The sequence below is a fragment of the Streptomyces sp. WP-1 genome, from assembly GCF_030450125.1.
GTDB classification, from domain to species: domain Bacteria; phylum Actinomycetota; class Actinomycetes; order Streptomycetales; family Streptomycetaceae; genus Streptomyces; species Streptomyces incarnatus.
In genome coordinates this window covers 4,457,121-4,569,638 of sequence record NZ_CP123923.1, presented here as the reverse complement: position 1 = coordinate 4,569,638, position 112,518 = coordinate 4,457,121, and the positions used below count along the sequence as shown (strand labels likewise).

General features: G+C 73.0%; 99 protein-coding genes and 3 pseudogenes (2 of these 102 running past the window's edge). 47 read left to right on the top strand and 55 right to left on the bottom strand.

Features of this window, described 5'->3' with window-relative positions; genetic code table 11:
- Both QHG49_RS20045 and QHG49_RS20040 read right to left on the bottom strand, forming a co-directional pair.
- Nucleotides 1–91, bottom strand: partial view of an XRE family transcriptional regulator gene (locus QHG49_RS20045; RefSeq protein WP_145485955.1) — the start only. Its footprint begins 248 nt before the window's first position; the window shows 91 of its 339 coding nt (coding positions 1–91); its start codon is at nt 89–91; its stop codon lies off the left edge, out of view.
- A gap of 141 nt (nt 92–232) precedes the next feature.
- Complete coding sequence (locus QHG49_RS20040; RefSeq protein ID WP_301490566.1) at nt 233–1,843, bottom strand: FadD3 family acyl-CoA ligase; 1,611 nt, start codon at nt 1,841–1,843, stop codon at nt 233–235.
- A gap of 96 nt (nt 1,844–1,939) precedes the next feature.
- On the opposite strand from QHG49_RS20040, the gene QHG49_RS20035 reads away from it, so the two are divergent.
- From QHG49_RS20035 to QHG49_RS20025, 3 genes are read left to right on the top strand one after another with little or no spacing between them, the layout of a single operon-like run.
- Entirely contained in the window at nt 1,940–3,094 is a 1,155-nt protein-coding gene (locus QHG49_RS20035; RefSeq protein ID WP_301490565.1) for a lipid-transfer protein, read from the top strand.
- A 6-nt stretch (nt 3,095–3,100) separates the two neighbouring features.
- Nucleotides 3,101–3,508, top strand: coding sequence for a Zn-ribbon domain-containing OB-fold protein (locus tag QHG49_RS20030; RefSeq protein ID WP_301492863.1), 408 nt, complete (start codon nt 3,101–3,103; stop codon nt 3,506–3,508).
- Entirely contained in the window at nt 3,505–4,278 is a 774-nt protein-coding gene (locus QHG49_RS20025; RefSeq protein ID WP_301490564.1) for an enoyl-CoA hydratase/isomerase family protein, read from the top strand. Before QHG49_RS20030 ends, QHG49_RS20025 begins: the two co-directional genes overlap by 4 nt.
- Before the next feature lie 132 nt (nt 4,279–4,410).
- Here QHG49_RS20025 and QHG49_RS20020 read toward each other — a convergent pair whose 3' ends face one another.
- Together QHG49_RS20020 and QHG49_RS20015 are read right to left on the bottom strand one after the other, a co-directional pair.
- Nucleotides 4,411–6,786, bottom strand: a complete 2,376-nt coding sequence (locus QHG49_RS20020) for a PQQ-binding-like beta-propeller repeat protein (protein WP_145485951.1) — start codon at nt 6,784–6,786, stop codon at nt 4,411–4,413.
- 148 nt (nt 6,787–6,934) lie between these two features.
- Entirely contained in the window at nt 6,935–7,597 is a 663-nt protein-coding gene (locus QHG49_RS20015) for a VOC family protein (RefSeq protein WP_145486001.1), read from the bottom strand.
- Nucleotides 7,598–7,989: 392 nt separating this feature from the next.
- Here QHG49_RS20015 and QHG49_RS20010 point away from each other — a divergent pair, with 392 nt between their 5' ends.
- A complete protein-coding gene (locus QHG49_RS20010; protein WP_145486000.1) occupies nt 7,990–8,625 on the top strand; it encodes a TetR family transcriptional regulator in 636 nt (211 codons plus the stop codon).
- Between the two features lie 105 nt (nt 8,626–8,730).
- On the opposite strand, the gene QHG49_RS20005 is transcribed toward QHG49_RS20010, so the two are convergent.
- Nucleotides 8,731–9,183 carry an Lrp/AsnC family transcriptional regulator gene (locus tag QHG49_RS20005; protein WP_037657809.1) on the bottom strand — a complete coding sequence of 151 codons (453 nt, stop codon included), beginning with the start codon at nt 9,181–9,183 and terminating at the stop codon, nt 8,731–8,733.
- A gap of 82 nt (nt 9,184–9,265) precedes the next feature.
- Between QHG49_RS20005 and QHG49_RS20000 the strand changes: the two genes are divergently transcribed.
- Nucleotides 9,266–9,883 (top strand): LysE family translocator, encoded by a 618-nt coding sequence (locus QHG49_RS20000; protein ID WP_159702366.1) that lies wholly within the window; start codon nt 9,266–9,268, stop codon nt 9,881–9,883.
- A gap of 12 nt (nt 9,884–9,895) precedes the next feature.
- Here the strand turns inward: QHG49_RS20000 and QHG49_RS19995 are convergent, their stop codons facing one another.
- Both QHG49_RS19995 and QHG49_RS19990 read right to left on the bottom strand, forming a co-directional pair.
- A complete protein-coding gene (locus QHG49_RS19995; RefSeq protein ID WP_159708287.1) occupies nt 9,896–10,378 on the bottom strand; it encodes a nitroreductase/quinone reductase family protein in 483 nt (160 codons plus the stop codon).
- Nucleotides 10,379–10,455: 77 nt separating this feature from the next.
- Nucleotides 10,456–11,679: an acyl-CoA dehydrogenase family protein gene (locus QHG49_RS19990; RefSeq protein WP_301490561.1), complete on the bottom strand. Its 1,224-nt coding sequence runs from the start codon at nt 11,677–11,679 to the stop codon at nt 10,456–10,458.
- A gap of 95 nt (nt 11,680–11,774) precedes the next feature.
- Here QHG49_RS19990 and QHG49_RS19985 point away from each other — a divergent pair, with 95 nt between their 5' ends.
- From QHG49_RS19985 to QHG49_RS19975, 3 genes are all read left to right on the top strand, one after another.
- Entirely contained in the window at nt 11,775–12,944 is a 1,170-nt protein-coding gene (locus tag QHG49_RS19985; protein WP_159702372.1) for an acetyl-CoA acetyltransferase, read from the top strand.
- 75 nt (nt 12,945–13,019) lie between these two features.
- Entirely contained in the window at nt 13,020–13,199 is a 180-nt protein-coding gene (locus tag QHG49_RS19980; protein WP_301490559.1) for a hypothetical protein, read from the top strand.
- A 55-nt stretch (nt 13,200–13,254) separates the two neighbouring features.
- The gene (locus QHG49_RS19975) at nt 13,255–13,923 is read left to right on the top strand and encodes a pyridoxal 5'-phosphate synthase (protein ID WP_145485949.1); all 669 of its coding nucleotides are present in this window, start codon (nt 13,255–13,257) and stop codon (nt 13,921–13,923) included.
- A gap of 304 nt (nt 13,924–14,227) precedes the next feature.
- Here QHG49_RS19975 and QHG49_RS19970 read toward each other — a convergent pair whose 3' ends face one another.
- Nucleotides 14,228–15,091, bottom strand: a complete 864-nt coding sequence (locus QHG49_RS19970) for a GNAT family N-acetyltransferase (RefSeq protein ID WP_301490557.1) — start codon at nt 15,089–15,091, stop codon at nt 14,228–14,230.
- Nucleotides 15,092–15,106: 15 nt separating this feature from the next.
- On the bottom strand, nt 15,107–15,505 hold the full coding sequence (locus QHG49_RS19965; protein ID WP_145485947.1) for a Zn-ribbon domain-containing OB-fold protein: 399 nt from the start codon (nt 15,503–15,505) through the stop codon (nt 15,107–15,109).
- A gap of 155 nt (nt 15,506–15,660) precedes the next feature.
- On the opposite strand from QHG49_RS19965, the gene QHG49_RS19960 reads away from it, so the two are divergent.
- The 5 genes from QHG49_RS19960 to QHG49_RS19940 all read left to right on the top strand — a co-directional run bounded on the left by QHG49_RS19960 (nt 15,661) and on the right by QHG49_RS19940 (nt 21,678).
- Nucleotides 15,661–16,848: an NAD(P)/FAD-dependent oxidoreductase gene (locus tag QHG49_RS19960; RefSeq protein ID WP_159702381.1), complete on the top strand. Its 1,188-nt coding sequence runs from the start codon at nt 15,661–15,663 to the stop codon at nt 16,846–16,848.
- Nucleotides 16,849–17,085: 237 nt separating this feature from the next.
- Nucleotides 17,086–19,305, top strand: a complete 2,220-nt coding sequence (locus tag QHG49_RS19955; RefSeq protein ID WP_301490556.1) for an acetate--CoA ligase family protein — start codon at nt 17,086–17,088, stop codon at nt 19,303–19,305.
- Nucleotides 19,302–20,090 (top strand): enoyl-CoA hydratase/isomerase family protein, encoded by a 789-nt coding sequence (locus tag QHG49_RS19950; protein ID WP_201300587.1) that lies wholly within the window; start codon nt 19,302–19,304, stop codon nt 20,088–20,090. The genes QHG49_RS19955 and QHG49_RS19950 overlap by 4 nt, the downstream gene beginning before the upstream one ends.
- 67 nt (nt 20,091–20,157) lie before the next feature.
- A complete protein-coding gene (locus QHG49_RS19945) occupies nt 20,158–20,754 on the top strand; it encodes a flavin reductase family protein (protein WP_301490555.1) in 597 nt (198 codons plus the stop codon).
- Between the two features lie 207 nt (nt 20,755–20,961).
- Nucleotides 20,962–21,678, top strand: a complete 717-nt coding sequence (locus tag QHG49_RS19940) for a TetR-like C-terminal domain-containing protein (RefSeq protein ID WP_145485945.1) — start codon at nt 20,962–20,964, stop codon at nt 21,676–21,678.
- A 199-nt stretch (nt 21,679–21,877) separates the two neighbouring features.
- On the opposite strand, the gene QHG49_RS19935 is transcribed toward QHG49_RS19940, so the two are convergent.
- Nucleotides 21,878–23,197 (bottom strand): MFS transporter, encoded by a 1,320-nt coding sequence (locus QHG49_RS19935; protein WP_201300588.1) that lies wholly within the window; start codon nt 23,195–23,197, stop codon nt 21,878–21,880.
- Between the two features lie 125 nt (nt 23,198–23,322).
- Here QHG49_RS19935 and QHG49_RS19930 point away from each other — a divergent pair, with 125 nt between their 5' ends.
- Nucleotides 23,323–24,321: a GlxA family transcriptional regulator gene (locus QHG49_RS19930; protein ID WP_301492858.1), complete on the top strand. Its 999-nt coding sequence runs from the start codon at nt 23,323–23,325 to the stop codon at nt 24,319–24,321.
- A 6-nt stretch (nt 24,322–24,327) separates the two neighbouring features.
- Here the strand turns inward: QHG49_RS19930 and QHG49_RS19925 are convergent, their stop codons facing one another.
- The 3 genes from QHG49_RS19925 to QHG49_RS19915 form a co-directional block, all read right to left on the bottom strand.
- Entirely contained in the window at nt 24,328–25,380 is a 1,053-nt protein-coding gene (locus tag QHG49_RS19925) for an alcohol dehydrogenase catalytic domain-containing protein (protein ID WP_159702393.1), read from the bottom strand.
- Nucleotides 25,380–26,522, bottom strand: coding sequence for an acyl-CoA dehydrogenase family protein (locus tag QHG49_RS19920; protein ID WP_301490554.1), 1,143 nt, complete (start codon nt 26,520–26,522; stop codon nt 25,380–25,382). Before QHG49_RS19920 ends, QHG49_RS19925 begins: the two co-directional genes overlap by 1 nt.
- Before the next feature lie 112 nt (nt 26,523–26,634).
- The gene (locus tag QHG49_RS19915; RefSeq protein ID WP_301490553.1) at nt 26,635–27,552 is read right to left on the bottom strand and encodes an SDR family NAD(P)-dependent oxidoreductase; all 918 of its coding nucleotides are present in this window, start codon (nt 27,550–27,552) and stop codon (nt 26,635–26,637) included.
- Nucleotides 27,553–27,637: 85 nt separating this feature from the next.
- Between QHG49_RS19915 and QHG49_RS19910 the strand changes: the two genes are divergently transcribed.
- Complete coding sequence (locus tag QHG49_RS19910) at nt 27,638–28,564, top strand: cyclase family protein (protein ID WP_301490552.1); 927 nt, start codon at nt 27,638–27,640, stop codon at nt 28,562–28,564.
- Between the two features lie 266 nt (nt 28,565–28,830).
- On the opposite strand, the gene QHG49_RS19905 is transcribed toward QHG49_RS19910, so the two are convergent.
- The 4 genes from QHG49_RS19905 to QHG49_RS19890 all read right to left on the bottom strand — a co-directional run bounded on the left by QHG49_RS19905 (nt 28,831) and on the right by QHG49_RS19890 (nt 33,043).
- Complete coding sequence (locus tag QHG49_RS19905) at nt 28,831–29,304, bottom strand: ATP-binding protein (RefSeq protein ID WP_145485997.1); 474 nt, start codon at nt 29,302–29,304, stop codon at nt 28,831–28,833.
- A gap of 540 nt (nt 29,305–29,844) precedes the next feature.
- Nucleotides 29,845–30,711 (bottom strand): acyl-CoA dehydrogenase family protein, encoded by an 867-nt coding sequence (locus QHG49_RS19900; protein ID WP_301490551.1) that lies wholly within the window; start codon nt 30,709–30,711, stop codon nt 29,845–29,847.
- Nucleotides 30,712–30,713: 2 nt separating this feature from the next.
- Nucleotides 30,714–31,847 (bottom strand): acyl-CoA dehydrogenase family protein, encoded by a 1,134-nt coding sequence (locus tag QHG49_RS19895; protein ID WP_159702408.1) that lies wholly within the window; start codon nt 31,845–31,847, stop codon nt 30,714–30,716.
- Entirely contained in the window at nt 31,847–33,043 is a 1,197-nt protein-coding gene (locus QHG49_RS19890) for an amidohydrolase family protein (RefSeq protein WP_301490550.1), read from the bottom strand. The genes QHG49_RS19895 and QHG49_RS19890 overlap by 1 nt, the downstream gene beginning before the upstream one ends.
- A gap of 101 nt (nt 33,044–33,144) precedes the next feature.
- On the opposite strand from QHG49_RS19890, the gene QHG49_RS19885 reads away from it, so the two are divergent.
- Nucleotides 33,145–34,665 carry a class I adenylate-forming enzyme family protein gene (locus QHG49_RS19885; RefSeq protein WP_301490549.1) on the top strand — a complete coding sequence of 507 codons (1,521 nt, stop codon included), beginning with the start codon at nt 33,145–33,147 and terminating at the stop codon, nt 34,663–34,665.
- Between the two features lie 422 nt (nt 34,666–35,087).
- Nucleotides 35,088–36,317, top strand: a complete 1,230-nt coding sequence (locus QHG49_RS19880) for a helix-turn-helix domain-containing protein (protein ID WP_159702416.1) — start codon at nt 35,088–35,090, stop codon at nt 36,315–36,317.
- A gap of 419 nt (nt 36,318–36,736) precedes the next feature.
- On the opposite strand, the gene QHG49_RS19875 is transcribed toward QHG49_RS19880, so the two are convergent.
- Entirely contained in the window at nt 36,737–37,153 is a 417-nt protein-coding gene (locus QHG49_RS19875; RefSeq protein ID WP_301492856.1) for an ATP-binding protein, read from the bottom strand.
- A gap of 215 nt (nt 37,154–37,368) precedes the next feature.
- Between QHG49_RS19875 and QHG49_RS19870 the strand changes: the two genes are divergently transcribed.
- Together QHG49_RS19870 and QHG49_RS19865 are read left to right on the top strand one after the other, a co-directional pair.
- Complete coding sequence (locus QHG49_RS19870) at nt 37,369–38,214, top strand: helix-turn-helix transcriptional regulator (RefSeq protein WP_236576328.1); 846 nt, start codon at nt 37,369–37,371, stop codon at nt 38,212–38,214.
- Nucleotides 38,211–38,390, top strand: coding sequence for a DUF397 domain-containing protein (locus QHG49_RS19865; protein ID WP_159702425.1), 180 nt, complete (start codon nt 38,211–38,213; stop codon nt 38,388–38,390). Before QHG49_RS19870 ends, QHG49_RS19865 begins: the two co-directional genes overlap by 4 nt.
- 61 nt (nt 38,391–38,451) lie before the next feature.
- Here the strand turns inward: QHG49_RS19865 and QHG49_RS19860 are convergent, their stop codons facing one another.
- Together QHG49_RS19860 and QHG49_RS19855 are read right to left on the bottom strand one after the other, a co-directional pair.
- A complete protein-coding gene (locus QHG49_RS19860) occupies nt 38,452–39,702 on the bottom strand; it encodes an MDMPI N domain containing protein (protein ID WP_301490548.1) in 1,251 nt (416 codons plus the stop codon).
- Nucleotides 39,699–40,289: an RNA polymerase sigma factor gene (locus QHG49_RS19855; RefSeq protein ID WP_159702427.1), complete on the bottom strand. Its 591-nt coding sequence runs from the start codon at nt 40,287–40,289 to the stop codon at nt 39,699–39,701. The genes QHG49_RS19860 and QHG49_RS19855 overlap by 4 nt, the downstream gene beginning before the upstream one ends.
- A gap of 342 nt (nt 40,290–40,631) precedes the next feature.
- Between QHG49_RS19855 and QHG49_RS19850 the strand changes: the two genes are divergently transcribed.
- Together QHG49_RS19850 and QHG49_RS19845 are read left to right on the top strand one after the other, a co-directional pair.
- Nucleotides 40,632–41,006, top strand: coding sequence for an STAS domain-containing protein (locus QHG49_RS19850; protein ID WP_145485935.1), 375 nt, complete (start codon nt 40,632–40,634; stop codon nt 41,004–41,006).
- Between the two features lie 159 nt (nt 41,007–41,165).
- Nucleotides 41,166–41,681 (top strand): EF-hand domain-containing protein, encoded by a 516-nt coding sequence (locus tag QHG49_RS19845; protein ID WP_145485934.1) that lies wholly within the window; start codon nt 41,166–41,168, stop codon nt 41,679–41,681.
- Nucleotides 41,682–41,721: 40 nt separating this feature from the next.
- On the opposite strand, the gene purU is transcribed toward QHG49_RS19845, so the two are convergent.
- Together purU and QHG49_RS19835 are read right to left on the bottom strand one after the other, a co-directional pair.
- Nucleotides 41,722–42,603, bottom strand: coding sequence for a formyltetrahydrofolate deformylase (purU, locus tag QHG49_RS19840; protein ID WP_145485933.1), 882 nt, complete (start codon nt 42,601–42,603; stop codon nt 41,722–41,724).
- Nucleotides 42,604–42,669: 66 nt separating this feature from the next.
- A complete protein-coding gene (locus tag QHG49_RS19835; protein WP_128790550.1) occupies nt 42,670–43,170 on the bottom strand; it encodes a hypothetical protein in 501 nt (166 codons plus the stop codon).
- 117 nt (nt 43,171–43,287) lie between these two features.
- On the opposite strand from QHG49_RS19835, the gene QHG49_RS19830 reads away from it, so the two are divergent.
- A complete protein-coding gene (locus QHG49_RS19830; RefSeq protein WP_159702430.1) occupies nt 43,288–44,628 on the top strand; it encodes an ABC transporter substrate-binding protein in 1,341 nt (446 codons plus the stop codon).
- Nucleotides 44,629–44,661: 33 nt separating this feature from the next.
- Here QHG49_RS19830 and QHG49_RS19825 read toward each other — a convergent pair whose 3' ends face one another.
- The gene (locus tag QHG49_RS19825; RefSeq protein ID WP_301490547.1) at nt 44,662–46,179 is read right to left on the bottom strand and encodes a hypothetical protein; all 1,518 of its coding nucleotides are present in this window, start codon (nt 46,177–46,179) and stop codon (nt 44,662–44,664) included.
- A 201-nt stretch (nt 46,180–46,380) separates the two neighbouring features.
- The gene (locus QHG49_RS19820) at nt 46,381–47,766 is read right to left on the bottom strand and encodes a transcriptional regulator (RefSeq protein ID WP_111583830.1); all 1,386 of its coding nucleotides are present in this window, start codon (nt 47,764–47,766) and stop codon (nt 46,381–46,383) included.
- Nucleotides 47,767–48,022: 256 nt separating this feature from the next.
- Here QHG49_RS19820 and QHG49_RS19815 point away from each other — a divergent pair, with 256 nt between their 5' ends.
- Both QHG49_RS19815 and QHG49_RS19810 read left to right on the top strand, forming a co-directional pair.
- Nucleotides 48,023–48,688 (top strand): bifunctional DNA primase/polymerase, encoded by a 666-nt coding sequence (locus QHG49_RS19815; RefSeq protein ID WP_159702436.1) that lies wholly within the window; start codon nt 48,023–48,025, stop codon nt 48,686–48,688.
- Between the two features lie 37 nt (nt 48,689–48,725).
- A pseudogene (locus QHG49_RS19810) lies at nt 48,726–49,016 on the top strand (transporter); the annotation flags it as partial.
- A gap of 647 nt (nt 49,017–49,663) precedes the next feature.
- On the opposite strand, the gene QHG49_RS19805 reads toward QHG49_RS19810, so the two are convergent.
- Nucleotides 49,664–50,356: a metal-dependent transcriptional regulator gene (locus QHG49_RS19805; RefSeq protein WP_037662230.1), complete on the bottom strand. Its 693-nt coding sequence runs from the start codon at nt 50,354–50,356 to the stop codon at nt 49,664–49,666.
- Nucleotides 50,357–50,573: 217 nt separating this feature from the next.
- Here QHG49_RS19805 and QHG49_RS19800 point away from each other — a divergent pair, with 217 nt between their 5' ends.
- Nucleotides 50,574–51,329, top strand: coding sequence for an SIS domain-containing protein (locus QHG49_RS19800; RefSeq protein ID WP_145485929.1), 756 nt, complete (start codon nt 50,574–50,576; stop codon nt 51,327–51,329).
- Between the two features lie 18 nt (nt 51,330–51,347).
- Here the strand turns inward: QHG49_RS19800 and QHG49_RS19795 are convergent, their stop codons facing one another.
- Nucleotides 51,348–52,754 carry a PAS domain-containing protein gene (locus QHG49_RS19795; RefSeq protein ID WP_145485928.1) on the bottom strand — a complete coding sequence of 469 codons (1,407 nt, stop codon included), beginning with the start codon at nt 52,752–52,754 and terminating at the stop codon, nt 51,348–51,350.
- Nucleotides 52,755–53,322: 568 nt separating this feature from the next.
- Complete coding sequence (gene pdxH / locus QHG49_RS19790; RefSeq protein WP_145485927.1) at nt 53,323–54,009, bottom strand: pyridoxamine 5'-phosphate oxidase; 687 nt, start codon at nt 54,007–54,009, stop codon at nt 53,323–53,325.
- 138 nt (nt 54,010–54,147) lie between these two features.
- On the opposite strand from pdxH, the gene QHG49_RS19785 reads away from it, so the two are divergent.
- Nucleotides 54,148–55,248, top strand: a complete 1,101-nt coding sequence (locus QHG49_RS19785; protein WP_159702442.1) for a citrate synthase 2 — start codon at nt 54,148–54,150, stop codon at nt 55,246–55,248.
- Nucleotides 55,249–55,324: 76 nt separating this feature from the next.
- On the opposite strand, the gene QHG49_RS19780 is transcribed toward QHG49_RS19785, so the two are convergent.
- The 10 genes from QHG49_RS19780 to QHG49_RS19735 all read right to left on the bottom strand — a co-directional run bounded on the left by QHG49_RS19780 (nt 55,325) and on the right by QHG49_RS19735 (nt 68,086).
- Nucleotides 55,325–56,356 (bottom strand): isopenicillin N synthase family oxygenase, encoded by a 1,032-nt coding sequence (locus QHG49_RS19780; RefSeq protein WP_145485925.1) that lies wholly within the window; start codon nt 56,354–56,356, stop codon nt 55,325–55,327.
- Nucleotides 56,357–56,620: 264 nt separating this feature from the next.
- Nucleotides 56,621–57,247, bottom strand: coding sequence for a TetR/AcrR family transcriptional regulator (locus QHG49_RS19775; protein ID WP_145485924.1), 627 nt, complete (start codon nt 57,245–57,247; stop codon nt 56,621–56,623).
- A 4-nt stretch (nt 57,248–57,251) separates the two neighbouring features.
- The gene (locus QHG49_RS19770; RefSeq protein ID WP_159702448.1) at nt 57,252–57,989 is read right to left on the bottom strand and encodes an enoyl-CoA hydratase family protein; all 738 of its coding nucleotides are present in this window, start codon (nt 57,987–57,989) and stop codon (nt 57,252–57,254) included.
- Nucleotides 57,986–59,554 carry a 4-coumarate--CoA ligase family protein gene (locus QHG49_RS19765; protein ID WP_301490546.1) on the bottom strand — a complete coding sequence of 523 codons (1,569 nt, stop codon included), beginning with the start codon at nt 59,552–59,554 and terminating at the stop codon, nt 57,986–57,988. Before QHG49_RS19765 ends, QHG49_RS19770 begins: the two co-directional genes overlap by 4 nt.
- Nucleotides 59,555–59,576: 22 nt before the next feature.
- Nucleotides 59,577–60,737 (bottom strand): acyl-CoA dehydrogenase family protein, encoded by a 1,161-nt coding sequence (locus QHG49_RS19760; protein ID WP_301490545.1) that lies wholly within the window; start codon nt 60,735–60,737, stop codon nt 59,577–59,579.
- 55 nt (nt 60,738–60,792) lie between these two features.
- Nucleotides 60,793–62,634, bottom strand: coding sequence for a biotin carboxylase N-terminal domain-containing protein (locus QHG49_RS19755; RefSeq protein ID WP_301490544.1), 1,842 nt, complete (start codon nt 62,632–62,634; stop codon nt 60,793–60,795).
- Between the two features lie 5 nt (nt 62,635–62,639).
- On the bottom strand, nt 62,640–64,238 hold the full coding sequence (locus QHG49_RS19750; RefSeq protein WP_145485919.1) for an acyl-CoA carboxylase subunit beta: 1,599 nt from the start codon (nt 64,236–64,238) through the stop codon (nt 62,640–62,642).
- A complete protein-coding gene (locus QHG49_RS19745; protein ID WP_301490543.1) occupies nt 64,235–65,911 on the bottom strand; it encodes an acyclic terpene utilization AtuA family protein in 1,677 nt (558 codons plus the stop codon). The genes QHG49_RS19750 and QHG49_RS19745 overlap by 4 nt, the downstream gene beginning before the upstream one ends.
- The gene (locus QHG49_RS19740; RefSeq protein WP_301490542.1) at nt 65,908–66,732 is read right to left on the bottom strand and encodes a TIGR03084 family metal-binding protein; all 825 of its coding nucleotides are present in this window, start codon (nt 66,730–66,732) and stop codon (nt 65,908–65,910) included. The genes QHG49_RS19745 and QHG49_RS19740 overlap by 4 nt, the downstream gene beginning before the upstream one ends.
- A 142-nt stretch (nt 66,733–66,874) precedes the next feature.
- Nucleotides 66,875–68,086, bottom strand: coding sequence for a polysaccharide pyruvyl transferase family protein (locus QHG49_RS19735; protein ID WP_145485916.1), 1,212 nt, complete (start codon nt 68,084–68,086; stop codon nt 66,875–66,877).
- Between the two features lie 151 nt (nt 68,087–68,237).
- Between QHG49_RS19735 and QHG49_RS19730 the strand changes: the two are divergent.
- A pseudogene (locus QHG49_RS19730) lies at nt 68,238–69,005 on the top strand (class I SAM-dependent methyltransferase).
- Between the two features lie 31 nt (nt 69,006–69,036).
- Here QHG49_RS19730 and QHG49_RS19725 read toward each other — a convergent pair.
- The 3 genes from QHG49_RS19725 to QHG49_RS19715 form a co-directional block, all read right to left on the bottom strand.
- Nucleotides 69,037–69,975, bottom strand: a complete 939-nt coding sequence (locus QHG49_RS19725; protein WP_301490541.1) for a DMT family transporter — start codon at nt 69,973–69,975, stop codon at nt 69,037–69,039.
- 154 nt (nt 69,976–70,129) lie between these two features.
- Nucleotides 70,130–71,251: a peptidoglycan bridge formation glycyltransferase FemA/FemB family protein gene (locus tag QHG49_RS19720; RefSeq protein WP_301490540.1), complete on the bottom strand. Its 1,122-nt coding sequence runs from the start codon at nt 71,249–71,251 to the stop codon at nt 70,130–70,132.
- Nucleotides 71,252–71,452: 201 nt separating this feature from the next.
- Entirely contained in the window at nt 71,453–74,341 is a 2,889-nt protein-coding gene (locus QHG49_RS19715; RefSeq protein ID WP_301492855.1) for an FAD-binding and (Fe-S)-binding domain-containing protein, read from the bottom strand.
- A gap of 487 nt (nt 74,342–74,828) precedes the next feature.
- Between QHG49_RS19715 and serC the strand changes: the two genes are divergently transcribed.
- Nucleotides 74,829–75,947, top strand: coding sequence for a phosphoserine transaminase (gene serC, locus QHG49_RS19710; protein ID WP_145485912.1), 1,119 nt, complete (start codon nt 74,829–74,831; stop codon nt 75,945–75,947).
- Nucleotides 75,948–76,060: 113 nt separating this feature from the next.
- On the opposite strand, the gene QHG49_RS19705 is transcribed toward serC, so the two are convergent.
- Complete coding sequence (locus QHG49_RS19705; RefSeq protein ID WP_159702477.1) at nt 76,061–76,909, bottom strand: helix-turn-helix transcriptional regulator; 849 nt, start codon at nt 76,907–76,909, stop codon at nt 76,061–76,063.
- 18 nt (nt 76,910–76,927) lie between these two features.
- On the bottom strand, nt 76,928–77,569 hold the full coding sequence (locus QHG49_RS19700) for a DUF6879 family protein (protein ID WP_370530486.1): 642 nt from the start codon (nt 77,567–77,569) through the stop codon (nt 76,928–76,930).
- A 152-nt stretch (nt 77,570–77,721) separates the two neighbouring features.
- Between QHG49_RS19700 and QHG49_RS19695 the strand changes: the two genes are divergently transcribed.
- A complete protein-coding gene (locus QHG49_RS19695) occupies nt 77,722–77,946 on the top strand; it encodes a DUF397 domain-containing protein (RefSeq protein WP_159702480.1) in 225 nt (74 codons plus the stop codon).
- 78 nt (nt 77,947–78,024) lie between these two features.
- Nucleotides 78,025–78,486 (top strand): annotated as a pseudogene (locus QHG49_RS19690) (hypothetical protein); the annotation flags it as partial.
- A 12-nt stretch (nt 78,487–78,498) separates the two neighbouring features.
- Here the strand turns inward: QHG49_RS19690 and QHG49_RS19685 are convergent.
- Complete coding sequence (locus QHG49_RS19685) at nt 78,499–79,485, bottom strand: PD40 domain-containing protein (protein WP_159702483.1); 987 nt, start codon at nt 79,483–79,485, stop codon at nt 78,499–78,501.
- A gap of 112 nt (nt 79,486–79,597) precedes the next feature.
- On the opposite strand from QHG49_RS19685, the gene QHG49_RS19680 reads away from it, so the two are divergent.
- The 3 genes from QHG49_RS19680 (at nt 79,598) to QHG49_RS19670 (ending at nt 82,015) form a co-directional block, all read left to right on the top strand.
- Complete coding sequence (locus QHG49_RS19680) at nt 79,598–80,287, top strand: SGNH/GDSL hydrolase family protein (protein WP_301490539.1); 690 nt, start codon at nt 79,598–79,600, stop codon at nt 80,285–80,287.
- A gap of 96 nt (nt 80,288–80,383) precedes the next feature.
- Nucleotides 80,384–80,977 (top strand): Uma2 family endonuclease, encoded by a 594-nt coding sequence (locus QHG49_RS19675; RefSeq protein WP_301490538.1) that lies wholly within the window; start codon nt 80,384–80,386, stop codon nt 80,975–80,977.
- A gap of 45 nt (nt 80,978–81,022) precedes the next feature.
- On the top strand, nt 81,023–82,015 hold the full coding sequence (locus QHG49_RS19670) for an aldo/keto reductase (RefSeq protein ID WP_301490537.1): 993 nt from the start codon (nt 81,023–81,025) through the stop codon (nt 82,013–82,015).
- Nucleotides 82,016–82,274: 259 nt separating this feature from the next.
- On the opposite strand, the gene thpR is transcribed toward QHG49_RS19670, so the two are convergent.
- Nucleotides 82,275–82,847: an RNA 2',3'-cyclic phosphodiesterase gene (thpR, locus tag QHG49_RS19665; RefSeq protein ID WP_145485905.1), complete on the bottom strand. Its 573-nt coding sequence runs from the start codon at nt 82,845–82,847 to the stop codon at nt 82,275–82,277.
- A 40-nt stretch (nt 82,848–82,887) separates the two neighbouring features.
- Between thpR and QHG49_RS19660 the strand changes: the two genes are divergently transcribed.
- On the top strand, nt 82,888–83,403 hold the full coding sequence (locus tag QHG49_RS19660) for a GNAT family N-acetyltransferase (protein WP_301490536.1): 516 nt from the start codon (nt 82,888–82,890) through the stop codon (nt 83,401–83,403).
- Nucleotides 83,404–83,481: 78 nt separating this feature from the next.
- On the opposite strand, the gene QHG49_RS19655 is transcribed toward QHG49_RS19660, so the two are convergent.
- Together QHG49_RS19655 and QHG49_RS19650 are read right to left on the bottom strand one after the other, a co-directional pair.
- The gene (locus QHG49_RS19655; protein ID WP_301490535.1) at nt 83,482–84,825 is read right to left on the bottom strand and encodes an MFS transporter; all 1,344 of its coding nucleotides are present in this window, start codon (nt 84,823–84,825) and stop codon (nt 83,482–83,484) included.
- A 27-nt stretch (nt 84,826–84,852) separates the two neighbouring features.
- On the bottom strand, nt 84,853–85,290 hold the full coding sequence (locus tag QHG49_RS19650) for a MarR family winged helix-turn-helix transcriptional regulator (protein ID WP_159702501.1): 438 nt from the start codon (nt 85,288–85,290) through the stop codon (nt 84,853–84,855).
- Nucleotides 85,291–85,452: 162 nt separating this feature from the next.
- Between QHG49_RS19650 and QHG49_RS19645 the strand changes: the two genes are divergently transcribed.
- On the top strand, nt 85,453–85,635 hold the full coding sequence (locus QHG49_RS19645; protein ID WP_145485901.1) for a ribbon-helix-helix protein, CopG family: 183 nt from the start codon (nt 85,453–85,455) through the stop codon (nt 85,633–85,635).
- 22 nt (nt 85,636–85,657) lie between these two features.
- Here the strand turns inward: QHG49_RS19645 and QHG49_RS19640 are convergent, their stop codons facing one another.
- Complete coding sequence (locus QHG49_RS19640) at nt 85,658–87,109, bottom strand: NCS2 family permease (RefSeq protein ID WP_145485900.1); 1,452 nt, start codon at nt 87,107–87,109, stop codon at nt 85,658–85,660.
- 183 nt (nt 87,110–87,292) lie between these two features.
- Here QHG49_RS19640 and QHG49_RS19635 point away from each other — a divergent pair, with 183 nt between their 5' ends.
- Together QHG49_RS19635 and QHG49_RS19630 are read left to right on the top strand one after the other, a co-directional pair.
- On the top strand, nt 87,293–87,565 hold the full coding sequence (locus QHG49_RS19635) for a DUF2530 domain-containing protein (RefSeq protein ID WP_145485899.1): 273 nt from the start codon (nt 87,293–87,295) through the stop codon (nt 87,563–87,565).
- 57 nt (nt 87,566–87,622) lie between these two features.
- Complete coding sequence (locus QHG49_RS19630; protein WP_301490534.1) at nt 87,623–90,019, top strand: HAD-IC family P-type ATPase; 2,397 nt, start codon at nt 87,623–87,625, stop codon at nt 90,017–90,019.
- A gap of 6 nt (nt 90,020–90,025) precedes the next feature.
- Here the strand turns inward: QHG49_RS19630 and QHG49_RS19625 are convergent, their stop codons facing one another.
- The 4 genes from QHG49_RS19625 to QHG49_RS19610 all read right to left on the bottom strand — a co-directional run bounded on the left by QHG49_RS19625 (nt 90,026) and on the right by QHG49_RS19610 (nt 95,974).
- Nucleotides 90,026–90,943, bottom strand: coding sequence for a hypothetical protein (locus QHG49_RS19625; protein WP_301490533.1), 918 nt, complete (start codon nt 90,941–90,943; stop codon nt 90,026–90,028).
- 117 nt (nt 90,944–91,060) lie between these two features.
- Nucleotides 91,061–94,276: a sacsin N-terminal ATP-binding-like domain-containing protein gene (locus QHG49_RS19620; protein ID WP_301490532.1), complete on the bottom strand. Its 3,216-nt coding sequence runs from the start codon at nt 94,274–94,276 to the stop codon at nt 91,061–91,063.
- 307 nt (nt 94,277–94,583) lie between these two features.
- Nucleotides 94,584–95,051, bottom strand: coding sequence for a GNAT family N-acetyltransferase (locus QHG49_RS19615; RefSeq protein ID WP_159702513.1), 468 nt, complete (start codon nt 95,049–95,051; stop codon nt 94,584–94,586).
- The gene (locus QHG49_RS19610; RefSeq protein WP_145485894.1) at nt 95,048–95,974 is read right to left on the bottom strand and encodes a DUF3027 domain-containing protein; all 927 of its coding nucleotides are present in this window, start codon (nt 95,972–95,974) and stop codon (nt 95,048–95,050) included. Before QHG49_RS19610 ends, QHG49_RS19615 begins: the two co-directional genes overlap by 4 nt.
- Before the next feature lie 288 nt (nt 95,975–96,262).
- Between QHG49_RS19610 and QHG49_RS19605 the strand changes: the two genes are divergently transcribed.
- The 4 genes from QHG49_RS19605 to QHG49_RS19590 all read left to right on the top strand — a co-directional run bounded on the left by QHG49_RS19605 (nt 96,263) and on the right by QHG49_RS19590 (nt 99,943).
- Nucleotides 96,263–97,654: an MFS transporter gene (locus QHG49_RS19605; protein ID WP_186337740.1), complete on the top strand. Its 1,392-nt coding sequence runs from the start codon at nt 96,263–96,265 to the stop codon at nt 97,652–97,654.
- 185 nt (nt 97,655–97,839) lie between these two features.
- Nucleotides 97,840–98,331 (top strand): DUF2771 domain-containing protein, encoded by a 492-nt coding sequence (locus QHG49_RS19600; RefSeq protein ID WP_301490531.1) that lies wholly within the window; start codon nt 97,840–97,842, stop codon nt 98,329–98,331.
- A 23-nt stretch (nt 98,332–98,354) separates the two neighbouring features.
- The gene (locus QHG49_RS19595; RefSeq protein WP_145485891.1) at nt 98,355–99,098 is read left to right on the top strand and encodes a futalosine hydrolase; all 744 of its coding nucleotides are present in this window, start codon (nt 98,355–98,357) and stop codon (nt 99,096–99,098) included.
- Nucleotides 99,095–99,943 carry a 1,4-dihydroxy-6-naphthoate synthase gene (locus QHG49_RS19590; protein ID WP_301490530.1) on the top strand — a complete coding sequence of 283 codons (849 nt, stop codon included), beginning with the start codon at nt 99,095–99,097 and terminating at the stop codon, nt 99,941–99,943. Before QHG49_RS19595 ends, QHG49_RS19590 begins: the two co-directional genes overlap by 4 nt.
- Nucleotides 99,944–99,967: 24 nt before the next feature.
- Here the strand turns inward: QHG49_RS19590 and QHG49_RS19585 are convergent, their stop codons facing one another.
- Nucleotides 99,968–100,351, bottom strand: coding sequence for a cold-shock protein (locus tag QHG49_RS19585; RefSeq protein WP_037653330.1), 384 nt, complete (start codon nt 100,349–100,351; stop codon nt 99,968–99,970).
- 162 nt (nt 100,352–100,513) lie between these two features.
- Here QHG49_RS19585 and QHG49_RS19580 point away from each other — a divergent pair, with 162 nt between their 5' ends.
- On the top strand, nt 100,514–100,771 hold the full coding sequence (locus tag QHG49_RS19580) for a hypothetical protein (RefSeq protein WP_145485889.1): 258 nt from the start codon (nt 100,514–100,516) through the stop codon (nt 100,769–100,771).
- A gap of 45 nt (nt 100,772–100,816) precedes the next feature.
- Here the strand turns inward: QHG49_RS19580 and QHG49_RS19575 are convergent, their stop codons facing one another.
- Together QHG49_RS19575 and QHG49_RS19570 are read right to left on the bottom strand one after the other, a co-directional pair.
- A complete protein-coding gene (locus QHG49_RS19575; protein WP_159702525.1) occupies nt 100,817–101,434 on the bottom strand; it encodes an HAD family hydrolase in 618 nt (205 codons plus the stop codon).
- 210 nt (nt 101,435–101,644) lie between these two features.
- Nucleotides 101,645–102,772, bottom strand: a complete 1,128-nt coding sequence (locus tag QHG49_RS19570) for a hypothetical protein (protein ID WP_159702528.1) — start codon at nt 102,770–102,772, stop codon at nt 101,645–101,647.
- A gap of 110 nt (nt 102,773–102,882) precedes the next feature.
- Here QHG49_RS19570 and QHG49_RS19565 point away from each other — a divergent pair, with 110 nt between their 5' ends.
- Nucleotides 102,883–105,681, top strand: a complete 2,799-nt coding sequence (locus tag QHG49_RS19565; protein WP_301490529.1) for a helicase C-terminal domain-containing protein — start codon at nt 102,883–102,885, stop codon at nt 105,679–105,681.
- Between the two features lie 105 nt (nt 105,682–105,786).
- Nucleotides 105,787–107,460 carry a DNA repair helicase XPB gene (locus QHG49_RS19560; RefSeq protein ID WP_159702531.1) on the top strand — a complete coding sequence of 558 codons (1,674 nt, stop codon included), beginning with the start codon at nt 105,787–105,789 and terminating at the stop codon, nt 107,458–107,460.
- A gap of 47 nt (nt 107,461–107,507) precedes the next feature.
- Here QHG49_RS19560 and QHG49_RS19555 read toward each other — a convergent pair whose 3' ends face one another.
- Nucleotides 107,508–107,690 carry a hypothetical protein gene (locus QHG49_RS19555; RefSeq protein ID WP_145485884.1) on the bottom strand — a complete coding sequence of 61 codons (183 nt, stop codon included), beginning with the start codon at nt 107,688–107,690 and terminating at the stop codon, nt 107,508–107,510.
- A 291-nt stretch (nt 107,691–107,981) separates the two neighbouring features.
- Here QHG49_RS19555 and QHG49_RS19550 point away from each other — a divergent pair, with 291 nt between their 5' ends.
- The 3 genes from QHG49_RS19550 to QHG49_RS19540 form a co-directional block, all read left to right on the top strand.
- Nucleotides 107,982–109,832 carry a choice-of-anchor A family protein gene (locus QHG49_RS19550; protein ID WP_301490528.1) on the top strand — a complete coding sequence of 617 codons (1,851 nt, stop codon included), beginning with the start codon at nt 107,982–107,984 and terminating at the stop codon, nt 109,830–109,832.
- A gap of 394 nt (nt 109,833–110,226) precedes the next feature.
- A complete protein-coding gene (locus QHG49_RS19545; protein WP_301492852.1) occupies nt 110,227–112,209 on the top strand; it encodes a UvrD-helicase domain-containing protein in 1,983 nt (660 codons plus the stop codon).
- 77 nt (nt 112,210–112,286) lie between these two features.
- Nucleotides 112,287–112,518: the 5' portion of a hypothetical protein gene (locus tag QHG49_RS19540; RefSeq protein WP_085565325.1), read on the top strand. The gene runs 20 nt beyond the window's last position; the window shows 232 of its 252 coding nt (coding positions 1–232); its start codon is at nt 112,287–112,289; its stop codon lies beyond the right edge, outside the window.

The following is a 112,518-nucleotide window of genomic DNA, read 5'->3' as shown; positions in this document are numbered from 1 at the left end:
CTTTCTCCTCAGGCGTCAGCACCGGAATCCCAGCGGCCCGCTGCTGCTCGTGCACCCGACGCTTGACATCCTCCCAGCGGACGGTGCTCATTCGTACTCCCTCGTGTCCAGCTCGGCGATGTGCTCCCGATAACGCTTCTCGGCGATCGGGATGTTGGTGTCGTACCAGTTGCTCCAGCTACCGGCCTTGTCACCGGAAGCGTTAACGCGCGGGGGTGCGATCGCAGACTCGTCACCCGAACGAGTCGCCCCTCCCCCGCCCCCGCAGTGCCCCCTTCAGCACCTTGCCGTTCGCGTTTCTCGGGAGTTCCTGGAGGAATTCCACCTCCCTCGGCACCTTGTAGTTCGCCATCGCGTGGCGGGACCAGGTGATCAGGGCGTTCGCGGTGAGGTGGGAGGTGGGGCGGCGGACGATGTAGGCCTTGGGGACTTCGCCGAGGCGGGGGTGGGGGATGCCCACCACCGCGGCGTCGGCGACCTCGGGGTGGGTGGAGAGCAGGCGCTCTATCTCGGCGGGGTAGGCGTTGAAGCCGCCGACGGTGAACATGTCCTTCAGCCGGTCCGTCACCCGCAGATTGCCCGCCCCGTCCAGCACCCCGACGTCGCCCGTACGCAGCCACCCCTCCGGCGTGATCGCCTCCGCCGTGGCCGGCCCGTCCGCGTCGTACCCCCGCATGACGTTGAAGCCCCGGACCCAGATCTCGCCCGGCGATCCGGCGGGGACCGTCGTACCGGCCGGTGACACCACCCGCACCTCCACCCCCGGGATCGCCCGTCCCGACGTCGCCGCGATCACCGACGGATCGTCGCCGCGCCGGCACATCGTGACCACCCCGGACGCCTCCGAGAGGCCGTACGCGGTGAGGACCGTACCGACGCCCAGCTCCGTGCGCAGGCGTTCCACCAGCCGCAGCGGGATCACCGCCGCGCCGGTCACCACCAGGCGCAGGGCGGACAGGTCGTGCGCGGCGCGGGCGGGGTGGTCCAGGAGGGTCTGGTGCAGGGTGGGCGGTCCGGGGAGGACGGAGACGCGTTCCGCCGTCATATGGGCCAGCGTCGTGTCCACGTCGAACACCGGCTGCGGGATCATCGTCGCCCCGCGCATCAGGCACGCGAGCACCCCGGCCTTGTAACCGAACGTGTGGAAGAAGGGGTTGATGATCAGGTAGCGGTCCGCCGACCGCAACCCCGCGAGGTCCGCCCACGTCTCGTACGCCCGCAGCGTCTGGCCGTGCGTGATCACCGCACCCTTGGGACGGCCCGTCGTACCCGAGGTGAAGACGATGTCCGACACCGCCTCCCCGGTCAACGAGGCCGCACGGGCGCGGACTTCGGCCGCCCCGACGGCCGCCCCCGCCGCCAGGAACTCCCGCCACGTCCCGAACTCCGGCGGCGCCTCCCCCGACAGCACCACCACCTCCCGCAGCGACGGCACCCCCGGCAACGGCCCCGGCCCGGCGCCGGAACCCGCCGCGCGGCGCAGCGCCGCCACGTACGACGTGCCCAGGAACGGCCCCGTCACGAACAGCAGCCGCGCCCCGCTGCCGCGCAGCACGTCCACCGCCTCGCCGCCCTTGAAGCGGGTGTTCAGCGGCACCAGGACCGCGCCCGCCGACACCGCGCCCAGCGCCGCGACGATCCAGTCCAGGGAGTTGGGGGCCCACACGGCCACCCGGTCGCCCGTCGCCACCCCGCTCGCCAGGCACGCGGCAGCGGCGCGTTCGATCCGGGCGCCCAACTCGGCGTAGCTGATGCGGGTACGGCCCTCCACCACCGCCTCGTGGTCCGCGAACCGCGCGGCCGACCACCGCACCAGGGCCGGGATGGTGTGCCACTCACCCATGATCGGCCTCCCCGACCGCGTGCTCCCCGTAGCTGACTAACCGTCAGATTAGCTGTAACCTGACGGGCTGTCAGCCACGGGAAGGGGGCCGCAGCCATGGCAGGGACGGGGCTCAAGGACGCCACGGCCATCGTCGGGATCGGGCAGACCGCGTTCGCCAAGCACCTCCCGGAGGACGAGAAGACCCTTGCCTGCCGGGCCGTGCTCGCCGCGCTGGACGACGCCGGGATCGCGCCCGGCGAGGTCGACGCCGTGGCCTCCTACACGATGGAGGAGACGGACGAGGTGGAGCTGGCGAAGGCAGTGGGGTTCGGGGATCTCACCTACTTCGGCAAGGTCGGTTTCGGCGGCGGGGGTTCGTGCGCCACCGTCGCGCACCTCGCCACCGCCATCGCCGCCGGGCAGGCCACCGTGGGCGTCGCCTGGCGGTCCCGCAAGCGCGGCAGCGGACCCCGGCCGTGGACCGGCGCCACCGGCCAACTCCCCACCCCGGCCCAGTGGACCCGGCCGTTCGGGGTGCTGCGGCCCGTGGACGAGACGGCCATGCTGGCCCGGCGGTACATGCACGAGTACGGCGCCACCCGCGACCATCTCTTCAACGTCGCCCTCGCCTGTCGCAACCGGGCCAACCAGAACCCGGCCGCCGTGATGTACGACCGCCCGCTCACCCGCGAGATGTACATGACCTCCCGCTGGATCAGCGAACCCCTCTGCCTCTTCGACAACTGCCTGGAGACCGACGGGGCGTCGGCGTGTGTCGTCGTCGGGCGGGAACGGGCCCGGGACTGCCGTCGCAGGCCCGTGTACGTCCACGCCGCCGCGCAGGGCCTGCCCGCCCAGCACCACGGCATGGTCAACTACTGGAACGACGACCCCCTCACCGGCCCCTCCTGGACCACCGCCCGGCAGCTGTGGAAGCACGCCGACCTCACCCCCGACGACGTGGACGTGGCCCAGATCTACGACGGGTTCAGCATCCTCGTCCCGCTCTCCCTGGAGGGCTACGGCTTCTGCGGACGAGGGGAGGGCGGCGCCTTCACCGAGCAGGGCGCCCTGGAGACCGGCGGGCGGCTGCCCCTCAACACCGGGGGCGGCGGGCTCTCCGAGGGCTATGTGCATGGCTTCAACCTCATCACCGAAGGGGTGCGGCAGCTGCGCGGCACCAGCACCGCGCAGGTCCCCGGCGCCGCCACCTGCCTGGTCACCGCGGGCGAGAGCGTCCCCACCTCCGCGCTGCTGCTGAGGAGTTGAGCCATGATGCTGAAGCCGGTCACCGACGCCGACGGCGCGCCCTTCTGGGAGTACGCGGCCCGCGGCGAACTGCGCGTACAGACCTGCTCGGGGTGCGGCGAGCCCCGCTTCCCGCCCCGGCCCTGCTGCCCGCACTGCCGGTCCTTCGCGAGCGGGTGGCAGCCGATGTCGGGGCGCGGGCGCGTGTGGTCGTACGTCGTCCCGCACCCGCCGCTGCTGCCCGCGTACGCGGAACAGGCGCCGTACAACGTGGTCGTGGTGGAGCTGGCGGACGCCCCCCGGATCCGGCTGGTCGGCAATCTGGTCACCGGGGCGGGCGCGCCGCTCGGCTCCCTCGATCCGGGGCGCATCCGGATCGGCGCCCGGGTGCGGGCGGTCTTCCACGAGGGGCTGCCGCAGTGGGTGCTCGCGTGAACACCGTGCGCCTGACGGCCGGCGAGGGCACCGGGGTCGCCGTCGTCACCCTGGACCGGCCCGAGCGGCTCAACGCCATCGACGCGGAGATGGTGCGGGAACTCCGGGCGGTGTGGGGCCGGTTGAGGTCCGACGACGCCGTGCGGGCCGTCGTGCTCACCGGGGCCGGGGAGCGGGCGTTCTGCACGGGGATCGACCGGGACACCGTCGTACCGCAGCCGTCGTCGCCGTACGCGCAGGACGATCCGCTGCTGGGCGTCGGGCCGAAGGCGAACGGGCTGTGGAAGCCGGTCGTCGCGGCGGTGCGCGGGATGGTGTGCGGCGGGGCCTTCTATCTGCTGGGCGAGTGCGAGTTCGTGGTCGCGGACCGCACGGCGGAGTTCTTCGATCCGCACACCACGTACGGCATGGTCAGCGCGTACGAGTCCGTGCTCATGGCCGAGCGGATGCCGTACGGGGAGGCGGCCCGGATGATGCTCATGGGGACGGCCGAGCGGATCTCCGCCGAGCGGGCCCACGCGATCGGTCTGGTGTCCGAACTCACGGTGGACGGTGACCCGTTGGCGGCGGCGGTGCGCTGCGCGGAGGTGGTCGCCGGGTATCCGACGGCGGGGGTGCAGGGGACCGTGCGGGCCCTGTGGGCGGCGCGCGAGGCCGCCCGCGCGCAGGCCTTCGCGCAGGCCCCGCACCTCATCGCCCTCGGCAACCTCCCGCCCGCCCGGCAGGCGGAGCTGTTCGCGGCGCGGCGGCGGGGTTTCCGGGTGCGGTGAAAGGGGCCCGCACCGCGTGGCGGGGTCCGGGCACGCCGGGTGGCGTCGGGCCCGGGACGGCCGCCGTCCGGAGCCTTTTCCGTGAACCGGTACGACGGCCGTCGCGTCCGAGGCCGGAGCGGCCCCGGCGCGTCAGGCCGTACGAGCCGTCCCCGTGCCCTTCTCCGCGTCCAGCGCGTACACGCAGCGGTCCTTGCTGCACGCGTACACCACCCCGTCCCTGACCACCGGGGAGCCGGTGATCTCGCCGCCGGTGGCCAGCTTCCAGCGGAGCCGGCCGTCGTCGGCCTTGAGGGTGTACAGGAGGTGGTCGGTGGAGCCGAAGTGGATCCGGCCCTCCGCGACCGCCGGGGCGCCCACCACGTCCCCGCCCGCCTGGAAGCGCCACTTGGGGGTGCCGGTGACCGCGTCCAGGGTGTACAGGCCCTTGCCGCTGCCGACATGGACGTGCCCCGCGGCCACCAGGACCGGCTCGATGGAGGAGCGGGCCTCGGTGGCGATACGCCAGCGGTCGCGGCCGTCGGTGGCGTCGAGGGCGTAGACCGTGCCGAGGTAGTCGGCGAGGTAGACACCGCCGCCGGTGACGGCGGGGCCGGGCGCGAAGGCGGGCGGGCCGAGGAAGACCGCCGGGGCCTCGAAGTGCCAGCGCACCATTCCGCTGACCGCCTCGACGGCGAGGACGCGGCTGCCGGCGCAGATGTACACATAGCCGTCGGGGGCCGGGGTGATCCGGACCGGGACGCCGCCGCAGGAGGCCGCGTCGCCGATCGGGTACGCCCAGCGCTCGTCGCCGGTACGGGCGTCCAGCGCGCGCAGCCGGGCGTCCTGCCAGACGTAGACCGTGCCGTCGTGGACGTGCGGGCCCGCCTCGGGGGTCTCGAAGTCGGTCTGGCAGCCGCTGATCTCCCACAGCCGCTGCCCGCTCGACGCCTCCCACGCCTGGACGCCGCCGCCCCGGGTGCCGGTGACGACCGTGCCGTGGTCGGCCTTGAGGGAGTACACCCAGGCGTCCGTGGACAGCCGCCACAGATCGGTGCCCTCGCGGGCGTCGAGGGCGAACAGGGTGGGGCCGTCGGAGGCGTGCACCCGCCCGTCCGCGACCGCCATGGACCAGGCCACGTCCCGCGTCTTGAAGCGGCGCCGGCCGGTGCCCACATCGAGGGCGTGCACCTCGAAGGAGGTGACGTAGACGAGGTCGCCGTCGACGGAGGGGGTGCCCCAGACGTCGTTCGACATGCGGAAACGCCAGGGGCGCCAGCCGCTCGCCGGCTCCGGGGGACCGGGCGGGGCGGACGGTACGGCGGGGTCGGCGCCGGCCACCCCGGGGCGCGGGCGGGACCAGTTGGCGACCAGTCCGGCCTCCGGCGGGGGCGCCTTGACGGCGGCGGCGCGGGCGTCGGCGACGCGCGGGCCGGGGCCGATCGGGACCGGGGCGCCGGCCAGCCGGACCGGGCCGGTGTCGGGGGCGGCGGCCGGGGCCGCGAAGGAGGCCGACGGGACCGGCGGGTCGTACGGGGGCGGCGGCGGGACGACCGGGCCCGCGGTGGGGCGCGGCCCGGGTCCGGTGGGGCGCGGGCCGTGAGCGGTCGTCGCCGGGGCGGGCTTGGGGGCCGGGCGGCCGCCGCGGCGGGACTCGATCAGGGCCACCGCGTGATCGGGCAGCCAGGCGGAGGCGGTGCCGCTGTCGTCCGAGCCGGAACCGAAGAGATGCGGCGCGAGCTGGGCCTGGAGGTCGGCGGGCGACGGACGGCCGGGAGCCTCCATCTGCATACAGACCTCGATGAGCGGGCGCAGCTCGTCCGGCAGACCGGTGAGGTCGGGGCCCTCGCGCAGCAGCATGAACACGGTCTCGACCGGGTTGGCGCCGTGGAAGGGCGGGTGCCCGGTGGCCGCGAAGACCAGCATGGAGCCGAGCGAGAAGACATCGCTGGCGCCGGTGACGCTGCGGGAGTCCTTGGCCTGCTCCGGGGACATGTAGGCGGGGGTGCCGACGGCGACGTTCGTCATCGTCAGACGGGTGTTCGAGACGCCGGACGCGATGCCGAAGTCGATCACCCGGGGGCCGTCCTCGACCACGAGCACATTGGACGGCTTGAGGTCGCGGTGGACCAGGCCCGCGCCGTGGATGGACTGGAGGGCCTCGGCGACGCCCGCGGCGAGCCAGCGCACGGCCTGCGCCGGCAGCGGCCCGCACTCGTTCACTATCTCCTCGAGAGAGGGCGCGGGCACATAGGCGGTGGCCAGCCACGGCACGGCGGCGCGCGGGTCGGCGTCGACCACGGCGGCCGTGTAGAAGCCGGAGACCGCGCGGGCCGCCTCCACCTCGCGGGTGAAGCGGACCCGGAAGAGCTGGTCCTCGGCCAGTTCCGTGCGCACCGTCTTGATCGCCACGCGCCGGCCGGACGCCGAGCGCGCGAGATAGACCAGCCCCATGCCGCCGGCACCCAGCCGGCCCAGCACCTCGAACGGCCCGATCCGCCGCGGATCGTGCTGCGTCAGCTGATCCACTTGCCTGCCACCTCCCCGTACCGGCCGCGCCGGCCCTTTTTACGCGACCAAAGTGCAGCGTCTCACCACCGCACCGCCATGGCGGCACGCACCCCGATTCTTCCTGGCCGGGCGGCCGGTTGCGAACCCGAGGACAAATCGGGATGTCCTACCGCTCCAGTAGTGCGAACGACGCCCCTTGATTGTCGGTGACGACGGCCACCCGTCCGTACGACGCCTCGAACGGGGGCGCCTGCACCCGGCCGCCGAGCCGCCGGACGGTGCCGAGCGCCTCGTCGAGGCCGGTGACGCGGAAGTGGGCGAGGATGTGCGGGGGCATCTCGGCGGGAAAGACGTCGGTGACGTCGGCGCGGCCGAAGTCGGGGTCGGCGCCGGGGGCGAACAGGGCGTGGTGGAACAGGCCGCCGTAGAAGGTGTTCGCGCCGGTGGTGTCGCGGGTGTACAGCTCGGCCCAGACGAAGGTGCCGGGCTCGTGGCGCACCCCGAATCCGGGGTGGCGGCGCGCCTGCCACAGCCCGAACACCGCGCCCTCGGGGTCGGCGGCGAGGGCGGCCCGGCCGAGTTCGGCGACCGGGTACGGGGTCACGACCAGCCGGCCGCCGGTCGCGGTGATCCTGCGGCCGAGCGTCTGGATGTCCGGCGTCGCGAAGTACACGGTCCAGACGGTGGGCATCCGCCCGTCCGCCTTCCGCCCCAGCTGCGCCACCGGCCGCCCGTCCAGCGTGGCCCACACGGACCCGGCCTCCCCCTCCTGGAAGCTCCAGCCGAAGAGGTCCCCGTAGAACCGCTTGCCGCCCTCGACGTCGGACAGCTGGGCGTCGAGCCAGCAGGGGGTGCCTTCGGGGTAGGGGCCCGGCTCCCCGGCGGGGGAATCGGCGGCGGATCCGGCAGGAGTTTCGGGGGTGGGTTCGGCGGAAGCCTCGGCGGCGGATTCGGTAGGGGATGCGGTGGTGGATTCGGTAGGGGATGCGGTGGGGGACGGGTCCTCGGTGGGGGCTGGGTGCGGGGCCGAGGCCGGTTTGCCACCCTCGTGTGGCTCTTCGTTCATGGATGCCCTGTTTTCGGCCATGTCGTCAAAGTAACCGGGTGTCGCGCAGCGCGCAGACCAGGCACACCAGGCTCGATGGGCCCGCGCACCCCATTTGCAGTCGGCCGAATCGCGCTCCCATCACCCCTCGGTAAGCTGACGGCATGACAGGACAAGTGCGTACCGTCGACGGCCGCGTGGCCGGTAGGCGTGGGCAGGCGACCCGGCAGAAGCTGCTCGACTGCCTCAGCGAGATGCTCAGCTCCTCCCCGTACCGGGACGTCAAGGTCATCGATGTCGCCCGGAAGGCGGGAACTTCGCCCGCGACCTTCTACCAGTACTTCCCGGACGTCGAGGGTGCCGTCCTGGAGATCGCCGACCAAATGGCCGCCGAGGGCGCCGGATTGACCGAGCTGGTCGAGGGACGCTCCTGGGCCGGCAAGTCCGGCTGGCAGACCTCGCAGGAACTCGTGGACGGCTTCCTGGACTTCTGGAAGAGGCACGACGCGATCCTGCGCGTGGTCGACCTCGGCGCCGCCGAAGGGGACAAACGGTTCTACAAGATCCGTATGAAGATCCTGAACTCGGTGAACAACTCGCTCGCCGACTCGATCGCGGAACTCCAGTCCAAGGGCCGCGTGGACAAGGACGTGAACCCCTCCGCGGTGGCCGGCTCCCTCGTCGCCATGCTCGCCGCGGTCGCCGCCCACCAGAAGGGCTTCACCTCCTGGGGCGTCAAGCAGGCAGAACTCAAGCCCAATCTGGCCCTGTTGATCCACCTGGGCGTCACGGGGCGCAAGCCGTCGAAATAGCACCGATAGGGGCGAGTACGTCCCGTTAGCAGCCAAGTCCTGTCTTGCAGGCGGTGGTTCACCGACGTGAGCCGCCGCCTGCCGCGCTGTCCGGGGGCAAGGGGCTCACGCCGGGAGCGGCCGGTCCCGTACGACGTGCTTCATCACCAGGGTGGACGTCAGCCGCTGCACCCCCGGCAGCGTCGCGAGCCGCTCGTCGTACAGCCGCTGGAACGCCGCGAGGTCGGCCGTTGCCACCCGCAGGAGGTAGTCCGGCTCCCCGAACAGCCGCTGCGCGTCCAGCACATGGTCCAGCTCGCCGACCGCCCGCTCGAACTCGGCCACCGTGTCCCGGTCCTCCTGCCGCATGGACACGAAGACCAGCGCCTCGAAGTTCAGCCCGAGCGCCGTCGCGTCCACCACCGCCCGGTAGCCCTGGATCGCACCGGAGCGCTCCAGCTCACGCAGCCGGCGGTGGCACGGCGAGACGCTGAGTCGCACCCGCGCGGCCAGCTCGGTCACGGTCAGCCGCCCGTCCTGCTGAAGCTCGGCAAGGATCTTCCGGTCCACGTCGTCCATGGAGCAGATCTTTGCGCAAAGGCCCGGATCATGCGCAATTTTCGGGAACACTTTCGGGGCGATCGCGCCTAATGTCCCCTTCATGGACTCGGGACTGCTCTTCTCCTTCCTCGTCGTGGACCTGCTGCTGGTGTGCGTGCCGGGCGCCGACTGGGCGTACGTCATCGCGACCGCCCTGCGCGGCGCCCGGGTCCCGCGCGCGGTGGCGGGCCTGGTCTGCGGATACGCCCTGCACACGGCCCTGGCGGCGGCCGGCCTCGCGGTGCTGGTCGCGGGCTCGCCCCGGCTGCTGACGGCGCTGACCGTGGCGGGCGCCGGCTATCTGCTGTGGCTGGGCTGGGGCGTCCTGCGCCGCCCGGCCGCCCCGCAGGCGGGCCCGGCGGAGACCGCCCAGGGCCGCCTCTTCCTGCGCGGGGCCACGATCAGCGGCCTGAACCCCAAGGGCCTGCTGCTCTACCTCTCCGTGCTCCCCCAGTTCCTCACCCTGCGCGGCGCCCGTCTGCCCGTCCCCGCGCAGACCGCGGCCCTCGGCCTGCTGCACATGGCGTGCTGCGCGGCCGTCTACCTCACGGTCGGCGTCCTCGCCCGCGCCCTGCTCGCTGCCCGCCCGGCCGCGGCCCGCGCGGTGACCCGCACCTCGGGCGCGGCGATGCTCGGCATCGGCGCGTTCCTGCTGGTGGAGCGGCTGGCGACGCTCTGACCGCGGGGGCGCTCAGCGGCCGGACACGTGCTCGGTCAGCCGGAAGAGCCTGATCTGACGGCTGATCCGCCTCTGGTACGCGGCGTACGGCGGCCAGAACGCGAGGGCCGCCGCCCACACCACGGCCCGCTCCTCCCCCTCCAGGAGTACGGCGGTGACGGTCACGTCCGCGCCCCGCCAGCTGATCGACGCCCGGGGCCGGGCGAGCAGATTGTGGGTCCAGGCGGGATGCCCGGGCCGCCCGAAGTTGGACCCGACCAGGATCCAGCTCCGCCCGCCCTCCCTCCCCTCCTCCGGTATGCAGGCCAGCGGTGTCCTGCGCGGCAGCCCGCTGCGGGCGCCCTCGGAGGTGAGGACCACCCCGGGCAGCATCGCCGTGCTGAGCAGCCTGCGCCCCCGGGTGAGCCGGTGCACGCCCCGGTCGAGTGCCGGGATCACGTAGGGGGCGACCCGGGCGAACCCCCGGCTTGCGGACACCTTCCGCACCACCCGCACCCCGAACCCGGCCCGCGCCCGCGCCCGCGCCTGCGCCTGCGCCTGCGCACCGGGACCGTCTTCGCGCCCCGCGCCCCTCACGCCCCCACCTTCCCCGCCGCCCCGAACAGCCCGGTCTCCCCCGCCGCCCCGAACAGCCCGGCCCGCTCCGCCGCCCGCCCCCGCAGCCGGTGCCCCGGCCCGAACAGCAGTTCGTCACCGGCCGCCCGCTTGAAGTACAGGTGCGCGTCGTGCTCCCAGGTGAACCCGATCCCCCCGTGCAGCTGGATCCCCTCGGCCGCCGCCGTCCGCAGCGCCTCCAGCGCCTGTGCGAGCGCCGGTCCCCCGAACCCCTCGCCCGCTCCGCCCGCCGTCGCCCATGCGGCGTAGTACGCGGCCGACCGTGCCGCCCGCACCCCCGCGTAGACCTCCGCCAGCCGGTGCTTGACCGCCTGGAAGGACCCCACGGGCCGCCCGAACTGCTCGCGCCGCCCGACGTACTCCACCGTCCGCTCCAGCACCCGGTCCGCCGCCCCCACGGCCTCGGCGGCGAGGACGGCGGCGACCGGATCCCCGAGCGCCGCGAACGCCTCCCGCGCCTCCGCCCCCTCCTCGGGCCCCAGCAACTCCCCCCTGACCTCTCGCAGTTGCACCCGCCCCTGCGGCCGCGTCGCGTCCAGCGCCGTCCGCCGGATCCGTACGACGCCCACGGCATCCCCCTCGACCAGGAACAGCCGTGTCCGCGCGCGGGCGTACCCCCCGGTGTGCGCGGCGACCAGCAGCAGTCCGGCGCTGTGCCCGTCGAGGACCTGGTCCACCTGCCCGTACAGCCGCCATCCGTCGGGGCCGCGCCCGGCCTGCACCCCGCCCGCCCGGCCGCCCCCGGCGGTGTACCCGCCGTTCGCGCCGGTCAGGGCCAGCGCGCCGGCCAGGTCCGGGCCCGGTACGGCGAGCGCCGCGGTGAGAGTGCCCGCGGCGATCCGGGGCAGCAGCCGCGCGCGCTGGGTCTCGGTGCCGAGGGCGAGGATCAGCGGGGCGGCGAGCACGCAGGTGGCGAGCAGCGGGGAGGGGGCGAGGGCGCGGCCCGTCTCCTCGCAGGCGAGGGCCAGTTCGGTGACCGAGCAGCCGACCCCGCCGTACCGCTCGGGCAGCGCGAGGCCCGGCAGCCCGAGCCGCTCGGCCAGCGCGGCCCACAGCAGCGGGTCGTACCCGGCCGGGGTGTCGACGGCGGCCCGCGACTCGCCCGAGCCGCACCGGGCTCGGAGCAGCTCGCGCAGGGACCGGCGGATCTCGTCCTGCTCGGCGGTGAGACGGGTGTCCATGGGCAGCCCTTCCGGATCCGGCTCTTCCCTCGGGAACTGACGGGCCGTCATATTAGGAGGGCCGACGCGATATGCCCAGGGGCAGGAGGTCTCCCATGACCCGTGTGAGCCGCAACGTCGCCGTGGCCGGTGTGGCGCTCTCCGACTGCGGACGGGTCCCGGACGCGACGCCGTACGCGCTGGGCGCCCAGGCGGCCCGGCGCGCGCTCGCGGACGCCGGTCTGGACCGGTCCGTGGTGGACGGCTTCGCCTCCGCGGGCCTCGGCACGCTGGCCCCGGTGGAGGTCGCCGAGTACCTGGGCCTGCGCCCCACCTGGGTGGACTCCACCTCCGTGGGCGGCTCCACCTGGGAGGTGATGGCGGCGCACGCGGCGGACGCGATCACCGCGGGGCACGCGAAGGCGGTGCTGCTGGTCTACGGCTCGACCGCGCGCTCGGACATCAAGGCGGGCCGCCGCACGGGGGAGTTGTCCTTCGGAACGCGCGGCCCGCTCCAGTTCGAGGCGCCGTACGGGCACACCCTGATCGCCAAGTACGCGATGGCGGCGCGGCGGCACATGATCGAGTACGGCACGACGATCGAGCAGCTGGCCGAGGTCGCGGTGCAGGCGCGGGCGAACGCGGCGCTGAACCCGGAGGCGATGTTCCGGGCGCCGGTCACGGTGGACGAGGTGCTGGCGGGCCCGCTGATCGCCGACCCCTTCACCAGGCTGCACTGCTGCCCGCGCTCGGACGGCGGCGCGGCGGTGCTGCTGGCCGCCGAGGAGGTCGTACGGGACTGCCGTACGGCCCCCGTCTGGGTGCTCGGCACCGGTGAGCACGTCTCGCACGCGGCGATGTCCGAGTGGCCCGACTTCACCGTCTCCCCGGCGGCGGTCAGCGGCCGGCTCGCCTTCGGGCGGGCCGGGGTGCGCCCCGCCGAGATCGACCTCGCCGAGATCTACGACGCCTTCACCTATATGACCCTGGTGACGCTGGAGGACCTGGGCTTCTGCGCCAAGGGCGAGGGCGGGGCGTTCGTCCAGAAGGGCCGGCTGCTGGTGCGCGGCGGCGGGCTGCCGGTGAACACGGACGGCGGCGGCCTGTCCGCCCAACACCCGGGCATGCGCGGCCTGTTCCTGCTGGTGGAAGCCGTACGACAGCTGCGCGGCGAGGCCGGGGAACGCCAGGTGCGCCGCGCCGACGGGACATGGCCCGCCCTCGCGGTGGCGTCCGGCACCGGGGGCTGGTTCTGCTCGTCCGGCACGGTGGTGCTCGGACGATAGCCTCCCGGATCCGCTGGTCCTCGTCCCTCCCCCGGGCCGGTCTCCGTCAGCTCCACGTCCACCAGGAGACAGCGGGTGGCGGCGAGCCTGCGCCGGGCCTCCGCCAGGTCGGTGCGCACGATGGTGCCCTCCGGCATCGCCACCACCGTTACGGTCATCGCCCTCCCGCTCGGCTCCGCTCCCAGCCTGGGCGGGCCCCGGCGCCCGCGCACCCGGATGCCCTCCGGTGCGCCGCCGGGCGGACCGAACGGGTGAGCGCGGGCGCAGGCCGGGGGCGGGCACGCTCCGGCGGCCTTGGATACTCGGCCCCATGGCACAGAACGATCTCCACGCCCTGCTCCTGACCCAGCGCGTCTGGTCGCCCGAGGTGACCCGGCTGCCGCCGTTCGATCCGCACACGGCGCCGCCGACCCCGCTGCCGCTGTTCACGAGCTGGTTCGCCGAGGCGGTGGACGCCGGGCAGCCGGAGCCGCACACGATGACGCTGGCCACGGTGGACGAGGAAGGGCGGCCGGACGCCCGGATCGTGATGCTGCACGGCGCCGACCCCGACGGCTGGTCCTTCGCCACCCACACCACGAGCCGCAAGGGCCGCGCCCTCGACGCCCACCCGTACGCCGCCCTGACCTTCTACTGGCCGGTGCTGGGCCGCCAGGTGCGGGTGCGCGGGCCGGTCGCGGTGGCGCCGTCCGAGGAGAGCCAGGCGGATCTGCACGCCCGCTCCACGGGTGCCCTCGCGGCGGCGCTGACCGGGCACCAGAGCGAGGAGCTGGACTCCGCGGAGGAGCTGCGCCGGGCCTCTCGGGCCGCGTGGGACGAGGCCCGCGAGAACCCTGCCCTGCCCGCGCCCACCTGGGCCCTGTACCGGCTGCGCCCGGACACGGTCGAGTTCTTCCAGGGCGCCGCCGACCGGGCGCATGTCCGGCTGGAGTACCGCAGCACGGGGTTCGGGTGGAGCAGGGGGCTGCTGTGGCCGTGAGGGCGGCGGGCGATCGGGCCCCGGGTCCGGGTTCCGGGGTCCGGGTTCCGGGGTCCGGGTTCCGGGGTCCGGGTTCCGGGTTCCGGGGTCCGGGTTCCGGGGTCCGGGTTCCGGGGTCCGGGTTCCGGGGTCCGGGGTCCGGGTTCCGGGGTCCGGGTTCCGGGGTCCGGGTTCCGGGGTCCGGGTTCCGGGGTCCGGGTTCCGGGGTCCGGGTTCCGGGGTCCGGGTTCCGGGGTCCGGGTTCCGGGGTCCGGGTTCCGGGGTCCGGCGATGCTCCGGGGCGCGGTGATGCCCCCGGGCGCGGTCACGCCCCGAACCCCCATACCGTGAAGTCCGCGACCCCCTCGTAGCCGAGCCGCTGGTACAGGCCGTTGCTCGTGGGGTTGGCCAGGTCGGTGAAGAGGAGCACCTCGGCCGCCCCGGCGGCGCGCGCGGCCCGGCTCACCTCGGCGGTGACCGCGCCGGCGTATCCGCGGCCCCGCAGCGCGGCCGGGGTGTAGACGGGGGCGACGCGGACCTGTCCGGCGATCTCCTCGGTCACCCCGGCCATGGCCAGCGCAGTGCCGTCGGCGGCCTCCCACAGGGTGATGCCGCCGTAGGAGATACGGGCGTCCGCCCACGGCCCCGCGTCCCGCCCGGCGCCTTCGCCCATGGCCTGGGCGAACTCCCCGAACCAGCGCATCAGCAGCGCCCGGTCGGCCGGTCCGGCGATTCTCGGGCGGCCTTCGGGGGCCGGTTCCGGGGCGGTCAGCTCGCCCAGCCGATACAGGCGTTGGCGGCGGTGCACGGCCGCCTCCCGGCCGGTCCGCCGTGTCCAGGCCGCCGCGAAGGCCGCCGCCGGGCCGTGCTCGGCGGTCGCCTCCGAGAACCGCTGGCCGAGACCGGCCAGCCGCTCGGCCAGCGCCTCGGCCTGCTCCGGGGTGACGGGAGTGAGGTAGAGGCCGTGGGGCGGCGTATGGGTCAGCGCCGCGAGCACCGTGCCGTCCGCCGCCGTGAGGGTGCCGAAGAGGGGGGCGTCGCGGCCGTAGTAATGGAGCCCGTGTCTGCGGAGCGTGTCGGTCACGGTCAGCGGCACGGTGTGCGGGGCCGGGCGGGAGCGCAGGAAGCCGCCCGCGCGGGCGAGGAAGTCGTCGAGGTCGTCGGTCAGCTGCCAGGACTCGGGTTGCATGGGCTCATGATCGGGTCAACTCCCCGGCCGGAAAACCGGTTTACCGTCCGCGAACGCCACCCGCAGCGGCATCCCCGCCGACAGCTCCGCCGCCACGGCGTCCACGAGCCGCGTCATCATCCTCGGCCCCTCCGCGAGGTCGACCACGGCGGCGATGTACGGGGTGCGGGCGGAGAAGGGCGGCAGGTCGTTGTGGTGGACCGTGGACCAGGTGTAGAGGGTGGCGCGGCCGGTGGCCTGCTCCCAGGCGACGTCCTCGCTCCAGCAGTGGGGGCAGAACTCGCGCGGATAGTGGTGCGCCCGGCCGCAGGCGGCACACCGGCGGATCAGGAGACGGCCGTCGGCGGCGGCCGCCCAGTAGGGACGGGTGAAGGCGTCGGCCTCGGGGAGGTCGTGGCGCGGACCATCGCTCATCGGCTCCATGCACCTGACGCTACGTCAGAACAGCTCCCTTGCCGACCCCTTCACCCGCCATCCGCGTACACACCCCGCACATCCGTGATCAATCCGGAACCAATTCCGGTCTTGACCGAGACCCATCAAGCGGGTGGATGATTACGCTCCCGCTCATGGCCGTCTCCCGCCCCACCCCCACGCCCCCCTCATCGACCCCCGCCGAGCACCCGGTGTACGTCATCGGCGCAGGTCCCGGCGGTCTCGCCGCCGCGTACGCGCTGCGGGCGCGCGGCATACGGGCGGTGGTGCTGGAGAAGTCCGACGCGGTCGGCGCGTCCTGGCGGCGCCACTACGACCGGCTCCATCTGCACACCACCCGCCGGCTGTCCGCGCTGCCCGGCCTGAAGATCCCGCGCCGGTTCGGCCGCTGGGTGTCCCGCGACGACCTGGTGCGCTACCTGGAGAAGTACGCCGAGCACCATGAGCTGGAGATCGTCACCGGCGTCGAGGTGCACCGCGTCGAGCGGGCCGAGGACGGCACCGGCTGGCTGCTGCGCGGGTCCGGCGGCCGGGAGCTGACCGGCAGCGCGGTGGTCGTCGCCACCGGCTACAACCACACCCCGCGCATCCCGGACTGGCCGGGCCGTCGGTCGTACGACGGCGAGCTGCTGCACGCCGGCGCGTACCGCGACGCGGAGCCGTACGCCGGGCGGGACGTGCTGGTGGTCGGGGCCGGCAACACGGGTGCGGAGATAGCCGTGGACCTGGTGGAGGGCGGGGCCGCGCGGGTCCGGCTCGCGGTGCGCACCGTCCCGCACATCGTGCGCCGCTCCACCCTCGGCTGGCCCGCGCAGTACACGGGCGTGCTGGTACGGCGGCTGCCGGTGCGCCTGGTGGACGGGCTGTCCCGGCAGCAGGCCAGGCTGGCGCTGCCCGACCTGTCCGCGCAGGGGCTGCCCCGGCCCGGCACCGGCCTGTACAGCAGGGTGAAGCAGGGCGCGATCCCGGTGCAGGACGTGGGCCTGCTGGACGCCGTGCGGCGCGGGAAGGTGGAGATCGTCGCGGCCGTGGAGTCCTTCGAGGGCGGGAAGGTGGTCCTGGCGGACGGCTCCCGGATAGAGCCGGAGGCGGTGATCGCGGCGACGGGGTACGCGCGCGGCCTGGAGGGGCTGGTCGGGCATCTGGAGGTGCTCGGCGCGGACGGGAAGCCGGTGGTGCGGGGCGGCCGGACGCCGAAGTCCGCGCCCGGGCTGTACTTCACCGGGTACACCAACCCGATCAGCGGGATGCTGCGGGAGCTGGCGCGGGACGCGGGACGGATCGCGAAGAGGGTGGCGGGGCGTGGGGGGCTGCGCCGGTAGTGCGGGGGTCCTGGGGGCGCCCATCCGGCATGCCGGCTGCGGTTCGTCGTGCCGGGTGCGGTCCGTCGTGGCGCTGCCGCGCGGTTCCCCGCGCCCCTTACGGGGCACGTACTCGCCTCACCCGTCGGTAACTTTCCCTCTCCGCCCCATTCCTGACATCCGCCCGGTTCGTTAATCTGACAGAGCGTCAGTTCACACGTGCTGTCTCATGCTGTCTCACAGGAGCGGGGCGGACCGATGCTTGGATCAACCCACGGGACACTCACCACCGACTCCCGCCGCGCCCGGATCATCGCCTGCGGCGAGCGGCGGACCGGACCCGCCGTGCACGGCCGGGTGGACGATCTCGACGTCGGCGGGCGCCCGCTGCACGCGGACGTGCCGGACCTGAGCCGCTTCTTCCGCCCGCGGTCCGTCGCCGTGATCGGCGCCTCGGACACGGAGGGCCGCCCCAACACCGGCATGACCCGGCAACTGCTGGCCTGGGCCGGGCGGGTCGGCGCCCGGGTGCACCCCGTGCACCCGACCCGCCCGGCCGTCTTCGGCCTCCCCTGCGTCCCCTGTGTCGCCGCGCTGCCCGAACAGGTCGATCTCGCCGTCCTGTTGATCGCCGACCCGCTCCCGGTGATCGGGGAACTCGCCGAGGCCAAGGTGACGTTCGCCGTCGCCTTCGCGTCCGGCTTCGCGGAGACCGGCGAGGCGGGCGCCGCGGCCCAGCGGCGGCTCACGGAGGCCGTACGCCGCTCCGGGCTGCGGCTGCTCGGCCCCAACACCAACCTGAACGCCTTCGAGCGCTTCCGCGACGACCTCACCGGACCGGCGATCGCCCTGATCACCCAGTCCGGTCACCAGGGCCGCCCGGTCTTCGCCCTCCAGGACCTGGGCATCCGCCTGTCCCACTGGGCCCCGACCGGCAACGAGGCCGATCTGGAGAGCGCCGACTTCCTCTCCTGGTTCGCCGAGCAGCCCGAGGTCGGCGCCATCGCCGCGTACCTGGAGGGCCTCAAGGACGGCCGCGCCTTCCTGCTGGCCGCCGACCGCGCCGCCCGCCGGGGCGTGCCGGTGGTCGCGGTGAAGGTGGGCCGCACCGAGGCCGGCGCCCGCACGGCCGCCTCGCACACCGGCAAGCTCACCGGCGCCGACGACGTGGTGGACGCGGCGATGCGCCAGTACGGCGTGATCCGCGTCGACGCCCTGGACGAACTCCAGGACACCGCCGCCCTGTTGGCGCGGGCCAGGCCCCCGCTCGCCGAGGGTGTCGCCGTCTGCTCCATCTCGGGCGGCACCGGCGCCCATGTGGCCGACCTCGCCGCAGCGGCCGGGCTGCACCTGCCGGTCCTCTCCGCGGCGAAGCAGGCCGAGCTGCACCAGTGGATACCGGAGTACCTCGGCGTCGCCAACCCCGTGGACAACGGCGGCCACCCGGTCGGCGACGCGCGCGGCCGGAAGATCATCGACGCGCTGCTCGCCGACCCCTCGATCGGCGTCCTGGTCTGCCCGGTCACCGGCCCCTTCCCGCCGCTCAGCGACAGGCTGGTGCGCGATCTGGTGGACGCGGCGGAGGAGACGGACAAGCTGGTCTGCGTGGTCTGGGGGTCACCGGTGGGCACCGAGCCGGCGTACCGGGACGTCCTGCTCGGCTCCTCCCGGGTCGCCACCTTCCGTACCGTCGGCAACTGCCTGCGGGCGGTGCGCGCCTGGCTCGGCCACCACCGCTTCACCGCCTCCTACCGCTCCCCCTTCGACGAGGCCCCGCGCACCCCCTCCCCCTCCTTCCGCAAGGCGGCGGCGCTGATGAGCCCCGGGCGGCAGCTCAGCGAGCACGCGGCCAAGCAGCTGCTGCGCGCCTACGGCATCCGGGTGCCGCGCGAACAGCTGGTGACCAGCGCCGCGGCGGCCGTGCGCGCGGCGGCCCAGATCGGCTACCCGGTGGTGATGAAGGCCTCCGGCGACCGGCTCGCCCACAAGACCGAGCTGGGCCTGGTGAAGATCGGCCTCACCTCGGCCAGCCAAGTACGCGACGCATACCGCGGGTTGAACGACATCGCGCGCTACGAGGGCGTCCCGCTGGACGGCGTCCTGGTCTGCCAGATGGTCGAGCGGGGCGTGGAGATGGTCGTCGGGGTCACCCATGACGAGCTGTTCGGGCCGACCGTGACCGCCGGGCTCGGGGGCGTCCTGGTCGAGGTGCTGCGCGACACCGCCGTACGCGTGCCGCCGTTCGGTGAGGACCAGGCCCATGCCCTGCTCGGGGACCTGCGCGGCCGGGCCCTCCTGGACGGGGTCCGGGGACGGCCGCCCGCCGATGTGGACGCCCTGGTGGAGGTGATCCTGCGGGTCCAGCGGATGGCCCTCGAACTGGGCGATCACCTCGCCGAGTTGGACGTCAACCCGCTGATGGTGCTGCCCCGGGGGCAGGGCGCGGTGGCGCTGGACGCGCTGGTGGTGTGCCGATGACCGGGGTCGGGCACGAGGTGCGCGACCACGTCTCCCACCTCACCCTGAACCGCCCCGAGACCCTGAACGCCCTCACCCCCGCGCTGCGCGACCGCCTCGTCGGCCTGCTGACCGAGGCGTCCGCCGACCCGTCCGTGCGCGCGGTGGTCCTCACCGGGACCGGCCGGGGCTTCTGCGCGGGCGCCGACCTGCGCCCCGGGACGGACTCCCCCGCGCCCCGGATCCCCGGCGATGTCGCCCGCACCCTGCGCACCGGCGCCCAGCGCCTGATCGCCGCCGTCCTCGACTGCGAGAAGCCGGTGATCGCGGCGGTGAACGGCACGGCGGCGGGTCTCGGCGCGCATCTCGCCCTCGCCTGCGATCTGGTCCTGGCCGCCGAGTCGGCCCGCTTCATCGAGGTCTTCGTACGGCGCGGACTCGTACCGGACGCGGGCGGCGCCTACCTCCTGCCCCGGCTGACCGGCCTCCAGCGGGCGAAGGAGCTGATGTTCTTCGGCGACGCGCTGTCCGCGCCGGAGGCGGAGCGGCTGGGCCTCGTCAACCGGGTGCTCCCGGACGGGGAGCTGGCGAAGACGGCCCGTGACTGGGCCGCCCGTCTCGCCACCGGCCCGACCCGCGCCCTCGCCCTCACCAAGCACCTTCTCAACGCCTCCCTCGACAGCGACCGCGCGTCCGCCTTCGCGGCGGAGGCGTGGGCGCAGGAGATCAACCTGACGACGGAGGACGCCGGGGAGGGACTGCGGGCGTTCACGGAGCGAAGGGGACCCGCGTTCCAGGGACGCTGAGACCGCCCCGGCCCGACCCTTCGCGCCCCTTCCGGCCTGACGCCCTGTCAGCTTCAATGGAGGGGTGATGGGACACGCAGGAGCCGCCGCCGCAGCCGTCCGCTACCTGGGCCTGAACCCGGTGGAACCGCTGCCGCGCCCGGAGCTGCGCTGTGTGCGGGAGGACGAGCGGGCGCCGGTGGACCGGGGCGAGTTCCGCCGCGTCCTCGGCACCTTCGCGAGCGGGGTCACGGTGATCACGGCACCGGCCGCCGAGGGCGAGAGCGGCCCGGCCGGATTCGCCTGCCAGTCCTTCTCCTCGCTCTCCCTCGACCCGCCCCTGGTCTGCTTCATGGTGGTGCGTACGTCCACCACCTGGCCCCGCATCGCCCGCGCCGGCGTCTTCTGCGTCAACATCCTCGGCGCCGACCAGGCCGGGCTGTGCCGGGCCTTCGCGGTGCGCGGCGCCGACAAGTTCGCGGGCGTCCCGCACACCCCCGCACCCCGTACGGGTTCCCCCAGGCTCCTGGGCGCCGCCGCCTGGATCGACTGCACCGTCCACGCGGTCCACCCCGGCGGCGACCACCTGATCGTGACCGGCCGCGTCGACGCCCTCGGCGCCACCGACGACCCCCCGGCCCCCCTCCTCTTCCACCGCGGCCGGTTCGGCCGGCTCGCCGACTAGGGCCTGCCCGGCGGACCTCGTGGTGGCCGTGGGCCTCGGCGCCCCTCCGGCGGACTCGCCGCCCGCCACAAGGCCGGAGCCCGCCCGGCCGCCGTTCCGCGCCAACCGGACGTGCGACCGGACCACTTGGCCAAAACCAGCCGCATACACGCCGTATTACCCGCCATGTAATCGACGCGCTGCGGGACCTCTGACAGGGTCGGGATCATGACGACTTCCGAAGCCCATGACCCCCGCCAGGACAGCCTCGACGCGGCCGTCTCCCGGCTGAAGGCCGAGGCGGGCGGACGCCTCGCGGCCCGGCACCGCGCCGACCTGGACCCGGCCGAGCTGGCCCGCGCGGCCGGCGTCGACCCGGCCCTGATCGAGGAGCGGTTCCCGGACCGGGACGCCCTGCTGACCGACCTGGTGCTGGCCGCCTACAACGCGATGGGCGACAGCGCGGAGCGGGCCGCGGCCGAGGCGCAGAAGGCCGGGGCCGAGCTGCTGAGCCGCTGGGTCGCGTGCTGCGAGGGCGTCCGCACATGGGCGCTCGCCCACCCCGAGGAGTACGTGCTGATCTGGGGCCGCCCGGTGCCCGGTTACGACGCCCCACCGGAGACGATGGCCGCGGGCGCCCGCACGGTCCTGGTCCTGCTCGGCCTGGTCCGCGAGGCGTTGGCGGCCGGCGAACTCGCCGTGGACCATGTGCCCGCGCCCGAGCTGTCCGAGGGCATGGCCCGCACGATCGAGCCGCTGGCCCAGGGCATGCTGAGCGGCCTGCCCACCCCGGTCATCACCCGCATGCTGATCGTCTGGACCCAGCTGCACGGCATGGTCGGCTTCGAGGTCAACGGCCATATCGCGGGCGTCGCCGCCGACCCGGCCGCCTTCTTCACCCACGCGGCCACCGCCATGGGCCAGTACATCGGCCTGCCCCACTGACCCCGTGATCCCCCGGCCGCGCTCCGGCCCGCGGCCCTGGGGGCGTACGAAGATCGCTCAGTGACCGGCCCCGCCGGGCAGCCCGGCGGGGCCGGTCAGGTCGTCGTGCGCGTAGAGGGTGCGCTGGGACACCGGCGCAGTGCCGCAGGCGAACGATTCCGTCCGCTTGAGCGATCCGGGAGGAGTTCCGGCCCCACCGTCAGCCCATGGCGAGGACCGGCTCGGGCGGGCGGACCCTGCGGATCACCAGGGACATCAGCGCCGCCGCCGCGCACAGCGTGCCCGAGGCGTACCAGACGAGGTCGTAGGAGCCGAAGACATCACGGGCGAGCCCGCCGAGGTAGGCCACGAGCGCGGCGCCGATCTGGTGGGAGGCCAGCACCCAGCCGAAGACGATCGCGCTGTCCTCGCCGAACTGCTCGCGGCACAGGGCGAGGGTGGGCGGGACGGTGGCCACCCAGTCGAGGCCGTAGAAGACGATGAAGAACAGCATCGGCGGGTGGACCGAGGGGGCCAGCAGCATCGGCAGGAAGACCAGCGACAGACCGCGCAGGGCGTAGTAGACGGCCAGCAGGCGGCGGGGCTCGAAGCGGTCGGTGAACCAGCCGGAGGCGATGGTGCCGACGACGTCGAACACCCCGATCACCGCGAGCAGCGAGGCCGCCGTGGTCACCGGCATGCCGTGGTCGTGCTCGGCGGGCACGAAGTGGGTCTGGATCAGGCCGTTGGTGGAGGCGCCGCAGATCGCGAAGGTACCGGCGAGGAGCCAGAACGTGCCGGTGCGCACGGCGGTCGACAGGACCTTGAGGGTGCGCCGGGCGGCGCCCGTCGCCGGGGGCGGCTTCGGTATGAACTCCCCGGACCCGTAGGGGTTCTGCCCGACGTCCGCCGGGTGGTCGTGCAGCAGCAGCCAGACGAAGGGCACCACCGCCAGGGCGGCGAGGGCGACGGTCACGGCGGCGGGCCGCCAGCCGTGGTGCTCGACCATCCAGGACAGCAGCGGCAGGAAGACCAGCTGCCCGGAGGCGGACGCGGCGGTCAGGATCCCGGTGACCAGGCCCCGGCGCGCCGTGAACCAGCGGTTGGTGACCGTCGCCGCGAAGGCCAGCGCCATCGAGCCCGTGCCGAGCCCGACGAGCAGCCCCCAGCACAGCCACAGCTGCCACGCCGCCGTCATCCACACGGTCAGCCCGGAGCCGGCCGCGATCACGGTCAGCGCCGCTGCGACCACCCGCCGGATGCCGAAGCGGTCCATCAGCGCGGCGGCGAACGGCGCGGTCACCCCGTAGAGCGCGAGATTGAGGGAGACGGCCGCGCCGATCGTGCCGTGCGACCAGCCGAACTCCTGGTGCAGCGGGTCGATCAGCAGACCGGGCAGGGAGCGGAAGGCCGCCGCGCCGGTGATCGTGACGAAGGTGACGGCCGCGACGAACCAGGCGCGGTGCAGGCGGGCGCGCGCCGGGCGCGGACCGGGCGGGGCGGCCTCGGCGGGGACGGCGGCGGGGTTTGTCTGAGTCACGTCATACAGCGTCCGCATTTCCTTCCCACGCATCGAGTGGCCCGAGGGACAGCATTCGCTAGGATCGGGCCATGAGTGTCGACCGGGCCGTTGGCGTGGATCGGGCCCCGCATGTCGATCGGGCCATGGACGCCGCCGAGGAGTCCCGTCCGCACCGGGTCGCCGTCCTCGCCCTCGACGGGCTCCTCCCCTTCGAGCTGGGCATCCCGCACCGCGTCTTCGGCCGCCCCAGGGACGCCCGGGGCCGGCCGCTGTACGAGGTCTTCACCTGCTCGGTACGGCCCCCGGGCCCGGTGGAGACGGACGCCGACTTCGCGGTCCACGTGCCGCACGGCCCGGAGGCGCTGGCCCGCGCCGACACGGTGATCGTCCCGGCGTCGTACGAGCTGGGCCCGGTCTTCGAGGAGGGCCGGCTGACCAAGGAGCTGGCCGCCGCGCTCGCCCGGATCCGGCCCGGCACCCGGCTCGCCTCCATCTGCACCGGGGTGTACGTCCTCGCCGCCGCCGGATATCTCGACGGCCGCCCGGCGACCACCCACTGGGCCGAGGCGGACCACTTCCAGCGGCTGTTCCCGCGGATCCGGGTGGACGCGGACGTGCTGTTCATCGACGACGGGGACGTGCTGACCTCGGCCGGGGTGGCCGCCGGGATCGACCTGTGCCTGCACATGGTCCGCCGCGACTTCGGCACGGCCGTCGCCAACGACGTGGCCCGGCGGATGGTCGTACCCCCGCACCGCGACGGCGGCCAGGCCCAGTACATAGAGCGCCCGGTGCCCGACCCCCAGCTCGCCACCACCACCGGCGCCCGCGCCTGGGCGCTGGCCCGGCTGCACGAGCCGATCCAGCTGCGCGACCTGGCCGAGCAGGAGGCCATGTCGGTACGCACCTTCACCCGCCGCTTCCGCGAGGAGGTCGGCGTCAGCCCCGGGCAGTGGCTCAGCCGGCAACGGGTCGAGCGGGCCCGGCAGTTGCTGGAGACCACCGACCTCGCCATGGACCAGGTGGCGCAGACGTCGGGGTTCGGCACGGCGCAGTCGATGCGGCAGCACCTGCAGCAGGCGCTGGGGGTGACGCCGACGGCCTACCGGCGGACCTTCCGGGCGCTCACCGAATCCGGGTGACGTGGCTCAGAACGTGAGCACGGCCCGCGCCACCCGCCCCGCCTCCGCGTCCGCCCGCGCCTTCTCGAAGTCCTCCACCGGGTACACCGCCGACACCAACTCGTCGAGCAGCAGGCGCCCTCGGCGGTACAGGTCGGCGTACAGGGCGATGTCGCGCTGGGGGCGGGCGGAGCCGTAGCGGCAGCCCAGGATCGACTTGTCCAGGTAGAGGGCGGAGACGCGGAAGGACGCCTCGGCGGCGGCCGGGGGCACGCCGAGGAGGATCGCCTGGCCGTGCCGGTCGAGGAGGCCGACGGCCTGCCGGATCAGCTCCACCCGGCCGACGCACTCGAAGACATGGTCGGCCCCCGTCGGCAGCAGCTCCCGCACCGCGTCCGCCGAGGTGAGGAAGTCGGTCGCGCCGAACTCCCGGGCCATCCCCGCCTTCGCCGGGTTGGCGTCCACGGCCACGATCCGGGAGGCGCCCGCGAGCCGCGCCCCCTGGAGCACGTTCAGGCCGATGCCGCCGGTGCCGATGACGACGACGCTGTCCCCGCACCGCACCCGGGCCCGGTTCAGTACGGCGCCCACCCCGGTGAGCACCCCGCAGCCGATCAGCGCGGCGGACTCCAGGGGGATGTCAGCGGGGACGCGGACCGCCTGGACGGCCTTGACGACGGTGCGTTCCGCGAAGGCGGAGTTGGCGGCGAACTGGTGGACGGGCTCCGCCCCCGCCAGGGTGAAGGGCCGCTCCGGGCGCCCGGTCGCCGCCCGGCACATGGTCGGGCGGCCCCGGTCGCACTCCGGGCAGGTGCCGCAGTTGGCGAGCGTGGACAGGGCCACATGGTCGCCGGGCACGACATGGGTGACGCCCGCGCCGACCGCCGCCACCACTCCGGCGCCCTCGTGCCCGAGCACCACCGGGACCGGGAACGGGATGGTGCCGTCCACCACCGACAGATCGCTGTGGCACAGCCCCGCCGCCGCGATCGCGACCAGCACCTCGCCAGGACCCGGCGCGCGCACCGCCAGATCGTCCACCACCCGTACCCGCCGGCCGTCGAACACCACACCCCGCATCACCGGACCCCCTTCGGCTCCCTGGGCAGACCGAGCGCGCGCTCGGCGATGATCGTGCGCTGGATCTGGTCCGAGCCGCCGTAGATGGTGTCGGCCCGGGAGAAGAGGAACAACTGCTGGTCCGCGTCGATCCGGTACGGCTCCTCGGCCGACCACTCCCGGGGCCCCACCCCCGCCTCCGCGCCCCGCACCTGTACGGCCAGCTCGCCGAGCCTCTGATGCCAGTCGGCCCACAGCAGCTTGGCGACGCTGGGCGCGGCGGGCTCGTCCGCGCCGCCCAGGGTGCGCAGGGCGTGCCAGCGCATGGTGCGCAGCTCGGCCCACTGCCGCACGAGCCGGTCCCGCAGGAGCGGGTCACGCACGGCCCCGCCGCGTACGGCCGTCTCCACGACCCTCCGCAACTCCTCCCCGAACCCGATCTGCTGCGCCAGCGTGGACACGCCCCGCTCGAAGCCGAGCAGGCTCATCGCCACGCGCCACCCGTCGCCCTCCGCGCCGACGACGTGTTCCGCCCTCGCGCCGTCGAAGAAGACCTCGTTGAAATCGCTGGTCCCGGTCAGCTGCCGGATCGGCCGTACCTCGATACGGCCCGGCTGGTCCATCGGTACGAGCAGGAAGCTGAGCCCGTGGTGCCGCCGCGACCCCTCCTCGGTCCGCGCCAGCACGAAGCACCAGTCGGCCTCGTGGGCGAGGGAGGTCCAGATCTTCTGCCCGGTGACCCGGTGCCGCCCGCCCTCGCGTACGGCCCTGGTCCGCACGGCCGCGAGATCGGACCCGGCACCCGGTTCGCTGTACCCCTGGCACCAGAGTTCCGCACCGGCGGCGACGGCCGGCAAAAAGCGCCGCTTCTGCTCCTCGGTCCCGTACCTGATCAGCGTCGGCGCGAACAGCTTCTCCCCGATGTGCCCCGCCCTGGCCGGCGCCCCGGAACGGGCGTACTCCTCGGCCCAGACGACCTGCTCGGTGAGCGACCCGGTCCGGTTCCCGAACCCGGCCTCCGCCCAACCCAGCCCGATCCAACCGTCCTTACCGAGGACCCGTTCCCAATCCCTCCGGTCGACCTCCTGACCGGCGTGAGCCGCGAGCCACGCCCTCACCTCGCCTCGAAAGCCTTCGTCCTCGTCGCTGAACCCGAAATCCATACTCCCCGCCTCCATCCAGCCCGCGGTACCGGCAGCGCCCCCTCAGGGGCGCGGGGAACTGCGCGATCGACCACCCCTCACCCGCAGCCGCAATCGCTCCACCACCCCCGAGCTACTGGGCGTTCGGCCGAGCCCCCGACCGCGCCGCCTCCTCCATCTCCGAAAGCCGGGACAGCATCGGCATCGGATCCACCCCCACCGCCCCCGGCAAGAACTCCGCTATCCGCTCCGGCGTCCACGACCCACCCTCGGCATACGCCGAGCGCAGCTCACGCGGCTGGGCCCACACCGCGATCTTCGCCCCCGCCACCGAGTACACCTGCCCGGTGATCCCCTCCCGCGCCGCCCGGTCCGAGAGCAGGTACACCACCAGCGCCGCCACATCCTCCGCCGACCCCATCCCGGCCAGCTCCATGGGCACGTCCGCCGACATCCGCGTCCGCGCCACCGGCGCCACCGCGTTCGCCGTCACCCCGTACTTGTGCAGCCCCAGCGCCGCGCTGCGCACCAGCGAGATGATCCCGCCCTTGGCCGCGCTGTAGTTCGCCTGGGACACGGAGCCCTGATGGTTCCCGCTGGTGAACCCGATCAGCGTCCCGGACCGCTGCCGCCGCATCACCGCCGCTGCCGCCCGGAAGACGGTGAACGTGCCCTTGAGATGGGTGGCGACGACCGGGTCCCACTCCTGCTCGGTCATGTTGAACAGCATCCGCTCGCGCAGGATCCCGGCGACGCACACCACCCCGTCGAGCCGTCCGAACGCGCCCACCGCCGTGTCCACGACCCGCTGTCCGCCCGCCATCGTGGAGATGTCGTCGGCGACCGCGACCGCCTCCCCGCCCGCCGCCTCGATCTCTTTCACGACGGCGGCGGCGACCTCGCTGCTCGGCGCGGTGCCGTCCGTCGCGACGCCGTAGTCGTTGACGACGACCCGCGCCCCCTCGCCCGCCGCCGCCAGCGCGACCGCCCGTCCGATGCCCCGCCCCGCGCCCGTGACGGCGATGACCCTGCCTGCCAAGAAGTTCCCCATGCCGGCCCCTTCCCGCGCTTTCTGACGGACCGTTAGATTTTATGACCCGGCTCACGCGCGGACACAAGCCCCGGGGAGGCACCGGATGACACTGCCGCAGGAGTTCCACGAGATCGCCGGGCGGGTGAACAACTGGGGGCGCTGGGGCGCGGCGGACGAGATCGGCACGCTCAACCTGATCACCGACGAGGTGGTGCGGGGCGCCGTCGCGGAGGTGCGCACGGGCCGTCGTATCCCGCTCGCGCTGCCCCTCACCCACGACGGGGTGCAGACGGGCGTGATCCCGGGCCGGGTCGATCCGCTGCACGCGATGACGCAGCTCAACCAGGAGTTGTTCGGGCCCGGCACGGTGGCGTGCAGCGACGATGTGGTGACCCTGGGCCTCCAGGCGGGCACGCACTGGGACGCGCTGCCGCATGTCTCGCACGGCGGGCTGCTCTACAACGGCCGCCCGGCGGCCACGGTGACCGCGCACGGCGGCGCCGAGTTCTCCGGGATCGACACGGCGCGGCCGGTCGTCTCGCGCGGGGTGCTGCTGGACGTGGCGGCGGCGCTGGGCGTGGAGCGGCTGGCCGGGGGACACGCGGTCACACCGGAGGATCTGGAGCGGGCGGAGGAGTTCGGCGGGGTGCGGGTGCGGGCCGGCGACATCGTGCTGGTGCGCACCGGCCAGGTGCGGGTGTATCTCGGCGGGGACCGGCACGGGTACGGCCACCCGTCCCCCGGGCTCTCGGTCCGTACGCCGGAGTGGTTCCACGCCCGCGATGTCGCCGCCGTCGCCAACGACACGCTCACATTTGAGATCTTTCCGCCCGAGATCGACAATCTATGGCTGCCGGTGCATGCGCTGCACCTGGTGGAGATGGGGATGCTCCAGGGCCAGAACTGGAACCTGGAGAAGTTGTCCACAGCCTGTGGAGAATGCGGGCGGTACGCGTTCCTGCTGTCGGCGATGCCCGAACCGTTCGTCGGCGCGACGGGTTCGCCGGTGGCACCGGTGGCGGTCCTCTGATGATCAACGCGCTCTGGCGGGGGCCGGTTGGCGGCGCGGTCGCCCCCCTGCACCGCACGCCCGCGCCACCCTCCGGTGCGACCCGCTCTCGGCGAGGACCCCTGGCCGCCGCCCGGCCCTCGCCGTCCCCTCGCGGCGGATCGACGCACACCAGCGTGTTCAGCCGGGCACGGATCGTCAATGCCGGGGAGGTGATTCAGGACATGCGGCCGGTTCATGACGCCCGCGCACGGAGGCATCCCCCGGCGCACCGCGGCACCCCGGGGCTACACCGCCTCGAAGGCGAAATCCTCGTACGCGGACGGACCGCCTCCGTACGCCACCGCCGCGCTCCCCTCGCGGCGCGCGCCGCCGTCCACCTCGCACCAGATGCTCTTTCCGGCGCCCTCGCGGCTCCAGCCCCAGCGGTCGGCGAGGCAGTCCACGAGGGCGAGGCCCCGGCCGCCGGTGGCATCACTGCCGACACAGCGCGGCACAGGGGCCCGGGTACAGGTGTCGGTGACCTCCACGCGCACCGTGGGCGAGGGGGCGGTGGGGAGCTGGGCGCCCGGCAGGGAGAGTCTGAGGACCGCCGGGCGGCCGGTGTGCACCACGGCATTGGTCACCAGCTCGGAGACGAGCAGGACCAGCGTCTCGGCCACCGGCTCGTCGGCCGCTATGCCCAGCCCGTCGAGCCGCGAGCGGGCCCACTTCCTGGCGCGCCCCACCTCCGCGGGGTCGGGCCGGATCTCCAGCTGCACTTGAAGCACCTGCACCGCTCACACCATCCGAACCGGCGAGACCGCGACCCCGCGCCACCGAACCGCCCCGGCGCGAGCCGGGACGACGATCACGAGGGCCACGATCGTAGCCATTTCCTGCATGGCCTGGACAACAGCCAGAGCAAGGGTCACGGAACGTGATCTCCTTGCCTCACAGCATGGTTGACGTACAGTCACCCCAACAAGCGCTTCGGGCATATTCCCTCGCGAAGGAGTACGCGTAGGGGATACTGTGCGACGCTTACGCCGGGGAGTCGAACAGCCGGGGGCCTCGCCCCGGTCCGCCCCGCGAGTAGCGGCGCGCATCGCATGTCCCGGCGCCGCCTCAGGGGCACCGCCGGCATCGCCCGCGTTCGCAGCCACTCGCATCCCACACAAGGTACCGGAGCACCCACCGACTCCGGGCCGTGACGAGCCCTCCCGAAGGACACAACCCGGTATCGACGCTCTGTGATTCCGAGGCGCCACGATCCGCGACATCTTGGGCCATGGCTTTGCTCCGGCGCAGGGCAGCAACGCTCAGGAGACCAACCCCGCGGCAAGCAGCTCCTCACTATCCGTGACACTCCCATTGCGTTGCGCACGCACCCACGCCCGCTTCAGATGCAGATGCACGTCCGCCTCCCAGGTGAAGCCCATGCCGCCGTGCACCTGGAGGCAGTCGCGGGCGCCGCGCACGGCGGCCTCGTCGGCGAGCAGCCGGGCGGCCGCGATGTCGCCCGGGTCCCCGGTGACGGCGGCCGCGTAGACGGCGGCCCGCGCGGTCTCGGCGCGCACCAGGAGGTCCGCGCACAGATGCTGCACGGCCTGGAACGCCCCGATCGGCCGCCCGAACTGCTGGCGGGTCCGGGCGTGTTGCACCGCCAGCTCGCTCAGCCGTACGGCACCGCCCAGTTGTTCGGCCGCCGTGAGGAGAACGGCGAGAGGGTCGGCGGCGGCCGGGCGCGGGACCCGGTGCAGGGGGGTCAGCGGGTCGACCGACCGCAGCGGTACGGCTCCGGAGGTGTCCCCCCGCACGACGTCCGCCGCGTCCAGCCACTCCACCAGGGCCCCGCCGACGGCGGCCACGACCGTCTCCCCCGCCGCCGCGCCCGGTACGGCACCCGCCGCGAGATGCGTGGCCACCAGCGGGCCCGGCAGCAGCGCCCGCCCGGCCTCCTCGAAGGCGAGCACGGCCTCGGGGCGCCCGAGCCCCACCCCGCCCTCCGCCTCCGGCAGTGTGAGCGCGAAGAACCCGGCCTCCCCGAGCGCCCGCCACAGCTCCCGGTCGATCCGCCCGGGGGCGTCGACGGCCGCGCGCAGGGCCTCCCGGGGAAACCGCCGCTCCAGCAGCCGCCGTACCCCCATCTTCAACGCACGCTGATCCTCGCTCAGTTGGAACCGCACCCTCATCTCCCCTTCGGCAGCCCCAGCATCCGCTCGGCCACGATGTTGCGCTGGATCTGCGAGGTGCCGGCCGCGATCGTGTACGACAGCGAGGACAGCCGGTCCAGCACCCACGGCCGGTCGAGGTCGAGGGCGTCCGGGCCGAGGACGTCCGCGGCGGTGTCGTACAACTCCTGACGGGCGGCCGAGTACCGGAGCTTGAAGACGGACCCGCCGACCCCCGGCACGCCCCCGCCGGCCATCGCCGCGCTGACGTTCCACTGGGTCAGCCGCCACAGCGCGCGGAACTCGGCGTCGAGGCGGCCGAGCCGGCGCCGTAGCGCGGGGTCGTCCCAGCGGCCGTTCTCCCGTGCCCCGCACGCCAGTTGGCGAAGGGTGCGGCGGCAGGCGACGACCTCGCCCACGAAGGCGGTGCCGCGTTCGAAGGACAGGGTGACCATGGTGACCCGCCAGCCGTCGTTCTCCGCGCCGACCCGGTTGGCGGCCGGCACCCGCACCTCGTCCAGGAACACCTCGGCGAACTCGGCGGACCCGGCGAGCGTGCGCAGCGGCCGTACGGTGACCCCCTCGGCGTCCATCGGCATCGCGAGCCAGGTGATGCCGTGGTGGCGGGGCGCGTCCGGGTCGGTGCGGACGAGGAGTTCGCACCAGTCGGCGACCTCCGCGTGCGAGGTCCAGATCTTGCCGCCGGTGACCACGTAGTCGTCGCCGTCCCGGCGGGCCCGGGTGCGCAGTGCCGCGAGGTCGGAGCCGGCGTCCGGCTCGCTGAACCCCTGGCACCACACCTCCTCACCGCGCAGGATCGGCGGCAGCCAGCGCGCCCGCTGGGCGTCGGTGCCCTCGGCGGCGATGGTCGGCCCCGCGTGCAGCAGCCCGACGAAGTTCGCCCCCACATAGGGCGCGCCCGCCTTCTCGGACTCCTCCAGGAAGATCATCCGCAGCGCCGGGGAGGCGTTCCGGTGGACATCGGCGTACCCGGCGTCGTACAGCGTCCGCTGCCAGCCGAGGTCGTAGGCCCGCCGCCCCGGCCAGTCGGCGGGGTCCGGCTTCGGTGGCAGCCCGGGCAGCACCTCATGGAGCCACTCCCGCAGCCGTGCCCGGAACTCCGCCTCCTCCGGGGTGTCGCAGAGGTCCATCACCGGTCCAGGTCGAGCCCGAGCATGCGGATGGCGTTGCCGCGCATCAGCTTGTACACGGTCTCCTCGTCCAGGCCCCGCACATGGTCGAGGGCGATCTCCTCGGTGTGCGGGAAGGTGGAGTCGACGTGCGGGTAGTCGGTCTCGAAGGTGGCGTTGTCACGGCCGACGACGTCGAGCGAGGCGACACCGTGCTTGTCGCGGAAGAAGCAGCAGTAGATCTGGCGGTAGTAGTACGTCGACGGGGGCTCGGGCACCAGATCCCGCACCCCGCCCCAGGCCCGGTGCTCGGCCCACACGTCGTCGGCGCGCTCCAGGGCGTACGGCACCCACCCCATCTGCCCCTCGGAGTACGCGAGTTTGAGCCTCGGGAACCGCACCAGGACCCCGCTGAAGAGGTAGTCCATCATCGAGGCCATCGCGTTGTTGAAGCTGAGGGACGCCTGGACGGCGGGCGGGGCGTCCGGGGAGGCGGCGGGCATCTGGGAGCTGCTGCCGATGTGCATGTTGACGACCGTGCCGGTGTCCTCGCAGACGGCGAAGAACGGGTCCCAGTAGCCGGTGTGGATGGACGGCAGCCCGAGGTGCGTCGGGATCTCCGAGAAGGTGACGGCCCGCACCCCGCGCGCCGCGTTCCGCCGTATCTCCTCGACGGCCAGCCCCACGTCCCACAACGGGATCAGGCACAGCGGGATGAGCCGGCCGCCGCTGTCGCCGCACCACTCCTCCACCATCCAGTCGTTGTAGGCGCGCACACAGGCGAGGGCGACTTCCTTGTCGTGCGCCTCGGCGAAGGTCTGCCCGCAGAAGCGGGGAAAGGTGGGGAAGCACAGACTCCCCTCGACATGGTTGAGGTCCATGTCCGCCAGCCGCGCCCTGGGGTCCCAGCACCCCCGCCGCATCTGCTCCCGGGTGATCCCCTCCAGCGTCATCTCGTCGCGGTCGAAGCCGACGGCGGCGATGTTGCGCTTGTACGGGAACTTCAGGTCCTCGTAGATCCACCAGTCCGTCGGGGTCCCCTCCGGGTCCATGCTGATCTGGTACTTCCCGCCCACGTAGGCGAGTTCACCGATCCCGGCGGTGAGCGGCCGCGGTCCCCGCTCCCGGTACTTCGCCGGCAGCCAGGTCTCGAAGAGGTGGGCGGGCTCGATCACGTGGTCGTCGACGCTGATGATGCGGGGCAGTTCGATCGCCATGGTTCCCCTCCGCCGGACCGGACTCATCTGATGGAGCGTCAGTTAGCATGCCACATACCTGACGCACCGTCAGCAGTCTTTCCCCCGGGCAGGTGGCGACCATGGTCCCGTCCCCTCTGGCATCCGCGAACGAGACCGCGCGGTCCCTGAGTTGTTCCCGCACCCTGTGGGAGCTGGCCGCCCGCCGCGCCGCCCTCACCCCCGGGCGCCCGGTCTTCCTCCAGTCCTCCCGCTCGCTGACCTTCGGCGAGCTGTGCGGGTGGGCGGCCCGGGTGGCGGCGGGCCTGTACGGCATGGGGGTGCGCCCCGGCACGGTGGTGGCCTGGCAGCTGCCGACCCGTATCGAAACGGCCGTCCTGTCCCTGGCCCTGGCCCGCCTCGGCGCCGTCCAGTCCCCCCTGATCCCCTTCTACCGGGACCGGGAGGTGGCCTTCGCGCTACGGCGGTCGCAGGCGTCGTTCCTCGCGGTCCCGGGCGTGTGGCGCAGCCACGACCACACGGCGATGGCCCACCGCCTGGGCGCCCCCGGCGTCTTCCCGGCCTACGACACCCTCCCCACCGGCGACCCCGCCGTCCTCCCCGCCCCGCCCCCCTCCGGCACCCCGGTCCGCTGGATCTACTGGACCTCGGGCACCACCTCCACCCCCAAGGGCGTCCTGCACTGCGACCGCTCCCTGATCGCGGCGGGCTCCTGCCTGGCCCACGCGCTGCGGCTGCGCCCGGACGACGTCGGTTCGATCGCCTTCCCCTACGCGCACGTGGGCGGCGCGGACTACCTGGTGATGCTGCTGCTGTACGGCGTCCCGGCCCTGCTCCTGGAACACTTCGCGCTCCCGGACTCCCTGCCGGAGTACCGCCGCCACGGTGTGACGGTGGCCGGCGGCTCGACGGCCTTCTACTCCCTCTTCCTCACGGAACAGCGCAAGCGGCCCGGCACCCGGCTGATCCCCACCCTGCGCCTCCTGGCGGGCGGCGGCGCCCCCAAGCCACCCGAGCTGTACCACCAGGTGGTACGCGAACTGGGCGTCCAGCTCACCCACGGCTACGGCATGACCGAGGCCCCGATGATCACCATGGGCGACCCGACGGACACCCCGGCCAACCTGGCGACGACGGAGGGCCGCCCACCCGCGGGCATGGACATCCGCATCGTGGACGGCGAGATCCACCTGCGCGGCGAGGCCGTCTGCCACGGCTACCTCGGCGCCTCCGACTCACCCTTCACCCCCGACGGCTACCTCCCCACCGGCGACCTCGGCCACCTCACCCCCACCGGCCACCTCGTCCTCACCGGCCGCCTCAAGGACGTGATCATCCGCAAGGGCGAGAACATCTCCGCGAAGGAGATCGAGGACCTGCTGCACGGGCATCCGGGGGTGGGAGATGTGGCGGTGATAGGCCTGCCGGACGTGGAGCGGGGGGAGTTGGTGTGCGCGGTGGTGGAACGGCGTCCGGGCGCAGCGGAGTTGACCTTGCCCGAGGTCATGTCGTTCCTCCGCACCCGGGGGTTGGCGACGCACAAGCTCCCCGAACGGCTGGAGGTGGTGGAGGAGCTGCCACGTAACGAGACGCTGCGGAAGGTCGTCAAGTACAAATTGCGCGAGCGGTTCGGACCGTCGTGACATCCGCGTCGGTCTCCTGCTGCCGACCGGGCCGTGGTCCCACCAGCTGACCTCGATGAAGTGCCGGACCTGCTCATACACCGCCCCCGCGGCCTCCCGCTCCCAACTACGGGGTGTCCTCCCACGGCGTGACGTACCCGGCCTTCGGCTCCCCGGGAAAGTACCGGCGGACCCCGCCGATCCAGGCCTCCCGAACCAGCCGCGCACCCTCGGTATTCGACATGCCCATCCCTCTCACCACGGTGTTCAGGAACCGATCTCCACCCTCAGCTCAACCGCGCGGTGGGGACTTCCGTGACCTGGAGTACTCCACACGCGGCACACGGCCTCGGTACCGTCGAGAGTAGAAGCCCCGACGGATGGAGCACGATGCCTCGCCGCCCGCTGGACCGCCGGCGCCCCACCCATAGGGGGGCGCACTGATGCTGGAAGAAGCCGAAGAGATCGGCCGTCGCGCACGCCGTGCGAGGCTTCGCCTCGGCATGACGCAGGCCGACCTCGCTGCCGCCCTGGGCAAGACGCAGGGCTGGGTGTCCAAGATGGAACGCGGGCTCATCGAACTGGACCGCGTCGGTCTGCTCAACCGGCTGGCGTCGGAGCTGCACATTCACCCGAACGACCTGATCGGGCGGCCGTACAGCAGTTCCCCGGCCGAGAACCAATGGCAGGTCGCGGCCGCTGCGATCACGCGCGAACTGCGTCGCTACGACCTCGCCCCCGTCTTCGACGGAACCCCCCGGCCCGCTCGCCGACTCTGGCAGGAGACCGCCCGGCTGCATCGGCTGCGTGACGCCGCCGCCAACGTGGCGATCATGGAAGTGCTTCCCGATCTGTTCCGTGAGGCGCGTGCCCTCGCCGAGGTCGCCACGGGACACGAGCGGGAAGAGGCGTTCGCGATCTACGCCGTGTGCTGCAAGTTCGCCCACACCGCCGCGCACGCTCTTGGACACCCTGAGCTGGTCGCCATGGCATGTGAGCGGGCCGCCTGGTCCGCCCGGCAGTCCGCCGACCCCGTCCTGCCCGCCGTCGCCGACTGGATGCGCGTCTGGGACATGTGGGCCACAGCGGACTGGGACGACGCCATCGCGCTGTCGGACAAGGCCATTCGCTCCGTGCAGCAGGCATACGACCAGGGTGAGCCTCTCGCCCTCCGCGCCTGGGGCTCCCTCCAGCTTCGCGCGGCTGTCTCCGCCGCACGAGCGGGCCACAGCGCGGAAGCCGAGGACCGCGTCTCTCACGCACGTACCGCGGCCGACCGGCTGGCGGAGTACGACGGCCCTCCCGTGTACGACCGCCACAGCCTGACGTTCTCCCCCGGCAACGTGCAGATTCACGCGATCAGCGTGGCACTGGAGATGCACGAGCAGCACAAGGCGCTGACGATAAACCGCCGTACGAACCCGTCTCTGGTCGGCTCGCTCCCCAACTCCCGGCGCGGCCATCACCACATGGACCTGGCGCGTGCCTGGCTGTGGGACGGGAACCGCGGCAAGGCACTGGCCGAACTGGAGACGGCCGAGCGCATCGCGCCCCAGCTCGTCCGCAACCATCCCATCGCCCGGTCAACCCTGCGCAGCATCGTGTACGCCGAGCGGGCGACGACCCGGGAGAAGCTGCGTCGCATGTCGGACCGGTTCCACCTCGTCGGGTGAGGATTGCATTCCTGCGTTTCATATTGAGCCCGGAGTTCTTCTCAGCTTCGGGACATGGCTGAACAGACCTTGAATCAACGCCCTACGGTGATTGTGAAGGCGATCGACGCGCCGGGCTGACGCCGGTGCTGTTCGTACGCCCTCAGTGCTTGAGCACGTACGGCCGGACCACGTCGTCGGCGGTTTCCCAAAGGGGTCGGTGGGGAGGCGTGGGGCTCCGCCAGCATGCTTCGTCGCACAGCATCGGCAGCCGGTGGCCGGCCGCGCGGTTGCGTTCGGCCCAGCGGCGCCAGCGGGAGTCGTACGGGTTCGGCAGGCGCCATACGTACGGGTCCGGGGTCCGCGTCTCTCGCGCGATCTCCAGGTCCGCCGCCCCGGTGTTACGGCGGCGGGACCTGGTGAACGGGCGCGCGAGTGCGTCATAAAGCCGACGGAACAACGGCGTTCTCCGCGAGCGTGAACGTGGCCCACACGCACTTGGTGTACGGCCCCTGCCGGTAGCCCCACGTCTCGGCCAGCGCGTCGACGAGCGCGAGTCCGTGTCCGCCCTCCTCGTCCGGCGCGGAGTCGCGGAGCTGGGGGAGCTGGTCGCGGTCCGGGTCCGAGACCTCCAGCCGCAGGTCTTGTTCCTGGAGGGTGAGCGTGACCTCGACCAGGGCGTAGGAGACCCGGCAGTGCCGCACCGCGTTGGTGACGAGTTCACTCGCCAACAGGACTACTACGTCCGATAGTTCGCCAGTGATGCCCCAGTCTGCCAGCGCTTTGGCGGTGAGCTGGCGGGCGGTTGACACATGCCGTCTGTGCTTGGGGGTGCGGAAGGTCGTAGTTGCGGGCATGGGGGTGCCGTACCTCCTGAGCGCTTTGTTCAAGACCTGCTCTGTCGTGGCGCCGCTTTGAAGCTACGGGCGTGTCTGACATTTGCGCAATGGAGCCGAGTGAATACATTCACTCGTCCACTCGATCGAGTGGAACATGCCCGAGATGAGTGGCCTGTGTGGCATCGTGACCACAGATGAGGGGAGGGTTCATGCCCGCAGGTGGACGGCCGACGGTGCGCAGCAGGCGCCTGGGTGCGGCACTGAGGCAGTATCGGCAGGCCGCCAAGCTGGACCAGCCGCAGGCTGCCGAGGTGATCGCCGCAAGTCAGGCCAGGATCAGTCGCCTTGAGAGCGGCAACGTCACTGCTCGTGTCATCGAAGTGCGACTGTTGCTGGATGCGTACGGCGTCAAGGACCCGAAAGTGTGCGCCAAGCTTGAGGAGTTGGCGAAGTTCTCCAAAAAGCGCGGTTGGTGGCATGAGTACGCCGCGCATCTACGGCCGGGCTATCTCGATCACATCATGCTGGAGGACGACGCGAGTCATATCCGGCAGTGGCATCCGGTCCTGATTCCGGGGCTTCTACAGACTCAGGCTTACGCCCGGGCAGTTATCACGGGCGGACCCGCCACCCTCAGCCCCGAGCGCATCGAGCGGTTGCTGGAAGTGAGGAGGCGGCGGCAAGAGAGGATCGCGGAAGGCGGGGTCAAGCACTCCGCCATCATCTGGGAAGCAGTCATCGAGCATCCTCTGGCGAGTATCGAGACTCACCGGGATCAGTTGTCGTTCCTCCTTGAAGTTGGGCAGCGAGAGAACGTCACCGTGCAGGTTCTGCCGTTCAGCGCCGGCTCGCTGGTGGCTGCTGCCGACGCCTTCGCCGCCTTCAGCTTCGACTCTGAGTCGGTGATCGAGGCCGTGACCATGAACGACGTGATGTCTACGTCGGTCCTCGAATCCCCGTACGACCTTGAGGTGTACACCAGTTCATTCGCCCTACTGTGCTCATCGGCATTGTCCCCGGAGGCGAGTGCGAAGCTCATCCGGAGCAAGCTGGAAACCATCGAGGAAGGCGCGTCGTGATCAAGGCTGTGGGCCCCTTTCGGAAGTCTTCTTACTCGGCGCAGCTAGACGACTGCGTCGAGGTCGCCGACACGGCCCCCGCCGGCCGGGCCGTCCGTGACAGCAAGCAGGACAACGGCCCCCTCCTCACCGTCTCCCGCGAGACCTGGACGGCCTTCCTGCGCCAGTTCTCGTAGGACGCTCAGAACAGCGAAGGGCGCCCCGCGGCACGTACTCCGCCGGGCGCCCTTTCCTGTGTCACATCCTGCTCAACGACGCCGTCGCGTACAGCACATCCCTGATCGCCTCCTTGTCGCCGAGTTGGCCCGCCGCCGCTTCCTCCGGGAGGAGGTGGCCCGCGGCCAGATGGCAGAACTCGACGGAGTCCAGGGCGACGTGGGCGACCTCCAGGTCGGTGGAGGGGGTGGCGGACGGGGAGTCGAGGGGGATCAGCCAGTTGCCGCCGGCGGGGCCCTCGATCTCCAGGCGGAGGGTGCGGCCGGGTTGGCCGGCGGGGGCCAGGTGGCGGGTGGTGCGGGGCGGGGTGGACAGGCCGGAGCGGCGGCGGGCGGCCAGGGCGGTCGGGAGGAGGCGGACAGCCAACTCGATCATCTTGGTCAGGTGGCGTGGGGAGGGCGGGCGGTAGGGGTAGTCGACCGCGTCCGCGATGTCCTCCGCGTGCACCCAGCAGCCGAACGCGCGGTCCAGCATCGCGTCGTGCAGGGGGAGTTCGAAGCCGCCGTAGGGGACGGTGAATCCGCGCGCGCCGCCTCCGGTGAAGGACACCGTGCGGACCAGGGCGTGGGTCTGCTCGCGCCAGGGCGCGTGGACCGCGCGGGTCTGCGGGAAGGGGGTGGACCGCCAGTACGCCTCCGTGCGGGCGGACGGGCCCGTCGCCCCGGGCGCGTCGCCGAGCGGGTCGTCCAGGCCGAGCGCCGTCGCGATCACTCCGTCCACCGCCAGGAGGTGCGCGATCACGCCCGCGACGGTCGTACGACGGGTCGTCTGGGCGTCGTCCTCGAACCACCGCAGCCGCACCGGCGCGTGCCATTCCGCGTCGCCGAAGTCCTGGAGCAGCGCGTCCAGGCGGGCGGTCTCCGCGTCGTACGGCGCGGCCCACGCCGGTACCGGGATGCGCGGCGGCCTGCGGTCGAGGCAGGAGTCCAGGACGCGGGTGCGCAGCGCCGGGTCCAGGTCGAGGGTCTCGGGCTGGTGCAGCAGGCCGACCGCCTCGCGCAGCCTGCGGGCCTCGTCCGCGCAGCCGCCGCAGTCGCCCAGGTGGTGCTCCACCGCCTCCGTCTCCGCCGCCGAGCACGCGGCCAGCGCCCACGCGCCGAGCAGTGACTTCAGCACGTCGTGCGGCAGGTCGAGCGGCACCGGCACCTCCTCGGCCCGGCCGACGGGACCGGGCAGCGGGCGGGCGCCGTCCTCCACGGGAACGCGGGGCGTCGGTATCCGCCGCTCCCGGGGTTCCCCGAACTCCGCCCGGAACTCCTCCGCTCCGCTCATGCCGCACCGCCGTACCCCGGGGGAGCCCCCACGTCGTGGGCGGTGGACAGCAGTTGCAGTCCGAGGCGGAGCCGGCGGCGGGCCTCGTCCTCGGTGACGCCCAGGTCGGCGGCGGTCTGGCGGTAGTCACGGCGCTGGAAGTACGCCAGTTCGAGGGCGCGGCGCAGCGGGACCGGCATGGAGTGCACGATGTAGTCGGCGCGGGCGGCCACGGAGGCGCGGCGCACCTTGCTCTCCAGGTCCTCCTCGGCGCACACCAGGTCCTCGACGCCGTCCGGTGCCCCGTCCCGCTCCCGTTCCTCCCGGTCCCGCAGGCGCTGGACGGCCAGCCGGTGCGTCACCGCCGCGATCCAGGTGCGCAGCGGGCCCTGCTTCGGGTCGTACGTCTCGGGGTGTTCCCAGATGTGCGCGAAGACCTCGCGGGTGACGGCGTCGGCGGCCTTCTCCTCACCGAGGACACGGTGGGCCAGGCTGTGCACCAGGGAGGCGAACCGGTCGTAGGCCTCGCCGAGCGCGGCCGCCTCACCGCGGGCGAGCCGCTGCTGCATCTTGCGGTCCCAGCGCGGTGGCGCGTCCTTCTTGGCCATGGGGTCCCCTCCCCTCGCCCGTCGTCCGGCCCGCCGGTGTCCGTGCGACCGTTGTCCCGAATGTAGTGGGCACCACCGACAGGTCACGACTCTTTGTGCCAAAGCCCGTCGCGGAAGCGCCGCAGGTGATAGTGCCCTCTTCACATTTTCCCCACAGACGCTACGTGTATATCTGATCGAAGCGGATCGCTAGTGACTGAAACAAGCCCCTAAACGATCGTGTGCTGTTTGCCGCATCGAGTTTCAGGGAAACGCGGCTGGGCAGCCGCGCGGAATGAAACGTAGGAACGGCTTCCGGTTCCGGGCGGTTCCGGGAGAACCCGCGAGCGGAGGGGCTGGGCCGTGGCATTCAATGTGACCGGCGTCGAAAGAGGCGAATGGGCCGTGCTCCAGGTGCGCGGCGAACTGGACCTCATGACCTCGCCGGTGCTGCGCCAACGTGTGCACGACGTCGTGGCCGAGGGCCACCACAGCCTGGTCGTCGACCTCTCCGACGTCTTCTTCTGCGACTCCAGCGGCGTCGGCGTGCTCATCGCCGTCCGCCGGCTGATCCGCTCCTGTCAGGGGCAGCTGCGGCTGATCCTGCCGGACCAGGGCGCCGAGGACGGCTCGCACGTCAACCGGGTGCTCGGCGCGCTCGGCGTGCGCCGCCTCTTCGACTGCCACCCGGACCTCGACGCCGCCACGACCGACGAGGCGGGGCCCCTGTCGGCCTGAGCCGCCGTGCCCGACCGCGTACGCGTCGCCCGTGTCGCGGAATTCCCCCGGTCTTGGCACAACGCTCTGTTTTCCGTCACTTTGCCGTCACCCACGCCGTACGCTCCGTGCGAGTAACACGAGATCACCCCCCACGCACGTAAGGCGGCACGAACAGACATGGTCAGCACCGAGTACGAGCGCAGGATCGCCGCCCGGTTCGCCACCTTCGACCAGGACGGCAACGGGTTCATCGCCCGCGAGGACTTCAACTCGGTGGCCAAGGCGCTGCTCGCCGAGTTCGCCGTGACCGCACGCTCCGACAAGGGGCAGGCGCTGTACGCCGGTGCCGAGGCGTTCTGGCAGGGCATGGCCGGGATCGCCGACCGTGACGGCGATCAGCGCATCACCCGCGAGGAGTTCGTCGGCGGCGCCGTCAAGCGGCTGCGCGACAACCCCGACCGGTTCGCCGAGATCGCCCGCCCCTTCCTGCACGCGGCACTGGCCGTCGCGGACGGCGACGACGACGGCCGGGTCGGCGTCGAGGACACCGCGCGGCTGCTGCGGGTGTGCCAGGTGCCCCAGGAGATCGCCGGGCCCATCGCCGCGGCCCTGGACACCGACGGCGACGGGGAGATCGACGAGCGGGACGTCGTACCGGCGTTCGCGCGCTACTTCACCATCGCCGAGCAGTAAGGCGGGCAGGACGGCGGGCGGCGGACCAGCCGCCAGCGGCTCAGGCGAAGACCACCGTACGGCGGCCGTTCAGCAGGATCCGGCGCTCCGCGTGCCACTGCACCGCGCGCGCGAGCGCCTGGCACTCCACGTCCCGGCCGATCGCCACCAGCTGGTCCGGGGTCACACCGTGCCCGACCCGCTCGACCTCCTGCTCGATGATCGGCCCCTCGTCGAGGTCGGCCGTCACATAGTGCGCGGTGGCGCCGATCAGCTTGACGCCGCGGGCGTGCGCCTGGTGGTACGGCTTGGCGCCCTTGAAGCTCGGCAGGAACGAGTGGTGGATGTTGATGATCCGGCCGCTGAGCTGCTTGCACAGGTCGTCCGAGAGCACCTGCATGTAGCGCGCGAGCACCACCAGCTCGACCCGCTCCTCGCGGACGAGGTCGAGCAGCCGGCCCTCGCCCTCCGCCTTGGTGTCCTTGGTGACCGGGATGTGGTGGAACGGAATGTTGTAGGAGCCGACCAGCTCCTCGAACTCCGTGTGGTTGGAGACCACGCCGACGATCTCCACCGGCAGCGCGCCGATCCGGGACCGGAACAGCAGGTCGTTCAGGCAGTGCCCGAACTTGCTGACCATCAGCAGGATGCGCATCTTCTGGTCGGCCCGGTGGATCTGCCAGTCCATGCGGAAGGAGTCGCCGATCGCGGCGAAGCTCGCGCGCAGCTTGTCCACGGTGACCGGCTCCTCGGCCGTGAAGTGGACGCGCATGAAGAACAGGCCCGTGTCGTGGTCGCCGAACTGCTGGCTGTCCTCGATGTTGCAGCCGGTCATGAACAGATAGCTGGACACGGCGTGCACGATCCCCTTCTTGTCCGGGCAGGACAGGGTGAGGACGTACTGGTCGGCCGGGGCGGCGGCGGGCGCGGACTGCTCGTTCATGGGTCTCAGGGTCCCATACGCCGCCCCGGCGACGGGCCGGCGTCCGCTACGCGGACCGGGCCACGATCACCCGGACCGGGTCACGATCCGCAGCACTTCCAGGCTCTTCGGCGGCGTGTCCGGCTCCTCGCCGTCGCTCGCCGCCATCCGCACATGGGCGTCCCGGGCCGCGCGCACGGCCTCCGGCCAGCCCGGATGGTCGACGTAGGCGGAGACCGGCGCGTCCGGGCCGACCTGGTGCATGATCCGCAGCACCCGCAGTACGGCGGTGTCCACGAGCGCCGCCTCCTGCGAGTCGCGGAAGATGGTGCCGACGTACTTCTCCGCGGACCAGTTGTCCAGCCAGGTGTCCTCCACCAGCCGGTACACGGCGTCGGTGACGTCGCCGTAGCCGTCGACGCCGGCCAGCCAGACGTCCCGCTGGAAGACGGGGTCGGAGAGCATGTGCAGAGCCGACCGCACATGTGTGCGCCAGCGCCACCACGGCATGTCGTTCAGAGGCATGCCGCCCATGGTGGAGGAGCGACGGCCGCGACGGGAAGAGTTCTCCGAACCTTGCACGGTCACCGATCGTACGTTCATCGGCCCGCGCGCCGCATCGACCCCCGTAATTCACCCCGGGATCACCTTCCGTCGACCGTGGATCACTCGCGGGTTAGCGGTGTGGGGGAATCGTGCGGGACCATGACCGGCAGGCCCCGCACCACCCGCACGTCCCCCCTCCCCTCCGCCTCTTCCACGGCCCCTTCCGGCCGCCCCGGCAGGGCGTCCGCCCTGTCCCTGGGCGCGCTCGCCGTGTGCGCCGCGCTCACCGCCGGCTGCGGGGTCCTCCCGTCCGTCACCGGCTCCGCGGACCCCGTCAAGGTCATGACCTGGGCGCCGCAGGACACCGGTGCCACCAACAAACCGGGCATGCCGGCGATGGCCCTCGCCTACGCCAAGTGGATCAACTCCCAGGGCGGCGTCGGCGGCCGCAAGCTCCAGGTCCTGACCTGCAACGACCACAACAACAGCGTGGACGCCGCCAAGTGCGCCCGGCGCGCGGCCGACGAGGACGTGGTCGCCGTCGTCGGCTCCTACAGCCAGTTCGGCGACTCCTTCCTCGCCCCGCTGGAGAGCGCCGGCATTCCCTACATCGGGGGGTACGGCGTCACCACCGACGAGTTCACCGGGATGATGTCCTACCCGGTCAACGGCGGCCAGCCCGCGCTGCTCGCCGGTCTCGGCCGGGCGCTCTCGGGGAGCTGCGGCCCCATCTCGCTGGTCCGTCCCGACAGCATCGCGGGCGACGAGCTGCCCGCCCTGCTCGACTCCGGTCTGAAGACGGGCGGGCACCCGGAGGCGCGGGACCAGCTCGTGGCGGAGGACCTCACCGAGTACGGCGCCGCGTCCGACACGTCGCTCCGCTACGCCGCCGGCGACGCGCTGAAGAAGGGCTGTGTGGTGCCCGCGCTCGGCGACCGCACGGACACCTTCATGGACTCCTTCCGGCGTGAGCGCGCGGACTACCCGGCGGTGCGGCTCGGCACGGTGCTGGGCAGCGTCGACCAGACGATGATCAACGCGACCGGCGGCTCCTCGGGACCGTACGAGGGGGCGTACGTCACCGGCTGGTACCCGCCCGCGAACGACGGCCGCTGGAAGCAGATGAAGCAGGTGATCGACCGGGAGGCGTTCGGCGACAACCGCATCGACCCCGCGGACGCCGGGGTGCAGACCACCTGGATCGCCTACACCGTGCTGAAGGCCGTACTGGAGAAGATCGGCGGCGGCGCGGTGAGCGCCGACTCCGTGCGCAAGACACTGGACGGCGGCCTCGCGGTCTCCACCGGGGGCCTCACCCCCACCCTGCGCTGGCCCTACGAGGGCAAGCTGGCCTCGGTCGGCTTCCCCCGGATGGTGAACGCCGACGTCACCCTCCAGGTGGTGCGGGACGGCGAGCTGGTCGCGGCCCGCGAGGGCGTCGGCGGGATCGACGGCACCACCGACATGACCGGCACGCTGGAGGACGCGGACGTGGAGTAGGCACCACGTCCGCCTCCCCCGGGGGCCGGGCGGTCAGAGCTGGGTGGGCTGGCGCTGGGTCAGGCCGTACTTCGTGGCGATCGCGTTCCACAGCGCCGCCGCCTTGGCCTTCTGCTGGCTCGCGGTGCCGCTCTCGCGGTTGCCGGCCTGCGCCTCGCCGGTCGTCTTGGCGTGGCCCTTGTGGCAGGTCTTCTTGCCGCCGCCCTTGACCTGGTCGGCCCAGGCCGCGTAGTGGTTGTCGGCCGCGGCCGACGCCTGCCACGCCTTGGTCAGGGCGTCCGTGAGGGCGGCGTTGTCGGGCAGCTTGTCCACGCTGAGCTTGCCGAGCCGGGTGACCAGCTGGCCGCGCTGGCCGGCCGCGCTCCGCAGATTCGTGGCGGCGCCGTCCAGGCTCGCGCACTGCTTGACGTCGGCCACCGACTTGATCACCGCGGCCCGGCTGCTGCCGCTGTCGGCGAGCAGCTTGTCCAGCTCGACCGCCTGGGCGCGCGCCGGGTCGGCGGCGGGCGCGGAACTCTGCTGGGCCCCGGAGGTGGCGGCCACCGTCTTGTTGTCGTCCGTGCTGCCCGAGGAACCGCCGCCCTTGCTGAGCAGCGCGCCCGCGCCCACGCCGACCACGACGATGCCGACGCCGACGGCCGCGATCAGGGGCACCTTCGACGGGCGCCGCCGGGGCCGCTCGTCCTGTCCGTCCTCCTGGCGGGTGTACGGCGACGGGGGGCCGTCGTACGAGGGCGGGTAGGCCGCCGGCTGCTCGACGCGCGGGAGCTGCTGGGTGGAGCCGGCCGGGGCGTCACCGGCCGGGCCGCCGCGGAAGAGGTTGTCGAACTCGGCGGGCGGCTGGCGGTCCCCGCCCTGGCCCTGCGCCGGACCCTGCCCCTGCTCCTGGGCCTGGTACGGCGGGATGTACTGGGTGGCGTCGGCGTCGGAGGACGCGGGCGGGGTCTGGTGGTTGGTCCCCAGGTAGCGGGTCTCCTCGCCGGGCGACTCGGGCGGCAGCGCCCCGGCGGTCACCGGCGGTATGTACTGCGTGGCACCCTCGTCGGCGGGGGCGGCGGGGACCGGCGGCAGATAGTGGGTGGCGTTGTCCGCGGCCGGGGGCAGCGGGGCCGCGTGGCCGGGGGCCGGGTACTGCGGCTGCTGGTGCTGGTGCCCCGGGTGCTGGGACTGCTGGTGGCCCTGCTGCTGGTACGGGTCCTGCGCCCCGTAACCCGGCTGCTGACCGCCGTACGACGCCTGCGGCTGTCCTCCGTACGACGGCGCCGGTGCGCCCTCCGGGGGCAGCGGGCCAGCGCCGGACGGGGGCGGACCTCCCTGGGCACCCTGGGCGGGGCCGCCCCACTGCGGGGCGCCCGCCGGGGGCCAGCCCTGGTCCTGCGCTCCGGGCTGGGGCGTCTGCTGTCCGGGCCCCCAGGATCCGCCCCAGGCCTGCCCGCCGGCGGGCGTGGCGGTCATGCCCGGCAGCAGGGGCTCTCCTCCGTCGGAGGGCAGCACGATGCCTTCGCGCGCGGGCTGCGCCGAGAGCTCCTCGCCCTGTCCACTCTGCGTCACCGGGACTCCTACCAATGGGGGACCTTGTGAATCGTCGGGCCACGCTACCGGGTACCCGGAGCCCCTTGCCACGCACCTCGGTCCGCGGCCCGCCCGCCCGTCATGGCAGTAACGGAACGGCCCCGCGCGACGCTGTATATGGCACCCGGCATGCGCCGGGGTGGTGTTCGCCACATGTTCACGTCCGCGCGGGGCCGGTGTTCACGCGGCCTGCTGGAGATCCAGCCGGGCCCCGAACTCCCTGACGACCGCCTCCTCCCGGAAGGGTTCGAGGCGCTGCTGGAGGTCGTCCAGATACTCCGCGCCCCGGTTCGAGCGCAGCGTCTCCAGCAGTTCCACCGCCTTCATGCCGGTGGCGCAGGCCTGTTCGACCTCGCGCTGCTGCACCTGGGCGGTGGCGAGCAGCACATAGCCGATCGCGCGGCGGCGGGCCCGGGAGGCGGGATGTCCGGCGAGGGACTGCTCGGCGTAGCGCGCGGACTGCTCTGGCTGGCCGAGGTCCCGGTGGCAGTGCGCCAACTCGTCGGCCAGATAGGCCCCGTCGAAGTGCCGGATCCACACCGGGTCGTCCCCGGAGTCGTCGTCGCACTGCTCCATCGCGGAGACCGCCCGCGCGGTCGCGGCGCCCGCCGCGCGCGCGTCGCCGAGCAGCGCGTGCCCGCGCGCCTCGGCCGCGTGGAACATCGCCTCCACCCGGGGGGTCGCATGGCCGCGTGCGCCCTCCTGCGCGGCGCGCGCCAACTGGGCGATCTCGCGCGGGTTTCCGAGCTGGGCGGCGAGATGGCTCATGGACGCGGCCAGGACGTACCCGCCGTAGCCGCGGTCCCCGGCGGCCTGGGCGAGGCGCAGCGACTGGATGTAGTACCGCTGGGCCAGGCCGGGTTGGCCGGTGTCCACGGCCATGTAACCGGCGAGTTCGGTCAACCGGGCCACGGCGGCGAAGAGTTCGCGGCCGGTCGACTCGCGGTACGAGCCCGCGAGCAGTCCGGAGACGACGCTGTTGAGGTAGTGCACCAGGACCGGGCGCACATGTCCGCTGCCGAACTGGTGGTCCAGGTCGGTGAGCGCCTGGGTCATGGACCGCACGGCCGCCACGTCGGACTGGCCCACGCGGGGGCCCGCCTGCCGGGCCACCTGGGCGTCCGGCGCGGAGATCAGCCAGTCGCGGCTGGGCTCGACCAGCGCGGACGCGGCGACCGAGGAGCCGGAGAGGAAGTCCCGGCGCCCCACATCGCTGCGCCACAGCTCGCAGACCTGCTCGATGGCGCCCAGCACCGTCGGCGAGAACTGGAGGCCGACCCCGGAGGCGAGGTTCTTGCCGTTGGCCATGCCGATCTCGTCGATCGTGACCGTGCGCCCCAGCTTGCGGCCGAGGGCCTCGGCGATGATCGCCGGCGCCCGGCCCCGCGGCTGCTGGCCGCGCAGCCAGCGGGCCACGGACGTCTTGTCGTAGCGCAGATCGAGGCCGTGCTCGGCGCCGCACATGTTGACCCGCCGGGCAAGGCCGGCGTTGGAGCACCCCGCTTCCTGGATGAGTGCCTGCAGCCTTTCGTTCGGCTGCCTCGCGACGAGAGGCCTTGCGGCCATGTGCTACCCCCTGCGAACCCCTGGAGCGTGACCTTTCGGAAAGATCACTGCCCAGCTGACATACCGTCAATGCGTGACATGTGCGGTTTGCCGGGTACCGGCTGATGCCAACCCCACTCCTGGCTACCCAACTCACGCCCCGCCTCCTACCGCGCGCCCCCACCGGTGCACCCATGCGCCCCGGACGGGGAGGCGATGCTCCTCCCCCGGCGGGGCAAGGGCCGTAACTCCCGGTGGGTGCGGGAGTTGAGAGGGCGTGGAAGAGACGATCGCGGCCGCCGAAGACAGTCAGATTGCCGGGCAGATTCCGCAGCAGCGCGGGGACTCGCCGCAGGAGATCGCCGTGCGCTACGCCGAGGAACGGCACTGGGACGTGTTCCCGGGGACCTGGCTGGAAGCCGTCCGCGGCATGCCGCGCTGCTCGTGCGGCGAGGCGTCCTGCCCTGCGCCGGGTGCGCACCCCGCGCGCCCCGACTGGGCGACCCAGGCGACGGGGAGCGCGACGGTGGTACGGCGGCTGTGGCAGAAGCAGCCGACGGCGGCGGTGCTGTTGCCGACGGGGCGCACGTTCGACGCGCTGTCCGTCCCGGAGACCGCGGGGTTCCTGGCGCTGGCCCGTCTGGAGCGGATGTCGCTGACGCTCGGGCCGGTCGCGCTCTCCCCGGACCGGCGGATGCAGTTCTTCGTGCTGCCGGGCGGCTCGGCGAAGGTGCCGGAGCTGGTGCGGAAGCTGGGGTGGGTACCGGCGTCGCTCGATCTGGTGGCGCTGGGCGAGGGGGCGTATGTGGCGGCGCCGCCCACGCGGTTCGGGGGGCGGGGGGCGGTGCAGTGGGCGCGGCGGCCGACACCGGCGAACCGGTGGCTGCCGGATGTGGAGGAGCTGATCTCCGCGCTGGCCTACGCCTGCGGCCGGGACCGCTGATCCGCACGGTTCCCCGCGCCCCTTTCGGGCCGGGACACTGGTGTGCGTGGCGCTCGCGCGGGCCGTGGCCGCCGCCAACGTCCGGCTGCTCACCAGCCGCAAGGGCCGCGATCTGGCCGTGCTCGGCGGCCTGGTGATCGCCCTCGGCAGCCGGCTGGTCAACTTCGCGGCGCGGCGCCTCGGTTCGGGCGGGCTCGGGCAGCTGCGGCCGGTCGCGGATGTGCTGTCCTGGGTCCCGCCCGCGTCGGCGGTGGCGGCGGCGCGCTCGGCGAGCGAGGGGCCGTACGGCATCGCGCTCGCCCAACTGGCGCGCACAGCGGTCGCGTTGGGTCCTGTGCGCCCCCTTCATCGCCCTCACCCTCCGGCCGGCCCACGGCACGGACGGCGTCGGACGCACCTGGCTGCTGCTGCCCGTCGGGGCGGTGTACGGCGCCGGGACCGCGCTGCTGGGGCTGCGCCTGGCGGCCCCGAGGGCGGCGGGACGGCTGCCGGAGATCCTGGCGGCGGTCAGCAAGGGGTGAGCGCCCCGCCGGTGATCTCGTACGAGCGGCGGCCGGCACGGCACCGGCGCGCCGGGCCACCGGACCCGGGGCCGGCCCCGGCTGGTGGGGACCGTGCGGCAGGTGTGGACCGGGCTGCCGGGCGGCGCGCGCACGCGGTGATCTTCGCGGCGGACTATGGCCGGAGCCGCGGATGTACGCGTGAGGACGCTCATACCCGGACGCACCGCTTTTGCGCACTGGCGTTCGAAAATACTGCCCCTGCGGACAACACCGCTCATTCGAGTGACACCGCGCCAGGAATGATCGCCGTCCCGGAGGGGATCTTTCTGGCGGGAGGCGGACCGCTCGGGGAAAAACGGTCCGCAGGGGGACTGACCCTGGGAGCTCGGGGCTCCGGGTCAGCGCAGGGGAGGACAGGCCCCGGCGCCGCAAGGCGCCGGGGCCCTCTGCCGTCCGGAGGATCCGGGGCGGCTCAGCGCTTGGCGACGAACACGTGGGAGGCGATGTCGGCCTCCAGCTCGGCCGCCTCGCCGCCGCTGCCGACCAGCACCCCGCCGGCCGACTCGGTCACGCTCACCACGGAACCGGGCTGCACACCGGCCCGGCGCAGCGTGTACATCAGCTGCGCGTCCATCTGGATGGGCTCGCCGATGCGGCGTACGACCACGGTCTTGCCGTCCGTGCCCGCGTCCAGGTCGGCGAGGGAGACCATGCCCTCGTCCAGGAACGGGTCGGCGCCGTCCTTCTCGCCCAGCTCCTCAAGGCCGGGGATCGGGTTGCCGTACGGCGACTCGGTCGGGTGGCGCAGCAGCTCCATGACGCGGCGCTCGACGGCCTCGCTCATCACGTGCTCCCAGCGGCAGGCCTCCGCGTGCACCTGCTCCCACTCCAGGCCGATCACATCGACCAGCAGGCACTCGGCGAGGCGGTGCTTGCGCATCACCCGGGTGGCGAGCCGGCGGCCCTCGCCGGTCAGCTCCAGATGGCGGTCGCTGGCGACGGCGACCAGGCCGTCCCGCTCCATCCGCGCCACCGTCTGGCTCACCGTCGGCCCGCTCTGGTCGAGCCGCTCCGCGATCCGGGCGCGCATGGGGACGACGCCTTCCTCCTCCAGTTCGAGGATGGTGCGGAGATACATCTCCGTGGTGTCGATCAGTCCGGACATACGTGCCCCTCGATTACCTCTGCCGGCACCTGGCGCGTGCGCTGGCCTCGACCCAATTCTGCCGGATCCCACTGACAAGCGGGTGGCACCGGGGGAACGGGGCGGATTCGGGGCGCCGGGACGGGCCCCGGCACCGGGATGGGCAACGCCGTATTGACACCGCACTGGTCCAGACCGCACCGTGATCCGCGACACAGACGCTGCGAAGGGGCACCGCATGAGCGACGGCACGCCTGCCGACCTGTTCTTCGACGCCGCCATCAACCTCCTGCAACGGCTCAGGGCGGAGGAGGCGGCGGCGATCGAGTCCGCCGGCACCCTGCTCGCCGACACCGTCGTCGCGGGCGGCCGCCTGTTCGCCTTCGGTGCCGGGCACTCCTCGCTCGCCGCGCAGGACGTCGTCTACCGCGCCGGCGGGCTCGCCCTGATGAACCTGCTGACCGTCCCCGGCGTCGTGGGCGTGGACGTCACCCCCGCCACCCTCGGCTCCGCGCTCGAACGCGTCGACGGGCTCGCGAGCGCCGTGCTCGACACCTCGCCGCTGCGCTCCGGCGACGCCCTTGTGATCATCTCCCTGTCGGGGCGCAACGCGCTGCCCGTCGAGATGGCCCAGCGGGCCCGCGCCCTCGGCATCAAGGTGATCGGCGTGACCTCGGTGGCGTACGCGGCGCAGACCACGTCCCGGCACTCCTCCGGCACGTTCCTGAAGGACCACTGCGACCTCGTCCTGGACTCGAAGATCGCGGTCGGTGACGCGGAACTGACCCTCGACACCATCCCGGCCCCCTTCGCCCCCGCCTCCACCGTGGTCACCACGGCGCTGATGCAGGCCGTCCTCGCCACCGCCGCCGCCACCCTCGCCGCCCGGGGCGTCGAACCCCCGCTGCTGCGCTCGGGGAACGTGGACGGCGGCCACGACTGGAACAACCGTGTGATGGACGAGTACGGCGACCGGATCTTCTACCGCCGCTGATCCCCCGGCCGCGGGGCCTCACCGCTCCCGGGTCGCCCCCGCGAGGTCCAGCGCCGCCGCTATCCGCAGCGCCACGTCCTCGGCGTACGACGCGTCGGAGCGCTCGAAGGGGGTGCGGGCGGCGCCGCGCAGGAAGGTCACCACGCCGAGTGTGCGGCCCCGGCTGCGCAGCACCGCGCACAGGGCGTGCACCGCGTCCCCGGGCCACTGGCGGCGCAGCGCCCATTCCCGGGCCAGTTCGGGCGGCACCGACCCGGCCTCCGCGCGCACGCACCCGGTGCGCTCCACACAGCTCAGCGCCGGATGCCCCGGCTCGTAGCGCACGGGCAGTCCGGCGGCCCCGGTGAGCACGCTGGGGCCCGGCGCCCCGGCGGGGGTGGCGGCGAGCCGTACGAGTCGTACCGCGCCCGCGCCCTGCGCGCCCGGTGCCCGCGGCGCGTCGGCGAGCCGGTCGATCAGGGCGTGGTCGGCGAACCCGGCGAGGGCGTAGTCGAGATGGACGGTGGCCGCCTCCAGCGGGTCCTCGCATTCGGCGGCGGCGCGGGCCGCGCGGTGCAGCTGCTTGGTGCGGAAGCGCAGCAGCGCGGCCTCCTGCTCGCCCCGCTTGGCCTCGGTGACGTCCGTGAAGAGCCAGCCGACCCCGAGCGGCACGGGCTCCTCGGCGAGCGGGGAGGCGAGCGGCAGGAAGGCGTTGCGCCAGCACCGGCGCTGCTCACCCTCGGCGGGGGCGCGCAGGGTGACCCACACCTCGGCGGGCGCGGGCGGCGCGCCCTCGGCGAGGACATGGGTGAGGGCGGCCTCCAGCTCCTCCACGCCCTGGGCGAGCAGTTCGCCGAGCGGCCGTCCGAGCGCGGAGGCGCGGCCGATGCCGAGGGCGCGCGAGGCGTGCGCGTTGACGACGGCGGGGCGCAGATCGGCGTCGACCAGGACGACACCCCACTCGGCGTCCTCGAACAGGGCCTCGCTCAGGGCGATGGACCGCTCCAGGTCGATCTGCGCGTGCACCTCGCTGAAGGCGCAGTACACGCCCGCGGGCTCGCCGTCGGCGTCCCGTACGGCGGCGGACTGGGTGCGGACGAGGACCCGGCCGCCGTCCTTGGTCAGCAGCGCGAACTCGTGCACCTGCCGTCCGGGCGCCCGCATCGCGGAGAGCAGCCGGGCCTGGACCTCCTCGGCGTCGGCGCTGCGCACGGCCCAGCCGGCGAACCCCTGGCGCCCGACCGCGTCCTTGGCGCTCCAGCCGAGGATCCGCTCGGCCTCGCGGTTCCAGTGGGTGACGACGCCGTCCGCGTCGAAGGCGCACAGCGCCGCGTCCATGCCGTCCAGCAGCGCGGCCAGCAGATCCGACCCGCCGGGACCCCCCGACGCGCCGGGCCGGTCGGGCCCGATCTCGTCGGTGGCCCCACTCCGCCGGGAAGCACTCACCTGGACCCCCTGCACGCTGCGTCGGCGCACGTAAGGCGCCCGTTCCGCTCACTGCCCCTCATTCAACTCGAACGTGACGCACCCCACATCCTGTTCCCTCAAGATGGACCGAATCAATCTCCGGCTCCCGTCACCGGAAGCCGCAGGTCGACCCGTTCGCCGCGCTCGTCGTCCAGCGCGTTCCCATAGACCACCGCCCCGAACCCCCGGCGCCGGAATTCGGGCGGCACCCGCGACCGTCCTCCCGCCGGTACCGCTCCTCCGTTCGGGCGATCCGGGGGCCCGGCGGGGGTCCCGGAAAAAACAGTTGAGTCCGCTCCGGCCGGTTCCTAGGCTGTAGGCACACGGAAGGGAGGTGGTTCGGCGAATGTATGCATACCGGACGCGTGAGGTGGCTGCGGGCTAGCGGCTCGTCACCACGCTCAGTGCGGTGCCGGACCGGCACGTGAGGGATACGTGCAGCCCGGCCCAATCCCAAGCAGTCACCCGACCCGCGAGCTGCCGGTACGTCCGGCCGGCTCCTCCTCGGAGGAACCCGGCTCGCGGGTCGTCTGCGTTTTCGGGGCCCTCAGGGGCTCAGGCGCTCGACCGTCCATGTGCCGTCCGGGCGGGCGGTGTAGCGCAGCCGGTCGTGCAGCCGGTTCTCGCGGCCCTGCCAGAACTCCACGGTCTCCGGTACGACCCGGAAGCCGCCCCAGTGCGGGGGCACCGGCACCCGCTCGTCCTCGGGATAGCGGTCCGCCAACTCGGCGTACGCGGCGTCCAGTTCGGCGCGCGAGCCGATCACCGTGGACTGCGCGCTGGCCCAGGCGCCCAGCTGGGAGCCGTGCGGCCGGGTGCGGAAGTAGGCCGCCGTCTCGTCCCGCCCGGTGCGCCGGACGCCGCCCGTGACGATGACCTGCCGGGCCAGCGGATGCCAGGGGAAGAGCAGCGAGACGTACGGGTTCGCCGTGAGGTCCCGGCCCTTGCGGGAGTCGTAGTTCGTGTAGAAGACGAAGCCCTCGGTGTCGAACTGCTTCATCAGCACGGTGCGTGAGCTGGGCCGCCCCTCGGCGTCCGCCGTGGCGACGACCATGGCGTTCGGCTCGTAGAGCGTGCCGTGGAGGGCCGCCCGGGCCGCATCCTCGAACCAGCGTGCGAACTGGTCCATGGGGTGCGTGGCGAGGTCCTGTTCGGCGAGTCCGTCGGCCCGGTACTGCTTGCGCATCGCGGCGGGGTCGAGGACGGGATCCAGGAGTGGTTCGCGGTCGGTCACGCGGTCATCTTGCCGTATCTAATGGGCCTGCCGGCCCCCAGTGTCGTCAAGTCTCTCCACGTACGACATAGAGGGCTATCGTGCTGATTCCAGGCCCGTTCAGAGCCGCGCCGCCCGCCCAGCACGAGGAGCCGTCTGATGTCCGACTTCGTACCCGGGCTCGAAGGAGTCGTAGCGTTCGAGACGGAGATCGCCGAACCGGACAAGGAGGGCGGCGCCCTGCGCTACCGGGGCGTCGACATCGAGGACCTGGTCGGCCATGTCTCCTTCGGCAACGTGTGGGGCCTCCTGGTCGACGGCTCCTTCAACCCGGGGCTGCCGCCCGCCGAACCCTTCCCCATCCCGGTCCACTCCGGTGACATCCGCGTGGACGTCCAGTCCGCGCTCGCCATGCTGGCCCCCGTCTGGGGACTCCAGCCCCTCCTCGACATCGACGAGCGCCAGGCGCGCGAGGACCTGGCGCGGGCCGCCGTCATGGCCCTGTCGTACGTCGCCCAGTCCGCGCGCGGGCAGGGCCTGGCGATGGTGCCGCAGCGGGAGATCGACAAGGCCAGGTCGGTCGTGGAGCGGTTCATGATCCGCTGGCGCGGGGAGCCGGATCCCCGGCATGTCGCGGCGGTCGACGCGTACTGGACGTCGGCCGCGGAACACGGCATGAACGCGTCCACGTTCACCGCCCGGGTCATCGCCTCCACCGGCGCGGACGTCTCCGCCGCGCTCTCGGGTGCCGTCGGCGCGATGTCCGGCCCGCTGCACGGGGGCGCGCCCTCCCGGGTGCTCGGGATGATCGAGGAGATCGAGCGCACCGGGGACGCGGAGGGCTATGTGAGGCGGGCCCTGGACCGGGGCGAGCGGCTCATGGGGTTCGGGCACCGGGTGTACCGGGCCGAGGACCCGCGGGCGCGGGTGCTGCGGCGTACGGCGCGGGAGTTGGGGGCGCCGAGGTTCGAGGTGGCGGAGGCGCTGGAGAAGGCGGCGCTGGAGGAACTGCACAGCCGCCGGCCGGACCGGGTGCTGGCCACGAACGTGGAGTTCTGGGCGGCGATCATGCTGGACTTCGCGGAGGTGCCGGCGCACATGTTCACGTCGATGTTCACGTGTGCGCGCACGGCGGGGTGGTCGGCGCACATCCTTGAGCAGAAGCGGACGGGCCGCCTGGTGCGGCCGACGGCCAGGTATGTGGGGCCGGGGGCGCGGCGCCCGCAGGACATCGAGGGGTATGCGGACATCGCCCGGTAAAAAGCCAGTAGGAAGCCAGTAGGGGGGTGGGCGGCGGAGCCGCGGACCGGCTCCGCCCCGCGTCCCTTCGGGCCGGTCACGCCGGTGTCAGCAAGTTCCCGTGATGCCGCTCCGCCACCAGCGGATGGGCCCGCAGCTTGCCCTTCAGCTCGTTGTAGCCGTACTCGGCGAACAGGGGGTTCGTCGGGTCGGTGGTGATGCCCGGGGCCCGGGTGGCGTGGGGGAAGGGGAGCGGGGCGACCTTGCCGTCCAGGCGGGGGTTGTAGAAGAACGGGATCGAGAAACGTTCCGTCGCCCCGGCCGGGCTGACCACGCGGTGGTTGGTGGCGAGGAGGTAGCCGTTGGTGGCGACCTCCAGGAGTTCGCCGAGGTTGACGACGAAGGCGTCCTCCAGCGGCGGCACGTCGTGGAAGCGGCCGTCCTCGCGCTGGACCTGGAGGCCGCCGACGGTGTCCTGGAGGAGCAGGGTGAGGAAGCCGTAGTCCTTGTGCGCGCCGACGCCCTGGTCCGCGCCGTCGCCCGCGCTGCCGGGGTAGCGGACCAGCTTGAGGTGCGGGTGGGCGCGGTCGCCGAAGATCGGGTCGTAGAAGTCGGCGGGGGCGCCGATGGCGGTCAGCAGCTCGTGCAGCAGGCGCTGGGCGACCGCGCTGAGCCGGTCGATCCAGGCGAGGGCGGCGGTGCGCAGCTCGGGCAGGGCGGCCGGCCACTGGTTGGGGCCCTGGAGCCACCAGTACGGCGGCTCGCCGGGGCCGGGCACCCGGGCGGGCCGCTCGGCGCCGATGTCGAGCTGGTCGCGCCAGTCGCGGGCGCCGCCGGTGCGCTCGTCGCCGGTGCGCGTATAGCCGCGGAAATGCGGGGAGTTGACGTTGTCCAGCGCCAGCCGGTCGGCCTCCGGGAGCGTGAAGAAGGCACGCATGGCGGAGATCAGCGCGTCGGTCTCGGCCCTGGTCACGCCGTGCCCGACCAGCTGGAAGAAGCCGACGTCGTGCGCGGCGCTGTGCAGCTGGGCGTGCAGCAGGTCCCGGCTCCGGGGGCCGCGGTCGGCGGCTGAGAGGTCGATGACGGGCAGCTGGTCGTACGACGCGGTCGTCGCGATGTGCGAGGTCATGGTGTGTCCGCAGGGTGTACGGGGCACGGGTGGCCGCAGGGGGTACGCGGCCCCCGGGTGCCGAAAAGGAAGAGTGCAGGACGCAGAGCGAGGCTGGGGGCTGGATCAGGCGGCGTGGCGCCGACAGCCCATGCTCGTGACGCGCACGAAATCCACGTGGCGGCGTCGGACGAGCATCAAAAGCATGCGCCCAGCGTACTGCGCGCACCGCGATAGGGATGTGGCCCGCCTCACTCCGCCGCAACCCGGCGGCGGCCCCGCGGCTCAGCCGAGCGACGCCTCGACCAGGGCCGCCCACTGGGCCACGACGCGTTCGCGGCGGGCCGTGTCGTCGGTGAGGACGTTGGCGAGGCCGAGGCCGCGGGCCATGTCGAGGAGGCCCTGGACGCTCTCGCGGACGCCGGGGCGGGACTCGTCGGCGCGCAGCAGGTCGACCGCGATGCGATGGGTCTCGCGGCCGACGCGGGCCTCCAGTTCGGTGACGCGGCCGCGCAGTTGCTCCTCGTTGGAGGCGGCCACCCACAGTTGCAGCGCGGCCCGGAAGAGGGGGCCGGTGTAGAGGTCGACCAGGGCGGTGACGACGGCCCGGCGGTCGCCCTGCGCGCCGTGCGGGAACAGGTCCCGCAGCGCGCTGGAGCGCTCTTCGGCGACGTACTCGACGGCCGCGGTGAACAGGTCCTCGCGGGTCGGGAAGTGGTGCTGGGCCGCGCCCCGGGAGACTCCGGCGCGCTCGGCGACGACGGCGACCGTGGAGCCCGCCCAGCCGTGTTCGGCGAGACAGGCGACGGCGGCCTCCAGGAGCCGCTGCCGGGTGGCCCGGCTGCGGTCCTGCTTGGGCTGCCGGTCGCGGTCCGTCCGAGGCCCGCGACCGCGGTCCGCCGTCGTGCTCATCTGCTCACACCACCCATGCCGGATCCCGCTTCTCCAGGAAGGCCGTCATCCCCTCCCGGGCCTGGTCGGAGCCGAACAGGCGGGCCGAGAGCGCGGTCAGGCCGGCCGCGTCCCGGTCGAATGTTTCCAGCACCCTAGCCGTGAGCAGCCGTTTCGTCTCCGCCAGGGCCTCGGGCGCGGAGCGGCGCAGCCCCTCCAGGGCGGGTGCCAGGGCCTCGTCCACGTCCCCGGCGGCGGCCGTGAGCAGCCCGGTGCGCACGGCCTCCTCGGGCCCGAAGCGCTCCCCGGTGAGGTAGTAGCGGGCCAGGGCGCGCGGATCGGCGCGCGGCAGCAGCGGCAGCGAGATCACCGCGGGGGCCACCCCGATGCGCACCTCGGTGAAGGCGAAGGTGGCCGCCGCGCCGGCGAAGGCCAGGTCGCAGGCGGCGAGCAGGCCGAGGCCGCCCGCGCGGACATGCCCGGTGACCCGGGCGAGGACCGGCTTTGGCAGTTCGACCAGCTGCCGCAGCAGGGCGACCAGCGCGTCCGGGTGCGGCGGTTCGCGCAGGTCGGCGCCGGCCGAGAAGGTGGTGCCGGTGTGGGTGAGGACGACGGCCCGTACGTCCGGGTCCTTGCCGCACTCGGCCAGCGCGTCGGCGAGGGCGGCGACGAGGCTCGCGGACAGCGCGTTGCGCGTGCCGGTGGCGTCCAGGCTGAGGGTCTCGACGCCGCGGGTGCGCGCGCGTCCGATGGTCGTGGTCATAGGCGCTCCCTGAGCTCGCGCCGCAGGATCTTCCCGGAGGCGGCGCGCGGCACGCTGCCGGTGAAGGTGACCTTGCGGACGCGTTTGTACGGTGCGACGCGCTCGGCGACGTAGAGCAGCACGTCGTTCTCGGTGGGTCCGCCGCCCTCGGAGCGGCGGACGACGAAGGCGTGCGGCACCTCGTTGCCGTCCTCGTCGTGGTCGCCGACGACGGCCGCGTCGGCGATGCCGGGGTGGGTGAGCAGCAGGGCCTCCAGTTCGGCGGGTGCCACCTGGAAGCCCTTGTACTTGATGAGTTCCTTCACCCGGTCCACCACGAACAGCCAGCCGTCGCCGTCCACTTGGCCGACGTCTCCGGTGTGCAGCCAGCCGTCCGGGTCGATCAGCGCGGCGGTGTCCTCGGGCCGCCCGAGGTAGCCCTTCATCACCTGGGGCCCCCGGATCAGGATCTCCCCGGCCTCGCCCGCGCCGAGGTCACGGGCGGGGCCGTCCAGGGCGACGATCCGCATCTCGGTGCCCGCGATCAGCTTGCCGACGGTTCCGGCGGGCGCGTCGTGCAGCCGGTCGAGCGGGACGACATGGCTGCCCGGGGACAGTTCGGTCATGCCGTAGGCCTGGCCGATCGGGGGCAGTCCGAGGCGGCGCGCGCAGGCGCGGGCGAGCGCGGCGTCCAGCGGGGCGGCGGCGCACAGGACGTACTGGAGGGAGGAGAGGTCGTAGCGGGTGACCGCCGGGTGCTTGGCGAGGGCGAGGACGATCGGCGGGGCGACGTAGAGGCCGGTGATGCGGTGCCTCTCGATCGCGGCGAGGAAGGTCTCCAGGTCGAAGCGGGGCAGCACGACGACCGTGCTGCCGAGGCGCAGGGGCGCGTTCATGAGCGCGGTCAGGCCGTAGATGTGGAAGAACGGCAGGACGGCGAGGATGCGCTCGCCGGGCCCGGTGGGCGCGATCGACTGCAACTGGGCCAGGTTCGTGCCGATCTGCCGATGGGTGAGCATCACGCCCTTGGGCACGCCGGTGGTGCCGGAGGAGTACGGCAGCACCGCGACGTCCTGCGCCGGATCGAACGCCACGTCCGGCTCGGGTGCCGCCGTGCCGAGCAGGTCGATCAGCGAGCGGTGCCCGGGCGCGCTGTCGCACACGAGGATCTCCCGTACGCCGCCCGCGAGTTCGGCGGCACGGCGGGCGGTGGTCAGCAGCGGGGAGACGGTGACGAGCCAGCGGGTCCCGCTGTCGCGCAGCTGCTTGGCCAACTCCTCGGCGGTGGCGAGCGGATGGGCCGTGGTGACGGTGGCGCCCGCGCGGGTGGCGGCGTAGAAGGCGGTCGGGAAGGCGATGGTGTTGGGGCTGTGCAGGGCGAGAACATCGCCCTTGCGGACGCCCGCCTCGGCGAACGCGGCGGCGAGCCGCCGGTGGAACCGGTCCACCTGCTCGTACGTGAGCGTGGTCCCGTCCGTGCCGTCGACCAGCGCGGGCCGCTCGCCGAAGTCGGCCGCATGGCCCAGCACGGCGTCATGGACGGGGAGTTCGACGGGCGGGACGGACGCGTACTCGCTGCGGAACACGGTTCCTCCAAGCGGCTGCGGCTCAGTACGACTTGGGCAGGCCCAGGCTCTGGTGGGAGACGTAGTTGAGGATCATCTCGCGGCTCACCGGCGCGATACGGGCCACCCGCGCGGCCGTGACCAGCGAGGCGAGCCCGTACTCGCGGGTGAGGCCGTTGCCGCCGAGGGTGTGCACGGCCTGGTCGACGGCCTTCACACATGCCTCACCGGCCGCGTACTTGGCCATGTTGGCGGCCTCGCCCGCGCCGATGTCGTCGCCCGCGTCGTAGAGACGGGCCGCCTTCTGCATCATCAGCCGGGCCAGCTCCAGGTCGATGTGCGCCTGGGCCAGGGGGTGCGCGATCGCCTGGTGGGCGCCGATGGGCGTCTTCCAGACGGTGCGGTCGCGGGCGTACTCGATGGCCCGGCCGAGCGCGTACCGGCCCATTCCGATGGCGAAGGCGGCCGTCATGATGCGCTCCGGGTTGAGCCCGGCGAACAGCTGGAGCAGGCCCGCGTCCTCGTCGCCGACGAGCGCGTCCGCAGGGAGGCGTACATCGTCCAGGACCAGCTCGAACTGCTTCTCCGCGGCCTTGAGTTCCATGTCGATCGGCCGCTTCTGGAAGCCGGGCGCGTCCGTCGGCACGATGAACAGGCAGGGCTTGAGGCGGCCGGTGCGGGCGTCCTCGGTGCGGCCGACGATCAGTACCGCGTCGGCCATGTCCACACCGGAGATGAACACCTTGCGGCCGGTGAGCAGCCAGTCGGCGCCGTCGCGGCGGGCCGTGGTGGTGATGCGGTGGCTGTTGGAACCCGCGTCGGGTTCGGTGATGCCGAACGCCATCAGCTTGGTGCCGTCGGCGAGACCGGGGAGCCAGTCGCGTTTCTGCGCGCCGGTGCCGAAGCGGGAGATCACGGTGCCGCAGATGGCGGGGGACACGACGAGCATGAGGAGGGGGGAACCGGCGGCGCCCAACTCCTCCAGCACGATGGAGAGTTCGGTGATACCGCCGCCGCCACCGCCGTGCTCCTCGGGGAGGTTGACGCCGAGATAGCCCAGTTTCCCGGCCTCGGACCAGAGTTCGGTGAGGGGTTTGCCCTCGGCGAGGGTGCGGGTGAGGTAGTCGCGGCCATAGCGGTTGCCGAGGGCGGACACGGCGGACCGGAGTGCCTTGTGCTCTTCGGATTCGATGAGGGTGGTCATGCGATTCCTCCGGGTGCGGGTTGTGTGTGGTCACTCGCGCGGTTCCCCGCGCCCCTCAGGCCGGCCGTACCACCGCCAGCAACAGGCCGGGCTCCACCTGTTGTCCCGGCTCGGCGTGGAGGGCGGTCAGGGTTCCTGCGGCGGGCGCCGAGATCTGGTGCTGCATCTTCATCGCCTCCAGCCAGATCAGGGGCTGTCCGGCGATGACCGTCGCGCCCTCTGTCAGGCCCTCGGCGACACGTACGACCGTGCCGGGCATCGGCGCCACCAGAGAGCCCGGGGCGAGCTGGGCCGTGGGATCGGGGAAGCGGGGCAACGCGATCAGCCGCTCGGCGCCGACGTACACCTCGTCGCCGTACCGCGCGACCGCGAACGCCCGCCGTACGCCGTCCGCTTCGAGTACGACCGTGCCCGCGTCGGCGCGTACGACCCGTACCCCGTCCGCCGCCAGGCCCTCGCGGGTGTGCCGGTAGCGGACCTCGGTCTCCTCCCCCGCCACCTCGTACCGCTTGGCCTGGTCCTGGGACGGCACATTGCGCCAGCCGCCGAAGCGGGAGCGGCCGTGGGCGTCGGCGAGGGCGGCGGCGAGCGGGGCGAGGGGGTCGGGGGCGGGCGTCGTGAGGGCGGCGAGGTGGCGGTCGTAGAAGCCGGTGTCCATGCGGCCGGAGGTGAACTCCTCGTTTCGCAGGGAGCGGACGAGCAGGTCGCGGTTGGTGGCGGGGCCGTGCAGCACCGCCGATTCCAGGGCGCCCGCGAGCCGCCGGACCGCCTCCGCGCGGGTCGGGGCGTGGGCGACGAGCTTGGCGAGCATCGGGTCGTAGTGGACGCCGATGGGGTCACCGTCGCCGTAGCCGGTGTCGAGGCGGACACCCGGCGGTACGGCGAGCCGGTGCAGGGTACCGGTCTGCGGGGCCCAGTCGCGGGCCGGGTCCTCGGCGTAGAGGCGGACCTCGATCGCGTGGCCGCGCGGGCTCGGCGGGTCCTTCTCCAGGGCGTGGCCCTCGGCGACCCGGATCTGCTCGGCGACCAGGTCGAGCCCGAACACCGCCTCGGTCACCGGGTGTTCGACCTGGAGGCGGGTGTTCATCTCCAGGAAGTGCGCGCGGCCGTCGGCGACCAGGAACTCGACGGTGCCCGCGCCGACGTAGGAGACGGCGCGCGCGGCCCGTACCGCCAGTGTCCGCAGCTCCTGCGCGAGGCGTTCGGGCAGACCGGGCGCCGGGGCCTCCTCGACCACCTTCTGGTGGCGGCGCTGGAGGGAGCAGTCGCGGGTGCCGAGCGGCCAGACGGTGCCATGGGTGTCGGCGAGGATCTGCACCTCGATGTGGCGGCCGTTCTCCAGGTACGGCTCCACGAACACCTCGCCGTCCCCGAAGGCGCTCGCCGCCTCGGCGCGCGCCCCTTCCAGGGCGCCCCGGAGCTCGTCCAGGCGGCGCACGATCCGCATCCCGCGCCCCCCGCCGCCGGCCGCCGCCTTCACCAGCACCGGCAGGTCCCCCTGGGTGACCTCCCCCAGGGGTTCGAGGCCCATCAGCCGCTTGGCGCGCGTCTTGGACGCCATCGCCTCGATGGCCTCGGGGGACGGCCCGATCCAGGTCAGACCGGCGTCCAGGACCTCGCGGGCGAAGTCCGGGTTCTCGGAGAGGAAGCCGTAACCGGGGTGCACGGCGTCCGCGCCGGCGGCGAGGGCGGCCTTGACGATCAGGTCGCCGCGCAGATAGGTGTCGGCGGGTGCCGCCCCCGGCAGCCGTACCGCCGCGTCCGCCCGGCGGGTGTGCAGGGCGTGCTCATCGGCGTCCGAGTACACGGCGACCGTACGGATGCCCAGGTCGGAGCAGGTGCGGAAGATACGGCAGGCGATCTCGCCGCGGTTGGCGACCAGCAGTGTCTGGATCATGGGCCTCACATCCGGAAGACGCCGAAGCCGCCGCGCGCGCCCTCGTAGGGGGCGGTGTGGATCGCGGAGAGGCACAGGCCGAGGACGGTACGGGTGTCGCGCGGGTCGATGACGCCGTCGTCGTAGAGCCGCCCGGACAGGAACATCGGCAGCGACTCGGACTCGATCTGCTGCTCCACCATGGCGCGCAGGGCGGCGTCCGCGTCCTCGTCGTACGGCCGGCCCTTCGCCGCCGCCGACTGCCGGGCGACGATCGACAGCACCCCCGCGAGCTGCTGCGGGCCCATGACGGCGGACTTGGCGCTGGGCCAGGCGAACAGGAAGCGGGGGTCGTAGGCGCGGCCGCACATGCCGTAGTGGCCGGCGCCGTAGGAGGCGCCCATGAGGACGGAGAGGTGCGGGACCCGGGAGTTGGACACCGCGTTGATCATCATCGCGCCGTGCTTGATGATCCCGCCCTGCTCGTACTCCCGCCCGACCATGTAGCCGGTGGTGTTGTGCAGGAAGAGCAGCGGGATGTCGCGCTGGTTGGCGAGCTGGATGAACTGGGCGGCCTTCTGCGACTCCGCGCTGAACAGCACCCCTTGGGCGTTGGCGAGGATGCCGACGGGGTAGCCGTGCAGGGCGGCCCAGCCGGTCACCAGGCTGGTGCCGTACAGCGGCTTGAACTCGTCGAAGTCGGAGCCGTCCACGATCCGGGCGACGACCTCGCGCGGATCGAAGGGGATCTTGAGGTCGCCGGGGACGATGCCCAGCAGCTCCTCCGGGTCGTACTTGGGCGGTTCGGCCGGACCCGGGTCGGCGTGCGCCTTGCGGTGGTTGAGGCGCCCGACCACCCTGCGGGCCTGGCGCAGGGCGTCACGCTCGTCCACGGCGAAGTGGTCGGCGAGCCCGGAGACGCGGGCGTGCATCTCGGCGCCGCCCAGGGACTCGTCGTCGCTCTCCTCGCCGGTGGCCATCTTCACCAGCGGCGGCCCGCCGAGGAACACCTTGGCCCGTTCCTTGACCATGATCACGTGGTCGGACATGCCGGGGACGTAGGCGCCGCCCGCCGTGGAGTTGCCGAAGACGACGGCCACGGTCGGGATCCCGGCGGCCGAAAGCCGGGTGAGATCACGGAAGATGGCGCCGCCGGGGATGAAGATCTCCTTCTGCGAGGGCAGATCGGCGCCGCCCGACTCCACCAGGCTGACGCAGGGCAGCCGGTTGGCGAGCGCGATGTCGTTGGCGCGCAGGGCCTTCTTCAGGCTCCAGGGGTTGCTGGCGCCGCCGCGCACGGTCGGGTCGTTGGCGGTGATCAGGCACTCCACACCCGCGACCACGCCGATGCCGGTGACGAGCGAGGCGCCGACGGCGTACTCGCTGCCCCAGGCGGCGAGCGGGGACAGCTCCAGGAACGGGGTGTCCGGGTCGAGGAGCAGCTCGATGCGTTCACGGGCGAGCAACTTGCCGCGATCGCGGTGCCGTTGGACGTACTTCTCGCCGCCGCCCGCGAGCGCCCTGGCGTGTTCGCCGTCCAGCTCGGCGAGTTTGCCGAGCATGGCCGCGCGGTGGGCCGTGTAGTCGGGGTGGTGGGTGTCCAGGGCCGTGTCGAGGACGGTCACAGCAAGGCCTCCGGGATGTCCAGGTGGCGGGAGCGCAGCCATTCGCCGAGGGCCTTGGCCTGCGGGTCGAAGCGGTGCCGGGAGGCGACGCCGGCGCCGAGGATGCCGGTGACGACGAAGTTCAGGGCGCGCAGCCCGGGGAGCAGGTGGCGGGTGACGGGCAGGTCGCGGCTCTCGGGGATCAGCTCCCGGAACCGGTCCGCCGTCAGCTCGTGCGCGAGCCACCGCCATGCCTCGTCGGTACGGGCCCACACCCCCACGTTGGCGTTCCCGCCCTTGTCCCCGCTGCGGGCACCGGCGACGAGGCCGAGGGGGGCGCGGCGGGTGGGGCCGGGCGGGAGCGGGTCGGGCAGTTCCGGGGGCGGGGTCTCCTCCAGGGGGCGCGTCCGCGGGGGCGGGGGGACCCTTACGGGCCGTCCGTCGGGGAGGACGGCCGTGTGGGGCACCTCCCCCTGGGGCACGTAGGCGTCCTCGAAGATCCCGTAGGGGTCGCCCTTGCCGGGCGGGGCGAGCACATGGAAGCCGGGGTAGCTGGCGAGCGCCAGCTCGATGGCCGCCCCGCTGAGCGCCCGCCCGACGGCCTTCTGGTCGGGATCCCGTACGACGAGACGCAGCAGGGCGCTCGCGGTCTCCTCGCTGTCGGCGTCGGGGCGGTCGGTGCGGACCAGTTCCCAGCGGACGTCGGCGGGCGGCGACTTCGCGAGCTCCCTCGCCAGCTGGTCCTTGACGAGTTCCGCCTTGGCCTCGATGTCGAGCCCGGTGAGCACGAAGACGACCTCGTTGCGAAAGCCCCCGAGTCTGTTGAGCCCCACCTTGAGGGACGGCGGGGGCGCCTCCCCCCTCACCCCTTCGATCCGCACCCGGTCGGGCCCGTCCTGGCGCAGCCGGACGCTGTCCAGCCGGGCGGTGACATCGGGTCCGGCGTACCGGGCGCCCCCGGTCTCGTACAGCAGCTGCGCGGTGACCGTGCCGACGTCCACGAAGCCGCCGGTGCCGGGGTGCTTGGTGATGACGCTGCCGCCGTCGGCGTGGATCTCGGCGAGCGGGAAGCCGGGCCGTCGTACGTCGCCCTCCTGGAAGAACGCGTAGTTCCCGCCGGTGGCCTGTGTCCCGCACTCCAGCACGTGCCCGGCGACGACGGCCCCGGCCAGCTTGTCGAACTCCCCCGGCTGCCAGCCGAAATGGGCCGCGGCGGGTCCGGTGACGAGGGCCGCGTCGGTCACCCGCCCGGTGACGACGATGTCCGCGCCCGCCCGCAGGCACTCGGCGATGCCGAACCCGCCGAGGTAGGCGCGGGCGGCGAGGGTGCCGGGGTGGCCGGCGGCCAGGTCGTCGCCCTCGACGTGCGCGACACGGAGGGGGATGCCGAGCCGGCCGGCCGACTCGCGTATGTGCGCGGCGAGTCCGGCGGGGTTGAGGCCGCCCGCGTTGGTGACGATCCGCACCCCGCGCTCCCGGACCAGGCCGAGGCAGTCCTCCAGTTGGCGCGGGAAGGTGCGGGCGTATCCGGCGCCGGGGTCCTTCAGCCGGTCGCGGGCGAGGATCAGCATGGTGAGTTCGGCGAGGTAGTCGCCGGTGAGGACGTCGAGTTCGCCGCCGGTGAGCATCTCGCGCAGGGCGGCGGAGCGGTCGCCGTAGAAGCCGGAGAAGTTGCCTATCCGCAGGGGGTTCACCGGCCGGATCCCTCGACCGGCCCGGCCGTCTCCTCCGCCGTCCTCGGCTTCCGGCCGCTTCCCGGTGGGCCCGCGAAGGCCTGGGCGATGTCCAGCCAGCGGTCCGCGTCCGGGCCCGTGGCGGTCAGGGCGAGATCGTCGCGGTGGGCGCGCTGGGTGACCAGGAGGCAGAAGTCGAGCGCCGGTCCGGTGACGTGCTGCGGGGCGTCGTCGAGGCCGTACTCCCACACGGCGCCGCTCGGTGCGGTGAGCCGGACGCGGAACTCCTCGGCGGGCGGGGTGAGTCCGTGCACCGTGTACGCGAAGTCCCGGGTGCGCACGCCGAGTCGGGCGATGTGGGCGAGGCGGTCGGTGGGGGCGGGGTCGATACCGAGTGCGTCGGCGACGTCCAGACCGTGGGCCCAGGTCTCCATGAGGCGGGCGGTGGCCATGGAGGCGACGGCCATCGGCGGCCCGAACCAGGGGAAACGGGCGCCGGGTTCGGCCGCGCGCAGGGCCCGGTCGAGGGCGTCGCGTCCGGACCGCCATCGCGCGAGCAGTTCCGCGGGCGGCAGTCCGGCGCTCTCCTTCGCGCCCTCGTCCACGAAGGAGTCGCCGTGGGCGAGGGCCTTCCCGACCAGCGCGCGGAACGCGTCCGCGTCGGTGACGGCGGCCAGCGCCGCGTGGTCGGTCCAGGCGAGGTGGGCGATCTGGTGGGCGACGGTCCAGCCGGGCGCCGGGGTGGCGAGCGCCCACCGCTCGGGCGTCAACCCGGCGACGAGCCGGTCCAGTTCTTCGCTCTCGGCACGCAGATCGTCGATGACGGGCGTCGGGTCGGCCATGAGGGGAGCATGGCAGCGGACATGGAAACAATCAAGCGTGCTTGCATGATTTATTGCGCCGGTTTCCCGGGTCCGGAGTCCGGGACAGGCCCGGGTTCACCCCCGGGACAGGCCCGGGTTCACCCCCGGGACGGACCCGGGTTCACCCCAGGAGTGAGGCGAGAGTCTCCGTGAAGGAGTCGGCCGAGTGGTCGGCGTGCGCGCGGATCCGCTCGGCCACGGCGGCCGCTCCCCCGCCCTCCACCAGCCGGACGATCCGCTCGGCCCGCCGTTCGTGCCCCTCGGGGCTGTCGCCGACGGTGGGGAGGTAGAAGTCGGCCGCGTCGTACGCCATGTGCAGGACGTGCTTCTTCACATCGCTGAGCGTCAGGTAGTCGCGGTCGGTCGTCGGCACCGGCTCGGGCGCGCCGACGCAGACCACCGGGGTGCCGGCGCCCCAGGCGTTGACGCACAGGTGGTAGGTGTCGGTGATGACGAGGCGGTAGCGGGGCAGGACGCCGAGCAGATCGCCGACGGTGGGCTCACCGGGTCGGGTGGGAAGGTGCCCGACCTGGCGCGGGACGTCCCCGTCGAACCAGGGGATCCATTCCAGGGGCGCGTCCAGCCGCTCCGCGAGCCCCTGACAGAACCCGGGGAGCCAGTCGGGGATCTTCGTACGGGCCCCGAGGAACACCCCGATCGCCCCGCCGTCCGGGAGGCCCTGCGACCAGGACGTGACCGGGAGGCGGTCCAGATCGCCGGGGCGGTTCAGCAGGGCCGCGTCGGAGCCGAAGTGGTCGGCCGTACGGTCCCCGCGCAGATGCCCGAGCTTGGCCGCCGACAGCGGATCGCGCAGCCAGACGCGGCGGCTGCGCGTCATCAGCCGGGTGAACAGGGGACCGTACTCCTTGTCCTCGTAGTCCGACTGCGTGTTGTGCAGGATCGTGCCGCCGTAGCTGAGGGTGCGGTCGAGCAGGTCGTCCGGCTGGTCGGCGAGCAGCAGCGTCCGGTTGAGCAGGGCGCGGGCGGCGCTCCGGTCCTTGACGAGCCCGTAGTCGAGGAGCCGGTTGGAGGCGTCCTGGACGAGGTAGTGCCGGGCGTGCAGGAAGTCGCCCCAGAAGACGACCGCGTCGTGCTCGCGCAGGGTGTCGGCCTCGTCGATCAACGACCTGAATCGGAAGGGCAGTTCCGCGCCGCGCACGCCCTCCCGCAGCCCCCGCAGCGGCACGGTCTGCGGCAGATGCAGCGTGTACCAGCTCGCCTCGAACCCGTACCCCATCCGCCGCCGCATCGCCTCGAAGGCCAGGTCGACGGTCAGCATCCCGGTGTTGCGGTAGCCGATGTTGGGCGCGGTGATGACGGCGACACGTGCCATGCGTTCCTGTTCCCCTGCCTGTTTCCGGCGCCCCCGAGGACGCCACGGACCCCTCCCCGCCAACGTACACATCGCCCCCGTCCCCGGCCCGGCCCACCCCTGCCCATTCGGCCAACCCGCCCCGGGAATCCGGGCACCGGGCGGGCGGCAGGTGCCGTACCGTCGGCGGACGGCCGATGCGGACGGGTACGTCGGGGAAGCGGTCGCGGCGGGGTACGACGCCTCGTGCGCGGAGATGTTCGCGCCGCGCGTCGTGGCACCGGCCGTGGAGTTCCTGGCCGGGCTCGCCGGGGACGGGGGCCGGGCGCTGAAGCTGGGGGTATGGACCGGACGGATCGCGTTGCCCCTGGCCGGGCGCGGGGTGCGGGTGCACGGGATCGACCGGTCGCGGGCCATGGTGGAGCGGCTGCGCGCCGAGCCCGGCGGGACGGCGGTCCCGGTCACGATCGGGGACTTCGCCACGACCAGGGTGCCGGGCACCTTCGACGTCGCCTATCCGGTCTTCGACACGGTCATGAACCTGACCTCCCAGGACGCCCAGGTCGACTGCTTCCGCACCGCCGCCGCCCAGCTGGAGCCCGGGGGCTGTTCCGTCGTGGCGGTCGGGGTGCCCGAGCTGCGGCGGCTGCCGCCGGGGCAGGAGGCGGTGCCGGGCGCACGGGCGGCGGCTGGGGTTCGACGTGTACGACGTGGCGACGCAGTCGGCCGGCTCGCACCACGTGGAGGTCGCGGACGGCCGGGGCACCTACCGCGCGATCCCCTTCCGGTACGTCTGGCCGGCCGAGCTGGACCTCATGGCCCGGCTCGCCGGGATGCGGCTGCGGGAGCGGTGGAGCGGTGGAGCGGCTGGGAACGCTCGGCGTTCACCGGCGAGAGCCGCCGGCATGTGTCGGTGTGGGAGAAGACCGGCGCGTGGTGACCGCTACCGGACCACCGCGCTCCCACGGCCCCTACGCGTCCAGGACCGGTGCCTTGGCCCGGCCCACCTGGGTGCGCACCGCGCCGATGCTCGCTGCGATGACCAGGACGATCGCGGCGATCTCCGGGGCGGAGAGAGCCTGGCCGAGGATGAGGAAGCCGGCGGCGGCGGCGAGGGCCGGGTCCAGGCTCATCAGGATGGCGAAGGTGGCGGCAGGCAGGTTGCGCAGGGCCAGGAGTTCGAGGGTGTAGGGCAGGACCGAGGAGAGCACGGCCACCGCCGCGCCGAGGCCGAGCGTGGCCGGGTCGAGCAGGCGCTCGCCGGAGGAGGCGACGCCGAGCGGCAGGACGAGCAGCGCCGCGACCGTCATGGCCAGCGCCAGCCCGTCCGCCTGCGGGAAGCGCCGGCCGGTACGCGCGCTGAAGACTATGTACGCCGCCCACATCACGCCCGCGCCGAGCGCGAAGCCCACCCCCGCGGGGTCCACCCCGCCGAAGCCCCCGCCGCCGAGCAGGAACACGCCGCCCAGGGCGAGCGCCGCCCACACGACATTGACCAGACGGCGGGAGGACACGACCGAGAGCGCGAGCGGGCCGAGCACCTCCAGGGTGACGGCGGGGCCGAGCGGGATACGGGCCACGGCCTCGTAGAACAGGCTGTTCATACTGCCCACCGCGATGCCGAAGGCGATCACCGTGCCCCAGTCGGCGCGCGAGTGGCCGCGCAGCCGGGGACGGCAGAACAGCAGCAGGATCACGGCCGACACGACGAGCCGGAGCGTCACCACGCCCAGCGCGCCCGCCCTCGGCATCAGCGCCACCGCGAGCGCCCCGCCGAACTGCACCGACACCCCGCCGGCCAGCACCAGCCCCACCGGCCCGAGCGAGCCGGGACGGCCCGGGGTGCCTGAGGACCCGGACGTCGTCGCGGACGATCCGGAAGGGGCGCTGGGGGTGTTGACGGTGCTCACGGCGGTCCCGGTGCTCGACTCAGATCATGTACAGCTCCCTGTACTACCCGGTCCAGGGTAGTAGACCCCGTCAGGAGTGTGAACCTCCCATGTCACTGTCCTGGATGCTGAGATACGCCCCTCTCGCATGACGGGCGCCCGCCCGCCGACCCCCTCAGCGGCGCGCCATGTACACATCGAACGCCTTGTGCAGCAGGCGGTTCAGCGGGAAGTCCCACTCGCCCACGTACTCCGCCGCCCCGCCGCCCGCGCCCACCTTGAAGCGGAGCAGGCCGAGGAGGTGGTCGGACTCCTCCAGGGTGTCGGTGATGCCCCGGAAGTCGTAGACATGGGCGCCCAGCTCATGGGCGTCGCACATCATCCGCCACTGCATCGCGTTGTTGGGCTGCACCTCCCGCTTCCGGCTGGTGGAGGCGCCATAGGAGTACCAGACATGGCCGCCGACGATCAGCATCGTGGCCGCGGCGAGCACCTCGCCGTCGTGCTGGGCGAGGTACAGCCGCATCCGGTCCGGGTCCTCGGCGGTGAGCGCCGTCCACATCCGCTGGAAGTACGACAGCGGGCGCGGGATGAAACGGTCCCGCTCCGCCGTCTCCGCGTACAGCTCGTAGAAGGCCGGCAGATCTGCGTAGTCCCCCTGTACGACCTTCACCCCCGCCTTCTCGGCCTTCTTGATGTTGCGCCGCCACTGCTGGTTGAGCCCGCGCTGGATGTCCTCCAGGGACCGCCCGGCGTACGGCACCTGGCAGACGTACCGGGGCTGCCCGGCGGCGAAGCCGTCCTCGCCGCCGGGCTCGCTCTGCCGCCAGCCCATCCGGCGCAGCCGGTCGACGAGGGCGAGCGCCCCCGGTTCCTCGGAGGTCGGCGGCGCGTCCCGCAGCCGGTGCGCGTCCGGGTCGGCGATGGCGGCCTTGACCGCCTCGGGGCTCCACCGCCGCACCACCACGGGCGGGCCCATCTTCACCGAGAAGGCGCCGAGCCCCTTGAGGTGGGCCAGCATCGGGTCCAGCCAGCGCTCCAGGTCGGGCGCCTCCCAGTCGATGACCGGTCCCTCCGGCAGGTACGCCAGATACCGCTTCAGCTTGGGCAGCGGCCGCAGCAGCACCAGCCCCACCCCGACGAGCCGCCCGTCCGCCTCGAACCACCCCAGGCTCTCCGCCCGCCAGTCCGGCTTCACGTCCCCCCAGGACGGCAGCTGGAGGTGGCTGGCCGAGGGGCGGCCCGCCACGAAGGCGAGGTGTTCGGCCCGGGTGACCGGACGGACGGTGAGGCTCATACGCGTTGCTCCTTCACGGCTCGCTGATCACCTCAGATTAGGGTCTTTCGTTCGGATCAGGCCGGATCAGGGAGCGGGGTCTGGTGCCGTGCGTCGCAAGGCGGAGGAGGGCGGCGTGGCGGAGCCATGGCAACCGACGACAACGCCGCGAGGCGCGCGGTGCCAGGGCCCGCGAGCCCGGCGTGATCCAAACGAGAGGCCCTAGGGAAGCGGCCGTCCACCGGCGGCCCGCCGTCCGCCCTCCCCCGCGGTCGTGGCCCCGTCCGGCGCGCCCGCGTCCCGGTCCAGGGCCTCGGCCAGCACCTCCGCCAGGTGCCGTGCGCGCACCGCGCCCAGTTGCTCCAGCTGGGTGCGGCAGGAGTAGCCGTCGGCGAGGACCACGGTGCCCGGGGCCGCCTCCCGTATCGAGGGCAGCAGCCGCTCCTCCGCGCAGGCCCGGGAGACCTCGAAGTGGCCCTTCTCGAAGCCGAAGTCGCCGGCCAGGCCGCAGCAGCCGCCGGAGAGTTCCCCGGTGAGACCGGCCGACTCGCGCAGCCGGCGGTCCGGGGCGTCGCCGAGCACCGCGTGCTGATGGCAGTGGGTCTGACCGGCGACGGGTCGGTCCACGGCGGGCGGGGTCCAGCGCGGGGCGTGCCGCTCCAGAACCTCGGCGAAGGTGAGGACGGCGGCGGCGAGCCGGGGTGCGCGCGGGTCGTCGTGCAGGAGTTCCGGCAGGTCGGTGCGCAGGGCGGCCGCGCAGCTCGGTTCCAGCACGACGACCGGGAGGCCCGCGCGCAGCACCGGCTCCATCAGGTCGAGCGTGCGGCGCAGCACCGCACGGGCGCGGTCCAGCTGGCCGGTGGAGACGTAGGTCAGCCCGCAGCAGACCCGGGCGTGGCGGGCCGGGAGGAGGGAGGGGATGAGGGACGACAGGAGGGAGGGGGCCGGGGCGTCGGGGGTGGCTGCCGTGGGCGAGCCGCGGTGCGGCAGCCGGGTCGGGGGGAGGGTCACCCGCAGCCCGGCGGCCTCCAGGACGCGGACGGCCGCGCGGCCGACCGAGGGGGACAGATGCTCGGTGAAGGTGTCCGGCCAGAGGACGACCAGGTCCCCGGCGCCCTGGGCCCGCGCGGGCTTCCGGCGCCGCCACCAGCCGGTGAAGGTCCTCGGGGCGAGCCGGGGGAGCCGCCGCTCGGGCGCGATCCCGCCGAGGCGTTTCGCGGCGGCCGCCAGGGGCGGGACGGCGGCGAGCGCGTTGAGGAGGGGAGCCGTTCGGGTGCGGGCGATCCGGCGCAGCCACTCGGGCAGGCGGCCCATGCTGTGGTGGGCGGCGGGGCGGCGGCGGTCCGCGTAGTGGTGGTGCAGGAACTCGGCCTTGTAGGTGGCCATGTCGACGCCCACCGGGCAGTCCGTGCGGCAGCCCTTGCAGGCGAGGCAGAGATCGAGGGCGTCGCGCACCTCGGTGGAGCGCCAGCCGTCGGTGATCAGCTCCCCGGCCAGCATCTCGTGCAGCAGCCGGGCCCGGCCCCGGGTGGAGTGCTCCTCCTCGCCGGTCGCCCGGAACGACGGGCACATCACGGCGGGGCCCGCCTCCGTGGTCGTACGGCACTTGGCCACGCCGACACAGCGGCGGACGGCCGCGCGGAAGTCGCCGCCGTCGGCCGGGTAGCCGAAGGCCACGTCCACGGGTTCGGCCGGGAGCACGGAGAAGCGGAGGTTGCCGTCCAGCGGGGCGGGGCGGACCAGCATGCCGGGGTTGAGCAGGTCGTCCGGGTCCCAGAGGGCCTTGGCGCGCTCGAACAGGCGCACCGTCTCGGCGCCGTACATCCGGGGCAGCAGTTCCGCGCGGGCCTGACCGTCGCCGTGCTCCCCGGACAGCGAGCCGCCGTGCGCCACCACCAGGTCGGCCAGGTCCTCCGAGAAGCGCCGGAAGCGGCCGATCCCGTCCTGGGTGAGCAGGTCGAAGTCGATGCGGACGTGGATACAGCCGTCGCCGAAGTGACCGTACGGAGTGCCGCGCAGGGCGTGGGAGGAGAGCAGGGCGCGGAAGTCGCGGAGGTAGGCGCCGAGCCGGGCGGGGGGCACCGCGCAGTCCTCCCAGCCGGGCCAGGCCTCGGAGCCGTCCGGCATCCGGGTCGCCGTGCCGCTCGCGTCCTCGCGGATGCGCCACAGGGTCCGCTGGGCGGCGGGCTCGGTCACCACCAGGGCGTCCACGACATCCGCGGCCCGGACGATCTCCTCCGCGCGGGCCCGGGCCGCCGCCTCCGACTCCCCGCCCGTCTCCACGAACAGCCAGGCGCCGCCCCTGGGCAGTCCGGCCCCCGGAGGCACCAGGTCGGCGGCCATGCCCTCCACCGTCAGCGGGTTGTGCGGCAGGAGACCGGCGGCGGCCTCGGCGGCGGCGCTCTCGTCGCCGTACCCCAGCACCGCGAGCGCGCGGGCGGGCGGGGCCTCGACCAGGCGTACGACCGCCTCGGTGAGGATGCCGAGGGTGCCCTCGGAGCCGCAGAAGGAGCGGGCCACGTCGGCGCCCTTCTCCGGCAGCAGCGCGTCCAGCGCGTACCCGGAGATGCGGCGGGGCAGGTCCGGGAAGCCGGTGCGCAGCCGCGCCAGCTCGCCCTCCGCCAGCTCCCGCAGCCCCTCGGGCGCGCCGACCCACCCCGGCCCGAGCCACAGCCGCCGGCCGCGCGCGGTGAGCACGTCCAGCTCCGCGATGTTGTCGGCGGTGGTCCCCCAGGCCACCGAGTGGGAGCCGCAGGAGTTGTTGCCGATCATGCCGCCGAGGGTGCAGCGGCTGTGCGTGGACGGATCGGGTCCGAAGCGCAGGCCGTGCGGGGCGGCGGCGCGCTGGAGGCTGTCGAGGACCAGGCCGGGCTGGACGACGGCCGTGCGGGTGCCGGGGTCCAGCTCCACCAGGCGGTCCATGTGGCGCGTGAAATCCAGTACGACCCCGGTGCCGGTGGCCTGCCCGGCGATCGACGTGCCCCCGCCGCGGGCGACCACGGGCACGCCGCGCGTCCGGCACACCTCCAGCGCCGCCGCCACGTCCTCGGCGTCCCGGGGGGCGACCACTCCTGCGGGGACGCGCCGGTAGTTGGAGGCGTCCATGGTCATGAGCGCGCGGGCGGTGGCGTCGAAGCGGACCTCACCGCGGAGGCGGGCGCGCAGCTCGGCTTCGAGGGCGGAGAGGGCGGAGGGGGCGGAGGGGGGCAAGGGGACGCGGGAGGCTTGGGAGGCCGAGGAGGGTTGAGGGGCTGAGGGGGCCGAGGGGGCTTGGGGGGCCGAGGAGGTCGAGGAGGCTTCGGGCGGCGAGGGGGCTTGGGGAGCCGGGGTGGCCTCGGGAGCCGGGGTGGCTTTGGGAGCCGGGGTGGCTTTGGGTGCTTGGGGGGCCGAGGGGTTCACCCCGTCCGTGCGATCCGTCATGCGTTCAGAATGCATCCGATCACCGACCGTCATCGAAAGTTATCCACAGCCCCACCTTGATCCTCGTACAAGCACACCCGTGATCGTCGTACGACATGACAGTCCGTGCCTTCAAGTTCTTGTCTCATCCGACGGACACGGTTCCGTCCCGTTTCGCCCACCCGATACCCTCCGAGTCGTGGCCGACATCCAGATTCCCGCTGACATCAAGCCCGCCGACGGACGTTTCGGCGCGGGCCCCTCCAAGGTGCGGACCGAGGCGCTCGACGCGCTCGCCGCCACCGGAAGCTCCCTGCTCGGTACCTCCCACCGCCAGGCGCCCGTCAAGAACCTGGTCGGTAAGGTCCGCGAGGGGATCTCCGAGCTGTTCTCCCTCCCCGAGGGCTACGAGGTCGTCCTCGGCAACGGCGGCTCCACCGCCTTCTGGGACATCGCCACCCACGGACTGATCGAGAACAAGTCCCAGCACCTCAGCTTCGGCGAGTTCTCCTCCAAGTTCGCCAAGGCCGCCAAGCTGGCGCCGTGGCTGGCCGAGCCGACGGTCATCGCGACCGACCCGGGCACCCACCCGGAGGCGCGGGCCGAGGCGGGCGTCGACGTGTACGCCTTCACCCACAACGAGACGTCCACCGGTGTCGCCATGCCCATCCAGCGGGTGGCCGGCGCCGACGAGGGTTCCCTCGTCGTGGTGGACGCGACCTCCGGCGCGGGCGGCCTGCCGGTCGACATCGCCGAGACCGACGTCTACTACTTCGCCCCGCAGAAGTCCTTCGCCTCCGACGGCGGCCTGTGGATCGGCGTCTTCTCCCCCGCCGCCATCGAGCGCGCGGAGCGGATCCACGCGTCCGGCCGGCACATCCCGGAGTTCTTCTCGCTGCCCACGGCGATCGACAACTCCCGCAAGAACCAGACGTACAACACCCCCGCGCTCGCCACGCTCTTCCTGCTCAACCAGCAGCTGGAGTGGCTCAACGGCCAGGGCGGCCTGGACTTCGCGGTCCGCCGCACCGCCACCTCGGCGCGCACGCTGTACAACTGGGCCGAGGACGTCAAGTTCGCCAGCCCCTTCGTCACCGACCCGGCGAAGCGGTCCGCGGTCATCGGCACCATCGACTTCTCCGACGACATCGACGCCGCCGCCATCGCCAAGGTGCTGCGCGCCAACGGCATCGTCGACACCGAGCCCTACCGCAAGCTCGGCCGCAACCAGCTGCGTGTCGCCATGTTCCCGGCGATCGACCCGGCCGACGTCGAGGCGCTGACCAAGTGCGTCGACTACGTCATCGAGAAGCTCTGACCTCTCGGGTACGACAGTGAGGGGCGCCCGGCGATCGTGCCGGGCGCCCTTTGTCGTCGTGCAGGTCGAAGAAGATCTGCCACCCGCCTCCGGCACATCGGGTGAACCCGGCCTCAGTCCCTGATGCTCCGGTGGACGCGGGCGATCACCTGCTGTGCCTCGGCGCCGTAGACGGCCGATTCCGCGAAGGTGTCCCAGACACGGCGGTAGAGGGCAATCGTTTCGGCGTCGTCCAGCCAGAGTTCGGCGTGCCAGTCCTCGACCACGACGAGGCGTTCGTCCATGATCCAGAAGCTGTTGCCAGGAAGCAGTCTCAGTCCGGCACCCAGAGGCACGATCCCCAGGTGGATGGTGTCCATGCCCACTACGCCTAGTAGGCGGTCAAGTTGAGCTGCCAGCACCTCCGGGGGACACACTCGGGAATGCAGTGCGCCCTCCCACATGACCAGGTCCAACCGTTTGCCCGGCTGGTACAGCCACTCCTGCCGTTTCATGCGGGCACGCACCGCCTCCTCCGTGTCCCGTGGAGACCTCTGGAGTTCGGCATGGCCCTCGAAGACGTACCGGGCGTAGTCGGCGGTCTGGAGCAGACCGCAGATGACATGGCTGTCCCATACGTGCAAGGTCCGAGAATTGGCGACGATGTTGTTCCACGTCTCCTGGACGGGGCGATGGCCCGCCGCCAGCTGTCGCCGCCAGGAGCGGATCTGGCTTTCGAATCCCTTGAGGCGGGCGCGTAGTTCATCGAAGACGTCAGGCTGTCCGGTGGCTTCGGCCCAAGCCCGCAGGTCTTCGTCGGTAGGCGTCTGCCGGCCGTTCTCCAGCTTGCTGATCTTCGACTGGCGCCATCCCAGTCGCTGAGCCAGTTCCGTACCGGTGAGCCGACCGAGAGGACCTCCGACCCGAAGTTCCCGAAGCCTGCGCCCCAGTTCCTCACGCGCCCTCTGGTAGTCCGTGCTCACCGGTACCCGCTCTTGTTCTTATGCTTCGCTGTGCATCTCCGCCGTGAACTGCTTCCACGGTACGGCGTGATGCCAAGCAGCATCCCGCACCATGGAGCAGCGCACCACCTCTGCGGGCTCGGTGATCAGATCCACGTGCGTGAGCTGGTCATCGTCATCGAAGCGCAGAAGCGCGATGAGACGACTGTCGAACAGCCAGAAATCTTCGGCGGGAAGGTTCAGCCGGTCCGCGTCGGAACGCCACAGATTGCGGATGTCCTCACCCAGGGTGCTGTTTCGCCTGGCGTTGTCGAGGAGGTAGAGCTGTCCGGTCGTCGGGGGCCGGTCCACGATGCGCACTCGCTCCACCCGCTTGCCCTGCGCAGTCTGGGCGCGGATCGTCTCGCACCACGGGTGGTCCGAGTTCCACTCGATCTCACCTGTCTCCACGAACTGCCGCCAGGTGTCGGTCTCCTCGTCACTCGCGTACCGCCGTCGGGTCTCCAGCCGCCAAGCGGTGTGCTCGAATGTGCTGAACAGGCTGTTGAATTCATCAAGATCGATCGTCCGCACCTGTCGGCCGCTCTCCTTCGGGGTCCAGTCGACCAGCAGATCTCGTGGACCACGATCGCGAGCTCTCCTTCCCTCTCCGCTGTGCCCGTTGACGAAGTCGGCGGCCACAGCATCTCGACTCCTCTGGGTGAATGTCCATGCATCCAGAGTGACCACGTGAGAATAATCGAGAATATGCGCCTCGCGGGCCCGCTTCCCCTCCCTACGGTCTTCCCGGACCAACCACCAGCCCCAACCGGGCCGAACGGGAAGGCACATCCATGCTGAACGGAAGCGACCTCTACGCGCTCGACATCACCTCCGCCTCCTTCGTCCAGGCCTGCGGCGGCCCCTGCACCGAAGGCTGTGTCACCCTCGCCCGCATCGGCGTGGACGCCTGGGCGCTCGGGGACAGCAAGCGGCCCGACATGACCCCGCTGCGGTTCACCACGGAGGAGCTGGGCGTGGCCGGGATCGACCCGGCGCGGTTCGGGCTCGCCGACTGAGCATCTCCGCAGCCCCCTTCGGTCCTGGCGGTACCGCGAGTCCGCCAGGGCCGATCGAGCCCACGAACAGGACCCCCGGTGCACCACCACGGCTACCTGTGGACCGGCCCGAAGGCGCGGTTCGATCAGGAGGCGTTACGGCGGCCTCCGTACCCCGAACCGCCACCCCCCGGCAGTCGGCCCGAGCTGATCGCGCGGTACCGCGAGGTGACCGCCGAGTTCCCGGTCTCGGATCTGCCCCCGCTGGAGACCGCCTACTGGCTGCTCAAGCCGGGCTCGCTCGTACGCGGCACCTGGCACTCGGCGCAGGACGCGGCAGCCTGGACGCGGCGACAACTGGACGCGTTCGCGGGGCGGTTCGCCGGGGAAGCGCGGAGCGGACGGGGAGCGCGGGACGCCCTCGTCGCCTCCGTGGCCGAGCGGCTCGGCGCAGGCGGTGATGTGTCGCTCGGCTTCTACCTCGAACGGCCCGCCTTCCTGTCCCTCTCCCTCGTCACCTGCTCCCCGAACCGCGCGCGGCCCGAACTCCCCTGTCCGCTCGGCGAGCCGGTGTCACCCGTCGCGCCGCCGCAACCGCCCCAGTCCGAACAGCCCCACCACCACGACCACCAGCGCCACCGCCCCCCACTTGACGGTCGGTCCGCCGGTCATCGAGCTGCTCGATGAGCCGTTCCCGGGGGCCGGGGAGGGCTTCGGGCTGTCGGGGGCGTCCTTGGCGATGACCTCGCTGCCGGCGCCCTCGCTGCTGTAGAGGAGTTTTGTGCCGTCGGCCGAGTAGGTGATGCCCTCGCCCTGGCCCTGGAGGGGGACGTCGAGCATTTCGGTGCGTTCGGGGTGGCCGTCGTTCCAGGAGTAGTAGATGCCGCCGATGTAGCCGCGCACGGCGAGGTGGCCGCCGTCGGGAGAGAAGGTGGCGTCCGTGGCCCACAGGTCGATGGGGGCGATCGGCTTGAAGATGTTGGCGCCGGTGGTGGAGAGGGTCGCGGGGCCCTCGTAGAGGTGGCCGCCGTCCTCCTTCTTGTCGATGATGTAGACCCGGCCCGTCTTGGGGTGGACCATCATCGACTCCGCGTTGCGGGGGCCGTTCGAGTACTTCACCACGTACTGGGTGGCCGTGATCGTCTGGTCCTTCAGGACCTTCGGCTCCGGGAGGCGGTAGATCCACACATAGGGCCAGCGGCCGTCGAAGTTGTCGCCGATGTCGCCGACGTAGATCTCGTCGTGCGGCCCGATCGAGATCGCCTCGACGTCGCGCGGGCTGCCCACACCCCGCAGCGTCACCCGGGCCACCGTCTTCCCGGTCGCGCCGTCCACGGCGTAGATGTACGGGCCGTCGCCGCTGTCGTTGTGCGTCCAGTAGATGCCGGGGTGGAGGTGGGACGCGGCCAGGCCACTGGACTCCGTGATCCGCGGGTCCGAGAAGGTGAAGCCCTTGTCCCCGGCGCTCGACGGGCTTCCGGTGTCCTCCGCGGCGGAGGCGGGCAGCGCGCAGGCGCCGGCGAGCAGGACGGCGGCGAGGACGGCGGACGGTCGGCGCATCCCCCAAGCCTGCCATTCCCGCCGGGGGTTCACCTCTCCGGCCGCCACCCGGGCACCCCCACGTGGCGGGCCTCACACCCCACCCGTCGCGGTGATCGTCCATGATGATCGGATGCTCAGGTTCATGCCCGTGGGCGACTCCATGACGATCGGGAGCGCGGGCGAACACACATGGCGTCACCGGCTGTGGCAGCTCCTGCGCGGTACGTACGACCCCGCCGTCACGCTCGTCGGCCCGCGCGAGACGCTGTACGACAAGCAGACCGGCACCGCGACGTCCCTCGCCTACGCCGACCCCGACCCCGACTTTCCCCGCGCCCACCTCGCGGGCTGGGGCGAGGGCTGGCTGCACATGGCCCCGCTGATCGGTGACGCGATACGCACCTGCCGGCCGGACGTCCTGCTCGTCTCCCTCGGCCTCATCGATCTCGGCTTCTACACCAACGCCGAGCAGACCGCCGAGAACGTCCGCGCCTTCGTCGACGCGGCCCGCGCCGCCGACCCGTGCGTCCGCATGGTCCTGCTGCCGGTGATCCCCAATGTCCGCGCCGAGACCGACGCCCCCTTCGCCGGCCAGGTCGCCCTCTTCAACGTCCTCCTCGCCAAGGCGGTCGCCGACCTGGACGAGCCCCGGTCGCCGATCCTGCTGGCGTCGCCGCCGCGGTCGTACGACATCCACGCCGACACGTACGACGGCACCCATCCCAACGCGAGCGGCGAGCAGCGGATCGCGGAGGCGTTCGCGGGGGCGATGCGGGAGGCGTGGGGAATCGGACGGGCGTACGCGGCTAGAACAGTCTGATCAGTTTGGCTGGATTTCGGCGTCACTTCGTCACCGTGCGTATCGTTGTACCGCGCGGCTGCATCATTTCGCCGGCAGCCGGGGAGGAGCGCCACGATGACCGTCCTTGAAGACAGGATCGAGATGGCCGACGCCGACGCCAAAGCCATGAACTTGGACGAGTGGTTCGAGCGCCTTGAGCGGATGCCCGTCCCCGAAGGATTCAGGGTCGAGATCGTCGGGGGCAACGTCTACGTGACGCCGCAGCGGGACACTCACTGGGTAATCATCCGCCGCATCGTGCGGGCGCTGGAGGACAAGTTCGGCATGGATGTCCTGGTGTTCTCGGACGTCCGTATCGACTTCCCCGGCGAGGCCAACGGCTTCTGCCCGGACGTCGCCATGCTCGACGAGGCGGCGAAGAAGGACGACACGGGCCACTGGCGCCACCAGGACGTGAAGTTCATCGCCGAGGTCATCTCGAAGGGCACGGCGGCGAACGACTACGGCCCCAAGAAGACGGCGTACGCCACCGCCGAGGTCCCCGTCTACCTCGTCGCCGACCCCTACCAGGGCAAGTGCCATCTCTACAGCCGACCCAAGGAGGGCGAGTACACCAGCGAACTGACGGTCGTCTTCGGAGCGGATGTCGATCTCACCAACACTCCCCTCGGCCTCACCCTCAAGACCGACGCGTTCCCCCGCGACTGACCCCACCCTTGCCTTGAGCCCACTCCAAGACGTTGGCTTACGACCATGAAGTACACGCAGCTTGGACGCACGGGACTCAAGGTCAGCCGGCTGGTTCTCGGGACGATGAACTTCGGGCCGCAGACGGACGAAGCCGACAGTCACGCGATCATGGACGCGGCGCTGGACGCGGGCATCAACTTCTTCGACACCGCCAATGTGTACGGGTGGGGGGAGAACAAGGGCCGGACCGAGAGCATCATCGGGAACTGGCTCGCCAAGGGCGGTGACCGCCGGGACAAGGTCGTCCTCGCCACCAAGGTCTACGCCAACATGGCCGCCGAGGGCGACGCCTGGCCGAACCACGACAAGCTCTCCGCGCTGAACATCCGGCGCGCGGTGGACGCCAGCCTGAAGCGGCTCCAGACCGATCACATCGACCTCTACCAGTTCCACCACATCGACCGGAACACCCCCTTCGAGGAGATCTGGCAGGCGATCGACACCCTCGTCCAGCAGGGCAAGATCCTCTACGTCGGCTCCTCCAACTTCCCCGGCTACAAGATCGCCCAGGCCAACGAGGCCGCCGCCCGCCGCGGCGGCACCATCGGCCTCGTCAGCGAGCAGTGCCTGTACAACCTCGCCGAGCGCCGCGCCGAGATGGAGGTCATCCCGGCCGCGCAGGAGTACGGCCTCGGGGTCATCCCCTGGTCCCCGCTGCACGGCGGGCTGCTCGGCGGTGTGATCAAGAAGGAGGTGCAGGGCGGACGCCGTGCCTCCGGGCGCGCCGCGGACACCCTCGCCGACCCGGCCGCCCGCGCGCGGATCCAGTCGTACGAGGACCTGCTCGACAAGCACGGCCTGGAGCCCGGCGAGACCGCCCTGGCCTGGCTGCTCACCCGCCCCGGCGTCACCGGTCCGATCGTCGGCCCGCGTACGGCGGAGCAGCTCCGGTCGGCGCTGCGGGCCGTGGAGCTGGAGCTGAGCGAGGAGCTGCTGGCGGACCTGGACAAGATCTTCCCGGGCCCGGGCCCCTCCCCGGAAGCCTTCGCCTGGTAGCTCGGCCCAAGGGGTCATGCGCCCCAAGGGGTCATGCGCCCCGAGGGGGCGCGGGGCTGTGTCCGGCATGCGGCTCCGCCGCGCGGGCGCGATCAGCCGATGACGGCCCGCAGCCGCCACCGGACCCGCGGCCCCGCCCCCTCGGGCGCGCACCGACCGACCGCTACCTGACAGCCGCCGCCACCGCGACGACCACCAACATGAGTACAAGCGCACCGGCCATGATCCGGTTCCGGGTTTTCGGTTCCACGCATCGAGCCTAACCGGACGCCCCGCACACCCAGCGCCCGACCGCCTCGTACCGCGGCCGCTCCCCCGGTACCCCCGAGGCCGGCAGGTCGCTCCGCACCAGCGCCAGCTCGGTCACCCGCCAGCTCCGGCCCGCGAACGCGCGCAGCAGCTCCACGTACGGTCGTACGTCCACCGCCCCCCGGCCGCGCGCCAGCGTGAGGTGGGCCTGGTAGCGGCGGTGCTCCTCCAGCCGCAGCCCCGCCCTGCGGCCCGCCGCCTCCGCCCGGCCCGCCAGCAGGCGCAGCGCGGCCACGTCGCCCGTCGCACCGGTCCACAGGGCACGCCCGTGGCCGAACTGGCCGCCACCGCCGAGGGCCAGCTCGAAGGGGGCGGTGTGCCGGGCGGCGCGGGCCAGACGGGCCGACAGATCGGGTACGACGTCCTCGGCGACCTCGCCGTAGAAGGCGAGGGTGAGGTGCCAGCCGGGGCGGTCCGTCCAGCGCAGCCCGTCGGCGCCCGGCAGCCGCCTCAACCGGTCGGCCTCCGGGGCCAGTTCGGCGGTGATGTCCGGTGGCGGCAGCACGGCGGCGAAGAGTCTCATGCCTTCACGATCCCAGAGGCGTCCCGGCATGATGGCCGCCATGACGATCACGATCCGCGCGGGCAGCCCCGAGGACACTCCCCTGATCCTGGCCATGCTGGACAGCTCCGTGGCGTGGCTGGTGGCCGAGGGGCGCCCCGGGCAGTGGGGCACCGAGCCGTGGTCGGCGAGTCCCCGGGCGGTGGAGGTGGTGCGGGGCTACGCCACCTCGGGCACCCCGTACATCGCCGAGACAGACGGTGTACCGGCCGCCACCCTCACCCTCAGCGACGCGCCCGGCACCTATCTGGAGCCCGCCGGCGAGACCGAGCGGTACATCCATCTGCTGGCCTCGGACCGCCGGTTCAAGGGGCGGGGCGCCGGTGCCGCGCTGCTCGCGCACGCGGCCGAGGTGACCCGGCGGGCCGGGGTGTCGCTGCTGCGGGTGGACTGCTACGCGGGCGACGACGGCAAGCTGGTCGCCTTCTACGAGAAGAACGGCTTCGTCCGGACCGAGACGTTCACCCACGGCCCGGACGCGTGGCCGGGTCAGGTGCTGGCCCAGAGGGTGCGGTAGTCACACCGACCGGTGGTCACACCGACCGGTAGTCGCACCGACCCCGCGAAGCACCGGCACCCTCCCAGGCGGGTGGCGTCACGCCGCCGTGGCCAGTTCCTCCCGCTGCCGCGGCACGAACCGCAGCCGCGGTGTGCCCCGCTCCCAGCCCACCGACAGGCGCAGTCCCCCGACGCGGGCGAGGACCAGGCCGATGACGCCGGCCGCGACCGCGGAGACGACACCGCCGAGGGCGAAGCCGACGCGGGCGCCGTAGGTGTCGGTGATCCAGCCGATGACCGGGGCGCCGAGCGGGGTGCCGCCCATGAACACCATCATGAACAGGGACATCACCCGGCCGCGCATGGCCGGGTCGGTGGCCATCTGCACGGTGGTGTTCGCGGTCACGTTGACCGTGAGACCGAAGATCCCGATCGGCACCATGAGCAGGGCGAACAGCCAGTACGACGGTGCCAGCGAGGCCACGATCTCCAGCGCGCCGAAGGTGAGCGCGGCGAGGATCAGCAGCCGCATCCGGGCCGAGCCGCGGCGGGCGGCCAGCAGGGCGCCGCCGAGGGAGCCGAGGGCCATCAGGGTGTTGAGGAGGCTGTAGCCACCGGCGCCGACATGGAAGACGTTGTCGGCGAAGGCGGACAGCCACACCGGGAAGTTGAAGCCGAAGGTCCCGATGAAGCCGACGAGGACGACGGACCAGATCAGCTCCGGGCGCCCGGCGACGTACTGGAGGCCCTCCCGCAGCTGTCCCTTGCCGCGCGGGGTCCGCTTGACCGGGTGCAGCTCGCGGGCGCGCATCATGAGCAGGCCAGCGATCGGCGCGGCGAAGGACAGGCCGTTGGCGAGGAACGCCCAGCCGGTGCCCACTCCGGTGATCATGAGGCCGGCGACGGCGGGGCCGACGAGGCGCGCGGACTGGAAGTTCGCGGAGTTCAGGCTGACCGCGTTGTGCAGCTGGTCGGGGCCGACCATCTCGGCGACGAAGGACTGCCGGGCGGGGTTGTCGACCACCGTGGCGAGTCCGACGAAGAACGCGGCGAGATAGACGTGCCAGACCTGCACCTGGCCGGTGAGGGTCAGCGCGGCGAGCACGAGACCGCTGAGGGCCATCGCGGACTGGGTGACCAGCAGCGCGGGGCGCTTGGGCAGCCGGTCGACGAGGACACCGCCGTAGAGACCGAACAGGAGCATCGGCAGGAATTGCAGGGCCGTCGTGATGCCGACGGCCGCGGAGGAGCCGGTGAGGCTCAGGACGAGCCAGTCCTGGGCGATGCGCTGCATCCAGGTGCCCGTGTTGGAGACGACCTGGCCGATGAAGAAGAGGCGGTAGTTCCTGACCTTCAGCGAGCTGAACATCGAGGACGTGCGGGCGGGGGTAGTAGGGGCGGTCGGTGCGGGGGCGGAAGGTGTTCCGGATCCCGTACTCAAACGGATTCGCCTCCTCAGGCTGCTGCTTTACAGGTGTGCGAGTTTTTCCAGCACGGGGGCGGCGGCGCGCAGCTTCGCCCACTCGTCCTCGTCGAGGCCGTCGGCGAGGTTCGCCAGGAACGCGTTGCGCTTGCGGCGGCTCTCCTCGAGCATCGCCTCGGCCTGCTCGGTCTGGGTGACGACCTTCTGGCGCCGGTCCTCCGGGTGCGGTTCGAGACGCACCAGTCCCTTGGCTTCGAGCAGCGCGACGATGCGGGTCATCGAGGGCGGCTGGACGTGCTCCTTGCGGGCCAGTTCGCCCGGCGTGGCCGAGCCGCAGCGGAACAGGGTGCCGAGCACCGACATCTCGGTGGGGCTCAGCGACTCGTCCACCCGCTGGTGCTTGAGCCGACGGGACAGCCGCATCACGGCGGAGCGAAGGGAGTTCACGGCGGCAGCATCGTCGCCATGGTTGAGGTCCGGCATGTCCTTAGCGTAACTCATTACTCTAACTAAAGACCACCGGGGCGCGCCGGTCCGCCCGTGATGCCCGCCACGGGGGCCCCGCAAAGCTTCCATCACCCGTATGAGTGAGTGACCGCCGGAAAGTGACGCATCCGCGGGGCGGTGGTGGCGACCCTCGTACCCATGGGGACCACTGTGCTCAGCCTGCGGATAGACGAGGAGCTGCTCGGACGGCTCCGGCAGCACGCGGCGAAAAGAGGAATGAGCGTGCAGGACTATGTGGTCCGCACGCTCATTCGTGACGACTTCGACCAGCGGTTCCGGACCGCCGTCGAGGAGACGGAGAGGTTCTACGGCGTCACCTGAGGACGCCGTGCAACGGTCCGGCTCAGGTCAGGCCCAGGGCCGGCATCAGGTAGTAGAAGGCGAAGACCGCCGAGACGACGTACATCGCCACCGGGATCTCGCGGTAGCGGCCCGCGGCCAGGCGCAGGACGGTGAAGGTGATGAAGCCCATGCCGATGCCGTTGGTGATCGAGTAGGTGAACGGCATCATCAGCATGGTCACGAACGCCGGGATCGCGATCGTGTAGTCGGCCCAGTCGATCTCCTTGATGGAGTGCGACAGGATCAGGAAGCCGACCGCGATCAGCGCCGGGGTGGCCGCCTGGGACGGCACCATCGTGGCGATCGGGGTGAGGAGCAGCGAGAGGGCGAACAGGCCGCCCGTGACGATGTTCGCGAATCCGGTGCGGGCGCCCTCGCCGACACCGGCGGTGGACTCCACGAAGGCGGTGGTGGCCGAGGCGGAGCCGGCGCCGCCGGCCGCGACGGAGAGGCCGTCCACGAACAGCACCCGGTTGATGCCGGGCATGTAGCCCTCGGCGTCGGTCAGCTTGGCCTCGTCGCTGATGCCCATGATCGTGCCCATCGCGTCGAAGAAGCACGACAGCAGGACCGTGAAGACGAAGAGGATGCCGGTCAGCACGCCGACCTTGGAGAAGCCGCCGAACAGGCTGACCTGGCCGACCAGGCCGAAGTCCGGGGTGGAGACCGGGTTGCCGGGCCACTTCGGGACCGTCAGGCCCCAGGAGGGGATCGTGGCGACGGCGTTGATGATCATCGCGAGGACGGTCATGCCCACGATGGAGATCAGGATGGCGCCCGGCACCTTGCGCACCATCAGGGCGAAGGTGAGCAGCGCGCCCAGGATGAAGATCAGCACCGGCCAGCCGGTGAGGTGACCACCGGTGCCCAGCTGGAGCGGGACGGTGGTCTGGGCGGCGTCCGGGATACGGCTGACGAAGCCGGAGTCCACCAGGCCGATCAGCATGATGAACAGACCGATACCGATCGCGATCGCCTTGCGCAGGCCGAACGGCACCGCGTTCATCACGCGCTCCCGCAGACCCGTGGCGACCAGCAGCATGACCACGAAACCGGCCAGGACGACCATGCCCATCGCGTCCGGCCAGGTCATCCGGGGCGCCAGCTGGAGGGCGACGACCGAGTTCACGCCGAGGCCCGCGGCCATGGCGATCGGCACATTGCCGATGACACCCATCAGCAGGGTGCTGAAGGCGGCCGTCAGCGCGGTAGCCGTCACCAGCTGGGCGTTGTCCAGATGGTGCCCGTACATGTCCTTCGCGCTGCCCAGGATGATCGGGTTCAGCACGATGATGTACGCCATCGCGAAGAAGGTGGCGAGACCGCCCCGGACCTCCCGCGCGACGGTGCTGCCGCGCTCGGAGATCTTGAAGTAGCGGTCGAGGGGGCCGCCGGCGAACGCGCCGCCCGGCTTCTCGGGGGTGGGGACCTTGGCAGGAGCCGAGGTGGACATGCGGGACCTCATCACCAGAGGGTTCCCCCGAGCCCTCTTGGAGTTTCCTACGATTAGAAGCGGTCAAAGACAAACGGTTTCAGTATGAAGGTATGACTACTAGATCGCTATCTCCGCGCGTAGAACGTATGCAGTTCTTGTGCGGATCCGGTCGTCATCCGATCGCCTCGTAAGCTGTCCGGCATGGCCAAGTGGATCCCCCAGCACGAGGCGCCCGAGCCCCTTGAGGGGCCCGTGGTCGCCACCATCACCGGCGGCACCATCGTCTGGTTCGTCCTGTTCCTCGTCCAGCTCCCCTTCTACGGCTGGTTCCACGACCACGGCCATCTGTGGTGGCTGTGGACCTGCCTGGCCGGGGGCGGGCTCGGGCTGATCGGCATCTGGTACGTGCGGGGGCGGGACGCGGCGCTCAAGCGGGCGGCGGGGGAGCGGCCTGAAACCACCCCCGTGGAGTAGCCCCGCCGGCGGAAGGCCGGGTGGGCGGGCGCGCAAAGGCCACGTAACGTCGGATACATGAGCCATATAGACGCCGGCGCCGAACTCGATCCGGTGCACCCGGTGGCCCTGCCCACGACCCGGGCGACGGGGCTGACCGGCGCGGAGGTCGCGGAGCGCCGGGCGCGTGGCCAGGTCAACGACGTACCCGTGCGCAGCAGCCGCTCGCTCGGGGAGATCGTCCGGGTGAACGTGTTCACCCGGTTCAACGCGATCATCGGCATCCTGTGGGTGATCACCCTGTTCGTCGCGCCGATCCAGGACAGCCTGTTCGGGTTCGTGATCCTCGCCAACACCGGCATCGGCATCGTCCAGGAGTGGCGGGCCAAGCAGACGCTGGACTCGCTCGCGGTGATCGGGGAGTCCCGGCCCACGGTGCGCCGGGACGGCGAGGCCGTGGAGATCGGCACCGCCGAGATCGTCCTGGACGACCTGATCGAGATCGGGCCGGGCGACAAGATCGTCGTGGACGGGGTGTGCGCGGAGGCCGACGGGCTGGAGATCGACGAGTCGCTGCTCACCGGCGAGGCCGACCCGGTGGTCAAGCGGCCGGGTGATCCGGTGATGTCCGGCAGCTTCGTGGTCGCGGGCGGCGGCGCCTTCGCCGCGACCAAGGTGGGCCGGGAGGCCTACGCCGTCAAACTCGCCGAGGAGGCGTCGCGCTTCACGCTCGTCCACTCCGAGCTGCGCACCGGTATCTCCACGATCCTCAAGTACGTCACCTGGATGATGGTCCCGGCCGCGATCGGCCTGGTCGTCACCCAGCTCGTGGTCAAGAACGACGATCTCAAGGGCGCGGTCGCCCGCACCATCGGCGGCATCGTGCCGATGGTCCCGGAGGGCCTGGTGCTGCTCACCTCGGTGGCCTTCGCGATCGGGGTGATCCGGCTCGGCCGCAAGCAGTGCCTGGTGCAGGAGCTGCCCGCGATCGAGGGCCTCGCCCGCGTGGACACCGTCTGCCTGGACAAGACCGGCACGCTCACCGAGGGCGGCATGGACGTCACCGAGCTGCGCACGCTCGACGGCGCGGAGGAGTCGTACGTGCGCAAGGTGCTCGGCGCGCTCGGCGAGTCCGATCCCCGGCCCAACGCCTCGCTTCAGGCGATCATCGACGCCTACCCGGACAACGAGGAGTGGCGCTGCGTCGAGTCGCTGCCCTTCTCCTCGGCCCGCAAGTACAGCGGGGCCGCGTTCAGCGAGGGCGACGGGGAGACCAGCACCTGGCTGCTGGGCGCCCCGGACGTGCTGCTCGGCGCCGACGACCCGGCGCTCGCGGAGACCGAGCGGCTCAATGAGCAGGGGCTGCGGGTGCTGCTGCTGGCGCGGGCCCGCCGGGACCTGGACGACGCGGCGCCGGCCAAGGGCGCCCGCCCCACCGCCCTGGTCGTCCTCGAACAGCGGCTGCGCCCGGACGCGGCCGACACCCTGGGCTACTTCGCCGAGCAGCGGGTGGCGGCCAAGGTCATCTCCGGGGACAACGCGGTCTCGGTCGGCGCGGTCGCGGCCAAGCTGGGCCTGGACGGAACGGCGACGGACGCGCGGCGGCTGCCCGAGGACACGGCGGAGATGGCCCAGGTGCTGGACGCGGGGACCGTCTTCGGGCGGGTCACCCCGCAGCAGAAGCGGGACATGGTGGGCGCGCTCCAGTCGCGCGGGCACACGGTGGCGATGACCGGCGACGGTGTGAACGACGTGCTCGCCCTCAAGGACGCCGACATCGGCGTGGCGATGGGCTCGGGCTCGGAGGCGACCCGGGCGGTGGCGCAGATCGTGCTGCTGGACAACAGCTTCGCGAGCCTGCCGTCGGTGGTCGGCGAGGGCCGCCGGGTGATCGGCAACATCACGCGGGTGGCGACGCTGTTCCTGGTGAAGACGGTCTACTCGGTGCTGCTCGCGGTGCTGGTGGTCTGCTGGCAGGTGGAGTACCCGTTCCTGCCGCGCCATCTGACCCTGCTGTCCACGCTCACCATCGGCGTCCCGGCCTTCTTCCTGGCGCTGGCGCCCAACAACGAGCGGGCGAGACCGCACTTCGTGCATCAGGTGATGCGGTACTCGATCCCGGGCGGCGTGGTGGCGGGGGTGGCGACCTTCGTGACGTACCTGATCGCCCGGCACTACTACACGGGGCCCGGCCAGCTGGCGGCGGAGACCAGCGCGGCCACGCTGACCCTGTTCCTGATCTCCATGTGGGTGCTGTCGATCGTCGCCCGCCCCTACACCTGGTGGCGGGTGGTGCTGGTGGCCTCGATGGCGGTGGCGTTCCTGCTGGTGCTGGTCGTCCCGGCGCTCCAGGACTTCTTCGCGGTACGTCTGGTGGGGCTCGCCATGCCGTGGACGGCGGTGGCAGTGTCGGTGGTGGCGGCGGCCGCCCTGGAGTTCCTGTGGAAGTGGGTCGACCGCCGCTTCCCCGCCTAGCGGGGCTTACTTCACGTCGACGTAGTCACCCGTGGCGGTGGTCGCCGGGGTGGTCGTGGTGCCCGCGAAGGCGTAGCGGAAGTAGCCGTCGACCGTGGCGGTGGCCGTGGTCTTCAGGTTGCCCGTGGAGTTCGTCCTGACGGTCTTCAGCGTGGTGTAGGTGCTGGAGCCGCTCTTGCGGAACTGGAGCTTGACCGGCTGGTCGGCGTAGCCGTGGTACTTGCCGTCCTCCCAGTCGGCGCGGGCCAGCTTGCCGGAGACCGTGACGGTCTTGCCCTTCTTCACCGGTTCCGGGGCGGCGTCGGTGTTCAGGGTCGCCCAGCGCTGGAGGTTGTAGGAGTTGGTCGGGTCCTTGACGGCCACGCCCACCTTGGTCATGTCGGCCGGCTTGGTGGGGTTCTGGCCGTTGAACGCGACGGCGTAGGCGGCGGCCTTCCAGGCGCCGGCGTCCTCGCTGAGCAGCTCGGTCGGGTCGATGGCCACGGTGGACTTGCAGGAGGCCACCGTCTTGGAGGTGTCCGTGCAGGTCGAGACCGCGCTGTCGAAGTAGAAGATCGAGTCGTCGAAGGAGGTGCCGCGGTACAGCTCGATGGCCGCGACGAAGTCCTTGGCGTGGATGTTGACCTCGGTGCCGTGCGTCAGCGTGAAGGAGACGGGCACCTTGACGACGTTGGTGGTGCCGGCGGCGATGTTCTTGCCGTTGTTCACCTTCACGGCGGAGAAGGTGGCGTTCAGCGGGTAGGGCGTGCCCGAGGCGGCGACGGCGAAGGCCGAGCGGCCCGGGTGCTGGGCGGCGTGGGCGACCTTGCTCGCAAAGTTCCCCGCGGGCACCCGCTCCTGCCCGGCGGCGTGCGCCGCGGGCAGGGCGAGGGCGGAGAGGGCCAGGGCGCCGGAGACGGCGGCCACGGTGGCACGAATACGCATGTGCGGTTCCCCTGCGTACGAAGTAGACGGGGAGTCGGACGACTCCCGAGGATCAGACAGCGCAGGCAGGGGAACGGTTGTACGAGACGTGTGAATTTCGTGAGAGACGTCCGGAGGTCAGTCGAACCAGCGGTCGCGGGCCAGTTCCGCCGTCCGGGACGGGTCCTCCAGCAGGGCGGCGACCTCGAAGCGGCGCGGCCACTGCCGGGCCGCCCAGGCGAGTCCGGCGGCGACGCCCTCCAGGGTGGCCGCGTGCAGCACCCCGTCGTCGGTGAGCCGCCAGTCGATCTCCACGCCGTCCACGACCAGTTCGTCGTGCTCGACGTACGTGTCGGGGGTGCGCGGGCCGAGGAGCAACCGCACCGGCTCCGGTACGTCGTGCTCGGTGCCCTCGGAGTGCACCTCGCCGGTGACGGACTCGCTGAGCCGCCGCACCTGGAACAGCTCGGCCAGCTCGGCGGCGCGGGACGGCCTCACGGGCAGCAGGGGCACGCCGGAGGTGAAGGGCAGCAGGTCCGGGGAGTCCACGACCACGGCGTCGGCGGCGTCCACCACCGTCACCCGTCCGTCGGTGACGGCCCGCAGCTCGTCCGGCAGGGTGACCTGCTCCGGGTCGATGTCGGCCAACGCGCCGTACAGGCCGTGCAGTTGGGCGCCGGTGACCGGGCGGTCGGGGTCGGCGAGCCGGTCCAGGAGTTCGGCGGCGCCGCCGGGCTCGTCCAGCAGGGCGCCGACCGAGGTCCGCACGCCGAGGGCGCGCAGCACCTGTTCGTCCTCGAACCCGGTGGCGTCGGCCTCGTCGTACAGGCCGCGCAGCAGCGCCTCGCCGCCGGCGGCGAGGAGGCCCGCGGGGCGCCGGCCGTCCAGCACCGGGTGCCCGCGCAGCCACCAGGCGGTGTACGGCCGTACGACCTCATGGGTGCCGTCGGGCAGCAGGACGCGCACCGGCTGGGTGAGAGCGTCGCGCAGCGGCGGGCGGGCGAGCAGGGTGAGGGCCTCGGGCCAGTGGTCGTCGTCCACGAGGTCGAGGTCGCGGACGGCGACGAGTTCGGTGGCGACCGGGGGGACGGGGCTGTCCGGGAAGCGGTCGAGGATGTCCTCGCACCACACGTCCACGGCGTCCAGCAGCCCGGCGTCGTCCGGTTCGGCGAAGTCACCCTCACGGGGCTCCAGTTCGTCCGGGTCGAGGACGACGTCGGTGGCGCGGACCAGCGCGAAGGTGGCGAGCACACCGCAGGCGGTCAGCGGCTGTTCGCCCCACCTGTCCGCCAACTCCTGCTCGACAGCCGCAAGTTCGCCCTCGCGGATCACTCGGGCGAAGGCGCTGCCGGGGAACACCAGCTCGCCGGCGGGGGCGAGTTCGCCGTCCTCGTCGGGCAGCGCGAGGGCGCCGAGCCAGGGCTCGTCACCGGGCTCCAGGCCCGCGTCCCGCACCAGGCCGAGGACGGTGTCGGCGAGTTCCTCCGCGTCGGGGGCGTCCTCCTCCCAGCCGAGGGCGCCCCCGTCGTCCAGGGAGGCGGCGACGGCGGCCCGCACCTGGGGGGTGGTGAGCACCGCGCGCGGGGTGGCGGGCAGCGCGCCCAGCTTCTCCAGCAGCGGATGGGCGGCGTCCTCGTGGGCGACCTTCAGGCCGAGCCGGGCGAGCACGTCCGCGTCGATCCGGGGGCCGTCGGGGGTGGGCAGCAGCACCTGGCGGGGACCGATGGTGGTGCGGCCTCCCCCAGAGCCGAAAGCCTGGGTGGTGCCCCCGGCAAGCGGCACGGGCAGCCCCGAGAGCCGCTCCACGTCCACGCCCGCGAGGCTGTCGTAGAGCCGCCACCACCAGCCGGGGTCCTTCTCCAGGCCCGCGAGCCGGTCCACGGCGTCGGCGAGCGGGAGCCGGGCGACACCGAGGGTGCGCAGCTCGGCGCGGCGCTCCAACCCGGCGGGCAGCAGGGTGGGCAGCACCTCGGCGAGCACCCGCACGGTCTCGGCGCCGGCGCCCTCAACGATCTCCGCGTCCCGGGGCCGCAGCGCCTCCGGCAGCTCGTCCTCGCCGCCGTCGCCGGGCAGGGCGGGCGGCAGGAACGCGGTGCGCGGCAGCCGCTCCAGCAGGGCCTGGCGCAGCGCGCCGTCCAGCTCGCCCTTGCCGAGCGGTCCGGGTACGAGGTCGACGGCGGCCTCGGTCACCGGGCGCCACCCGGCGAGCAGTTCGGTGTACACATCGGCCGCGCGCCGCACCAGGAAGTCGGTCAGCGGGCCGGGCGCGGTGTGCCGGCGGGTGGTGTCGAGGGGGAAGGAGGCGATGAGGAGGGCGGGCACGCCGAGGGGTTCGTCGCTGGGGGTGGGGGCGTGCACGACGGGGGACGTGCGGGGGCGCACCGGGCGGCCCTGCTCGTCGGTGGGCACGGCCCAGGTCACCGACCAGTGGGGCCGCAGCCGCTCCTCCACCGGCCGGTCGGCGAGCAGCTCCTGGGCCAGCGGCCCGTGCGCGGAGGCGGTGCGCCAGCGGGTCGCACCCTCCCGTGAGTCCGCTACGACGGTGACGGCGCCCTCGGTGCTTCGGCGCAGGGTGCGGGGCGCCTCGTCGCCGGTCTCGATGACGACCTCCTCCAGGCCCGGGAGGGTGAGGAGGAGCGCGTCGTCCACGGCGTCGAGCAGGCGCTCGGCGAGGTCGGCGGCGGCCGCGTCGCGCAGCGGCAGGATGACGGCGGTGTCGTACGGGTCGGGGGCGGTGCCCTCGGCGGCGAAGGGCAGCCGGAGCAGCGGGACATGGCCCGCGCGGCGGCGCACCTCGTCGCCGAGTCCGGGGCTGTGCCGGGCGGCGTCGGCGGCCAGCTCGCGGGCCTCGGCGAGGGACCAGCGGACGCCGCCGTGCCGGCCGACGAGGGCGGGCTCGTCGGTGACCGAGAGGACGGCGGCGAAGCCGACGCCGAAACGGCCGACGGCGCCGTGGGTGGAGTCGGCGTCGCGCTTGGCGGAGGCGCGCAGCGTGGACAGCGACTCGACGCCGGTCGCGTCCAGGGGGGCGCCGGTGTTGGCCGCGATCAGCACGCCGTCGCGGAGGGTGAGGCGCAGCCGGCCCGGCACATGGGCGCGGGCGGCGGCGTCGGCGGCGTTCTGCGCCAGCTCGATGACCAGGCGGTCCCGGTAGCCGCCCAGGACGAGGTCCTCCTCGGCGTTGGCGTCCTCGCGGAAGCGGGCGGGGCTGGTGGCCCAGGCGTCGATGACACCGCGACGCAGCCGGGCCGTCCCGAAGGGATCGGCACCCTCGGCCGCCGGCCGCACGTACTTGCTGCTCACGTTCACACTCCTCGTCGACGTGAGGAAGAAGGTACAGCGCGGGGCCGACATCCCGACTTCTCGCCCACCCGCCCGTCCGACCCGGTGAGCTGGAGGGCGGGCGAGGAGGCCGGCCCCCGCGGTCGGCTCCGAGGGCCGAGTGGGTCGGTTCCGAGGGGCGGGTGGGCCGGTTCCGGGGGCCGGGTGAGTCGGTTCCGGGGGCCGGGTGAATCGACGCGGGCCGAGGTGTCCCGGGCGCCCGCCGGTTCGACGCTCCGTCAGCCGGGGCCGCCAGCCGCGGGGGCCGGACTTGTGGCGGACGGCCGGGCCGGGCGGTGGAGACGGCCGGGACGCGTCGCGCCCGGTGGTGGCGGAGCCCTCAGCGCAGTACCCGGCGGTACACCTGACGGGAACCGCCCTCCGGCCCGGGATCGGCCGGTTCGGCCGGGGTGAAGTGCAGTCGCTCGTAGAAGACGCGGGCGCCGCTCGTCACCGCGCCGGGGTGGTCGGGGCCGAAGGTGACGACCTCGACGGTGGCCGGGGGGCGGACGAAGCGGTGGATCGCGTCGGCCAGCAGGGCGCGGCCCACGCCCTCGCCCCGGGCCCGTTCCGTGACGACCAGCCAGTGCACCTTGTGCACCGGGGGGTTGCCGCCGAAGAGGAGGGCACCCAGGAGATCCCCGGACGCGCCCTGGACCACCAGCGCCGTGCCGCGGCCGATGCCGTGCCGTACGGCCTCGGTGAAACCGGGGTCGTCCACCATCGGGCCGAACCAGTGCTCCACCTCGGCCGCCAGGGAGAGGAACCCGGGGAGGTCCGCTTCCCGCGCGAGGCGGACCGGGGTCACGAGTGGCCCAGTTCCGCCGTCTCCTCGTCCGTCGTCTCCGGGACCGAGCCGGAGTCGCGGGCGGGGTGCAGCGGGAAGGGCTCGACCCGGGTCTCGTCGATGACCGGCGCGGCCGGCTGCGGGGGCTTGGGCATGACCGCGGCCTCGGAGTGGCCGCCGCAGCCGTAGGCGAGGGAGACCACCCGGCCGTCCGCCGGGGCGAACTCGTTGGCGCACACACCGAACGCCTGGCCCAGCGAACCACCGATGGGTGCGAGGAAACCACAGGTCAGACATGTGGCCGGGGCCGCCTGGGCCATCGGCGTCGTCGGCCCGAACGCCTCTTCCCAGCGGTCGGCCGCGCTGTGCAGGCCGTACCGGGACAGAACGCGCGCTCTGCGCATGCCCAGTTCCTCGGCCACCGAGGCGATGGAGCCGCGCGTGGGCAGCGTCGGCTGGACGGCCGGCGCGCCCGGGCTCACGTCCGCGTCCTCGGCCTCCGCCAGCTCGGCCATCTCCTCGGACACCGCGGAGTCGGCCGGCGGCTGGTCCTCGCCGGTGTAGCCCGGTTCGAGGCGCAGGTCGTCCTGGTCGGTGGGGAGCAGATCGCCGGGCCCGAGGTCGCCGGGCCGCAGCCGCTCGCTCCACGGCACCCACTCCGGCGCGAGCAGCGCGTCGGGGCCGGGGAGCAGCACCACCTCGTCCAGCGTGACGACCTTGGCGCGGGAGGCGCGGGCCACGGTGACGGCCCAGCGCCAGCCCCGGTAGCCCAGTTCCTTGCACTCGAAGAAGTGCGTGACAACACGGTCGCCCTCGGAGACGAGCCCGGAGTGCTCGCCGACCACACCGGGCGCGGCCGCCTCCTCGGCTGCGGCACGGGCGAGGTCGACCGCCTCGGCGCACAGGCGGTCGGGGGTGCGGCTTCGCGTTGTCGCTGCGCTCACAGGTATCGCTTCTCTCCTACGCCGTCTCGTCAAGGCGGCTGCCTTAGGCGGGTTGGCCGACGGAGCGGACCTCAGGACCGCATCGACGTCTGCATCATCCGCGCGCTCGGGCGCACCTCTGCCATCCATTCTGCGTTATGGCTGAGATACGCACGCTACACCGAACAGGATTCATTGCCGCTCGGCGGCATTCTCCCCCACTCCATCCCCTCCTCCCGCCCCCTCGGCGGGCACGGTTCACCGCCATACGTGCCGTATCCGTACTATCCGGCGGCATCTCGGGGCACTATGAACCTCGTGGCAACCGCGGACAGGCATGGGGTTCGGGGGGGCGGTGCGCGCCGGGTGGGCGGTGCCGCCCGGTCCGTCGGGCGTGCCCTGCACCTTCCCGTGACCGGCGCCGCGCGCGGCATCCGCCGGGCCACACACGCGCACGGCGCGGGCGAGTCGGGCCTCGGCAAGCTGATCGAACTGCACGCGGTGAACGGCGCCGGGGACGTCATGATCACCGTGGCGCTCGCCTCCACCGTCTTCTTCTCCGTGCCGACCGACGAGGCGCGCGGGCGGGTCGCGCTGTACCTGGCGATCACCATGGCGCCGTTCACCGTCCTCGCCCCGGTCATCGGCCCGCTCCTGGACCGGCTCCCGCACGGGCGCCGGGCCGCGATGGCGGCGGCCATGCTGGCGCGGGCGCTGCTCGCCCTGCTGATCTCGGGCGCGGTGGCGACCGGGAGCCTGGAGCTGTATCCCGCCGCGCTCGGTGTGCTGGTGGCGTCCAAGGCGTACGGCGTGGTGCGCAGCGCCGTCGTACCGCGGCTGCTGCCGCCGCTGTTCTCGCTGGTGAAGGCCAATTCCCGGGTCACCCTGGCCGGGCTGCTGGCCACCGGGGTGGCCGCGCCGATCGCGGCGGGGCTGCACCGGCTCGGCGATCCCTGGCCGCTCTACGGCGCCTTCGTGATCTTCGTGGCGGGCACGGTGCTGTCCTTCTCGCTGCCGCCCAAGGTGGACTCGGCCCGCGGTGAGTCGGTGGCGCTGCTCGCCGCCGAGGAGAGGCGGCTGCCGAGGACCAAGGTGAAGCGGCCCGGGCTGCGCACGGTCGGGCCCGCCGTGACCCACGCCCTCGGCGCGAACGCGGCTCTGCGCTGTCTGTCCGGTTTCCTGATCTTCTTCCTCGCCTTCCTGCTGCGCGAGCACCCGCTCGGCGGCCGGAGCGCGGTGGTCTCGCTGGGCCTGGTGGGCGTCGCGGCCGGCGCGGGCAACGCGCTGGGCACGGCGGTCGGCGCGTGGCTCAGATCACGGGCGCCGGAGATCATCATCGTGACCGTCGTCGCGGCGGCGCTGGGCATGGCGCTCGTGGCCGCGGCGTTCTTCGGGACGGTCCTGGTGACCTGCCTCGCGGCGGTCGCCGGGTTCGCGCAGGCGCTGGCCAAGCTGGCGCTGGACGCGCTGATCCAGCGGGACGTCCCGGAGCTGGTGCGCAGCTCGGCCTTCGCCCGCTCCGAGACGCTGCTCCAGATGGCGTGGGTGTTCGGCGGCGCGGTCGGCATCGTGATGCCGCTCAACGGCACGGTGGGGCTGCTGGCCGGCGCCGGGTTCGTGGCGGTGGGCTGGCTGAGCACCCTGCGCGGCCTGATCGCCTCCGCGCGGTACGGCGGCCGGCCCCGCGCCCGGGTGGCGTGAGCGGGCGCTCCGGCGTGCCGGGGCGATGCCGTGGCTCCGACGTGAAGAGGAGCTGTCGTCAAGGGGCAGGTGGCGTGACGAACCCGGACACGCCGGGGTTGTCGCGGACACGACTGGCGTAACGAACCGGGCACGCCGCACCCCGCGTGGGCGGACGGCTCCGGGCGACCGATAATCTTTCGACCATGACCACGCTGCCCCGCGGCGAAGCCGCTGAAGTACCCCGCGTCGCGCGGCGCCGCCGCGCCGCCGCCGGCGCCGTTGCCGCCGGACTGCTCGTCCTGTCCGCCTGCGACAAGCCGACGCCCACCGCGACGATCACCGTCGGCAAGGACTCGGTGCACTCCGAGGCGGTCTGCTACAACGACGGCAAGGCGCTCGACGCCAAGGCGCTGGCCGACTGCGCCAAGAAGACCGGCGACGCGAAGGCGATCTCGGTCGGCGAGGACTCCACGATCCGGATCGGTGTCGACCCGAAGATCGCGGACGCCGGCTGGGCCGTGCTGGTCAACGGCCGCCCCTTCACCAGCCTGAGCAAGGAGACGTACCGCACCCTGCCGGGCAACGCGTTCTTCAACGAGCAGTACGGCACCGGCGGCGCCTCCAACACGCTGGTGATCCAGATGGGCTCCAACCCGACCAAGGGCGTGTGGTCCTTCAAGCTGAAGAAGGCCTGATCACGACGTCCGCACGTGTCCTCGTGGCCACCGCCGTCCCCGCCGAACGGGACGCGGTGGCACGGGCGTTCCCCGGGCCCGGGGAAGAGGTACGGCTGCCGGGCGCGGCACTGCTGCGTACGACCGCCGGTGCCGGCCCGTCCGGTACGGCCGCCGGTGCCGGCCCCCGCCGTACCGCCGCCGTGCTCGATCTGCTGGCCGCCGGGGTCGGACCCGCGCGGGCCGCGGCCGCCACCGGTGCCGCGCTCACCGCGGCCGCGCTCTCCGGAACCCCCTACGACCTGGTCGTCTCGGCCGGGATCGGCGGCGGGTTCGCGCCCGGGGCGCCGCTCGGCTCGCTCGTCGTCGCCGACGCGATCACCGTCGCCGATCTGGGCGCCGAGACCGCCGACGGCTTTCTCCCGGTCACCGAGCTGGGGTTCGGGACCGTCACCCATCGCCCGCCGGAATCACTCGTACGGGCCGTGGCCGAGGCCACCGGCGCCCGCACCGGCACGGTCCTGACCGTGTCCACCGTGACCGGCACCGCCGCCCGCGCCGCCGCGCTGAGCGCCCGGCACCCCCGCGCGCTCGCCGAGGGCATGGAGGGCTTCGGGGTCGCCGAGGCCGCCGACGCCCAGGGCGTCCCGGTGCTGGAGGTCCGCGCGATCTCCAACCCGGTCGGCCCGCGCGACCGCGCCGCCTGGCGCATCGGCGACGCCCTCGCCGCCCTCACCGCGGCCTTCGGGAAGTTCGCGCCCGCATTGGAGAGTTGGAGATCCGTATGACCACCGAGCCCTTGCAGATCGCGTACTCGCCCTGCCCCAACGACACCTTCGTCTTCGACGCCCTCGCGCACGGCCGTGTCCCCGGCGCCCCCGCGCTGGACGTGACCTTCGCCGACATCGACATCACCAACGGCATGGCCGAGCGCGGCGAGTTCGATGTGCTGAAGGTGTCGTACGCCGTCCTGCCGTACGTCCTCGACGAGTACGCGCTGCTGCCCTGCGGCGGCGCGCTGGGCCGGGGCTGCGGGCCGCTGGTGCTCACGCGGGAGGCGGGCGTCGACCTGACGGGCCGTACGGTCGCGGTGCCCAGCGAGAAGTCGACGGCGTACCTGCTGTTCCGGCTGTGGGCGGCCGACACCGTGCCCGGCGGGGTGGGCGAGATCGTGGTCATGCCGTTCCACGAGATCATGCCGGCCGTGCGGGACGGCGAGGTGGACGCGGGCCTGGTGATCCACGAGGCCCGCTTCACCTACCGGAACTACGGGCTGCACAAGCTCGCCGACATGGGCGAGCACTGGGAGCGGACGACCGGGCTGCCGATCCCGCTGGGCGCGATCGTGGCCAAGCGGTCGCTGGGCGCCGGGGCGCTGAAGGGGCTCGCCGAGTCCGTGCGCGCCTCCGTGCGGGCCGCGTGGGACGCGCCCGAGGTCTCCAGGCCGTATGTCATGGCGCACGCCCAGGAGATGGACCCGGCGGTGGCCGACCAGCACATCGGCCTGTACGTCAACGAGTTCACCGCCGACCTCGGCGAGGACGGCTACGCGGCGATCCGCGGGCTGCTCACCCGGGCCGCGGCCGAGGGACTGGTGCCGCCCCTCGGCCCGGACGCGCTCGCCTTCCCCTGACGGGGGCCGGGCGAGCGGGTGCGGTCAGACGTCCAGCTGGTCGGCGACCGCGCGGAGCAGACCGGCGATCTTCTTGCCGGAGGCCTTCTCGGGGTAGCGGCCCTTCTCCAGCATCGGGGTGATGTTCTCCAGGAGGGTCGTCAGGTCCTGCACGATCGAGGCCAGCTCGTCGGGCTTCTTGCGCTGGGCGGCGGCCACGGACGGCGTCGGGTCGAGCACGACCACCGAGAGCGCCTGGTCGCCGCGCTGGCCGGCGACCACGCCGAACTCCACGCGCTGTCCCGGCTTGAGCACATCGACTCCGGCGGGGAGAACCGAGGAATGGACGAAGACGTCACCGCCGTCGTCGCGGGAGAGAAAGCCGAAGCCCTTCTCGCTGTTGAACCACTTGACCTTGCCGGTAGGCACGTCTGTCCTCGTCCTCGTACTCGTCGGGAAAACTGCTCGGAAACGGCTCTTGATAGCACTGCAGCGGGTCGCCGTGACCCGCTGTCATCAAGGCTAATGGTCTTGGACCCGGTGACAAGACGTCCCCCGGTCGTTCTCTCGCGCAGGAACTACCCTGGTCCGGTGCGTGACAAAACCCAAGCGAATTCCGCCGGGCCCGGCGACGGACTGATCCGTGCCGGCGCCATCGTGTTCTTCGTCGGAGCCCTGGCCACCCTGGTCACGATGGTCCCGCTGTTCCTCGGAACCAAACCGTTTCCGACCTACATGTACGGACTGTGCATGCTCATGGGCGTCGGCTTCCTCGTCGCCGGCGCGGGAGTGCTGCGGTCGGTCGCGGCCGGCCGGCGGCGGGCGAGGAGCGCCGCGGCCTCCCGGTAGCGGCCGGGACCGCGGCCCGTCCCCGGGCCGTCGGACCCGGATCCGTCAGGGGCGGTAATCGGCCAGCCACGCCGGGAAGGCGGACAGATCGTCCAGGACGACGTCCGCCCCGGCCGCGCGCAGCTCGTCCGCGGGGCAGGGTCCGGTCGCCACCGCGACCGACAGCGCGCCCGCCGTACGCGCCCCGCGCACATCACCGGTGTGGTCGCCGACGTACACCCCCGCGCCGTACTCGCGCAGCGCCTGCGCCTTCTGCTCGGCCCACAGGTCGCCCACGACCACGTCCGGCTCGATGCCCAGATGGGACAGGTGCAGCTTCGCGTTCGGCTCGTACTTGGCGGTGACCACCATGGTCCGGCCGCCGGCCGCGCGCACCGCCGCCATGGCCTCGCGGGCGCCCGTCATGGCGGGGGTCGCGGTGATGGCTATAGACGGGTACATCTCCCGGTACAGGTCGGCGATCGCGGGCACCCGCTCGGCCGGGAACCAGTTCACCAGCTCGTCCGCGAGCGGCGGGCCGAGCCGGGTGACCGCCAGATCGGCGTCGATGTACGTCCCCGTACGCTCCGCCAGCGCCACGTAGCACGCCCGGATGCCCGGCCGGGAGTCGATGAGGGTCATGTCGAGGTCGAAGCCGACGGTGAGGGAGGCCATGGGGGACATGGTGCCAGGCGGGTACGACAGCGCACCGGCCCCCATTCGGACTTCGCCTCGCGAGCGTCAGCGTCTGCCCTGCGGACGTCAGCCCTCGCGCCACCGACGTCAGCGTCAGCCTTCGCGCCGCGGGCGTCAGCCTTCGCGCCGCGGGCGTCAGCCTTCGCGCTGTGAGCGTCAGCCTTCGCGCTGTGAGCGTCAGCCTTCGCGCTGTGAGCGTCAGCCTTTGCGCTGTGAGCGCCACGCCACGTAGAGCGCCGAGGCGACGGCCGCGCCCCGCACCACCCAGGGCCAGGTCTGGCCGACGGCATCGTTCATCTGCCCCTGGGCGATCGGGTCGCCCCAGCGGCCGCTCTGCCGTCCCCACAGCCACACCAGCCCCGCCACGACCGCGGTGCCGGGCAGCACCAGCACGGCCCACTTGCTCTCGGACGGGCTCAGCCGCCGGGAGGTGTAGGCCATCGCCCAGCCCGCCAGCAGCGCGAACCAGTTGCCGAGCACCGCCCCGACGACCAGCGCGGCGGCGGCCAGCAGCAGGAACGGGTTGGACCAGCCGGCGGCGGGACCGGGCAGGAGACGGCGGGTGGAGGCGACGGCCTCGGCGTCCGGCACGAGGTCGGGGGCCTTGTCCTGGGCCGGGACGGCGGCCGGGGTACGACGCGGGAACAGCCCGAAGCGCCGGGCGGGGGCGGGAGCAGCGGCCCGTGCCGCCTTCTCCTTCTCCTGCCGCTCCTCCCGCTCCTCCCGCTCGCGCCGCTCCCTCTCGATCTCGTGCGGTGGGCGGCGCAGCAGGTCCGGGATCTCCACCCCGCCGACGAAGCCCGGCACCGGATCGGTGTCCAGGAAGGGGCTGTGCCCGGCGCCGCCGAAGGGACCGCCGGCGGTGCGCCACCAGTCGGGCGCCGGCGCGGCCTCCCACAGTTCGTGCGAGGCGGCGGCCGACGGGTCCCGGGGCACGGACGGCTCGGGCGCGGGCTCGGTGGGCCGCGGCCTGGGGACGACCCGGCGCAGACCCCGCGGCCGCTCGTCGGCCGGCGACGCGCGCTCCGGCTCCCGCTCACGCGGCACGGGCTGCGCCGGTACGGCGGCGGCCGGGCGGCCCGCGCCGTCGGCGGACCCGGCGCCGCCCGCCGCCTCGACCACCTCGTCGGGCGTGCCCAGGCGGTCCAGGATGCGGCGGACCGCGGCGGGACTGTCCACCGTCGCCCTGGCCCGGTCGCGGTCGATCTCGTTGCGCAGTTCCGACACGAGCCGCATGCGCGCGGACGACGGCAGCTGCCGCCGCGACGCGATGTCCCCGACGCGGCTCAGGTACTCGTAGACGACCTTGTCGCTTTCGATGCCCACGGAATCCCTCCGGGGTGACGCCGACTGAAACCCCGTGAGGACCGTAGCGCAGAGCGGGGCCCCGCCCGCCACGGCTGAACGGGGGGAGGTAACCCGCTACCGTTGGCCGGATGAGCCAAGAGGCCAACCCAGCCCCTCGGTCCCTCGCGGAGGCGCTCCGCGCCAGGGACGACGCCTCCCTGGCCGCGCTGCTGCGCAGCCGCCCGGACCTCATCACGCCCGTCCCCACCGATCTGACCCAGCTGGCCACCCGGGCCGGCACCCGGGCCTCGGTGCTGCGGGCCCTGGAACGGCTGGACCGCTTCGCGCTGCAGACCGCCGAGGCGCTGGCCGTGGCCCCGGACCCCGCCTCCGGGACCGTCCTGCTCGGGCTGATGGCCGGGGACGCCGGGGACGAGACGGTGGCCGCCGCGCTCCCCCGCGCCCTCGCCACCCTGCGCGAACAGGCCCTGGTGTGGGGCGACGACGAGCGGCTGCGCCTGGTGCGCACCGCCCGCGAACTGCTCGCGCCGTCCCCGGGGCACCCCTCGCCGACCGGGCTCGGGCCCACCGTGCACGAGGCCGCCTCGGGCATGTCCCCGGGCCGGATCCAGGAGATCGTGACCACGGCGGGGCTGGCCTCGACCCATGACTCGGTGTCGGCGGTGACCGCGCTGACCGCGCTGTTCACCCACCGCAGGAAGATGGCCAAGCTGCTCTCCGGGGCGCCGGAGGGCTCCCTGGAGGTGCTGTCCCGGCTGGTGTGGGGGCCGCCGTACGGGCAGATCACCCCGGAACCGGCCGCCCATCTGCGCTGGCTGCTGGACCGGGGCCTGCTGCTGCCGACGGCTCCCGGCACCGTCGTACTGCCCCGCGAGGTGGCCCTGCATCTGCGCGCGGGCCGCGCCCACCGGGAGCCCGAGCCGCTGCCGCCCGCGGTGGAGCCGGCCGCGACCCACCGTCCACAGGGTGTGGACGCGACGGCGGCCGGCCAGGCGCACACCGCGCTCGCCACCGTCGAGGAGTTGCTGAAGGACTGGGACGAGGGCGGGCCCGCGGTGCTGCGGGCCGGGGGGCTCAGCGTGCGCGACCTCAAGCGGACCGCCGTCGCCCTGGACGTGCCGGAGCCGGTCGCCGCGTTCTGGGTCGAACTGGCTTATGCGGCGGGCCTGTTGGCCTCCGACGGTGAGGCCGACGAGCGGTACGCCGCCACCCCCTTCTACGACGAGTGGCTGGAGCGTCCCCCGGCCGAGCGCTGGGCGCTGCTCGCCGGGGCCTGGCTGACGGCGACCCGGGCGCCGGGCCTGGTCGGCGGGCGGGACGCGAAGGACCGTACCCTCTCCGCGCTCGGCCCCGGCCTGGACCGCTCGGCCGCGCCGGAGGTACGGCACCGGGTCCTGACCCTGCTGTCCGGTCTCCCGGCGGGCACCGCCCCCGCCCCGGAGTCGGTCCTGACCCGCCTGCACTGGGAACGCCCGCCGCGGGGCACCGCGGGCACCCCCCGCCCCGGCAAGGACACCCCCGCCGAGGACCTCCGCACCCGCCTCGCCCGCTGGACCCTGACGGAGGCGGAACTCCTGGGCGTGACGGGGCGCGGCGCGCTGTCCACGCACGGCAGGGCGCTGCTGGGGGTGTCGGGGACGGGTGGTTCGAGTGGTCAGGGCGGCCCGGGTGAGGACGGCGGCCTGACCGGGGTGGCCGGGGTGGCCGGGACGGCCGGGGTGGCAGGCGCGGTCGGCTCGACCGGCGTCGGTGGCGCGGGCGCTGTTGGCAGCGCGGGCGGTGTCGGCGGCCCGACCGGCGTTGGCGGTAGCCGCGGCCCGACCGGCGAGGTCGGCGCGGGCGGCTCGGTCGGTGCGGGTGAACCCGGCGGTCCCGGGGACAAGCTCCCCGTCCACCACCATCGCGCCTCCACCCTCGCAACGGCTCCGGGCACCTCCATGTCCCCCGCTCCCCTCTCCCCCGTCCCCCTCTCCCCCGCCGAGCAGGCCGCCGCCACCGCCACCGCCGCCCGGCTGCTCGACCCGCTCCTGCCCGAGCCCCTCGATCACGTGCTCCTCCAGGCCGATCTGACGGCGGTCGCGCCGGGGCCGTTGGAGCGGCCGCTCGCGGAGATGCTCGGGGTGCTCGCGGACGTGGAGTCGAAGGGCGGTGCGACCGTTTACCGGTTCACGCCGGGGTCGGTGCGCCGGGCCCTGGACGCCGGGCGGACCGCCGCCGATCTGCACGACTTCCTCGCCCGGCACTCGCGCACACCGATCCCGCAGCCGCTCGCCTACCTGATCGACGACGTGGCCCGTAAGCACGGCCATCTGCGGATCGGCGCCGCCTCGGCCTATGTCCGCTGCGACGACGACGCCCTGCTCAGCGAGATCCTCGCCGACAAGCGCGCCACCGCCCTGCGCCTGCGCCGCCTCGCCCCGACCGTGCTGGCCGCCCAGTCCGACCCGGCCGCCCTGCTGGAGGGCCTGCGCGCGATGGGCTTCGCGCCCGCCGCCGAGTCCGCCGAGGGCGATGTGCTGATCACCCGGGCGCACGCCCACCGCACCCCGCCCCGGACCGCGCCCGAGCCGGTGCCCGACGGCCCGCCACCGCCCGACACCACGCTGCTGTCCGCCGCGATCCGCGCGATCCGGGCCGGTGACCTGGCCGCCACGACCCCCCGCAAGAGCACCGGCACCGACCCGGCGGCCGGCGAGCTGCCCCGCACCTCCGCCGCCGAGACCCTGGCCACCGTGCAGGCCGCCGTACTCACCGGCGACTTGCTGTGGATCGGCTACGTCAACGCCGAGGGTGCCGCCAGCCAGCGCGTCATCTCCCCGATCCGCGTGGAGGGCGGCTTCGTGACGGCCTACGACCACACCGCGGACGAGGTCCGCACCTACCCGCTGCACCGCATCACCGGAGTCGCCGAGCTGGCCGAGGAGTGAGCGGGGACGGTCACGGTGGCCCGCGCCCCGCCGCGACCGTCCCCGGATGGGGCACACTGGACGTTTGGTCCCGGTGAAGGCCGTAGTGGAAAGGGTGTGCCGCGCGTGAACGGTCCACTGATCGTCCAGTCCGACAAGACCCTGCTCCTGGAGGTCGACCACGAGCGGGCCGACGACTGCCGGCGGGCCATCGCGCCGTTCGCCGAGCTGGAGCGGGCGCCCGAGCACATCCACACCTACCGGGTGACGCCGCTCGGGCTGTGGAACGCGCGGGCCGCGGGGCATGACGCGGAGCAGGTCGTGGACGCGCTGGTGGAGTTCAGCCGGTACCCGGTGCCGCACGCGCTGCTCGTGGACATCGCCGAGACGATGGACCGCTACGGCCGCCTCACCCTCTCCAAGCACCCCGCGCACGGACTGGTCCTGACGACCACCGACCGGCCGGTGCTGGAGGAGGTCCTGAAGTCCAAGCGGATCGCCCCGCTGGTCGGCGCGCGGATCGACCCGGACACCGTGGTGGTGCACCCCTCCGAGCGCGGGCAGATCAAGCAGACGCTGCTCAAGCTGGGCTGGCCGGCCGAGGACCTCGCGGGCTACGTGGACGGTGAGGCGCACCCCATCGACCTGCGCGAGGACGGCTGGACCCTGCGGCCGTACCAGAGGCAGGCCGTGGAGAACTTCTGGCACGGCGGCAGCGGTGTCGTCGTGCTGCCCTGCGGCGCGGGCAAGACGCTGGTGGGCGCGGCCTCCATGGCGGAGGCGAAGTCGACCACGCTGATCCTCGTGACCAACACGGTCTCCGCCCGGCAGTGGAAGCACGAGCTGGTGAAGCGGACCTCGCTGACCGAGGACGAGATCGGCGAGTACAGCGGTACCCGCAAGGAGATCCGCCCGGTCACCATCGCCACCTACCAGGTGCTGACGACCAAGCGGAAGGGCGTCTATCCGCACCTGGAGCTGTTCGACTCCCGGGACTGGGGACTGATCGTCTACGACGAGGTGCATCTGCTGCCGGCTCCCGTCTTCAAGTTCACCGCCGATCTCCAGGCACGGCGGCGGCTGGGGCTGACCGCCACGCTGGTGCGCGAGGACGGCCGTGAGTCGGATGTGTTCTCCCTGATCGGTCCCAAGCGGTTCGACGCGCCGTGGAAGGAGATCGAGGCGCAGGGCTATATCGCGCCCGCCGACTGCGTCGAGGTCCGGGTGAACCTGACGGAGTCCGAGCGGCTGGCGTACGCGACGGCCGAGACGGAGGAGAAGTACCGCTTCTGTGCCACCACGGACACCAAGCGGAAGGTCACGGAGGCGATCGTCCGCCGGTTCGCCGGCCAGCAGATCCTGGTGATCGGTCAGTACATCGACCAGCTCGACGAGCTGGGCGAGCACTTGAACGCGCCGGTCATCAAGGGCGAGACCTCCAACGCCCAGCGCGAGAAGCTCTTCGACGCCTTCCGTGAGGGCGAGATCAATGTGCTGGTGGTGTCCAAGGTCGCGAACTTCTCCATCGACCTGCCCGAGGCCACGGTCGCCGTCCAGGTGTCCGGCACCTTCGGCTCCCGCCAGGAGGAGGCCCAGCGGCTCGGCCGGGTGCTGCGGCCCAAGGCCGACGGCCACCAGGCCCACTTCTACTCGGTCGTGGCCCGCGACACCATCGACCAGGACTTCGCCGCCCACCGCCAGCGTTTCCTGGCCGAACAGGGCTACGCCTACCGGATCATGGACGCGGACGAGATCCTCGCGGAGGCGGAGGGCCGGGGCCGGTCCGAGACGGAGGGCTGACCGGCGGGCTGACGGGCAGGGCGGGGCGGGTGTGACGGGCGGGCCCGTCACACCCGGCGTATGCCCGCTTCCTCGCCGTACTCGCCGAGGATGACGACGCCGAACGCCGCCTGCGCGAACACCTTCAGCGCGCGCAGGGCGCTGCCCAGGAGGTGGCGCGGGACGCCGTCGACGGCCGTGGCTCCGGTCGGGGGGCGGGAAGCGGAGGAGGAAACGGTTGCTGCGCTCATGCCTCCATGGTGGAACGCCGAACCCCTTCGCGGTATCGGTCCACGGGTCCACTTCCAGGAGCCCCCGCCTCCGCCCGCGGGTGGACCCGACCCCCGCCCGACCCCTACACCCGTCCCCGACATCCGCTCCCGGTCCAACCCCGACATCCGCCCCCTGCATCCGTCCCTTGCTCCCGGCCGTCGGCCGTGCGGAGTAAGGGCCGACTCCGTTCGTATGACCTTGCCGCGATGATCGCCGCAGCCCGGTGTCATCGCCGCCGCCGACGGCCCGCCCCGGCGAACATGCCGGGCATGAGCATCCTCACCCGGCGCCTGCGGGCGCTGTGTTCACGTGTGGGCGGCACCGGTGCCTCCTGGGCCGTCGTGGCGACGACCGTGCCCGCGCTCGCCCTCGGCCTCGGTGCCGTACCCGCCGCCGCGGCCACCCTGCCCGGGGGCCTCGGCCCCTGTGTCCCCGGCAGCTGCCCCGACCCGTTCCCCGGCATCAACAACGGCCCGATCGCCGGCCGGGACGCCGCGATCAACATCTTCGTCGGCCATGACTTCCTGGTGCGCGGCCGGGCCGCCGAGGCCGAGGGCCGGGTGGTCGTCCTGAACGACTTCGACCAGCAGAAGCAGGCGGGCGCCGGCGGCCAGTACAACCTCGGCATCGTCGGCGTCGGCTCGCGCGTGCCCCCGCCGAACGGCTCGGACTTCCTGACCACCGGCGGCGATGTGACCATCGCGAGCGGCCAGCGCCTGGACACCACCGGCGGGCTCGTCGGCGAGCAGGGCACCGTGCGCTACGCGGGCACCGAGAGCGGCCAGGTCACCGGGCGGCTGGTGCACGACCCGGAGGCGGCGCGGCCGTACACCGCCCTGCGGGACGAGCTGACCGCGGCCAGCCGGTGCTACGCCCGCGTCGACGGCGCGCACCGGCGGCCCACCGGCACGGCGGTCAACCAGGGCGGGCAGACGGTGTTCACCGGCGACGGCACCTCCGCGCTCCAGGTCTTCGACGTGGACTTCGACCTGACCGGGCCGAACGGCGCCCAGCAGGGCATCGTCTTCCGCGGCGTCCCGGCCGGGGCCACCGTCCTGGTCAACGTCTACGGCGCGAACCGCACCGTCCGCACCTACAGCGGCGGCATCGACGACAGCACCGACCCGCTCAACGCCTACCGCGACCGCCTGCTGTGGAACTTCCCCGACGCCACGACCGTCGATCTCGCCGGCACCGGGCAGATGCAGGGCAGCTTCCTGATGGGCGACCAGGCGTCCATGACCACGGTCACCCTGCCCGGCATCAACGGCCGCTTCTTCACGACCGGTTCGCTCACCCACACCAGTTCCGCGACCGGGGGCGGCGGCCAGGAGTTCCACGCGTACCCGTTCAACGGCGACCTGCCCGACTGCGCGCCGACCCCGCCGGTGACCGGTGAGGTCCGGGTCCACAAGATCGACGAGGAGACGGGAGCGGCCCTGGCGGGCGCCGAGTTCCAGCTGTGGCGGGAGACCAACGGCGTCCCCGGCCTCCAGACCGGTGGCACCGACCCGGACACGCAGGTCACCGACTGCACCACCGGCGCCGACGGCCGGTGCGCCGTCACGACCGAGGCCGGTACCTACTACTGGCGGGAGACCGGGGCGCCCGCGGGCTACGACCTGCCCGATCCGGACGTCTTCGGCCCGCTCACGCTGAGCGCCGAGAACGCCTCGGCGGGCGTCGAGGCCACCGTCCGCGACACCCGTACGCCGGTGCCGCCGGTGCCCGGGGCCGTCGAGCTGACCAAGACGGACGCGGAGAGCGGTGCCCCGCTGGCCGGGGCCGTCTTCGAGGCCTGGCGGGAGACCAACGGCGTGGACGGCCTCCAGACCACCGGCCCGAACCCGGACACCCGCACCGGCGCCGCCTGCACCACCGACGCCGCCGGCCACTGCGCCTTCGGCGATCTCCCCCTCGGCCTGTACTACCTGCGCGAGACGGCCGTACCGGACGGCTACGTCCTGCCCGCCAACCCGGTCTTCGGCCCCCTCACCGTGACCGAGGCGAGCGGCACCACCCCGGTGCCGGTCACCGTCACCAACAACCGCCGCGAAGAGGGCGGCGAGTACGGCTACGGCTACGGCTACGGCCCGGACGACAAGAAGGGCAAGCACTGAGGCCATAACCACCACCGCCACCGGCCCGTCCGCCCAGCTGTGGGCGGACGGGCCGGTGTGCTGTTCCGGGCGGGCGGGCGCGGCCACGGCCCCGGGAGCAGGGCCCGCGCCGGACAGGGCCCGCGGGCCGCCACGCCCCGCTCCGGCGAATATCCATTGGCGTTCCCCCGACCCCCTCACTAAAATCCCCCCTCTTGCCCGCCTCCCTCCCGGAGAGCTGCCGCCCGGACGGAAACCGGACGGCGACACCCGTCACCGTCGTACCGCCCGCAGCAGGCCCACCGGAGGCACCCCCTTGTCCACGCACGCCCAGGAACAGGCCATCGACCCCGCAGGGGACCCGCTCTCCCGGGAGCGTTCGCACCTCGCCGACTCGCGGGCCGCGCTGCGTGCCATGCGGGAGGACGTGGAGGCGCTGGACATCCGGGACGTCACGGCGAACTGGGTCAACGCGGCGGTACTCGGCCGCCAGATCGACGACCGGATCAAGGCGCTGGCCGACCTCAGCGACACCCCGCTGTTCTTCGGCCGGCTCGACTACCTGCACGCTCCCGGCGAGGACCGGGCCGAGGGGGCGTCGGGCGAGCAGTTCTACATCGGGCGGCGGCATGTGCACGACGCCGACGGCGACCCCATGGTCATCGACTGGCGCGCGCCGGTCTCCCAGCCGTTCTACCGGGCGTCCAAGAAGGACCCGATGGACATCGGGCTGCGCCGCCGCTTCGGCTACACCGGCGGGGACCTGACCGCGTACGAGGACGAGCGGCTGTCCGACCCGGCCGAGGCGGCCACCACCAGCAAGCTGCTCCAGCGGGAGATCGAGCGGCCGCGCGTCGGCCCGATGCGGGACATCGTCGCCACCATCCAGCCGGAGCAGGACGAGATCGTCCGCAGCGGGCTCGGCGGCACCGTCTGCGTCCAGGGCGGCCCCGGCACCGGGAAGACCGCCGTCGGCCTGCACCGGGTGGCGTACCTGCTGTACGCGCACCGCGAGCGCCTGGCCCGCACCGGCACGCTCGTCATCGGCCCGAACAAGTCCTTCCTGCACTACATCGAGCAGGTGCTGCCCGCGCTGGGCGAGCTGTCCGTGCAGCAGGCCACCGTGGACGACCTGGTGGCTCAGGTGGAGGTGCGCGGCACGGACGAGGCCCCCGCCGCGGTGATCAAGGGCGACGCCCGGATGGCCGAGGTGCTGCGCCGGGCCCTGTACTCGTACGTGACCCTCCCGACGGAACCGGTCGTGGTCGTGCGCGGCTCCCGGCGCTGGCGGGTGCCGGCGTACGAACTGGAGGAACTGGTACGGCAGTTGCTCGACCGGGAGATCCGGTACGGCGCCGCCCGCGAGGCCCTGCCGCAGCGGATCGCGCACGCGGTGCTGGTGCAGATGGAGCGGGCCGGGGAGGCCCCGGACGACCGGGTGCAGGACGCGGTGGCGCGCAACAGCGCGGTGAAGGCGGCCGTGAAGGCGATCTGGCCCGTGGTCGACCCGGCGAAACTGGTGCTGCGGCTGCTCACCGAGCCGGAGTTCCTGGCCGAGCACGCGGCCGGGATCCTGGACGAGGACGAGCGGAAGACGATCCTGTGGGCCAGGCCGGTCCGCGGCGTGAAGTCGGCCAAGTGGTCCGCCGCGGACGCGGTGCTGATCGACGAGGCCACCGACCTGATCCAGCGCACCCACTCGCTCGGCCATGTGGTCCTGGACGAGGCGCAGGACCTCTCCCCCATGCAGTACCGGGCGGTGGGCCGCCGCTGCACCACGGGCAGCGCGACCGTCCTCGGCGACCTGGCGCAGGGCACCACGCCCTGGGCGACGCGGAGTTGGGACGAGGCACTGGCCCACCTGGGCAAACAGGAGGGCGTGATCGAGGAATTGACGGCCGGTTTCCGGGTGCCGACCGATGTCATCACGTACGCCTCCCGGCTGCTCCCGCACATCGCGCCGGGCCTGACCCCGGTCGCCTCCGTCCGGGAGAACCCGGGCTTCTTCGAGGTCCGCGCGGTCGAGGGCACGGACGAAATCGTCGCCGCTTGCGAGGAGTTGCTGGGCAACGAGGGCTCGACCGGTCTGATCGCCGCCGACGCCCGGATCCCCGCGCTGGCCGAGGCGCTGACCGCGGCCGGGATCGGCTTCCTCGCACCGGGCGAGGAGACGACCCGCGAGACCCGGCTGACCCTGGTGCCGGCCTCGCTCGCCAAGGGTCTGGAGTACGACTACGTGGTGCTGGACGAGCCGCGGGCGGTGGTCGACGGCGAACCGGACGAGCGGACGGGCCTGCGGCGGCTGTACGTGGCCCTCACCCGTGCCGTTTCCGGCCTCCTGGTGACCCACACGGCGCCCCTGCCCGGACAGCTCGCGGAGTCCGTGCACGTGCTGTGACCTCCTGCCCGTTGGTGCACGGGCCGAGGAGGGCTATCGTCGGAATCCTGGGGCCAGCGCGAGGAGGACGGCCGGTGATGACGCAGGACGAGGCCGTGATCGGCTGTACGGGGAAGGTCCTCATCGGAACACGTGGATCCGCGGGACCCGGCGAGGTGCTGGTCCGGGTCCGGGGTGGCTCCGAGACGTTCCTCGCCTGGTCGGAGGATCCCCTGCCGCCGGGTTCGACGGTCCTCGTGATCGAATCACGGGGATGCCGCGAGGTCGGCGTCATCGAGTGGGCCGATCCATTGGACGCGCTCGGCGGCG

Excerpts from the sequence above, each read along its gene's own strand:
- QHG49_RS19590 (WP_301490530.1), top strand. The coding sequence starts at position 99,095 with ATGACCACCGAGCCCTTGCAGATCGCGTACTCGCCCTGCCCCAACGAC.
- QHG49_RS19770 (WP_159702448.1), bottom strand. The coding sequence starts at position 57,989 with ATGACCACGACCATCGGACGCGCGCGCACCCGCGGCGTCGAGACCCTC.
- QHG49_RS19950 (WP_201300587.1), top strand. The coding sequence starts at position 19,302 with ATGACCGGGGTCGGGCACGAGGTGCGCGACCACGTCTCCCACCTCACC.
- QHG49_RS19925 (WP_159702393.1), bottom strand. The coding sequence starts at position 25,380 with ATGCGGGGTGTGGTGTTCGACGGCCGGCGGGTACGGGTGGTGGACGAT.
- QHG49_RS20040 (WP_301490566.1), bottom strand. The coding sequence starts at position 1,843 with ATGGGTGAGTGGCACACCATCCCGGCCCTGGTGCGGTGGTCGGCCGCG.
- QHG49_RS19845 (WP_145485934.1), top strand. The coding sequence starts at position 41,166 with ATGGTCAGCACCGAGTACGAGCGCAGGATCGCCGCCCGGTTCGCCACC.
- QHG49_RS19890 (WP_301490550.1), bottom strand. The coding sequence starts at position 33,043 with ATGGCGATCGAACTGCCCCGCATCATCAGCGTCGACGACCACGTGATC.
- QHG49_RS19575 (WP_159702525.1), bottom strand. The coding sequence starts at position 101,434 with ATGTCCCCCATGGCCTCCCTCACCGTCGGCTTCGACCTCGACATGACC.
- QHG49_RS19940 (WP_145485945.1), top strand. The coding sequence starts at position 20,962 with ATGACGACTTCCGAAGCCCATGACCCCCGCCAGGACAGCCTCGACGCG.
- QHG49_RS19775 (WP_145485924.1), bottom strand. The coding sequence starts at position 57,247 with ATGAGCACGACGGCGGACCGCGGTCGCGGGCCTCGGACGGACCGCGAC.
- QHG49_RS19550 (WP_301490528.1), top strand. The coding sequence starts at position 107,982 with ATGAGCATCCTCACCCGGCGCCTGCGGGCGCTGTGTTCACGTGTGGGC.
- QHG49_RS19820 (WP_111583830.1), bottom strand. The coding sequence starts at position 47,766 with ATGGCCGCAAGGCCTCTCGTCGCGAGGCAGCCGAACGAAAGGCTGCAG.
- QHG49_RS19635 (WP_145485899.1), top strand. The coding sequence starts at position 87,293 with ATGGCCAAGTGGATCCCCCAGCACGAGGCGCCCGAGCCCCTTGAGGGG.
- QHG49_RS19555 (WP_145485884.1), bottom strand. The coding sequence starts at position 107,690 with ATGAGCGCAGCAACCGTTTCCTCCTCCGCTTCCCGCCCCCCGACCGGA.
- QHG49_RS19860 (WP_301490548.1), bottom strand. The coding sequence starts at position 39,702 with ATGAGCGGAGCGGAGGAGTTCCGGGCGGAGTTCGGGGAACCCCGGGAG.
- QHG49_RS19625 (WP_301490533.1), bottom strand. The coding sequence starts at position 90,943 with ATGCGTATTCGTGCCACCGTGGCCGCCGTCTCCGGCGCCCTGGCCCTC.
- QHG49_RS19830 (WP_159702430.1), top strand. The coding sequence starts at position 43,288 with ATGACCGGCAGGCCCCGCACCACCCGCACGTCCCCCCTCCCCTCCGCC.
- QHG49_RS19760 (WP_301490545.1), bottom strand. The coding sequence starts at position 60,737 with ATGACCACCCTCATCGAATCCGAAGAGCACAAGGCACTCCGGTCCGCC.
- QHG49_RS19660 (WP_301490536.1), top strand. The coding sequence starts at position 82,888 with ATGACGATCACGATCCGCGCGGGCAGCCCCGAGGACACTCCCCTGATC.
- QHG49_RS19945 (WP_301490555.1), top strand. The coding sequence starts at position 20,158 with ATGGGACACGCAGGAGCCGCCGCCGCAGCCGTCCGCTACCTGGGCCTG.
- QHG49_RS19740 (WP_301490542.1), bottom strand. The coding sequence starts at position 66,732 with ATGGCCGACCCGACGCCCGTCATCGACGATCTGCGTGCCGAGAGCGAA.
- QHG49_RS19685 (WP_159702483.1), bottom strand. The coding sequence starts at position 79,485 with ATGCGCCGACCGTCCGCCGTCCTCGCCGCCGTCCTGCTCGCCGGCGCC.
- QHG49_RS19670 (WP_301490537.1), top strand. The coding sequence starts at position 81,023 with ATGAAGTACACGCAGCTTGGACGCACGGGACTCAAGGTCAGCCGGCTG.
- QHG49_RS19545 (WP_301492852.1), top strand. The coding sequence starts at position 110,227 with ATGCGGGAGGACGTGGAGGCGCTGGACATCCGGGACGTCACGGCGAAC.
- QHG49_RS19990 (WP_301490561.1), bottom strand. The coding sequence starts at position 11,679 with ATGGACACCCGTCTCACCGCCGAGCAGGACGAGATCCGCCGGTCCCTG.
- QHG49_RS19755 (WP_301490544.1), bottom strand. The coding sequence starts at position 62,634 with ATGATCCAGACACTGCTGGTCGCCAACCGCGGCGAGATCGCCTGCCGT.
- QHG49_RS19970 (WP_301490557.1), bottom strand. The coding sequence starts at position 15,091 with ATGCAACCCGAGTCCTGGCAGCTGACCGACGACCTCGACGACTTCCTC.
- QHG49_RS19630 (WP_301490534.1), top strand. The coding sequence starts at position 87,623 with ATGAGCCATATAGACGCCGGCGCCGAACTCGATCCGGTGCACCCGGTG.
- QHG49_RS19645 (WP_145485901.1), top strand. The coding sequence starts at position 85,453 with ATGGGGACCACTGTGCTCAGCCTGCGGATAGACGAGGAGCTGCTCGGA.
- QHG49_RS19600 (WP_301490531.1), top strand. The coding sequence starts at position 97,840 with ATGACCACGCTGCCCCGCGGCGAAGCCGCTGAAGTACCCCGCGTCGCG.
- QHG49_RS19930 (WP_301492858.1), top strand. The coding sequence starts at position 23,323 with ATGGACGCCGCCGAGGAGTCCCGTCCGCACCGGGTCGCCGTCCTCGCC.
- QHG49_RS20005 (WP_037657809.1), bottom strand. The coding sequence starts at position 9,183 with ATGGACGACGTGGACCGGAAGATCCTTGCCGAGCTTCAGCAGGACGGG.
- QHG49_RS19875 (WP_301492856.1), bottom strand. The coding sequence starts at position 37,153 with ATGCCCGCAACTACGACCTTCCGCACCCCCAAGCACAGACGGCATGTG.
- thpR (WP_145485905.1), bottom strand. The coding sequence starts at position 82,847 with ATGAGACTCTTCGCCGCCGTGCTGCCGCCACCGGACATCACCGCCGAA.
- QHG49_RS19780 (WP_145485925.1), bottom strand. The coding sequence starts at position 56,356 with ATGACCTCGCACATCGCGACGACCGCGTCGTACGACCAGCTGCCCGTC.
- QHG49_RS19680 (WP_301490539.1), top strand. The coding sequence starts at position 79,598 with ATGCTCAGGTTCATGCCCGTGGGCGACTCCATGACGATCGGGAGCGCG.
- QHG49_RS19675 (WP_301490538.1), top strand. The coding sequence starts at position 80,384 with ATGACCGTCCTTGAAGACAGGATCGAGATGGCCGACGCCGACGCCAAA.
- QHG49_RS19640 (WP_145485900.1), bottom strand. The coding sequence starts at position 87,109 with ATGTCCACCTCGGCTCCTGCCAAGGTCCCCACCCCCGAGAAGCCGGGC.
- QHG49_RS19855 (WP_159702427.1), bottom strand. The coding sequence starts at position 40,289 with ATGGCCAAGAAGGACGCGCCACCGCGCTGGGACCGCAAGATGCAGCAG.
- QHG49_RS19720 (WP_301490540.1), bottom strand. The coding sequence starts at position 71,251 with ATGAGCCTCACCGTCCGTCCGGTCACCCGGGCCGAACACCTCGCCTTC.
- QHG49_RS19565 (WP_301490529.1), top strand. The coding sequence starts at position 102,883 with ATGAGCCAAGAGGCCAACCCAGCCCCTCGGTCCCTCGCGGAGGCGCTC.
- QHG49_RS19955 (WP_301490556.1), top strand. The coding sequence starts at position 17,086 with ATGCTTGGATCAACCCACGGGACACTCACCACCGACTCCCGCCGCGCC.
- QHG49_RS19620 (WP_301490532.1), bottom strand. The coding sequence starts at position 94,276 with ATGTCGGCCCCGCGCTGTACCTTCTTCCTCACGTCGACGAGGAGTGTG.
- QHG49_RS19785 (WP_159702442.1), top strand. The coding sequence starts at position 54,148 with ATGTCCGACTTCGTACCCGGGCTCGAAGGAGTCGTAGCGTTCGAGACG.
- QHG49_RS19960 (WP_159702381.1), top strand. The coding sequence starts at position 15,661 with ATGGCCGTCTCCCGCCCCACCCCCACGCCCCCCTCATCGACCCCCGCC.
- purU (WP_145485933.1), bottom strand. The coding sequence starts at position 42,603 with ATGAACGAGCAGTCCGCGCCCGCCGCCGCCCCGGCCGACCAGTACGTC.
- QHG49_RS19695 (WP_159702480.1), top strand. The coding sequence starts at position 77,722 with ATGCTGAACGGAAGCGACCTCTACGCGCTCGACATCACCTCCGCCTCC.
- QHG49_RS19800 (WP_145485929.1), top strand. The coding sequence starts at position 50,574 with ATGAGCGACGGCACGCCTGCCGACCTGTTCTTCGACGCCGCCATCAAC.
- QHG49_RS19805 (WP_037662230.1), bottom strand. The coding sequence starts at position 50,356 with ATGTCCGGACTGATCGACACCACGGAGATGTATCTCCGCACCATCCTC.
- QHG49_RS20030 (WP_301492863.1), top strand. The coding sequence starts at position 3,101 with ATGCTGAAGCCGGTCACCGACGCCGACGGCGCGCCCTTCTGGGAGTAC.
- QHG49_RS19895 (WP_159702408.1), bottom strand. The coding sequence starts at position 31,847 with ATGGACCTCTGCGACACCCCGGAGGAGGCGGAGTTCCGGGCACGGCTG.
- QHG49_RS19880 (WP_159702416.1), top strand. The coding sequence starts at position 35,088 with ATGCTGGAAGAAGCCGAAGAGATCGGCCGTCGCGCACGCCGTGCGAGG.
- QHG49_RS19920 (WP_301490554.1), bottom strand. The coding sequence starts at position 26,522 with ATGGATTTCGGGTTCAGCGACGAGGACGAAGGCTTTCGAGGCGAGGTG.
- QHG49_RS19965 (WP_145485947.1), bottom strand. The coding sequence starts at position 15,505 with ATGAGCGATGGTCCGCGCCACGACCTCCCCGAGGCCGACGCCTTCACC.
- QHG49_RS20000 (WP_159702366.1), top strand. The coding sequence starts at position 9,266 with ATGGACTCGGGACTGCTCTTCTCCTTCCTCGTCGTGGACCTGCTGCTG.
- QHG49_RS20035 (WP_301490565.1), top strand. The coding sequence starts at position 1,940 with ATGGCAGGGACGGGGCTCAAGGACGCCACGGCCATCGTCGGGATCGGG.
- QHG49_RS19735 (WP_145485916.1), bottom strand. The coding sequence starts at position 68,086 with ATGGCACGTGTCGCCGTCATCACCGCGCCCAACATCGGCTACCGCAAC.
- QHG49_RS19975 (WP_145485949.1), top strand. The coding sequence starts at position 13,255 with ATGGCACAGAACGATCTCCACGCCCTGCTCCTGACCCAGCGCGTCTGG.
- QHG49_RS19915 (WP_301490553.1), bottom strand. The coding sequence starts at position 27,552 with ATGGGGAACTTCTTGGCAGGCAGGGTCATCGCCGTCACGGGCGCGGGG.
- QHG49_RS19650 (WP_159702501.1), bottom strand. The coding sequence starts at position 85,290 with ATGCCGGACCTCAACCATGGCGACGATGCTGCCGCCGTGAACTCCCTT.
- QHG49_RS19715 (WP_301492855.1), bottom strand. The coding sequence starts at position 74,341 with ATGACCATGGACGCCTCCAACTACCGGCGCGTCCCCGCAGGAGTGGTC.
- QHG49_RS19985 (WP_159702372.1), top strand. The coding sequence starts at position 11,775 with ATGACCCGTGTGAGCCGCAACGTCGCCGTGGCCGGTGTGGCGCTCTCC.
- QHG49_RS19910 (WP_301490552.1), top strand. The coding sequence starts at position 27,638 with ATGACACTGCCGCAGGAGTTCCACGAGATCGCCGGGCGGGTGAACAAC.
- QHG49_RS19885 (WP_301490549.1), top strand. The coding sequence starts at position 33,145 with ATGGTCCCGTCCCCTCTGGCATCCGCGAACGAGACCGCGCGGTCCCTG.
- QHG49_RS19605 (WP_186337740.1), top strand. The coding sequence starts at position 96,263 with ATGAACCTCGTGGCAACCGCGGACAGGCATGGGGTTCGGGGGGGCGGT.